Raw genomic sequence first — 115,343 nt, 5'->3', positions numbered from 1 at the left:
CCTTGCGAAGGACTTACTAAGATACTTAGGCTCAGATTGTGAAGCCTTTGAGATCGAACAAGTTATTCGACCTGCTGTTGTAGTACCAGAAAGCAAACGTGTTGATAAACTTTTAAAAGAGTTTAGAGAAGAGCGTTATCACATGGCCATCGTAGTCGATGAGTTTGGTGGGGTTTCTGGTTTAGTTACCATTGAAGATATCCTTGAAGAAATTGTTGGGGATATTGAAGATGAGTTTGATGACGAAGAAGAAAAAGACATCCGTCAGTTAAGCAAACACACTTTTGCTGTGAAAGCCTTAACTGAAATCGATGACTTTAATGACGCTTTTTCAACACACTTCAGTGACGAAGAGATTGATACCGTTGGCGGTTTAGTATTAACCAGTTTTGGGCATTTACCTGAAAGTGGCGAAACTATCGAAATATCAGGCTTTACTTTTAAAGTCACCGCTGCCGATAACCGTCGCATCATACAACTTCAAGTGACGATTCCTGAAAAAGAATCAGAAAAGAAACACGAAGAAGAGTAATATTCTCAGCCGCTTAGCAATAAGCGGCTGAACTTTATCAGACTTTTGAAGACTAATTACAACGACTGATATCACATAACTGTTCTTTCATTATTTGTTTGAGACCTTCCATGCCATTTTTGAATCATTACCTTATTCGCCTTCTTATTGCCATTATCTCTGGTGCAGCTGCCACATTGGCTTTTGCTCCCTATTCTTTATGGCCTTTTGCTTTTATCTCTCCACTTTGCTTATTTTTATTATTGCACCAACAAACAACAAAACGAGCGACTTGGTTAGGCTTCTCTTGGGGCTTAGGCTATTTTGGCGCAGGTGTAAGTTGGGTTCATGTCAGTATCGACAACTTTGGTGGTATGCCAGTCGCTGCTAGTCTCTTTTTAATGATCGGACTAATCAGTTATCTTGCGTTATATCCGATGCTATTTTCATTTCTTTTACAGAGATTTTTTAGCAAGCATAAACTTACGAAATACTTATTAGCAGCGCCTGCTCTTTGGCTTGTCACTGATTGGCTACGTGGCTGGGTATTTACCGGGTTCCCATGGTTATGGCTAGGATACAGTCAAATTGATAGCCCTCTTTCTCCTTGGGGAGCCATATTCGGCGTAGAAGGCATTACGCTAATGATCCTGATTTCTGTGGGAGCAATGATATACAGCCTTCTGGAGAAAAAATGGAGTTTACTTCTGATCCCAGCGGTCATTATTGCCACTTCTTTTGCTATCAAGCCATTTGATTGGGTTACACCGCAACCAGACAAAGCAACCAAAGTCGCTCTAATCCAAGGAAATGTTAATCAAGCAATTAAATGGCTGCCAAGAGAACGTTGGCCAACCATCATGAAATACATGGATTTAACACGTAAAAATTGGGATGCGGATTTAATTGTATGGCCAGAAGCGGCAATCCCTGCGTTAGAGATTGAGATCCCAAGCTTTTTACGCAACCTTGATAGCGCCGCCACAATGAATAACAGCACAGTTATTACTGGTGTTGTTGGCCAAAGTCCAACCGGGAACTTCTATAACAATATTATTTCACTTGGTGTAAATGGAACCAAAGGTTACGACTATCAAGATCAACCGAGATACAGTAAACATCACCTACTCCCATTTGGGGAATTTGTACCTTTTGAAAATATATTACGCCCGATAGCCCCTATCTTTAATCTACCAATGTCATCATTTAGTCGTGGGGATTACATCCAGCCTAATATCGAGGCCAGTGGTACACACTTAGCTCCAGCACTATGCTATGAAATAGTCTATGGCGAACAAGTTAGAGCAAATATTACCGAACAAACGGATTACATTTTAACGCTTTCTAATGATGCTTGGTTTGGCACTTCGATTGGGCCACTACAGCATATGGAAATGGCTCAAATGAGAGCCTTAGAAACGGGTAAACCTGTTATTCGCTCAACAAACAATGGTGTAACAGCGATTACTGATTATAGAGGTAATATTACCGAGCAAATACCACAATTTACAACAGCGGTATTACGCGGTGAAGTTATCCCTACGACAGGAACAACGCCTTATCGTTATTGGGGAACGTGGCCATTATACTTCCTTGCCATGCTATCGTTAGTTATTGCTTGGCGTAAACGTCGATAACGACACTAAATGGTCTGTATATCATTACGATATTCAGACCTTTCTGCTATCTATTCAATCATCTCATATTAACATTATGGCTTTAATGACTGTCGTGTAAATTCTTCATTGTCACAATGAGTACAGGGTTGAATGATTTGAGCATGGTTAAATTGTTCTCGATGACCACACTTCTCACAAACTAGAATACCCAAACCAACCACTTCACCGGCTTGATAAACACCTTGATGCTCTAAATCATCGAAGACTTCTTTCCATTCAACTTGTGTCTTATCTGTAATCTCAAGTAAACCATGCCAAATAGAATCGGCTATTAATCGATAAAAAGGGGAATCAGGAAAGGTGGTTTTACTCTCCTCATAACTCTGTGCAAATTCCTTGATATCTCTTCTGACATAACTGGAGATCAATTCCAATTCATCTTTGGTCATATCAGAAGCGGCATCTACCACCTCTTCTGATGATTTAGCCCAATGCTGAAATTCTTCAGGGCTTCTTTCCAATACATTCATCACACGCTCAAAGACAGCGTTATAACCTGTTTTTTGCTTAGACATAAGTCACCTCCAAGAATTCGCTAGATTTATATAGCGAAGAGTGAGTTAAAGGTTATCAGGTCGCTTGAGTATAAGCGCTCCATTAGTTATTCTATGCTGATCAAGTATTATCTGATCAAACCGATCTCACAAATTTTGTGATCCACTGACATAACTGGGTAAATCGATGCAAGAACAATATAATCCACAGGATCTTGAACAAAAGATCCAGAAACATTGGGACGACAATAAAACATTTGTTGTAACTGAAGACGCAAGCAAAGAAAAATTCTATTGCCTCTCAATGTTCCCATACCCAAGTGGTCGTCTACACATGGGTCACGTTCGTAACTACACCATTGGTGATGTGGTTTCTCGCTATCAGCGCCTGCAAGGCAAAAACGTAATGCAACCTATCGGTTGGGATGCGTTTGGTCTTCCAGCTGAGAATGCGGCTGTTAAAAATAAAACAGCACCAGCACCTTGGACTTACGAAAACATCGAATACATGAAAAACCAGCTTAAACTATTAGGCTTTGGTTACGATTGGAATCGTGAATTCGCAACCTGTACGCCTGAGTATTACCGTTGGGAACAAGAGTTCTTCACAAAGCTGTACAACAAAGGCCTAGTTTACAAGAAAACGTCTTCTGTAAACTGGTGTCCAAATGACCAAACTGTTCTTGCAAACGAACAAGTTGAAGATGGTTGTTGTTGGCGTTGTGATACCCCTGTAGAACAAAAGAAAATTCCACAGTGGTTCATTAAAATTACCGAATACGCACAAGAGCTTCTTGACGATCTAGATACGCTTGATGGCTGGCCAGAAATGGTTAAAACCATGCAACGTAACTGGATTGGTCGCTCTGAAGGTGTTGAGTTATCTTTTGTCGTTAACGGCGAAGAAGCACCTTTAGAAGTATATACCACACGTCCAGATACGCTAATGGGTGTTACTTACGTTGCTATCGCAGCGGGTCACCCTCTTGCAGAAAAAGCAGCAGCAACAAACCCTGAGTTATTTGCTTTCACAGAAGAATGTCGCAACACGAAAGTGGCAGAAGCTGAATTAGCAACAATGGAAAAGAAAGGTATGGATACGGGTTTAACCGCTATTCACCCTCTTAACGGTCGTGTTGTTCCTGTTTTTGTTGCAAACTTTGTTCTAATGGATTACGGCACGGGTGCAGTAATGGCAGTTCCTGCTCATGATCAACGTGATTATGAATTTGCGACCAAATACAGCATTGATATTATTCCTGTAATCAAACCTGAAGATGGTTCTGATGTTGACGTATCTGAAGCTGCGTACACAGAAAAAGGCGTTCTGTTTGATTCTGGTGAATTCGACGGCCTTGCTTTCCAAGACGCATTTGATGCTATCGCGGCGAAATTAGAATCTGAAGGTAAAGGCAAAAAAACAGTCAACTTCCGTCTACGTGATTGGGGCGTTTCTCGTCAACGTTACTGGGGTGCTCCAATCCCAATGGTAACGACTGAAGATGGTCAAGTTCATCCAGTACCAGCAGATCAATTACCCGTAATTCTTCCTGAAGATGTGGTAATGGATGGCGTAACTAGCCCAATTAAAGCAGACAAAGAATGGGCTAAAACCACATTCAATGGCGAACCTGCACTGCGTGAAACAGATACCTTTGATACCTTCATGGAATCATCTTGGTACTACGCACGTTACTGTTCACCACAAGCTGACGATATTCTAGACCCAGAAAAAGCAAACTACTGGTTACCAGTAGACCAATACGTTGGTGGTATTGAACATGCATGTATGCACCTTCTTTACTCACGTTTCTTCCATAAGCTTCTACGTGATGCGGGTTATGTAACGTCAAACGAACCATTCAAGCAACTTTTATGTCAAGGTATGGTGCTTTCTGATGCATTCCACCACACCAATGAAAAAGGCACAAAAGAGTGGATCGCACCAACAGACGTAACGATTGAACGTGACGCTAAAGGTCGAATCGAAAAAGCCGTTGATGATCAAGGCCGTGAAGTTCAACATTCAGGCATGATCAAAATGTCTAAATCAAAAAATAACGGTATTGACCCTCAAGAAATGGTTGATAAGTTTGGCGCCGATACGGTTCGTCTATTCATGATGTTTGCAGCGCCTGCTGACATGACTCTAGAATGGCAAGAATCCGGTGTTGAAGGAGCAAGTCGCTTCCTTAAACGTGTGTGGAAATTAGTTCACGACCACACATCAAAAGGCGAAACAGAAGCATTAGATGTTGCCGCTCTTTCTGGTGACCAAAAAGCATTACGCCGTGATGTTCACAAAACAATTGCAAAAGTAAGTGATGATATTGGCCGTCGCCAAACCTTCAACACCGCTATTGCCGCTATAATGGAATTGATGAACAAGCTTAATAAAGCACCTCAAGGATCAGCACAAGATCGCGCTCTTCTTGATGAAGCATTAAAAGCGGTTGTTGTTATGCTTTACCCAATGACTCCACACGCAAGTTTTGCAATGTGGGATGCATTAGGTGAATCAAACATCGATACCACGGCATGGCCAACATTTGATGAAAAAGCACTTGTTGAAGATGAAAAAACTATCGTTGTTATGATCAACGGTAAATTGCGAGCGAAACTGATTGTTGCTGCTGATGCAACAGAAGAACAAGTGAAAGAGCTTGGTCTAAACGATGAGAACGCAGTTAAATTCCTAGATGGCCTAACTATCCGTAAAGTTATCTATGTACCTGGCAAGCTTTTAAACATCGTAGCTAACTAATTTACGAATTAAAGCCACGTTATTAGCTAAAAAGTAATTTGAACCTTTTTTCTTATTACTTTTCTATTTAAAGCATAAGCAGCTTGTCTGCTTATGCTTATTTAACTGTTTTATTTTATGCCATAAATAAGATTGCCAATAAAATGGTTAAATAAGCATTTTTATCACCATTTGAAGGAGTTACTCGGTGAAACGACTTTTATCTCTATTATCTCTTCGTACAACAATCGTATTAACTCTTTCTTTAATGGTTTCTGCGTGTGGTTTTCAACTGCGTGGAAATTATCTTCTTCCTGAAGAGTTACATGAAATATCATTAACAACTTTTGACCAATATAGCGACTTAACCCGCGACGTACAAAAACAACTTAGAATGAATGGGATCAGTCAAGTCGCCCCTACTACTGTAACGCCGAGTTTAGATTTAATCAGTGAATCTATCGGGGAAAGAACGCTATCTCTTTATCAAAATAGTCGTGCGGCAGAAAAAGAACTTACTTACACCGTCCAATACAGTGTATTAATCCCTAATCATGATCTGAAAGTGTATACCACTACAGTGAACCGTAACTACCTTGATAACCCATTAACTGCATTAGCAAAATCAGTTGAACGAGACATGATTGAAGATGAAATGCGCACTCAAGCTGCAGAGCAAATCTTACGTCAAATGGCTCGCCTGAAAGCTGACGATAGTGATGAAACAGTGCTAGATGATACCATTACGAACGCTGATAAATCCGAAACAACAGTAGCAACAAAAGAAGTCATTAAAACAATGAACTCATCAGCAGATAACGCGCAATAACGATGAGAGTATTCCCAGAACAATTAGTGCAAAACCTAGAACGTGGCTTACGTCAATGCTACCTTTTATTTGGTAACGAGCCACTCCTAAAACAAGAATGCCTTGATCTCATTCGTCAGAGTAGCCACAAACAGGGTTTTGAAGAAAAGCATCAATTCGTATTAGATAAGCAACTTGACTGGAACTTAATATTTGATTGTACTCAAGCATTAAGCTTATTTTCGTCTCGACAAGTCTTAGAATTAACCATTCCGGATACAGGATTAACGACGGCACATACCAGTAAAATAAAAGAACTTGTCCCTGCATTGCATGACGATATTTTATTGGTATTTCAAGGACCAAGAGTCAATAAAGCTCAAGAAAACAGCCAATGGTTTAAAGCATTATTGCAACTTGGTTTATTTGTCCCATGCAATACGCCAGACAACCAACAGCTTCCTCGCTTTATTCAACAACGTTGTAAAAAGTTAAAATTAAAACCAGATGCAGAAGCGATACAAATGCTAGCTCAATGGCACGAAGGTAATTTACTTGCCTTAGCCCAAAGTTTAGATAAATTAGCGCTTTTATATCCTGATGGGTTACTTACTTTAATCCGTATTGAAGAAGCACTAAATAGAAATAATCATTTCACTCCTTTTCAATTGATTGATACCTTATTATCAGGCCAAGCAAAGCGAGCACAACGAATTCTTCGCCAATTAGAGAGCGAAGGTACTGAAATGGTCATTCTTTTAAGAACGCTACAAAAAGAGCTATTTTTACTACAAAACTTTCAACAAGCCATCACTCAAGGTGAGGCTATGTTTACGGTTTTTGATCGCCACAAAGTATGGCAGAATCGCCGTTCTTTATACCAATCAGCATTACAACGCTTATCAATGGTACAAATTCAGCACTTAATCCGCTCTCTAGCAAGAATGGAAATAGCGACCAAAACAGACTTCGACACTAATTGTTGGCCACAACTTAGTCAGTTGACGTTAGATATGTGCAATATTCACATTTCAGTGACACCCAACTAATCTCATTCATTGAGTTTCACTGGTATACTCCTTTATAAATAACCCATTTCTAGGTGATTACTTTGCAAGATAAAGAACTGCATGATTTTCTATTCAACAGCATCGATGATATGAAAGCCGAAAACATGATTACACTTGATGTTCGTGACAAATCAAGCATCACGGATTTTATGATCGTATGTACGGGTACATCAAAGCGTCATGTAAGCTCAATTGCTTCTAATATTACAGATAAAGCAAGAGAAGCAGGGCTAATCCCTTATGGTGTTGATGGTGAAGCGGAAGGTGAATGGGTTGTTGTTGATATGGGTGATGTAATGATTCATATCTTACAACAAGAACATCGTGAGCTATACCAACTAGAAAAATTATGGAGCTAATCGTTTGAAACTTCAATTAATTGCTGTTGGTACAAAAATGCCAAAATGGGTTGAAGAAGGTTATAAAGAATATAGCCGTCGCTTCCCAAAAGATATGCCTCTTGAACTTATCGAGATCACCGCAGGTAAGCGTGGGAAAAATGCCGATATCGCACGAATTCTTCAAAAAGAAGGAGAAGCCATGCTTGCTGCGGTCCCAAAAGGTAACCGTATTGTCACTCTAGATATTCCAGGAAAACGTTGGGATACAGAACAACTCGCAGAACAATTAGAATCATGGAAATTGGATGCTCGTGATGTATCTATACTGATTGGTGGCCCAGAAGGATTATCTCCAGCATGTAAAGCAGCTGCAGAACAAAGTTGGTCTCTATCACCTTTAACGCTTCCTCACCCTCTTGTTCGTGTTGTTATGGCTGAAAGTTTATACCGAGCATGGAGCATTACAGCCAATCATCCTTACCACAGAGAATAAGAGTTGATTAAGCGCAAACGCACACAAATTCGTGATTATCACGCCGAAACGAGGTTATTTGCTTCCCGCGCAATAGTCTCGTTTGCGGGGATCATTGCGCTTATTGGTCTTCTATTGACCAATTTGTACAATATTCAAATAAATGAATTTCAAGATTATAAAACACGCTCAAACGATAACCGAATCAAGGTTGTCCCTATCGCACCGAATCGAGGTCTTATTTTTGACCGAAATCACGTTCCTTTAGCGGAAAACCGCCCTGTTTTTAATTTAGAAATATCACCAGATAAAGTAAAAGACTTACCTCTATTATTAAGTAAACTCCAAGATATCTTACCTATCACGCAAGATAGCATTGATGATTTTCAAAAAGAACGTCGTCGTACTCGTCGCTTTAAATCTGTCCCTATTCTGTCGCAACTTACTCAAGAACAAGTCGCTGTTTTTGCAGTTAACCAACATAAATTCACAGGTGTTGAAGTTAAAGCTTACCTAAAGCGTTTTTATCCTTACGGAAAAACCTTTACGCATGTTCTTGGCTATGTAGCGAAAATTAATGACCGAGATCTTGCGCGTTTAGCTCGTGAAGAAAAAGATGCAAATTATCAAGCAACACGAGATATAGGTAAACTAGGAATTGAACGTTATTACGAAGATATGCTTCACGGAACCGCAGGCTATCAAGAAGTAGAAGTCAATAGTCGTGGTCGTGTAGTCCGAACACTTAAGTATGTACCGCCAATTCCAGGTAAAGACATCGTATTAAATCTTGATATCGAATTACAGCAATTTGTTGAAAAACAACTTGATGGTCGACGTGGTGCAGCCATTGTCTTAGAACCAAATACAAGCGCTGTATTAGCAATGGTTTCTAGCCCAAGTTACGATCCAAATCTATTTGTGCATGGTATTTCAAGTAAAAATTATAACGCGTTATTAAATGACCCTGACCGTCCACTCGTTAACCGTGCAACCTTAGGAATTTATCCACCAGCATCAACGGTAAAGCCCTTTATTGCAGTTTCTGCACTAGAAGAGAAAATAGTCACGTCGTCCACTACTCGTAATGATCCTGGCTATTGGCGTATTCCTAATTCAAAAACCCGACCATTCCGTGATTGGAAACGTTGGGGCCATGGCACTGTTAATTTAAAACAAGCCATCGAAGAGTCTGTTGATACTTTCTTCTACCAAATCTCTTTTGATATGGGGATTGATCGCTTATCAACATGGATGATGAAATTCGGCTTCGGTGATTATACCGGTATTGATATCCATGAAGAAAGTAAAGCTAATATGCCAACCCGAGATTGGAAGGTCGCTCGTTTCCGTACCCCTTGGTATCAAGGCGATACAATACCCGTAGGTATTGGGCAAGGTTATTGGACAGCAACACCCATGCAAATAGCGAAAGCGACATCAGTATTAGTTAACCGAGGCAAAGTACAAGCGCCTCACCTACTAAAAGCAATTATTGATGATAACGCTGAAATACCTTTTGAACCGGAACCATATCCACCAATTACAGGGATTAAAGATAGCTATTGGCAATTAGCGATAGATGGCATGATTTTAGTGAACAATGGACCAAAAGGCACCGCAAGACGTATTTTTGCAGGTACTCCTTATGTGAGTGCTGGTAAATCAGGATCATCTCAAGTTTTCGGCTTAAACGGCCAAGAATATAACGCAGATGAGATTGCAGAACGTTTACGTGATCACGCTTTATTTACTGGCTTTGCTCCAGCAAAAGATCCAAAAGTCATTATTTCATTAGTTCTTGAAAATGCAGGTGGTGGTTCAACTCAAGGTGGACCTGTTGCACGTAGTGTATTTGACCATGTACTGCTCCCGAATCTAGAAGAGGTAACTAAACAATAATGAGAGTAGATATCGCATCAGGAAAGAATAGAGATTTTTTCCACCGTATCCATATCGATTTACCACTACTATTAGGTATCTTGTTATTAATGGCTTGCGCTCTTGTCATTATGTACAGTGCCAGTGGTCAGAGTTTATTGATGATGGATAAACAAGCGATGCGTATGCTTCTTTCATTAGGTGTTATGTTTGTATTAGCCCAAATATCTCCTAGAGCATATGAAGGTGCTGCTCCTTACTTATTTACTATTGGTATCGCTTTATTATTAGGAGTTCTCTTTTTTGGAGAAGCATCTAAAGGCGCTCAACGATGGCTTAATCTTGGTTTTGTTCGTTTTCAACCGTCCGAATTAATAAAACTTGCTGTACCTTTAATGGTGGCTCGATATATTGGTAATAAATCGTTACCACCGAGCATTAAAACTCTATTTTTCGCCCTGTTAATGGTATTTGTTCCAACCATTATGATTGCTAAGCAGCCAGACCTTGGTACCTCAATATTGATTGCCGCTTCTGGTGTTTTTGTGATTTTCTTAGCGGGTATCAGTTGGAAAATACTATGTGCAGCTGCTATCGCTGTTGGTGGATTCATCCCTATTTTATGGTTTTTCTTAATGCGCCCCTATCAAAAAGTAAGGGTACAAACATTATTTAATCCCGAATCAGATCCACTTGGTGCTGGGTACCATATTATCCAATCAAAAATCGCAATTGGCTCTGGAGGTCTGCTTGGTAAAGGGTGGTTACACGGTACACAATCTCAATTAGAGTTTATTCCTGAGCGTCATACTGATTTTATATTTGCTGTTATTGCCGAAGAATGGGGATTAATTGGAGTAATTACACTTCTATCGATTTACTTATTTATCATTGGGCGTGGTTTATTTTTAGCAAGCCAAGCACAAACGGCTTTTGGCCGAATGATGTCAGGCAGCATTGTATTAAGTTTCTTTGTTTATATTTTCGTAAATATGGGAATGGTAAGTGGTATTCTTCCTGTTGTTGGCGTCCCGCTGCCATTAGTCAGTTATGGTGGTACATCTATGGTTACATTGATGGCTGGTTTTGGGATCCTAATGTCGATACATACACACAGAAAAGTTCACTCAAAGGCTAATTAATGCGCATTTTTTCACTCGCACTTACTCTTGTATTAGTAGGCTGTGCTTCCGAGCCACCTGTAAATAAAGACGAACCTAATGCAGGTCGCTATCAAATAGACAGTGATATTGCACCTCATGTACCCATTTCTGTTGAGCATGTTGAAGATGCTCACCCTCGTTATGAGCCAAAAAGCTTATACGGCAATAAAGATTACACCTTATTAGGTAATGACTATCCTATCGTTAAAGAACCTAAAGGCTTTACTCAAGAAGGAAAAAGCTCTTGGTATGGCACAAAATTCCATGGGCATAAAACATCAAATGGTGAAGTGTATGACATGTACTCAATGAGTGCGGCACACAAAACACTCCCTATTCCAAGTTACGTAAAGGTAATCAACAAAGACAATGGTAAAACTGCGATTGTTCGTGTTAATGACCGTGGGCCTTTCCATGAAGGTCGAATTATTGATTTAAGTTTTGCAGCAGCAACAAAACTGGATGTAATAAAAACAGGCACCGCTAACGTAAAGATTGAATATATTGCTGTTGATAAACCTAAAAATGCCCATGAATGGCATGCAATAGACCCAAACCAGTATTACATTCAAATGGTTGCATTAAAAAGTGACGATGGGGCAAAAAAGGCAGCAGAAAAACTACAAAAGCAATTCAATAGCCCGACAAGCATTGTCAAATCAACCTCTGTTTATCGAGTACGTTTGGGGCCATTTTTAGATCGTGATGTCGCAGACGCTACGCTATTAGAAGTAAAGAATAATAGCTACATCTCAGCATTTATAATTCAAGAACTTAAAAAGTAACCCTCTTGAATGTCAACGTTAAGTAAATATTGTAACTGGATATCAGGCTAAATTTAGAAAGGCAGCATTAATTGAACTAGTTCAAATTAGCATTGTCTTTATATAACAATAAGATATCCTTTAAGTAAAAAGTACTCCTATGAATTCTTATTAGCTTTCTTTTCGTAGAAAATCAGTTATTTAATTACACATCTGGTCATGATATTCAAATCTGCTATTATGTATTCAGTTTTCACTACCTCACAGTGCAAAGTTATTATTATGAAAAATTCAGCAAAACAGTTAAAGCGAATCATTTTATCGAGCTTAATTCTTGGCTCAACCGTTGCCGTTGCAGCACCAGCCGTTATCCCTAATGCACCTCAAATTGCCGCAAAGGGTTACGTATTAATGGATTATCATTCAGGCAAAGTTCTTGCGGAAGAGAACATGAATGAGCGAATGAATCCAGCAAGTTTAACTAAGATGATGACAAGTTATGTTATCGGTCAAGAAATTGAGAGTGGTAATATCTCAATGGATGACGATGTTGTTATCAGTAAAAATGCATGGGCAAAAAATTTCCCAGGCTCTTCAAAAATGTTTATTGAAGTTGGCAGTACGATTAAAGTACGCGACCTAAACCAAGGCATTATTGTGCAATCTGGTAACGATGCTTGCGTTGCGATGGCTGAACATGTCGCAGGTTCAGAAGATGCATTTGTTGACTTGATGAATGCTTGGGGCAAAACATTAAACCTAGAAAACACACATTTTGGTAATGTTCATGGCTTAGACAGTGATGACTTATATTCAACACCGTATGACATGGCATTAATTGGTCAAGCGTTGATCCGTGACGTACCAGAAGAATATAGAGTTTATTCACAAAAATCATACACATACAATGGCATCACACAATATAACCGTAATGGTTTATTGTGGGATAAAAGCATGAATGTTGATGGCATCAAAACAGGTCACACTGATGGTGCTGGTTATAACCTAGTTAGTTCAGCGACTGAAGGCAAAATGCGCCTTGTTGCAGTTGTAATGGGTACAAAATCAGGCAATGCTCGTAAAGCTGAGAGTAAGAAACTTCTAAACTACGGTTTCCGCTTCTTTGAAACAGTATCTCCACACAAAGCAAACGAAACATTCGTTACTGAGAAAGTATGGATGGGTAGCTCTGATGAAGTTGCACTAGGCGTAGCAGAAGACACTTATGTAACCTTACCTCGTGGCCAAGCGAAAAAAATGACGGCAAGCTTTGTGTTAGAAAAAACACTAGAAGCGCCTATTTCTAAAGGTGATGTAGTAGGTAAGCTTTTCTATCAAGTTGATGGTGAAGACATTGCCGAGTATCCATTACTTGCTCTAAATAATGTAGAAGAAGGTGGGATCTTTAGCCGCCTTATCGATTACATCGTATTAATGTTTAAAGGTTGGTTAAGCTAATAAATAGCTAAGCAATCAATAGATTATAGGCGGCTTCGGTCGCCTTTTTTGTACTTAAAATACCTTGGTATTCGCTCTATAATTTATAACTCTTGTTATCTGACTTAGGTCACAGTAAAATTCTCCCCTACTATTTATCCACTCTCGATTGGAGACGGTTATGCAAGAGCAACCAAAACTAAAAGATCTTCTAGAATTCCCATGTAAATTTACTTATAAAGTCGTTGGCCTTGCTCATGAACAGCTGCCTGAAATGGTACTTGAAGTAATCCAACGTCACGCTCCTGGCGATTACACTCCAATTGTAAAACCAAGCGGAAAAGGTACTTATCATTCTGTATCTATTGGTATTACAGCAACCTCGATTGAGCAAGTTGAAATTTTATACAAAGAATTAGCGGATATCGAAATCGTTCGTATGGTTCTTTAATATCACCTCTAAGATAAGTAGATAAACACCTACTTACTTAAGCTGATGTAATATATTTGGTAGGTGATATTCCGCTAATTTAGCAATAAATATTGCCTACCATTTTTAACTTTTGATATACCCCTACATTTCTTATCTATTCCTTCCTTTCTATCCTTGCTATCATTGGTCTAAATTTACAAATCAAGTGTGACCCTATTGAACAAGCGTCTAGTAGTTAAAAACCTTGGCCGACAAGATTATGAGCCGGTGTGGGAAGCAATGCATACTTTTACTGATGAGCGCGATGAAAATACGTGTGATGAAGTTTGGTTAGTTGAGCATAATCCTGTATTTACACAAGGGCAGGCAGGTAAAGAAGAGCACGTTCTTGCTGCTGGTAATATTCCTGTTGTCAAAAGTGATCGAGGCGGGCAAGTGACCTACCACGGTCCTGGTCAACTAGTCGCTTACGTATTGATCAATTTACGCCGTAAACATATTGGCGTACGTGAACTCGTCACCCATATTGAAAATACGGTAATTCATACTTTGGGTCAATTTGGCATTATCTCAACTGCTCGACCTGATGCTCCGGGCGTGTATGTCGATAATAAAAAAATATGCTCGCTTGGTCTTCGCATTCGTAAAGGCTGCTCCTTTCATGGATTGGCACTGAATGTAAATATGGATCTATCTCCTTTTCTTCGTATTAACCCTTGTGGCTATGCAGGAATGGAAATGATACAGCTTCACGATTTACTAAAAGAAAACGATACAATAGAGAATAAAGCAGAACACGTCGAAGATGTTCACTCTCTTTTGATTAAAGAATTAACAACATTACTTGATTACACTGATATTGAGTACATAACGGAAAGCAGCCATCATGAGTAAGCCAATTCAAATGGAAAAAGGCGTGAAATACCGCGATGCCGATAAAATGGCACTAATTCCAGTTAAAAATATGCCAACCGAGAAAAAAGAAGTATTACGCAAGCCTGAATGGATGAAAATTAAACTTCCATCAAGCAGTAAACGTATTGATGAAATCAAATCAGCAATGCGTAAAAATAACCTTCACTCTGTGTGTGAAGAAGCTTCTTGCCCTAACCTCGCAGAATGTTTTAACCACGGTACCGCTACCTTTATGATCTTAGGTGCTATTTGTACGCGTCGTTGTCCTTTCTGTGATGTTGCTCATGGTCGCCCTGTGACTCCTGAAGCGGAAGAGCCAAAGAAATTGGCAAAAACGATTCAAGATATGAAACTGAAATATGTGGTAATCACTTCAGTAGACCGTGATGATTTACGTGATGGTGGTGCACAGCATTTTTCTGATTGTAACCGTGAAATTCGTGAATTAAACCCTGAGATCCGTATTGAAACACTAGTACCTGATTTCCGTGGTCGTATGGATCGCGCATTAGACGCAATGCATGGCAACCCACCAGATGTATTTAACCACAACTTAGAAACTGCACCGCGTTTATATCGTAAAGTGCGACCTGGTGCCAATTACCAATGGTCACTTGATCTATTGAAGAAATTCAAAGAACAACATCCAACAGTACCAACAAAGTCTGGTGTTATGATGGGGCTAGGTGAGACAAAAGAAGAGATTGTTCAAGTACTAAAAGACTTGCGAGATCATGGTGTAACGATGTTAACGCTAGGTCAATACTTAGCACCAAGTCGCCACCACTTACCTGTTGAACGTTACGTTCCACCAGCAGAGTTTGATGAACTAAAAGAGATCGCACTTGAGCTTGGATTTACTCATGCCGCTTGTGGACCATTTGTTCGTTCTTCTTACCATGCCGATCTTCAAGCGAAAGGCGAAGAAGTTAAATAGTTCAGAGTTCAGAGTTCAGAGTTCAGAGTTCAGAAATGAAAAAAGGTTGACGTTTTGGCGTCAACCTTTTTATTTATTTGCTAGAAGCTAATGAAAGAGTGATTAACTACGGATTAGATAATCTGCTTTACCTACCCATTTATAACTTGTTAACTCTTCTAAGCCCATTGGACCACGAGCATGAAGCTTTTGAGTAGACACAGCGACTTCTGCGCCTAAACCAAACTGAGCGCCATCAGTAAAGCGAGTTGATGCATTCACATAGACAGCGGCAGAACCTGCTGTATTAATGAACTTCTCTGCCGATTCAATATTATTTGTTAAGATCGTATCAGAGTGGCTCGCGTTATGTTTTTGCATATGAGCAGCGGCTTCGTTGACATCGGCAACGACTTTTACTCCTAATGTGTAACTTAGCCATTCAGTGTCAAAATCGCCCTCTTGAGCTTCACGTAACGATACGCCTTTAAACTCTTTTAATAGTGCGTAAGCTTTAGGCTCAGCAACTAATTCAACACGGCCGGCCATGTTATCCGCAAGTAATGCTAAGAATTGTGGAGCGACGGCTTCATGAACCAATAACGTATCTAATGCATTACATGCTGATGGACGTTGTGCTTTTGAGTTATCTACAACCGCTAATGCTCTTTCTAAATCAGCACTGTCATCAACAAACGCATGGCTAATACCAAAACCACCAATGATCACTGGAATTGAGCTGTTTTCTTTACACATCTTGTGAAGACCAGCACCACCACGCGGAATGATCATATCTACATAATCATCTAAACGCAGTAATTCAGAAACTAATTCGCGATCTGGTTTTTCTATGTACTGTACTGACGCTGCTGGTAAATCGGCTTTTTCAAGAGCAACTTGAATAACCTTAACTAACTCCATGTTAGAAAAGAACGTTTCTTTACCGCCACGTAGAATACTTGCATTACCAGTTTTCAAGCATAACGAAGCAATATCTATCGTCACGTTTGGACGGGCTTCGTAAATCACACCAATAACACCAATAGGTACACGACGTCGAGAAAGAGACATGCCGTTTTCAAGCATTTTACTGTCAATTTCGCTACCAACAGGATCATTCAAGCCGATCACGTTACGAACATCGTTAGCAATACCAACTAAACGTTCTTCTGTTAGTAATAATCTGTCTTGCATTGCATCTGAAATGCCCGCGTCTACCGCTGCACTAATGTCTCTTGCATTAGCAGCCAGAATCGCCTCTTTATTGGCTTCAAGCTCGTCAGCAATAATAGCAAGCGCTCTGTTCTTTTGGGCTGTTGGAGCAACAGCCAAGTCAAATGCAGCTGCTTTTGCTGCCTGACCCATACTCGTTAAATTCACAATAAATATCCTTTACTAAATCAGTACTAAATCATCACGGTGGATAGCTACAGGTCCATACTCGTAACCTAATACTGCGTAAATATCCTGACTGTGTTTACCTAAAATCTTATTTAAATCATCGCTTGAATAGCGAGAAATACCGCGAGCAATAAGTTCACCTTGAGTATTTATAATCTTAGCAACGCCACCACGGACAAAAGAGCCCGAAACAGAGGTAATCCCTTTACTCAGTAGACTGCTGCCTTTTTTCTGTACTGCATTCACTGCACCGTCATCAATAACTATCGCGCCATTAGATGCAGGACCAGCAAGAATCCAACGCTTACGACTCTCTAATGCACATTCAACCGGTAAGAATTTTGTACCTTGTGGTTTAGAATGTACAACATCGCTAATGACATTCTCTGCGCTGCCTGCTGCAATAACTACTTCAATGCCTGCACGGCGTGCAATATCTGCAGCCTGTAATTTAGTTGCCATTCCGCCCGTACCTAACGTCGTACCACTACCACCTGCAATCTTACGTAGTGTTTCATCGATGGTATGAACTTCTTTAATCAATTCGGCTTTAGGATCTTTACGTGGGTCGGCTGTAAATAAACCCGCTTGGTCTGTTAACAACAGTAATTTATCAGCACCAGCAAGAATCCCCACTAAAGCAGATAGATTGTCATTATCGCCCACTTTAATTTCATTCGTTGCTACTGCATCATTTTCATTAACAATAGGAACAATGCCATTTTTTAATAACGCTTGCAGCATATCACGAGCATTTAGATAACGTTCGCGATCATCTAAATCCGCTCGAGTTAACAGCATTTGTCCAACATTAACGCCATAAATAGCAAATAGACTCTGCCAAGCTTGAATTAAACAACTTTGACCAACAGCAGCTAATAGCTGTTTGTTGGCCATGGTTTTGGGCAGTTCGGGGTAGTTAAGGTGCTCACGACCGGCAGCAATTGCACCAGATGTAACAACAATAATTTGATGGCCTAACTTTTTCAGATGGACACATTGGCGAACCAATTCAACCATGTGTGCTCTGTCTAGTTTCAATGTGCCACCAGTGAGTACACTTGTACCAAGTTTAACGACTATGGTTTGAGATTGTGTATTCAATTCCCTACTACCTATTTAACTAATAATGTTTTAAGTTACGAAACTATATTCATCGTAACAATAATGGAAAAAACACTCTATTTTTAGCAAGCAAATCAGAACAGTACAAGCCAAAAATACGATTTAATGATATTTCACTTTAATGAGAGAGATAAATAGGCAGATTATTGCTTCATTTCTTCTTTTATCCACTCAATCATCTGGTTTAATGCTTCTTCATAGCCACTATGCAAAGTTTTACTTTTCAGCTCAACGCCTTTTCCGTACTGACTAAATAAAGCGGCTAATTTATTATCTGACTTAGGAGATACGGGATCTCCCTGTAAGCCAATCGAAAGAACCGATACTGATGTTTTTCTCCCACCAGAAAGAAAACCTTGATTCTTCAAAGACCATGCCTGCATTTGACTAGTTAAGCTATTTATATCAACAACTTGCTTTCCTAACCGAGAAGCCAGTACATCTAAATACATTTTTGGCATCTTCCTCAATTGCGCCGAGTTCGATAAAACATGATGAATTGGAGCACCAAGAGCCACGCACGCTTTTAATCTATCTGGCTCTAAAAAAGAGAGCCTTAATGCTACGTTACCACCAAATCGAAATCCCATCACTGCTGCATGAAAACGATCAACCCACGGAATATTAGGTAAATGATTCAATACCGCCTGATGTAAACAACTCGAATCCTCACTCAAAGGCCAATAAGAACTATGACCAACCGATGGCATATCAAGTGTTAACATTGCGATATTATTAGGAGCAAGAAAATCACGATATAAACGCCACATATCTGTTTGTAATGAATCCAAACCACCACTGACAATAACGACTGGTAATGGTTTTTCTGTACTTGGTAAATGCAAATAACAAGTGATTTTTTTACCTTTATAAGGTACTTGGATCTTCTCTATACGATGGGAACTTTGCTTTGCAGCCATATCATAAGCTTGATTTGCCAATACCTGAGATTGTGTCGCTAAGTTATCGCCTTTTATGTGTGGATAGCCTGCGATGCTAAAATACAAACTAGCTTTAAAACACGCTTCTGCCGCTGCATCACCTTGCAATTCAGACGCATTCTTCTGATGCTTCATTCCTGCATGAATCCACTCATAAGCCCAATTACCAGCGTGATAACCACTCACGGTATCCAACCATTCATCACGAGTTCTATTTTTATCACTACTTGCGATACGAGAAAGAATAGATTCCAGTTCTATTGGAGCGACACCCTGCCAAATCCACTGCGGGCGGCGAAGTTCACGATACCAACTTCTCTCCCCACTCGCAGAGACTTGCTCTAGACTACTTGGAAGATAAGGAATGAGACCTGACGTCTCTAAGGCTTGCTTCTGATTTTTAAATAAAGTTACGGAGAGATTTTCACTTTCAGGTTGAGACATAGCAAACACCAATAATACAAAGGTTGATTACCTTTACTATATACTGAAAGGCTTAATAGAAACACGCTATTCATAATAAAATCAAATACCAAGATAAAAAAAATGACCCTACAAGAGAGTCATTTTTATCAATTTAATTTTGATTACTTTTTACAAATAGGATCTACGTATGTTACCGCCATATCCCATGGTTGCTCAATCCACGTATCTTGTGGGATATCGACAACATAAGCATCAACTAAATGAATACCTGCAGGTTTAGCACATACTGTTACTAATTTGCCTTTAGGGTACATTTTACGTAACTCAACAGCAGTATCACCGCTATCAACAAGGTCATCTATAATAATAAAACCTTCGCCGTCACCTTCCATTGCTTTAACAACAGTCATATCACGCTGATGATCATGATCGTAGCTTGAGATACAAACAGTATCAACGTAACGAATATTCAATTCACGAGCCAAGATAGCAGCAGGTACTAAACCGCCACGGCTTACCGCCAAAATACCTTTCCATTGTTCCGCAGGAAGTAACTGTTCAGCAAGCTGACGAGTGTACATCTGCATATTATCCCAAGTAATTACAAATTTATTAGCCATAAGTGACAAAACCTCTAAGTGACACAGCCATCAGCGACTATGCCGTAAAAATAAATTTCAGCGTGAATAGTGCAGCAAGAACCCAAACACTGATATGAACATCACGACCTTTACCACTTAGCAGCTTAATTGCAGCATAAGAGATAAAGCCCAAAGAAATACCATCAGCAATAGAGAAGGTTAAAGGCATAAGCAAGCATACCACAACAACAGGGGCTGCTTCAGTAAGATCTCGCCAATCTATGCTCACAAGACCAGACATCATTAAAATAGCAACATAGAACAGAGCACCAGCCGTTGCGTAAGCCGGAACCATTCCTGCTAAAGGAGCAAAAAATAAAGCCAAAAGAAATAAAATACCAACAACAACCGCGGTTAAACCAGTACGGCCACCCGCAGCTACACCAGCAACACTTTCAATATATGATGTTGTATTTGATGTACCTAATAAGGCACCAACAGATGTCGCCGTTGAATCAGCAAGCAAAGCTTTATTTAAACGAGGGATATTACCATCTTTATCCATAATTCCTGCTTTTTGAGATACTCCGACTAACGTGCCTGCAGTATCAAATAAATCAACGAATAAAAAAGCAAAAACAACGCTTAACATACCAATATCAAAAGCACCTGAAAAATCGAGTTGTAAAAATGTAGGAGCAAGACTTGGTGGCATAGACATAATGCCGGCATATTGAACTTCACCAAAAAGCAGAGCAAGTGTCGTTACCGCTAAAATAGCGATCATAACAGCCGCTTTATAGCCACGATGAACTAAAGCAATAGTTAGAAATAAGGCTAACGCCCCCATTGCAGCAGGGAAACTATTAATATGCCCAATAGACAATAAAGTGGCCGGATTATCGACAACAATACCTGAATTTTTTAAAGCAATGAAAGCCAGAAACAAACCAATACCAGCGGAAATGCCGGTACGTAAAGACAATGGGATTGAATTTATGATTAATTCTCTAATTTTACACAAACTTAAAAGTATAAATAAAACGCCAGACATAAATACAGCGGCTAATGCGACTTGCCATGTATGCCCCATACCTAATACTACGGTATAAGTAAAAAAAGCATTAAGCCCCATTCCTGGTGCTTGAGCTATTGGGAAGTTAGCTACAAATCCCATAATAAAACAACCAATTGCAGCAGCAATACAAGTTGCAACAAACACTGCTCCTTTATCCATTCCCGCATCAGCCAAGATTGCTGGGTTAACGAAAATAACATAAGCCATCGTTAAAAAGGTGGTTAAACCAGCAATAACTTCAGTACGAAAATCAGTACCATTTTCTTTTAGTTGAAATAGTTTCTCAAGCATTTGAGCAATCCCTAGAGTATTTTCCTGCAATCTAAACGTTTGCGTAATCGATTGGCTGAGGATTATAAAGAGGAATTATACGAATTTCTAGCGATAGTTACCCATTTAATACGCTTATAATAAATAAAGTGAATGCACTAATTACAAAAAACAAATATTTAATAATTAAATCAATAATATAAAAGGGGAAAGAGATGAGATTGAATAGGAAGAAAATAATTTAAAGGCAAAAAAAACGCCACCCAAATTATTTGGATGGCGGAGAATATAAGTCACCCTAGTTGGGTAAAATAGAATTCCAATTATAGGGGTATAACTTTACGCATAAAACCGAGGTTTTATTAGTAACCAAAGCAAGCTGGGTAAACAAATTGACTTGTGTAAACAGAGCGTTGGTTCCAGAAACTTGAAGAACTTAAAAAAGACATAACATCACCTTATCAATTGACAGTTAAAAACAATAAAATTGATCTCGGTTCCTTGGAGGCGATAAATCGGACTCATCCTTTGAGCATTTACATTCTGCTGTTCAGCAGATGAGATAACTATAGCATCATGAAAATTAATTACAAGAAAAACATGACCCAGCTCACATAAAATTACGAATAAGCCCAATTAATATACCAAAAGTGTAATTTTATTACGTAACCGTTTGCTATTTAAAAAATAAAGATATACCCGATATACTTTCGCAAAACTTGATAATGTATTTACGATATCAAACAGAGTAATTGGCTAAATTCAGGGGTATACTGAGTTAAATTAATAATCAATTGCTCACGTTAATAGAGCATTTCTAAAATAAGTATGGTTTTTAAAAGGAGATCCTTGTGTCTGAGATCACTCAACTTAGCCCTCAACCATTGTGGCAGTTTTTCGACAAAATTTGTTCTATCCCTCACCCTTCTAAATATGAAGAAGCGTTAGCTCAATATATTATTGAGTGGGCAACAAATGAAGGGTTAGAGGTTCGTCGTGATCCTACTGGCAATGTATTTATTAAAAAGCCAGCAACCGTTGGTATGGAAGATCGTAAAGGGGTTGTTCTTCAAGCTCACATCGATATGGTTCCACAAAAAAATGAAGACACAGATCACGACTTCACAAAAGATCCTATTCAGCCTTATATTGATGGCGAATGGGTAACAGCTAAAGGAACCACTCTTGGTGCTGACAACGGCATGGGTATGGCTTCTTGTCTTGCTGTGTTAGCTTCAACTGAGATCAAACATGGCCCTCTTGAAGTGTTACTTACTATCGATGAAGAAGCAGGCATGACTGGTGCTTTCGGTTTAGAAGCGGGTTGGTTAGAAGGTGATATCCTTTTAAATACCGATTCTGAACAAGAAGGTGAGATCTATATGGGTTGTGCAGGTGGCGCTGACGGTTCAATCAAACTTGATATTGAACGTGAAGCTTTACCTACTGGCTACATTACTCGTCAAATAACCCTAAAAGGTTTAAAAGGCGGTCACTCTGGTTGTGACATTCATACTGGTCGTGGTAATGCAAATAAACTATTAGGTCGCTTCCTAGCGGGTCATTCTATTGAGTTAGGTCTACGCCTTGCTGAATTCCGTGGTGGTAGTTTACGTAATGCGATTCCTCGAGAAGCCTTTGCTACTGTTGCCGTTCCTGCTGAAAATGAAGCCAAACTGGCAGAACTATTTACTTTCTATACAAACTTATTGAAAGATGAATTAGGCCGAGTAGAAACGGATATTCTTAGTATTAATGAAGCTACATCAGCTGAAAATGTACTAACATCAGAAACCCAAGCGCGCTTTATTGCCACTCTTAATGCATGTCCAAACGGTGTTATCCGTATGAGCGATGACATTGATGGCGTGGTAGAAACCTCTTTAAACGTTGGTGTTATTACGACAGATGAAGATTCTATTACTATTCTTTGTCTTATCCGTTCACTAATGGACTCGGGTCGTAGTATGGTTGAAGGTATGCTTGCTTCTGTTGCTGAATTAGCAGGCGCACAAGTCACTTTCTCTGGTACTTACCCTGGTTGGAAGCCTGATGCTGACTCTGAAATCATGCATGTTTTCCGTGATGTTTATGAAGGTATCTACGGAAATAAACCAAACATCATGGTTATTCACGCAGGTCTTGAATGTGGTCTATTTAAAGAACCTTATCCAGAAATGGACATGATCTCATTTGGTCCAACAATCAAGTTCCCTCATTCTCCGGATGAGAAAGTAAAGATTGATACTGTTGCTCTGTACTGGGAACAAATGGTCGCCATTTTAGAGAACATCCCTAAGAAATAGTTAATTACCTTTAATTAAATAAACAAACGGTCAGCGCACGCTGGCCGTTTTTATTTGTATTAATAATTAGAAGTAAACTTTAGGGTTAGTTGCACCCCAAATAACATATAACTCTGGCATACTACGGCTGCTGAATGCTTCCATCTCTTTCGTTTCAATCGTCTCTTCATTTTGAGAACCAAAAAGAACCACTTCATCACCCGGTTGAACATCCGTAATATCTGTGACATCAACCATTGTTGTATTCATTGATGTAACACCAACAACATTCGCCTTTTGACCATTAATTAATACATAGCCATTATTACCAATAGAACGAACATAGCCATCAGAATAACCTAATGGTAGATTGGCTAGAATTGAATCACGGCCTAACACGTAGGTGCTGCTGTAACCAATCGTGCTGCCTTTTGGTAGGTAATTTAAAGAAGCTACTGATGTCTTAAAGCCTACGATACGTTTGTATTCTGGGTTGCTTGGCATATCACCATAAAGTAGACCACCAGGACGAACCATATCTAAATGGGCTTCTGGTAGGTTAATCGTGGTGTAAGAATTCGCGACATGAAGAGTGATATTTTCACGATTTAGTTGAGCTTCATCGATCAACCATTGGCTTTCTTGCTTAAATAAATCCAGCTTTATACGGATCTCATCAACTGATTCATTCGGAAAATGCGTCATAATACCAACAATATTAATATGACCATTAAAGGCAATATTTAACGCCTCTTTTTTCCCTTGAGGTTGAGATAAATCAAGACCATTACGTCCCATGCCACCCGCATTAATAGCTAAGTGAACTGGAATTATTGTGTGATTTTTTTTCGCTAATTTGGCAATCGTATTTGCTTGTTCGCTTGAACCAATCAGTTCTTCAATTTGATAGGTTAGACCTGATTCTATTTCATTTGGAGTCGCAGCACGAACACGCATAATTTCGCCTTCAAAGCCTTTGGCTCGAATGATACGCGCTTCTTCGTTACTTGTGATACCAATGCATTCTACGCCGCGATCAATCACAGAAGCCATTAAGCCTTCTATGCCATTACCGTAGGCATCTGCTTTCATGATTGCACATATCTTAGTGCCTTCAGATAACGTTTGTTTTAGTGTCGTGATATTATTTTTAAATGCTTTAGTATCAATTTCTAACCATGCATTAGTTTGTTGAATTTTCTCTTGATTTGTCAAAGTATCTAAAGAAAGTAGCGGCGCAGACATCGCTACTGTTGGAAAAACTAAACTTAACGCTAATGCACATTTTGTAAACTTCATAAACAACCGTTTCTATCTAATAATTATCTTATAAATTTTGAAACAGGATTATATAGTGCTTACTTTCTAACCTCCAGGTAAAACACTTTATATTACATACACTTAAATTATAGCTAACGATAGGAAACAAAGTAAAAACGAGCGACTTACACTTGAGTCTTACATTAAACACATAAGTATCATTAACATTACATTACGTTCAATAAACCATCGTCAAATTAAACTTAATTGCTGAGAAACCTCTTTATCTTTTAGCATCACACTTACTCCTATTAACCTAATTTCTCGCCCTTTTTTCCTTTCTAAAACCTCAACAAGCAATTCCTCGAAAAAAGGTAAAGTAAGGTGATGATGTACGTGTTCTATTGTCGTTTGTTGAAAATCTGCAAATTTAATCTTTATACCCTGCTTGGCTATATCTAGTGTTCCATTTGCTTTTAAAACTCGTTTTTCTAATTCAGGATACAGTCGAGCTTGAATCACTGACCAGCATTCTTCAAACGAACTAATATTATGAGTAAAGGTTCTTTCTACTCCTACTGACCTTCTATTTCTCTCTGTAATCACTTCACGTTCGTCAATGCCATGAGAGCGCTTCCATAAAGAAGCCCCCATTTTTCCAAACCTCAACAACAGATCTCGTTGGTCACTATTTTGAACATCATTGCACGTATACAGTCCACATTGATGTAAACGCTCTAAACTCACTTTTCCAACACCAGGAATTTTTTCTAAAGGTAATTTATTAATTTCATCCATTACCGTATCAGGTGTGATCACATATTGGCCATTTGGCTTATTCAGATCTGAGGCTATTTTTGCTAAAAATTTAAGCGGGGCGATTCCCGCTGACGCAGTTAAAGCCAACTCATTAAAAATATCTTTACGGATCTGCTCTGCAATAAGAGTCGCTGAACCATGAAGATGTAAGCAGTCACTAACATCTAAATAAGCTTCGTCTAATGAGAGAGGTTCGATTTTATCGGTATAACGTCGGAAAATACGGTGAATATGGTGGGATACCTCTTTGTATACCTGCATCCTACCCGGGACAACAACGAGATTTGGACACAATTTTAGCGCTTTCCCTGTCGGCATTGCTGAATGAATACCAAACTTTCTTGCGGCGTAATTACAAGTACTCAGAACCCCACGTTGTCTCTCATGCCCCCCAACAGCTAAAGGGACATTACGCAATGCTGGGTTATCTCGCATTTCTACAGCTGCGTAAAAACAATCCATATCAACATGAATTATCTTTTGCACCCGTGGTTTCTCTTGTAATGGTAAGCTTTTGCTTTCAGCGCTCATATCCACAAACTGTATAAATACACAGTTAAATAATAGCGTTGAACTATTTAATATACAAACTATTAATCATTAAATAAAAAAACAGCACCTATAATAGGTGCTGTTTTCTTTTATTTAATGATGATTATGCGATGCGATCTTTTTCCCAAGCGGCTAATTTCTCAGCTCTAATTGCTTCTTTCGCTTCACGTTTTTTACGCGCATCACACGGTTCTGGGCAGTTACATACCTTATCAATACCAACTGCACCAAGACCGCCACAACTCCCCTTAACGACTTTACGTTGCACAATATAGCCAATAGCCATTGCGCCAATTACCGCTAAGAAAACACCAAATGTAATTAGAAAAGTACTCATTATCTACTCACTTATTTCAAAAAAGGCTTAAAGGCTTCAGAAGCTATCTCTTTAAAGCCATCTTTTGTTTTCACTATCATGAAAACAGGAATATTGTTTTTGTTGGCAATTTCCATGCCCTTCTCTTCACCTAACACCATTAGGCCTGTTGCTAAGCCATCAGCGGTCATTGAAGATTTATCAAGTACTGTAACTGAGACAACTTTATTAGCAATTGGTTTACCTGTAATTGGGTTAATGATATGAGAATAACGAACACCCTCTTTTTCAAAATAAATACGGTAATCACCAGATGTAGCTACAGCATGATGCCCAGGTTCAATAATCTCTTGAATAGAGCGCTCATCAACCGTTGGTTTTTCAATTGCGATACGCCAAGCAACATTCTCTTTATTGCTGCCTTTAACTCGCATTTCACCACCGACTTCAACCATGTAGTCCGTAATACCTAATCCTTCTAGATAATTAGCTACAACATCAACACCCCAGCCTTTTGCTATTGTTGATAAATCAACATAAAGGTTAGGAATATCTTTTGTAACAGTTGTTTCTGTCGCACTTAAATGTTGAATACCGACAATAGCACGGCGAGCATTCAATTCATCTTCAGTAGGAACAACTTCAGGGCGAGCTTCTGGACCAAAACCCCACAAATTAACTAATGGACCAACCGTAATATCTAATGCACCTTCCGTCATTTGGTTTAAACGAATCGCTTCGTTGATTACTGTTGCAGTATCTTTAGAAACAGTAAACGGGGTTAAATCTGTACTTTTATTAAATAGGCTTAATTCAGAATCTTGGCGATATGTCGACATTTGATCATTAACAAGTTCGAGTTTTCTATCCACCTCTGCATGGATTTCTTCTGTTGTAGGTAAACCTTCTTTATTAATGAATTTAATATTGTAGCTAGTCCCCATTGTCGGACCATTTATATATATTTGCTCACGTTGATCGCCACAACCTGAAAGCAAAACTAACGCTAAACAAGATAATAAAACAATTTTAGTTTTATTCACTAAATGAGTAACACTGACAATCACTGCCAACTCCTTAATTAAAATACATTAAAATAACGCAAACAATACACAGGAATATAGATTTACAAAACCTATAACCCTGTACTTTGTCAGGTTAAATATAGCTCATTAATACGAAAAAAGGCTGACTCAGTAATGAGTCAGCCAATATTTCTTACCTCAATGGATTAACCACCGAAGTCATCTAGTAAGATGTTTTCATCTTCAACACCAAGATCTTTAAGCATGCCAATTACAGCTGCGTTCATCATTGGTGGACCACACATGTAGTACTCACAATCTTCAGGTGCTTCATGATCACGTAAGTAGTTTTCATAAAGAACGTTGTGAATGAAGCCTGTGTAACCATCCCAGTTATCTTCTGGCATTGGGTCAGACAGAGCGCAATGCCATACGAAGTTTTCATTGTTAGCAGCTAGGCCGTCAAAGTCTTCAACGTAGAACATTTCACGCTTAGAACGAGCACCATACCAGTAAGACATTTTACGCGTTGATTTAAGACGTAAAAGTTGGTCAAAGATATGAGAACGCATTGGCGCCATACCAGCACCACCACCGATGAATACCATTTCATTATCAGTATCTTTAGCAAAGAATTCACCAAATGGACCAGAAATAGTACATTTGTCGCCTTCTTTTAAAGACCAGATATAAGATGACATAACACCAGGAGCTACATCTGGATTATTTGGCGGCGGAGTCGCAATACGTACGTTAAGCTTGATAATGCCTTTCTCTTCTGGGTATGAAGCCATAGAGTAAGCACGGATCGAATGTTCTTTAACGATTGACTCGTAACGGAACAAGTTGAACTTATCCCAATCACCACGATATTCGTCAGGAACATCAAAGTCTGCGTATTTAATGTGATGTGGTTCAGCTTCAATTTGAATGTAACCACCAGCACGGAATGGAACTTCTTCGCCATCAGGGATAGCAAGAACCAATTCTTTGATAAAAGTGGCTTCGTTGTCATTCGACGTAACGGTACATTCCCACTTTTTAACACCAAAGATTTCTTCAGGAAGTTCTATTTCCATGTCAGTTTTCATTGCAACTTGACATGCTAGACGCTCACCTTCGCGAGCCTCACCTTTAGAGATGTGATCAAGCTCTGTAGGTAGAATATCACCACCACCAGATTTCACTTTCACACGACACTGACCACAAGAGCCACCGCCACCACATGCAGATGATACAAAGATACCGGCACTACCAAGTGCACTAAGTAACTTGCTGCCTGGCTGTGTAACGATCGCTTTTTCTGGATCGCCGTTTACAGAGATAGTAATGTCACCTGATGGTACTAGTTTAGATTTAGCGAATAAGATCACTAATACTAAAGCCAGTACAATAATGGTAAACATCGCTACACCAAGAATAATGCTTTGCATTTGTTATTCCTTATTATTGGGTGCTTACCCTACAGTTGAACACCAGAGAAAGACATAAAGCCTAACGCCATCAAACCTACTGTAATGAAAGTAATACCTAGACCACGAAGACCAGGAGGTACGTCTGAATATTTCATTTTCTCACGAATACCAGCAAGCGCTACGATAGCCAACATCCAACCAACACCAGAACCGAAACCGTATACTACCGATTCAGCAAAGTTATAGTCACGTTGAACCATGAAAGATACACCACCGAAAATAGCACAGTTAACTGTGATTAACGGAAGGAAGATACCTAACGCATTGTACAAAGGTGGGAAGAAACGGTCTAAGATCATTTCTAAAATTTGTACAAGTGCCGCGATAACACCAATAAAGGTAATGAAGCTAAGGAATGTTAAATCAACACCAGCAACAATCGCATTTTCTTTCAATAGGTAAGTGTAAACAAGGTTGTTCACAGGTACCGCAATTGTTAGAACAACAACTACAGCAACACCCAGACCAAACGATGTTTTTACTTTCTTAGACACGGCTAAGAAAGTACACATACCTAGGAAGAATGAAAGCGCCATGTTTTCGATGAAGATCGATTTAACAAGTAAACTAATATAATGTTCCATTTCGACCTTACTCCTTCGCTTCTACTTGTGCAGGTTTAATGATACGGATAGCCCAAATCATGAAACCAATTAAGAAGAATGCAGATGGCGCTAGAAGCATCATACCATTTGGTTGGTACCAACCACCGTTAGAAACAAGTGGAAGAACTTCAACACCAAACAGTTTACCTGAGCCTAAAAGCTCACGGAAAAATGCAACTGTCATCAATACAAAACCGTAACCAAGACCGTTACCAATACCATCAATAAAAGATGGAAGTGGAGCAGACTTCATTGCGAACGCTTCAGCACGACCCATTACAATACAGTTTGTAATGATCAAGCTAACGAATACTGAAAGCTGTTTAGAAATATCATATAGATATGCTTTCAATACTTGGTCAACAACGATTACCAAAGAAGCAATGATCGCCATCTGTACGATGATACGAACGCTGTTTGGCATGTGGTTACGAATTAGCGAAACGAATAAGTTAGATAAAGCAGTAACAAACATTACCGCTAAAGTCATAACAAAAGCCGTTTCAAGTTTAGTAGTTACAGCTAGAGCTGAACATACACCAAGAACTTGAAGCGCGATTGGGTTGTTATCCAACACCGGCGCTAAAATGCTCTTTTTAATTTCTTTAGCATTAGCCATTAGTTCAGTTCTCCATTACGAACTTTAGTAAGGAATGGACCGAAGCCATCATTACCTAACCAGAAGTCAAATGTGTGTTGAACACCATTAGCAGTTAGCGTTGCACCAGAAAGACCATCTACGCCGTGCTCAGAACCAGCTGGAGCACCGCCTTTAACAATCTTAATTGCAGGGTTATGATCTGCATCAAACAGTTTCTTACCTGCAAATTGTGCACGCCACGTTGGGTTCTCAACTTCACCACCAAGTCCCGGAGTTTCCGCTTGATCGTAATAAGTGATACCCGCAACAGTGTTACCGTCAGTTTCAACAGCAACAAATGCATACATCATTGACCATAAGCCAGTACCATGAACAGGAATGATAACCTTAGATACTGTATCACCGCTTTTAACTAGGTAAACAACACCTAAGTTAGCACGACGAATGATCTTCGCTTTATCTTGTTCAGCAGTTAGCTTGATAGATTGTTTTGGATCTTTTGCTGCTTTACGTTGATCGTAAGTAGCAGCACTATCACCAGTAAGGCTTTTTTCAACGAATTCACCCGTTGTAAAATCAACAAGACGAGGTTCAATATTCGCGGCAAATAGCTCAGGAATAGTTCCTGTACCAGTCACACCAGCAACTTCAACAATTTTACTTTGCTTATCTAGAACAGCATTTGCTTGTTGCTTAGGTTTAAGAACAACTGCAGCAGTTGATACGATGATTGAACATACTAGGCTCAAACCAACAACAACACCGAGAGTCTTTTTAATGCTATCGTTATTACTTGCCATAGCGTTTTAGTCTCCGTTTCACGTTACCTTCAACTACAAGGTTATCAAACAGTGGAGCAAATAAGTTTGCAAACAGAATAGCTAACATCATACCTTCTGGGTATGCAGGGTTAACTACACGGATCATTACAGCCATCGCACCAATTAGAATACCGTACCACCACTTACCTTTACTGGTAAATGTTGCCGATACTGGGTCTGTCGCCATAAAGATCATACCAAACGCAAAACCACCAAGAACTAGGTGCCAATGCCAAGGCATGCTAAACATTGCGTTTGTATCAGAACCAATAAGATTAAACAGCGTTGACGCTGCAACCATACCGATCATAACACCCGCAATAATACGCCAAGATGCAATACGCATATAAACGATCATTAGGCCACCAAGGATCAGAGCAAGAGTCGAAACCTCACCAATTGAACCTGGGATATTACCAATGAATGCATCCATCCAAGAGATAGTGTTGCCAGTTACTGTATTAACTAGACCACCTTGACCGCCTTGTGCCCATTGGCTAAGTGCTGTTGCACCAGAGAAGCCATCAGCAGCAGTCCAAACCGCATCACCTGAAATTTGAGCTGGGTATGCAAAGAATAAGAATGCACGACCCGCAAGTGCTGGGTTAAGGAAGTTACGACCAGTACCGCCAAAGATCTCTTTAGCAACAACAACACCGAAGGTAATACCTAATGCTGCTTGCCATAAAGGAAGCGTTGGTGGAACGATCAATGCGAAAAGAATAGAAGTAACAAAGAAACCTTCGTTTACTTCATGCTTACGCACCATACAGAACAATACTTCCCAGAAACCACCAACAAGAAACACTGTTGCGTAGATAGGTAAGAAGTAAGTAGCACCCAGTAGCATGCTACTGCCCCAGCCTGCATCAGCACTTACCGTACCACCAAGCATTTCAGTCAACCAGTAATGCCAGTTGCCAGAAATTACACCTGCTAGTTCAGCGCCAGAATACATGTGCTCAAGAGCAACAATTGCTTGGTTACCTGCGTTGTACATCCCCCAGAACATTGCTGGGAATACTGCAAACCAAACCATGATCATGATACGTTTTAAATCAACGCTATCGCGAACATGTGAACCACCTTTAGTTACCGTACCAGGCGTATAAAAAAGTGTCGCTGTTGCTTCATATAAAGCAAACCACTTCTCATATTTACCGCCAGGTTCAAAATGATGTTCAACTTTTTCAAATAAATTTAAAAGGCTCATCAATTACCCTTCCTTCTCGATGGTATCCAAGATCTCACGAAGCATTGGACCATACTCATATTTACCAGGGCATACGTAAGTACATAGACCTAGATCATCTTCATCTAACTCTAACGCACCTAAACGAGCAGCACTGTCAACATCACCTGCACAAAGGTCACGTAATAACATAGTTGGTTCCATATCTAATGGCATTACACGTTCGTAATTACCAATTGGCACCATTGCACGATCACTACCATTAGTAGTTGTCGTCATGTTAAACACTTGACCTGAGAATAGGTGGCTCAAGAAAGAACGAGTAACTGAGAATTTATTTTTACCTGGGACAGCCCAACCAAATAATTCTTTCTCACGACCTTCACGAAGTACACTTACTTGCTGATGATAACGACCAAGGTAGGCGTGTGGGCCAGACGCTTGAGTACCATTTAATACAGAACCAGAAATGATTCGTACTTCACCAGGCATAACTTCGCTATCAGTTAATTCAAGTAAGCTAGCACCAGTAATAGTACGAACTAAACGAGGATTATTTACAGCAGGTCCAGCTAGAGAAACGATTCTGTCTGAGTAAATTTCACCCGTTAAGAAAAGTTGACCAAAAGCAATTACATCTTGGTAGCCAATACTCCACGCCACATTATTTAGATCCACAGGATACAAATAATGCATGTGTGTACCAGCTAATCCTGCTGGATGAGGTCCATCAAATACATGTTCTTCAACATTTTTTTGAGCAGAACGAGGTAAACTACCCCCTTTCTTACATACATAAACCTTCTCACCTGTTAAAACAGATAATAGATCTAAGCCTGCAACAAAAGCTTCTTCTTGTTGGTTAATGATCACTTCTGCATCAGCTGCTAAAGGATTAGTATCCATAGCAGTAACAAAGATAGCCTTTGTTTCAGAATCGATCGCTGGAACCTTGCTGAACGGACGAGTACGTAATGCAGTCCATGCACCAGAATCAATAAGCTGTTGCTTAACCGTATCACGGTCAAGAGAAGCTAACTGATTTGCTGCATAGCTATTAAAAGTAACCTGCTCTTCGCCTTCAACTGCAATAACTACAGATTGAAGTACACGCTTTGCACCACGGTTAATTTCAACAACTTTACCACTTACTGGAGCAGTAAAAATAACGCCAGGATTCTTTTTATCAGCAAAAAGAATTTGACCTTTTTTTACTACATCTTCAACGCGGACATACATCGTAGGACGCATACCAACGTACTCTTCGCCAAGCAAGGCGACTTTGCTGATGGCTTTACCATCATTAATCACCTGAGTTGGAACTCCTGCAATAGGAAGATCCAAACCCTTTTTTATTGTAATCATACGCACTTGCACTAATTTAATTGGGAAAAAGGATTCTATATAAGACACGACATTACTAATGTGATCAACTCTATGATGGCAAACCACCAGAGAGGTAACATTTTAGCAATATGCTTTTTACATAAAGACGGAAAAAGCTATTTTAAGGCGAAGGATTCTAGCATTTTTTATGGTGTAGATGCCACGTTCAATAGCCAGATTCCCACAATTTTTTGTTCTTTACTGCTGAAAATCATTGAAATTCTTTAAGGATTTTAGACCGAGTGCACAATTATTGTTCAAAACTAAAGAATACCCCTTTAGTAGCAATGAAATCCATGATTGATTATATTTTAACAATCGAAAGTAACAAATATTTATTTTATGTTAAAAAATAAAACATGCTCGTTTCATTGTTAACTTTTCGACCCTCCCATACAATCTGGTGATTGAGGAACCAGCTCTGTATCTAATGCCTGCCACTCTGATTCCGTATAAGTATGGATAGCAAGCGCATGAATGTGGTTGGCTAACTCATCAGCTAAGATACTATTAATCGTACGATGACGAGCTAATAAACGCTTCCCTTCAAATCCATCACTAACCGCAATAACTTTAAAGTGGCTCTCTGAACCTTCTGGCACATTATGCATATAACTCTCATTCAATACTTTTAAGTACGATGGTGATAGCTCAGTGCGCAATTTACGCTCAATTTGATGCTGAATCATATAATTCCTTTCTTTATTTGAATTCTTCTGTTTCCACTTTATACGCCATTTGCGACAATAGCCAGAAGCGTACCCTACTGAAGATCTAAATTATGAAAACTGAATTATGTTTGTTTGACCGAAGCTTAAATTTACAACGTTACCCAAAACGTGCTCAAGAATTATTACAAGCTTGGGATGCTGGTGATGAATTTATCATTAACCACGTAGAAGAGTTAAATCTAGAGGATGGAAAAAACATTCTTATCTTAAATGATAATTTTGGTGCTTTATCTTGTTGGTTCTCTGAAAAGCACAACGTAACAATGATGACTGATTCTTTCGTCTCTCAACGTGGTACTTTAAAAAACCTACAACGTAACCAATGTAATCGCGTACAACTGATCACATCAACAGATGAGATGCCACAAGGTTTCGATCTGGTATTGATGCAAATCCCAAAAAACAACCGTATGTTAGCATGGCAACTTCAACAACTTCGTCAAGCCATGACAGCTGAGTGTCCGATTATTGCGGTTAATAAAGCAAAAGAAATTCACAGTTCTACTCTTGAATTATTTGAAGATTTCTTGGGTGAAACAAAAACCTCTTTAGCTTGGAAAAAACATCGTTTAGTTTTCTCAAATGCGAATGCAAGTAACCCTGACACTATTGCTGAAGCAGTATGTTGGAGTGTAGATAATGAAGACATTGACCTATTAAATTACCCAAATGTCTATTCTGGCGAACGTTTAGACCAAGGCGCTCGTTTTCTTCTAGAACATATCCCGGTAGATGCCGAGCTTCGTCATATTATTGATTTAGGCTGTGGAAACGGGGTATTAAGTGTAAAAGCAGCTCAGTTAAACCCTGAAGCACGTATAACTTGTGTTGATGAAAGCTTCATGGCAGTAGAATCTGCTAGACGCAATTTAGAAGTGAATTTAGGAAAAGAACGTCAATTTCAATTTATTGCAAATAACTGCTTAGATGGTTTTAAAAAGCACAGTAGTTACTTGGTACTATGTAACCCTCCTTTCCATCAAGGCCAAGCGATTACCGATCATATTGCATGGCAAATGTTCTGTGATGCTAAGCACATCTTATGTAAAGAAGGGAAATTATTAGTTATTGGAAACCGTCATCTTGATTATGATGCTAAATTAGGTCGCTTATTTGGTGAAGAAAACGTCACCACGATTGCTAGTAATTCAAAATTCGTTATTTTAGAAGCTGTTAAAGCTGAGAAATCAAAATAAAAAGGATATCCCAATGAAAAAGGCCATTATCGCCCTTTCTGCTCTATTTTTAGCTGCATGTAGTGCCCCTTCCGATCCTCAATTGGATATTCGACCTGTTGCATCTACCAATGCTCACCAAATTGTAGATGGTATAAAGTTAACATTAGACAGCAGTGATTTACGCACTGCACAATACGTTGCTGTTATCGATAACGGACGTCAAAATGTACAACCTATTCATGCAAAACAAAATTTACGCGTAACACTTGAAGACGCATTGGCAACCCAGTTAAAAACGCAAGGTTTTGTCATTACTGTAGATAGTGATAACACGCTACGTTTGGATGTTATTGAAGCATTGGCTAGCGTTCAACATTCACTAATGAGCAATGAAATAAAAACACAAGTTAAGCTGCAAATCACCGCAGAGACACCAAAAGGGAAATTTGTAAAAACCTACAGTGGCGTTTCAGACAAAACAGGCTCAATGAGTGTAGACAATCAAGATGTCGAAACTGTACTTAACGACCTTTTAAATGCCGTATTAGATAAAATTGCTGTAGATGAAGAACTACAAACTTACATTAAAGGTAACTTCTAATCATGAAATGGATGTCTAAAACAGCTTTACTCGTTGCTGCACTTGGATTTACACAAGCAACTCTTGCTGAATCGGTAAAATTTGAAACTACATTAGGTAATTTCACGGTTGAACTTAATTCAGAAAAAGCCCCTATCTCAGTAGCAAACTTTATTCGTTATGTTGAAGATGGCAGCTATGTTGGCACTCAATTCCACCGTGTTATCCCAGGCTTTATGGCTCAAGGTGGTGGTTTTGATAAAGATATGCTGAAAAAATCAAATTATGGCCCAATAAAAAACGAAGGCAATAATGGTTTAGGTAATGATGTAGCAACGATTGCTATGGCTCGTACCAATAATCCTGATTCAGCAACTCGCCAGTTTTACATCAATCTTAATGACAACGGTTTCTTAAATGCAAGCCAACGTCCACCTGGTTATGCTGTTTTTGGGAAAGTGACTCAAGGTTTTGATGTTATTCAAAACATGGCAACCAAGAAAACAAAAGCACTCCCGAATGGGATGCGTGATATACCTATTGAGCCGATAATCATAACTAAAGCAACATTGATTAAATAATCACGGTAAAATAAACAAATTACAGAGCAGCTTTCGGGCTGCTTTGCTTTTTCTATCTCTTTTCATAACAAGGAGCGTTTCATGTCTCATTCCATGCAATGGAAAACAGCCATTAAAAGCTACATGGATAAACGTCTGCTTTGGGTTTTCATGCTTGGCTGTTCAAGTGGTTTTCCATGGGTTTTGATCGGATCAAACATGTCTGGTTGGCTTAAAGATGCAGGGTTAACTCGTGCTGCTATTGGTTACTTTGGCTCTGTTTTTGCTGTTTACGCTATCAACTTCATGTGGGCTCCACTTGTTGACCGTGTCAAATTACCCTTTTTAGGAAATAAATTGGGTCAGCGACGTAGTTGGATTTTTCTATGTCAGGCTATTGTTTTCGTTTGTACCTTACAAATTGCAGGCTTAGACCCAGCAAATAATCTAGCCTTAACGTCTATGTTCGCTCTTGCAATTGCGACCGCATCATCAACACAAGACATCGCTATCGATGCATTTCGAATTGATACTTTTCCTAAATCAGAATCAAGTAAAATGCCACAAGCATCAGCCATGGCCGTTATAGGTTGGTGGACTGGCTATTCTCTTCCCGGATACCTAGCATTTGTGAATGCTGACAGTATTGGTTGGAATAGTGTTTATTATGGTATGGCGGGGATTGTTGCCTTACTTATGGTTTTCACTTTATTGGTTGGGGAACCAAAAACGAAACGAGATGAACTCCAACATGAAGCAGAAGCTAGACACAATAAAGTTGTAGGCTCAAAAACCGCTGCTTGGTTTACCGTAACGATTATTGAACCTTTTTATGATTTCTTTAATCGCAATGGCGTGAAAACAGCCTGTACTCTATTGTTGTTTGTTTTCTTATTTAAAATTGGTGAAGCCTTCTTGGGCAGAATGTCTATCACGTTCTATAAAGAAATTGGTTTTAGTAATGAACAAATTGGTTATTACTCAAAACTCATCGGTTGGGGAGCAACGGTCTTCTTTACTCTCTTAGGCAGTTTAATCAATGTTCGTTTTGGTATTATCAAGGGTCTAATGATCGGTGGTATAGCGATGGCAGCAAGTAATCTAATGTTTGCTTTAATCGCTAATGTTGGCCCTAATGAACATTTATTCTTAGCCACTATTTTTGTCGATAATTTTACAACGGCATTCTCTACTGTTGCCTTTGTCTCTTTCTTGACGATATTAACAGGTGAAGCATTCTCAGCCACCCAATATGCATTACTTGCTTCATTAGGTAATTTAGGACGAACCACCTTAGCTTCCTTCAGTGGAGAATTAGTTGACTATTTAAATAGCTGGCCATTATTCTTTATATTGACTGCAGTGATGGTGATCCCAAGTTTGATCATGTTACTTATGCTTAAAGGGCATTTCAAAGCACTGTTGGCTAAGTATCAAGGTTCTTAAGCTTTCAAAATCCATAACAATTCTACAATCAACGCCCTCACACTTTGAGGGCGTTATCGTTTTCGCTCACACTTTTTTGTCATGGGCTTGCAAATTAGGTGATACAGATCACTTAATTTTTAAAAATTATTTTATAAACAGGATCAAGATCTATATATAACAACATGATTACATAAGTTGCATTTAAAAAAGTGAACTTTATCTATAATATGAGCACAACTTAAAGGCAGTACTAAACTACTCGCTACTTATTTTAGTAATACATAACTATAGAGATGTCATTATGCGCAAATCCCTTTTAGCTCTATCTGTTCTTGCTACTCTTTCTGCTCCTACTTTCGCGGCTGATTACACAGATGGCGATACTCATAAGAATGATTTCAAATTCATGCAGTTTAACTACATGTATTCAATCGATGAGAAACCAGCTTCAAGCACTGCTGCAGAAAATACACATGACTATTTAGAAATGGAATTTGGCGGTCGCTCTGGCATTTTTGATCTTTATGGCTACGTTGATGTATTTAACCTAGCAAACCAAGATGACACAGATAAATCTACAGCAGATGATAAAATGTTCATGAAATTTGCACCACGTATGTCTTTAGATGGACTGACTGGTAAAGATTTATCAATGGGACCAATTCAAGAACTGTATGTTGCTACGCTATTTAACTGGGGCGGCAACAACGGCGGCGTGAACAACTCTTTCTGGGGTTTAGGCTCTGATATCATGGTTCCTTGGTTAGGCAAAGTTGGTCTTAACTTCTACGGTCTTTATGATTTAAACTCTAAAGATTGGAACGGCTACCAAGTATCGGCTAACTGGTTCAAACCATTCTACTTCTTCGATAATGGTTCATTCATTTCTTACCAAGGTTACATTGATTACCAATTAGGTATGGATGATAGTGAAGCTGGTACAAAGAGCAATGGTGGCGCTATGTTTAATGGTATCTACTGGCATTCAAACCAGTTTGCTGTTGGTTACGGTCTAAAAGCTTACCAAGACATCTACGGCTTAGAAGATGGTGCAGCTACTGGCTTTGGTGGCGATTGGGAATCATCAGGCGTGAGTCACTACCTAAGTGTTACTTACAAGTTCTAATCTAATTTAGAATACCTATTTTACTAAGGCGCTCATCATGAGCGCCTTTGTTTTTTCTAGCAAACCTATTACACTTCTCTCATTATTTCTTCTTTCTGGATTTACCTGTGAATATCACTATTCTTGGTCCTGGCGCAGTAGGCTCCTTATGGGCATGCTATCTTCAAAAGGCAGGACACAGTGTCTCGTTATGGACAAGAAACTCAACGCCTTCTGAACTTTCTCTTTCTTTAAATGCAGAAGAAAACTCATCGCACTCTTTTTCCTGTAACGACAAAGAATCACTCTCTCATTGTGATCTGCTTTTTATTACCGTTAAAGCATGGCAAGTAGAAAACGCACTACTCCCTTTACTTCCATTATTATCACAAGAAACTATATTGCTCTTTATGCATAATGGCATGGGGGCGATTGATGCAATAAAAGAGCACATTAATCACCATCCAGTATTACAAGCCACTACCACACATGGTGCATTAAAAGAGAACACTCACACCGTAAAACATACAGGCTTTGGTCATACTGTCATTGGTCCATTTAACTCATTGGGTAATCAATGCCAATTTATCCAAGAGGTACTTACTCATAGCCTACCAAGCATAGAATGGAACCCTGAGATTAAAATAGCACTATGGAAAAAACTTGCCATTAATTGTGCGATTAACCCTCTAACTGCAATTCATCAATGTCAAAATGGACACTTAACTCACTCTGACATTCATCAAGAAGTCATTCGTATTTGCAGTGAAGTACAACAAGTTTTACAACAAGAAAATGTCGAGTGGGCGGAAACAGAACTAGTTTCAACAGTGAACCAAGTAATATCAGCGACCTCTAAAAACTACTCTTCAATGAACCGTGATTGCTTTTATCAGCGAAAAACTGAAATAGATTATATTACTGGTTATCTATTACAAAAAGCGAAACTGCACGGTATATCAACACCACTTAACCAAACGTTATATAATCAAATAAAACAATTAGAAGAGAACACACTATGACTACTAAAATTCTAGTTTGCCTAGCTCCTGGAACAGAAGAGCTAGAAGCGATTACCGTGATAGATATCCTAGAGCGCGCTAAATTTGATGTTACGATTGCTAGCACCGCATTTGATGGCTCTTTAACAATGAAAGCCGCACAGCGAGTTATGCTAACTGCTGACGTAAAATTAGTCGATGTGGCGGATGAGGAATTTAACTGTATCGTTCTTCCTGGTGGGTTAAAAGGTTCTGAAAACTTCCGCGATAGCACATTATTAATTGAGCTACTAAAGCAACAAAAAGACGATGGTAAATGGGTTGCAGCAATTTGCGCGGCACCTGCTATTGTACTCCAACATCATAACATCTACCCTGCCGCTTTAATGACCTGTTACCCTGCACTAATGCACCATATTCCAGAACAAAATCGCCGAGTTAAGCGGGTATTTACCGATGTGCTAAATAACCTAATTACAAGTCAAGGCCCAGGCTCTGCTCTCGAATTTGCTATGGAAATAGTGACACAATTTGGTGGAAAAGAACTGACCGCTCAATTAGCAACAGAGCTGGGGACTCTCCCTACATTAAATTATCATAAAATTTAGACGTTAAAGAAAAGAACATAGCGCGGATAATAATCAGGCGCTATGTTTTATTTTTGGTCACCATAAACGTAACGATAAGAATAAGAGTCGCCCCTGCCATTTGAAGCATGGAAAAGCTTTCACTCAACCATAAAAAAGCAAACAGAGCACCAAATATAGGCTCACTTCCCATTAAGATAGAGACTCTAGTCGGTGACATTTTCTGAACACTGTAATTTTGAGCATAAAATGCAAACACAGTACAAAATAAAACAAGATACATTATCAGAAACCAAAAAGACGGCTCTACCGGTATCAACTGAATAAATTCAGTACCATTAATCGAAAAAAGTAAAATGATAGAGAGAACAGACACAACACTCGCTTGAACCATAGTAACTAATATTGGATCCACCTCCTTATCAACCATTATCTTTTTAGTATAAACAACCATAGCCCCTCTTAACAAAGCAGCCATCAACATAAGAGCATCACCAATGTTCATTTTTAGTTGATTTATATTATTGTTCGTTAATAGAAAAACCCCAGCAATAGAAATAAAAGACAATAAAAATAGCTGGTTACTCGGCTTTTTTTTATTTACCACCCACTCTATAACCGGCGTAAAGACAACAAACAAACTGATAAGAAATGCCGCATTAGACGCCGTTGTATTTTTAATACCGTAAGTCTCACATACAAAAATCAAAAACAAAACAACACCTGTAGGGAGTACAGATGTCCAATTCCTATAATTTCTTTGATAAATAACAATGGGCAATAACACTAGCGTTGTCATTAAAAATCGAATGACCAAAAAGACAACGACAGTAGTGAACAACAATGCTTCTTTTCCAATGCCATAACTTGTTCCCCAAAAAATAGCGACAAGTAATAACATCGCCGTTGGTAAATATCGATTCACGCTCATCCATGATTCTCTTATTACATTGCCTTCCATAGACACTCTCTTTTTTCTTGCGAGATAACATAACCCACATCCTTATTTGCACTAACATACTGGAAACTGATAGGTTAAATAATCCCCTCTTAAATCAAATCTTTTGTGACTGATGGACATAAATAAACTTATAGCGTTATTACCTGATATGGCTGCCTTTGTGACAGTTGTCGAATCTGAAAGCTTCACTAAAGCCGCAGTCACTCTTGATATGACTCCATCAGGGGTAAGTCGTCAGATCTCTCGACTTGAGAATGCGTTAAATATTACGTTGTTAGAAAGAACCACACGGAAACAAACTCTGACAATTGCGGGAAAAGAAACATACAATTATTGCAAAAACATCATTGAGAACGCACAAGAGGCGATTCATGCTTCAGATAGCAACAATACTAAAATTGAAGGCATACTAAGAATTGCAACCCCGAAGGCCTTTGGTAAGCAGGTTTTACAGCCAATATTGATTGATTTTGTCGACCGTTATCCAAATATAAAGCTTCAAATAAAAGTAACGGACCAATCTTGCGATCCTCTCCATGACAACCTTGATTTGATTTTCAAGTTAACCAACCAACCACAAGAACATCTCGTCGCAAAAGTAATCGACACGGTAGATCTCATTCTTTGCGCCACTCCAGAGTACATAACAAAAAAAGGAAAACTAACTCATCCGAAACAACTAGCCAATCATGAATGCTTGTATCTTGGAGAAAACCTTCATGATAATGAATGGACACTACAGCAGGGCTCCGAGTCATTTACTATCAATGTAAATGGCCGATTTATTGTCAACCACACAGAAATGCGACTTGATGCCGTTATGCATCATTTTGGCATTGGGGTTTTTCCTAATTTTGTTGTAGATAACAAAATCAAAAAAGGGGAATTAATCGAAGTATTGCCAGAGTGGAAGCTTAAAGGAAGCTATCATGGCGATGTCATGATCCAGTTTATAAAAAGTAAACACATGCCTAATCGTTTAAGAGTTTTTATTGATTTCATTACCCAGCAATTCAAAATAAAAAATACAACAATAAAAAAGGGAACTGAATAATCAGCTCCCTTTAGGAATTACTTAATGAATAAAGAGACCGTAATCTATGGACGGTATACTTTTACATTCTTATAGCCATTGTCGATTAGCAATAATGCTTGAAGACGGCTCATTACACCGCGTTCACAGTATAATAAATATTCTTTTGATTGGTCTAAATCACCAAATTGAGTCGCTATCTTAAAGAAAGGCAAATGCTTAACTTCTACACCCTCAATCTCTAATGGGTTCGCATCTTCTTCTTCAGAGCTACGAATATCAAGAACGACAACATCAGAGCCTAACTCAGAAACCATTTCAACTTCTGGTGCTTGCTCTTGGCTTTCTGTTTCAATCGCTCGAATATCCATTACACGAGCATCGTAGATTACTTGGTCAAGAATAGAGAAATCAAATTTAGCTTCTTCTTTCTCTAATTTTAATTTTTCAGCTTTGATCGTTGGTTTTTTAGAAATCACACCACAATACTCAGGCATTGTTTTAGCAAAATCCTCTGTTCCAATTTCACGAGCAACATTAATGATATCTTCTTTATCCCAGTTAATTAGCGGACGAAGGATCAATGTATCGGTTACATTATCAATATGGCGCAAGTTCGTTAGTGTTTGGCTTGATACTTGACCTAGCGCCTCACCAGTAGCCAAACCTTGAATACCTAATTTCTCTGCAACCATGCCTCCTGCTCGCATAAACATACGTTTCAGGATAACACCCATCTGGCCGTCGTCTACTTTTTCAAGGATCTCAGCAACAACAGGTTCAAAATCAACTGCGATGAATTTTACTTTTGCAGATGAACCGTATTTCTTCCATAAGAAATGAGAAACTTGTTTAACACCAATTTCGTGAGCTGGGCCACCTAGGTTGAAGAACAAGTAATGTACTTTTGAACCACGCTTGATATGTAGGTAACTTGATACGCCTGAATCAAAGCCGCCAGAGATAAGGCTTAATACATCTTCTTGAGTACCAAGAGGGAAACCACCAAGACCTTTATGACGAGCAATCACTAAGTTTAGTTTTTCGTTTTCGACTTCAAACTTAACAGTGACGTCAGGATTTTTTAATCGAACTTTTGCAGACTCAACCGCTTGGTTTAAGCCGCCACCCACGTAACGCTCTAACTCAATAGAGGTAAATGGATGAGTACCGCGACGCTTCACACGAACACAGAAGGTTTTGCCTTCAATGATCTCACGGTTCATTTCTAAACATTGTTCATAGATGTTATGCATATCTGTAAATTCAGTTTGCTTAACTTCTAATACATGGTGAATACCTGGAGTATGAGTTACTGCCGTAAGCACTTCATTACGGTATGTGCCGTCAAGACCTGAAACTTCAATGTAATCACGACGATTAATCACTTCAACGCCTTTTGTATCGCGTTTAATGATACTGCGTAAATTCGTTTCAAGAATACGAATAAAACGCTTACGTACTGAATCACTTTTAACAAAAACTTCTGGGTGTGGCTTAACGATAAACTTCATATATAGGCTTCACTGATGTGGAGTAACGATCAAATAAATATAATAAGATTAGATTGGCTGAGCCCTAATCTAAGGCGCAAGATTATACCGAAAAAAAAGGCGAGTTGCTAATTCAACTCGCCTTTCTGCATTATCTATTTATAAGAACGTAATTACTGGGCGCTTGGTACTTCATCACTTTCATGAGGCTTACCTTGCATAATACTGATTTCAACACGACGGTTACGTGCACGCTGCGCTGCCGATTTATTCGGTACTAATGGCTCTGTTGATGCCATTCCTCGTACTCTTAAACGCTCACTATCAAACCCTTTTACTCGGATCATTTCATGGGCAACAGAGACTGCTCGTTGAGCGGACAAATCCCAATTAGAGCGATATAACTCTGATTCTATTGGTTGATTATCAGTATGTCCTGAAACTCGAATAATCCCAGGAACATCTTTTACTAACTCTCCGATTTGACGTATTAATGGTCGAAATTTAGGTTGCAAGAAAGCCGACCCCGCAGGGAAAGCGCCTTTTTCACGAATTCGAATCACTAATTGTTGCCCTAGATTTTCAACTTCCAACGCCCCATCATCGATCTCGCGCTCTAACGCTTTTTTTATGATTTCTTCCAACTCTTGTTGCGACTGGCTTTGACTTTGCGATTCAGATTCGCTTTGTGAACTCGTTTGCGTAGACGTAGAAGATGATTCCCCCCCGGTTTGCTTTCCTGATTCACGCTTAGTACCTCCGGCACGATCTGACTCTCCATCATGAAAATCTAATGTTTTCTGAGGAATATCTATCGTTTGCTGCATAATCACTTCAATTGGTGTTGGCTCAGGGCGACCCGGGCGAAACTCTTGTGCAATAACACTCGTTCCTTTTGGAATATCCTTTACTTCAAGAACATTCTGAACACCAAACGCAAATTTCATCGAACCCGCAATTTGCTTAAATTTCAATACGTCCATTTCAGAGAAAGAAAGTAATAATACGAAGAAACACATTAATAGTGTTGCTAAGTCAGCAAATGTTGCCATCCATATAGGGGAACCAGGAGGACATTTACACTTATCTTCATCTTCCATCATAAGCTCCTAGTCTATTCTTCGCCAGTATCAACAACGCGTTTTTTCTCGTTTAAGTAGTTACGTAAATAACTATCAATAACTCGTGGATTCTGACCATCTTGAATAGCTAAAATACCATCAAGAATCAAACGGCGATTTAATTTTTCTTGTTCTTTTCGTAATTCCAATTTATGTGCAATAGGGAATGCAATCATATTTGAGATAACAGAACCATATAATGTAGTTAGTAGTGCAACCGCCATTGCTGGACCAATCGATTTAGGGTCATCCATGTTAGACAACATCCCCACTAGACCGATAAGGGTACCAATCATACCCATTGCAGGAGCTACATCACCAAAAGCGGTAAATACACCAACCCCTTTTTCGTGACGCTCATTAGTTAATGCAATGTCTTTTTGTAATGTGGCCTTAACCACTTCTGCGTCATGACCATCAACTAATAAATCGATGCCTTTTTGCATAAATGAATTGCTGATCTCTTTTTCTTCCAATGCCAGAAAACCGCCTTTACGCGCAGCATCTGCCATTTCAACAATAGTGACTATTAAATCAACAGGTTCATCTGTTTTAAATATAAATGCTTTAACGGCGATCTTACCTGCGCCAAAAAATTGGCCCACCGTAAATTTCATTAGTACTACAAAGATAGAACCGCCAAATACGATAAGAACCGATGTTGTGTCCATAAAAATGGCTAAACCACCTGCCAGTACCATTGCCATAATAATAAATGCAAAACTACCAACTAAGCCTATTAACGTTGCTAAATCCACAGAGCGTTCCCCTATCTTGCTACTTGTGTTTATCTATAATTAGCTAAGCAAAAATTAAGCCATAAATATCATCATTTTTTTGCCGCTTCTTTCTTATCGACCAAAGAAATGAATGGTTTAATTTTTTTATCAAAAAAGATTACTTCATTGCTATATTGTTTGAAAAATAACCCCTATTCGTTAAATTTTACTTTTATGTATCACTTTATCACCAGTTCAATTGACCCTTTAAGCTCTCTGAGTTACCTTTCTTGGATCATTTTAAGAGTGAATCATTATGGCTGTAAAAAAACCGGAAAATTTATCATTTGAAGCGGCAATAGAAGAATTAGATTCTGTCGTAAATCAATTAGAAAGTGGCGACTTGCCTCTTGAAGATGCATTAAAGAAATTTGAGCGTGGCATCGCATTAGCAAGAGCTGGGCAAGAAAAACTAACCGATGCTGAACAACGTGTCGATATACTTTTACAAGCTGATGATAATGCTGAATTAACGCCTTTTGATACTGATAATGACTGATTCACTTAAACACCAATTACCTATTTTTCAGCAACGTAATATTGATCACTTGCATCAATGGCTTGAAAAAATAGAAATACAGCAACAGCCTCTTACTGAAGCAATGAAATACGCATTGTTATTAGGGGGTAAGCGCGCACGACCTTATCTTGTCTACATTACAGCAAATATGCTAGGCGTTAGCGCAGAGCACTCTGATGATGCAGCAGCGGCCGTAGAATGTATTCATTCTTACTCCTTAATCCATGATGATTTACCCGCTATGGATAATGATAATTTACGTCGTGGCCATGCGACTTGTCATATTAAATTTGACGAAGCGACCGCTATTCTTGCGGGTGATGCATTGCAAACCTTAGCCTTTGAAATTTTGGCAAACGGCTTTTTTTCGGCAGAGGCTGAATCATCACGAATAGATATGATCAGAGTGTTATCAAAAGCATCCGGTGCATCTGGAATGTGCATGGGGCAATCTCTTGACCTACAAGCGGAAGGTAAATTAGTAAACCTTGCCGCTTTAGAACAAATACATGCTCATAAAACAGGGGCATTAATGAAAAGTGCCATTCAGCTGGGTGCATTATGCGCAGGTGAAAAAGGCAAAGCAATTCTTCCTCAACTTGAAAAATACGCCGATGCAATTGGCTTAGCCTTTCAAGTTCAAGATGATATTTTAGATATCATTAGCGATACAGAAACACTCGGAAAACCACAAGGTTCTGATCTAGAATTAGAGAAGAGTACCTACCCAGCTTTACTTGGCCTTGACGGTGCAAAACATAAAGCAGAGCAGTTATACCAAACAGCTATTAATGCGTTGAATGATATCCCTTATAATACGGATGCAATGCAAGCGTTCGCCCAATACGTCATTGAGCGTAAAAACTAAAACAGATAAGCGCTAATACTATGTCTCTAGATATTTCAAAATACCCGATTCTGGCTTTGGCAAATACGCCTGATGAATTACGATCTTTACCAAAAGAGAGCCTACCTACTTTATGTGATGAGTTACGTACTTATCTTTTAAATTCGGTGAGTAAATCTAGCGGTCACTTAGCTTCTGGTCTTGGTGTCGTTGAATTAACGGTAGCCTTACATTACGTCTATAACACGCCATTTGATCAATTGATCTGGGATGTGGGTCATCAAGCTTACCCTCATAAGATCCTAACTGGTCGACGTGAGCAATTAGCAACCATTCGACAAAAAGGTGGATTACACCCATTCCCATGGCGTGATGAAAGTGAATATGACGTATTATCGGTAGGTCATTCATCAACGTCTATCAGTGCTGCTTTAGGTTTGGCTATCTGTGCTGAAAAAGAACAAGCAAACCGTAAAGTTGTTAGTGTTATCGGTGATGGGGCAATCACGGCAGGAATGGCTTTTGAAGCATTGAACCATGCCGGTGATATTCACCCAGATATGTTAGTCGTCTTAAATGACAATGAGATGTCTATTTCAGAAAACGTTGGGGCGCTTAATAATCAATTAGCTCGCGTATTATCTGGAAGCTTCTACACTTCGATTCGTGAAGGTGGTAAAAAAGTACTCTCTGGTACCCCTACGATTAAAGAATTACTTAAGCGTACTGAAGAACATATCAAAGGAATGGTTATTCCTGGAACGATGTTTGAAGAGCTAGGCTTTAATTATATTGGCCCTGTCGATGGCCATGATGTGAATGAATTAGTTCGTACACTGAAAAACATGCGTAATCTTAAGGGACCGCAGTTTTTACATATCATGACTAAAAAAGGGAAAGGCTACGAGCCCGCTGAAAAAGATCCTATCAGCTACCATGGTGTGCCAAAATTCGACCCAAGTAATAATTCTTTACCAAAATCATCAGGAGGAAAGCCAACATTCTCTAATATCTTTGGGGATTTCCTTTGCGATATGGCAAAAGTCGATGACAAATTAATGGCAATCACACCAGCTATGCGTGAAGGGTCTGGTATGGTTCGTTTTTCTAAAGAATTTCCAAGCCAATATTTTGATGCCGCGATTGCAGAGCAGCACGCTGTAACCTTAGCGAGTGGGATGGCGATTGCTGGCTACAATCCAATCGTTGCTATTTACTCTACTTTCTTACAACGAGGGTATGATCAACTTATCCATGACGTTGCTATTATGAATTTGCCCGTCATGTTTGCTATTGACCGTGCTGGTCTAGTTGGTGCTGATGGTCAAACCCATCAAGGCGCATTTGATATCAGCTTTATGCGCTGCATTCCTAATATGGTTATCATGACACCAAGTGACGAAAATGAATGTCGTCAAATGCTTTATACCGGCCACAAACATACAGGTCCAAGTGCTGTTCGCTACCCAAGAGGCAGTGCAACGGGTGTTGACGTAAATAACGACATGCAAGCATTGGAAATAGGTAAAGGACGTCTAGTTCGTGAAACGAAAATAACGGAAAAAGGCGAGCGTGTTGCTATTCTAAACTTTGGTACCTTCTTAAACAATAGTTTAGAAGCAGCTGAAAAATTAGATGCTACCGTTGCAGACATGCGCTTTGCTAAACCATTAGATGAAGCATTGCTTTGTGAATTAGTAACCAGCCATGATGTTCTCGTTACCATTGAAGAAAATGCAATTTCTGGAGGCGCGGGTTCTGGTGTCATTGAATTCTTAATGAAACATCGCCTCATTAAACCGGTATTACAACTTGGGTTACCAGATGAGTTCATTGACCAAGGTACGCAAGAAGAAATGCATGCAGAATTAGGCTTAGATGCAAAAGGTATCGAAAAACAAATCAGAGATTATTTAGACTTATAATTAATCGCACCTTATAAAAATGCCACAACTCTGTGGCATTTTTTGTATGCAATAATTGTAAAATTCAACCTAATTTCGGCGCATCAAAATTACTCGGTTCATCGGTATAAATACATACATTCCATTTATCCACTAACCCATCTTCTGCCATACATTGCTGCTCGAAAAATTGCTTAATTTCTTCACGCTGACAATGTGCTTCAAACGCTACGTTATCAGACCAAATCTCATTGAATGCAATAGGAAAGCTCTGGCCTTCAGCAAATGGACTTTGTAACTGACGAGTTACTGTATATTGTAAGCAACCATCTTCACGCATGGTATTAGGCTCTAAGCTCTGTAATACAGAAAACAATGCATCCAATTTGCCTTCTTTTGGTAAAAACTGGGCAATGCAATACACTTTCTTAGACATGATAAACTCCTTGTTTGATTGACTAACATCCTTTTATCTCTCACTATGGCACACAGTAATGCACCCTTTACATGGTAATAGTAATGAAATCAGACGTAGATAAAATGCTGAATAAACATCAACAACTCACTCATAGCGTCGAGGTAAAAGTAACGTCTCATACGCAACGAGATACTGGTGATTGGATACAGCATACCATTATGATTGAAAACTGTAATGCTCCATTCAAATTTAATAGAACTTCATCTTATAAAACACTGAAGAATACAAAAGTGAATATAACGTATTACCCAGTTATAGAAAAAATCGCTGGATTTGATATAGAAGTAATGAAAGTAGTTCGAATTAAGCGCAGTTAACCCTACGCTAAAATAAAATTTTAGAATGGGTATTTGATTTATAGTACACTAACGCATCTAAAATTGATTTCTCTTTAATTGGTTTTGTAATAATGTAATCTGCCCCTGCTAATAAAAATTCATCACTTGCTTCTTTTAATACATCAGCAGTATAGGCATATATTGGGATCATCAACTTTAATTCTTTTCTAATGTATTTAGTCGCTTCAATACCACTCATTTCAGGCATTTGGTTATCCATTAAAATGAGATCAAACGATTGCTCTTGTAGTTTTCTTATTCCTGCTTTCGCTGATTCTTCCCATTCAACCTTTAAATTATATTTTTGGCAGTAAGCTTTCGCAATATACGCATTAGACCTATTATCTTCAATCAGCAATACATTTAAATTAATTGGTAATTGAGATTCAATATTAATATTATCATTCTCGACAATTACATTATCTTTAATAGATAATATTGGAATTTCAACCTTAAATAAAGAACCTACGCCCAACTCACTTTCAACATGAATATTTCCATGAAGTAACTCTAATAGTTGCTTTACGATAGCTAAACCTAATCCACTGCCGCCAACACTCCTTATCTTAGTAGATTCTGCTTGTATAAAAGGTTCAAACATACGGGATTGTTCATCAACATAAATACCTAACCCTGTATCCTCAATATTAAAACATAATATTGATTTAGCACCTTTATTACTTAAACTTAAACTTAACTTCACATAGCCAACTTGAGTAAACTTAACTGCATTACTTAATAAATTAAAAAGAATTTGAGTTATCCTAACCTGATCTGAATTAATCCATTTTTCATGGCAAATTTGGTTATCAATGATAAAGGTAATTCCTTTTTCTTTACAAAGAGGGCTATACATTGCTTTAATCGTTTCTAACACTTCATTTAATATAAAAGGTTCATAGTTAATATTGAGTTTATCTTGCTCTATTTGAGAAAAATCTAATACATCATTTAATACAGCAAGGAGATGTTCTCCCCCCTGGTGTAATATTGTTATTTGTTTCTTTTGTTCATCAGTTAAAGTAGTTTGTTTTAATAAACTAGATATACCTAAAATACCATTAAGTGGCGTTCGTATTTCATGACTCATTCTTGCTAAAAAGTCTGATTTAACCTGTGTTAATTTTTCAGCAGCGGCTTGAGCCCTATAACTCTCATCTTTAGCTTGAATTAATTCGGCAAAGGTTCTCTCTAACTGTTTTCCTATATGGTCAAATTCTAAAATTCCACTACCTAAATAATGAATATTCACATCTTTCTTAGATGCATTGTTGGTATAATTTAACAATTTATTTAATGCTAAAAGTATTTTATGTTCAAATAATCCTCGAATTAAAATTGCCATTGCAATAAGAGCAAAGAAAGAGAGGACTACACTATAAATAAATCGCTGCTCGAGCTGTTCAATATTATTTTTATTATTCAATGATAGTATTGATAAAGAACCATTCAATGATTTAATATCAACATAGGTAGAATTTAATATTTTATTCGTGGCTCTTAAATTTGAATTTGGTAAGTTTACTTTAGACTCAGAAATTAACTGTTCAACATTCCTATATTCTTCAGAGTCTTTATTAATACTAGATGCTATTATGTTATTATTACTTAAAATAAATACGTCTTGGCTATTACTAACTGCCTTTATATCATGAGCAAAAGAAATGTTATTATTTAACATTTCTGCATTATATAAATACCCTCTAACCTTACCCGTAAAAGAAGATACGACTGGCGTTTTCCGAATAAGAAGATGAGCTTGAGGTTCAGAATTATCAATTGACAGGTAATACCAGGTATTTATATGAATATTTTTGTCTATCACTCCTTGAAGGCAGTCATCTGTCATACCTAAAAATAAATTATTACCATCCTCCCAATATAATTTATTATCAACTTCAATAAATCGAAAATCAGGCGAGTTATCAGGAGATTTTGCTTCTATACCTGAAAAGTAATGTTCAAGGCCCGTAATAATACCTTTATTATTACTTTCGGTAAGGCCTAAGCTTCCTGCATCTGTATCTTGTCTTATTTGTAATATGGCTAAGCGATGATTAAAATAATTAGTTACTAATGAAGATGTTTGTTGTAAATTCCTTTTTACTTCTTCATTTATAGTATTAATACTAAGTTGATAAGTATGAATAGTAATACCTACCGTCAATATAGAAAATATAACAAAAATTGCACGAAAGATAAGATCAGCTAACGATGCTTTTTTTAAAAAATTCCCTTTACTCATGTTCTAAATCCACACCTGAATAACGAAAAGCTTTTTTCTCCAGTTTTTCAATTTTATCAATGGGAGTATCTGATGTTATTACCTCAAAGTCTCCTGAAAATACCGTTGGTACTTTTTCACCTTCAAGATCTAATTTAATCGCTTCTGCCATAGCAATGCCAGTATCATCATTCATTCTCATGACAGTGACATCCAACGTGCCATTTTTTATTGCATTTAATTCTAACGTACCACCGCCCCAACCATTAATTATAGGACGATACTTCGTATTTTGATTAATCGCATCAAGTGCCCCTAAGGCAATATCTGTTGAAGATGCATAAATAAAATCGACATTACAAGTGTGCTGTAAAATATTTTTAGTGGCTGTGTAAGCGCTGCTTTTTGTTGCTTCAGTATAAAAAGAAGACCTTAATGTGTATTTATTATTATCCATAGATTGAACAAAAACATCACCTCTAGCAGTACTTAAATAACCATAAGAAAAGTAAAGCATTCCATACTTAGCACCATTTGGAAATCTATTTTGATAATAATCAGCTAATAACTTAGTTCCTATCACATGATCAAATCCAACATAAAGTAATGGCTGGTTATCATCCCATGCCTTAACTGGTGTGGTTATATTTTGAACAATAATTTTAGTATCAGGACTTTGAATTACATGCTCAATAAATTTACGGTGACGTGTCGTATTAAGAGTAAAGATCAAGTAATCGTACTTTTTCTCAATAGCATCATATAAAGAGCTGCTTTGTTCTTTAAAATCAACATTTAAGCGAGTTGATACGGGAGTTAATTCATATTTAATATTTAGAGATTTTAAGCGAGATTCTAAAGTAATTAAGTTTCGCTTCCAATAATCAGAAGCTTGTTCGCCAGGATATATAAATGAAATTTTAACTGGTTTATCTTGCTTAATAGCAAGTGGAATAGGATCCATTTCAACCATGTCTTTGAGTGAAGAGGTTAACTTTTTTTCTTCGGGGTATTTAGCTAAAAATTCATTATAGCCCCAATAACCGACTAAAACAGAATCAGCACAAGCCGCTTTTGAATAACTAAAGCATGTAATTACGACCAGAAATAAAGAGCGTGCTTTCGCTCTGATGTTAACCATTTTTTTATAACCAACCAGAATATTGTCCAATTAACCAGAGACTAATTAGGGCCATAAATCCAGCGACAATATCATCAAGCATAATGCCAAAGCCGCCATGAACTTTTTTATCTAGCCATCCAATTGGCCAAGGTTTAACCATATCGAAAAATCGAAATAGAACAAACCCTGTAAGTAACCATTTCCAATCGGTTACTGGTAAATCTAAAAATGGAACAATGCTCATTGTTATCCATAAGCCAACAAACTCATCCCAAACAATTGAGCCATGATCATGCACTTTCATATCAGATGAAGTGATATCACAAATTTTGATGCCAATAAGAGCTGAGGCGACAACAATAATCACAAATAAATAAAAAGGTAATTGAGCTATCAATAAATACAATGGAATTGCAGCTAATGTCCCCATTGTTCCTGGAATAATTGGAGCCAAACCGCTACCAAATCCTGTTGCTAATAAATGCCAAGGATTTTTTAAATTAATTAATGCGAGGGGGTTTGTCATACTTCACTCCTGAAATGATCATAACCAGATAACTGCCAATCTAGTAAGGTCTTATTCTTATATAATTGTACGCTAGACTGTAAGTTAGTAAACGATTCATTTGAAACTTCACCAATTATACTAACGTTTTGATTTAAGGCAGTAGCTATTTGCTTGATCGCTACTCTATTATCCTTCGAAGCTGTGAAACAAAGTTCATATTCTTCGCCACTGGTTAATGCTAACTTTTGGCATCGTTCACTATCTTTCAAATAATATTGAATTACTTCATTCGAAATAGGTAAACTTTCAACATCAATCTTAGCGCTAACATCTGATTGTTTGAGTATATGGCCTAAATCAGAAATAAGTCCATCTGATATATCTAACGCTGAATGACATAAATGACGAATTTTCTGAGCTAATTCTACTCTTGGTGATGAGTAATAATGTTTACTTTCTAACTCTTTTTCTAATTCCGATTGTAACCCGTGTGGCTTATTTAATAATATTTCAAGTCCTGCCGCACTATCTCCTAATGAACCAGTTACGTAAATATCATCGCCAGCATGAGCCCCTTTACGGGTCATAGCTTCACCTTTTGGTACTATTCCTTGCACAGTTATCGTTATACTCAACGGGCCTTTTGTTGTATCTCCACCAATAAGTTGCACATTGTGCTGTTTTGCTAAACCAAAAAAACCTTCACAAAAACCTTTTAGCCATACCTCATCAGGTTTAGGCAATGTTAATGCTAAAGATACCCATGTTGGTTTTGCTCCCATTGCAGCCAAATCACTTAAGTTAGACGCCAACGCTTTATAACCTACTTTGATTGGGTCGGCATCAGCCAGAAAATGCGTTCCAGCGACCAAACTATCCGTCGTCACTGCAATTTGGTGATCCACAGGGACACTCACCAGAGCACAATCATCACCTATCCCTAAATCGACATCGCTTCTAGATAGATTTCCTTGCACAAAAAATCGGTCAATTAAATTAAACTCACTACTCATTGTACAGTAACACCGTTTTTTAGTTATAAAAAAGGCCAGCGATTAGGCTGACCTTTACTATTAATTAGTATGCTAAATCCAACTTACTTTTTACGTAATGTTGGAGCCGCTTTATCTAATACACCATTTACAAATTTGTGGCTATCTTCTGCTGCGAACACTTTTGCAAGTTCAATCGCTTCATTGATAACAACTTTGTAAGGTACATCGTCACGATTCATCATTTCATAGATAGACATGCGTAATAACGCAAGTTCCATCTGATCAAGATCCTGAAGTGGACGAGATAAGTATGGACGCATTTTACCGTCTAACTTAATGTGGTTAAGAGCAACACCTGAGAAAAGATCGCGGAAGTACGCTACATCAGTCTCTGGAGCTTGTAGTTTAGGCTCTTTTGCATGATGCTCTTCTTCATCATACTTATCTGCAGTTAAAAACTGTTCTTCAATAGCAGCAACATTTTCTTTGCTTATTTGCCATGAATAAATTGCTTGAAGCGCAAATTGACGTGCATTACGACGTGCGGCTGGTTTCACACTAACTCCCATTAGGATTCTATTTGAGACAGAACATTAATCATTTCGAGTGCGCTTAGTGCAGCCTCCGCCCCTTTATTACCAGCCTTGGTACCGGCGCGCTCGATTGCTTGATCGATTGTATCAACAGTCAAAACACCAAATGCCACTGGAATACTGAATTCCAAAGATACTTGTGCTAGACCCTTATTGCATTCACTACATACGTATTCAAAATGTGGTGTACCACCACGGATAACAGAACCCAATGAAACAATTGCATCATATTTTGCTGTTTTAGCTACTCGTTGAGCAACTAATGGTAATTCTACGGCGCCAGGGCAGCGAACAACAGTGATGTTTTCTTCAGATACTTGACCAAAACGCTTTAAAGTGTCGATAGCGCCTGAAAGTAAACTTTCATTAATAAAGCTATTAAAGCGAGAAATGACAATTGCAATTTTCGCATTAGGAGCAGCAACGCCGCCTTCAATTACGTTCATAAGCCTTCCTGTATCTATATTATTCCAATTAAACTGGGTAACTATTTTCAACTACATATCATAGTGAGAATCGGCGAATTCTATCACAGCTTTGTGACAAATATCTAATTATTTGGGCTCTATTTACACAATAGAGCCCATCAATACGCTTATTTTGAAACGTATTCTACTACATTCAGACCAAAGCCTGATAATGAATGATAACGCTTTGAAGACGATGATAACAGGCGCATATCAGAAATACCCATATCAGCTAAGATTTGAGAACCAACACCAACGCGACGCGACGTCCCTTGTTTCTTCGCCATTGTAGGCGATTCTCCGTTATCTTGACGCTCTAACACTTTGATTTTATGAACAATGCTGTCCGTTGACTCTTCATTGCCAAGAATAATAAGTACACCACCTTCGGCTGCAATACGTTGCATTGCTGTTGGTAATGTCCAGCTACGTTCTGCACAACGATCTGAATGAAGAATATCAGTGAAAGTGTCTTGAAGGTGAACTCTTACTAATGGCGCAATACCTGATGTATTTTCTTTTTTCATTGCATAATGAAGTTGATTATCGATCGTGTCACGGTAAGTTACTAAATCAAAATCACCAAACTCTGTCGGTAATTTGCACTCAGCAACACGCTCAATCGTTGTTTCGTTGTTATTACGGTATTCAATTAAGTCAGCAATCGTGCCTAATTTAACATCGTGTTTTTCAGCAAAAATTTCCAAATCAGGACGACGAGCCATTGAACCATCATCATTTAGGATTTCAACGATAACACCTGCTGGTTCAAAACCGGCTAAACGAGCTAGATCACAACCCGCTTCAGTGTGTCCTGCACGAGTTAACACTCCGCCTTCTTGTGCTGCAAGAGGGAAGATGTGGCCTGGCTGAACAAGATCAGCAGCAACGGCATTTTTAGCAACGGCAGCTTCAACAGTGCGAGAACGATCTGCTGCAGAAATACCTGTAGTAACCCCTTCAGCGGCTTCAATAGAAACCGTAAAGTTAGTTGTAAATTGTGCGTTATTGTCTTGCACCATTGGTGGCAGACCTAACTTTTCACAGCGATCTTTTGTCATTGTTAAACAAATTAAACCACGGCCATGTGTTGCCATGAAATTGATCGCTTCTGGTGTGATTTTTTCTGCTGCAATGATTAAATCGCCTTCATTTTCACGATCTTCGTCATCCATCAGGATAACCATCTTACCTAAGCGAATATCTTCAATAATGTCTTTTGCTGAGCTAATTGCCATGTGAAATACCTTTAATATATTAGTTAGGTTAAATGGTTAATTTAAGAAACCTGATTTTGCCAAAAGATCCATCGTAACAGAAGACTGAGGTTGCTCTTCTTTCTGTCCGATCACAAGTCTTTCTAAATATCGTGCAATTAAGTCCACTTCTAAATTCACTTTTTTTCCAACAGTGAATGTATCCATCGTCGTTTCCGATGCTGTGTGGGGCACAATAGTAAGTTTAAATGCATTTTTACGTAAATCGTTCACGGTCAAACTGATACCATCGATCGTTATTGAGCCTTTTTCCACCACATATTTAGCTAAATCTTGTGGTAATTGAATCCAAAATTCGACCGCTCTGCCTGTTTGGTGACGTTCAATTATTTCCCCCACCGCATCAACATGGCCAGAGACGATGTGTCCACCAAAACGAGTGGTCGGCAACATCGCTTTTTCAAGATTAACTTTATCGCCCGCTTTATAATGAACAAAACCAGTACGCTTTAATGTCTCTAAAGACAAATCTGCAGTGTAGCTATTTTTGGTCATGGCAACGACAGTTAGACAAACGCCGTTAGTCGCAATACTGTCGCCTAATTTCACATCACCCATGTCTAATTTGCCAACATTAACTGTGACACTAACATCTTCACCTTTAGGCGTGATGGCTTGAAGTGTACCGATTGATTCGATAATTCCTGTAAACATACGTTACCTTACTATTGTTGCTGTAATTCGAATGTCTTTTCCGACCATTCGAATATCACTAATGTCTAAATTTATTGTCTGAGACATCGCTTCTAACCCTATGAGGTTAACGATACTTCGGCCATCCGCACCCATTAACTTTGGCGCTAAATAGATAATAAGCTCATCGACCAAATCCTCACTAATCATGCTTGCAGCAAGTGTCGCACCAGCTTCAACCCAAAGATGATTTACATTATGTTCTTGGGCTATTTTTTGAATCACATCAGACAAGGCTAATTGGTCATTATTATCAAGTTCACAATACAAGTGACTTTCTGGATGACTAAGGGGATGTGAGGATTGGTGAGAAACGGTAACCACTTTCCCTGTTGTATTAAACAGAGCAAGTTCAGAAGTAAGTTGATGTTGACGATCTAAAATTACACGTAATGGCTGTCTTACTTGTGCTTCTAAATACGTATCTTGAATTGAATAAGGTAAATCACGCCAACGGACATTAAGGGATGCATTATCCTCAATAACCGTTTTTGCCGTCGATAAGATCGCTCCGGCTTGTGCACGATAACGCTGTACATCTTGTCGTGCTTCTTTTGACGTGATCCATTGGCTCACACCATTTTTCAGAGCCGTTTTACCATCTAAACTGGCGGCCATTTTTAATTGAACAAACGGTTTACCCGTTTCCATTCGAGTTAAAAATGAAGGATTCAGTGCACGAGACTCCGCTTCTAATAAGCCGGCCGCAGTCTCTATCCCTGCTGCTTCTAGCATAGCTAAACCACGACCCGCAACTTGTGGGTTTGGATCAACCATGGCACAAATAACTTTTGCTACGCCTGCTTTTATTAGCCCTTCAGCACAAGGGGGGGTTCTACCATAATGAGAACACGGTTCTAAAGTGACATACGCTGTCGCGCCTTTTGCATTTTCACCCGCTTGACGTAACGCGTAGACTTCAGCGTGCGGCTCTCCAGCTTTTAAGTGCGCACCCTCTCCAATAATCAGTCCATTTTTAACCAACACGCAGCCAACATTTGGATTCGGCGCTGTCGTGTAAATGCCTTTTTTTGCCAATGAAATGGCTTTCTGCATCATTTGGTGATCTTGAAGGGTAAATTTCATGTTATTTCTCTAGCTTTGCGATTTCTTCGCCGAACTCTTTTATATCTTCAAAACTGCGATAAACCGATGCAAAGCGAATATAAGCGACTTTATCAAGTTCTTTCAATTGGTCCATAACAAGATTTCCTATCATGTCTGAAGGAACCTCTCTTTCACCCGTAGCTCGTAGCTTTGACTTTATAGTATTCAGAGCTAATTCAACTAAATCCGCACTAACTGGGCGTTTTTCTAGCGAGCGGTATAAGCCTCCAGAAAGCTTATCTTCATTAAAAGGTTCTCGATTGCCGTTGGATTTAATCACTTTAGGCATGACTAATTCGGCTGATTCAAACGTAGTAAAACGTTCATTGCACGCCAAACATTGTCGACGACGGCGAACTTGGTGACCATCAGAAACCAATCGAGAGTCAATAACTTTAGTGTCGGTTGCACTACAAAATGGACAATGCATTCTTGTCTCCTATTATTTTTTATTTAGTGTACAAGAAAAGTGGAACGGTGCCTACATTCAAGCTAAAGAAGAGAGGTTTAGAGTAAGGTAAATTTAATACTATTAATCAAAATATCAATTAGATTTATCAATGCCCCTTTATACTCGCATTAATTAGAGGGTTACTCATGCCACTATCGAAACGACTCGTGCAGGCGAATAAGGCTGAGGCTTTGCCGTTATAGCTGATGAGGAGAAAAAGATTACTCAACGTCGCCAAGAACTCACTGGTGATATTCGTCATTTTGAAAATGAAGTGATAAACATTGAACATTGAACATTGAACATTGAACAAACAATGTCGGAATTAACAATTCAGATGAATACTATCAAGGTCTCGCTCTGATTTATTTGTCATAAACTCGCAATCTAGAGAGTTACAAGATATATTTAAAAGATAATTTAGCTTAAAGGAATAATCAAAATGAAAAAGATCAGTCTAGCGTGTGTGTTGGCCCTTGTTTTAGCTGGTTGTAGCAGCGCTCCAAAACAGCAAGATAATTACCAAGATGCATCTTTTGAGCTATGTAATACAGAAGTAAAAGTTTATTCGGTAAGTGATGATGGCCGTGTTCGTATCGTATGTAGCGATGGCTCTAAATTCCAACTGAACAATGAAAAGACATTAGATATCATGCGTGATATCAACGTTGATTACTGTACTGGTGAAGGTCTAGGCAAATTTAATGAAACAAGCCGTTACTACACTTTCCAATGTAAATCTGGCGCGTTGATTAATATTAATAAGTAAGTTTTTATTTAATTTACTTACTTATAGTAAAAAGCCCCCGAGCCTTGATGGTTCGGGGGCTTTTTTAGTTAATATCGCTTAATTACTTAATATTAAATTAGGTAACGAATTAATATTAAGTGGGCTTACTTCAGGTTTTTCTAAGCGTAATCTTGTTAATTCATTTAACCCTGCATCACTAATTCCACCCGAGTACACTTTAGTACCATCGGCATTAGTTACAGAGGTTTCTCCCACATTCCATGTAGTGAAGAAATCTCTTAAATCATAGCCTGATACATAAGAGCTACATACCATCATTAGATCACCAGCGCTTAAGCCTGTATCGTGAGAACTACAATAGTTAATGCCTTGATCACCTTGTTGATCACCACGAGCTTTACGATGCATCAGCTTAATCATGTTCCAGCCTTGATCTTGATTGTAAATAGCAGGTTTAGTTTCGCCATCAGCATACCAACGATCAATGTCGAAATAACTTTCAGCCCAAATCTTCAGTTGGCCAAACATCACTAAACGAAGTCCAGCATCACCATGACTCCATGCGTGACCATTATTAGATCTTAACCAAGTTGGCGCTTTTTGAATACTCGTTCTAATACGATCCATTTCTGGGTTAGCATTGCGGCCTTCTAATTCTTGCATATACAGAGCTAGAAGATTGTTTGTCACTTCTGTGCTACCCGGCGCCGAGAATGGTGCTGAAGCAAGGTTATGACCAACTTCGTGCCATACCAACCAATCATCAATTGCATTTGTTGGTATTTTATTTGAGTCAGCATTAAATGAACTACTCATCACAGGATAACCAGAATGTGCCGCACCAATCGAAATCTGTACATCATTCACAAAACGATGGCGGAACTCTTTTAGCTCTGGATAAGTAAAGCGACGATGTTGACCATCAGCACTCTCTTCATCACGACCGTAAAAATCACTTGCTGCATCAGCAAAGCGGTTCATATTTTTACTGAATTCATTAAGATCAACTGTCTTAACATTATTAAGAGCAGTGGTGTAAATAAATGAACCCGTATCAATTTCTGCGATTGGCGCAGTTGAAGAATCAGGTGTATTTACCCACTCACCAAGGTTACTCGCAGGATCTTTTTTCCACCATGCCGATTTTTCAACACCGTCCAAATTAAATTCAGCGACTGTTGAAGTGCCACTCAATGTCTCTGTAGGTTTAATATAAATTAGACCACCATAAGGGACTTTAAATGTTGTTGTATAACCATCGTGAGCAAAGCTCATCTGCATTCTAGGAGGACGGTTTAAGCTTGTCTCATGTTGTGGCTTACCTGTTAAATCATCCGCCATCATAACGGTAATCATTGCAGTCACACCATCACGAACCGTAACCTCACTTAATTGAGGAGCCCATAAGCCTGTTGATTGATTATTTCCCGCAGAGTAGCTTACCGCTTTACCTGCTGTCTCAATATTAACAGCTTCAGATGTTGTCGCACCAACGGTTCGACCTGGGTATTTAGTCGTATCAACCGTTATTTCGTGATCCCAGAAAGAACGACCTAACATAATGCGAGTTAACGGTTTTTCCATGTAATTTAGTGGGTAGCTTGGATTCATTTGTCCCAGAAGTTCACCCTCACCATGGATCATCCCATTTCCAATTAACTTAGTAGCCAAATCATCAGGGCAAGTTAATCCATTACCATGCGCATTATTGGTATAACAGTTAAGGAAACCAACCGCAGTTTTAAATCCTAATTCATCTTGAACATTAGAATCATAAGCGTATGGGTTATCGTTCCACATCCAAATCGAAAGATTATCGTAGGTCTGATTTAGCTCGACCGTAGATAAACGCGTTCCTTGCTTACCTTTGGTGCGGTAATAAAGCTCATGCTCCATTAGTGCATTAAAGTTATCACCAAGGTTTGCTGCTTTAACCATGCTTTCTACAATATATTGACTCATCTGATAACGGTCAAAATCAGCACGCCCATAAGCACCACGAGTTTCAATACCATCACCTTGACGAGTTTCTATACAGTTAAACTCATACTCATAAGAATGAGTACATAAAGGTGTTCCTTTAAATGCTGCTTGTAATTCAGATATAGCAGCTGCTCTCTCTTCACCATTCTGAACGAAAATACGAGCAAACTTAGTCTCTACTATAGGAACGCCATCTTTATCTAATAAAGGGGCACCTTTATCATCACGTTTGATCATTTCATAAGTTGGAATTTCAAACTTAATCTTAGTTTCATCTTTAGTCCATTCAACCGAACCATCTTGATTTACTGTATACGGTTGTTGTCCATCCACATCTTGGAAGCGTTCAAGAACCACCATTTCATATTGGCTCTTCACATGAAGGTTTGGAGATGGTGCTTGACAATAATATGACGAACCACAAAATGCTTGTGACGTTGGTGTAACGTTACTCCCACCTAATGAAACACCAGCAGAATCGGCTAAACGCCCAATAGGTTCAGGGTTAGTCACCTTATCAATTGCATCCATAAATACAACACTGCCGCCTTCATTAATGTAAGTAATTAAAGCAGTAATATCATCTTGGCTTAGATTGGGATTTTCTAAATCAGCAATAAAACGATGGCTCATACCATCACCTTGAGGTTTAGGTGGATAAGCCTGAAGAATTAATAACGGCGTTTCACTTGCTGATAAGCGTCCAGAAAACCCGTCCTTAGTTAACATTTCAACAGATGGCGAGAAACCAAAAGACGGGTTTACAAAGAAATCATACGCATTGCCGTGAGAAGTGCCTGAACGTAAAGCAGTAGCAACTTCAATATTTGTTGCAATGTTAATACCTTTAATTGACTTATCGTTATTTAACCACGTAAAAAGGTTATTAAAGAAAGTCTTCATACTGCCATTATCATTACGAGGATCGTTAGCTAAATCAAACGATGATGTACATGATTGTAATACAGGATCAATTCTTAGTGCATCATTAGCCCAATAGTTATCAGGACATGAAATAATACTTGGGTACATGCTATTACCCATAAATACCACTTTACCAGAACCAATTTCGCCAGCAGTAACAAAAGGAAAACCAAAAGTAGCGTTATCTTTTGAAACTAAAGGGATCTGTGCCATCTCAATAGTTGGATGAACGGCAATATAAGGGCGACCTTCACGAGTCCACGCTTGCTGCTCTCCAAAAGGAATATCCTTATTGATATCCGCACGAGGCATCATAATAGGAAATGCTCGGTTAGATAAATTTAACGCTCGCATTCCTCTTGTATAGCCTGTTGCACCATAAAAGCTACCGTTATCATTGAAGACATGAAAACTAGTTACCCCACTAAATATTTTAGTTAGAGAATCGGTTACATAAGTACCATTATCTAGTGAGAATACATGAGAGATATCTGAAGAATAAAATGAGACTGGTTGCTGTTGTAACTCGGCATCAATAGCAGCAGTTAACCCATTTTGGAATTGTGAATCAAATTCATTCGGTAATAAAAACTCTGTTCCTTCAATTTTACCACCATTAGGTAAACTTAAATTAATCAGTTCGTTGATTACATTTGGGTAAAGAGAAAACGTCTCTTGAACTTTATCAGAGATAAGCAGCCCATAATTTTTATTTTCTGCATATCGTGTAATTAACGATTGAATATTCGTTTTTACTACCGCATTGTCACTAACGTCTGTGATCTTATAACTAACTTGATTACCAGCTACACTGCCGAATTCAAAGGTATCAATACCAAAGGTAAGCTTGTCACCCCACAAGTATTCAAACTCGCCATTTTCACCCGTTATACCTACCGCATTAGCTGAAAAGAAGTTAATTCCCACTAATGGCGTACCTGTATTATCCGTTAACTGGCTCTTAGTTAATACTTTCGCTTCAGCACTTGGTTTATAGGCATAGCTATTTTCTGCACTAGCAGAAACAAAGCCACTATTTAAATCATTACTTGTTCCTGGTGTCACTTCAGGCACAATATCAGCATCAACGTGTGAACTAGGAGCTTTACCTACTTCATCAGTCGCTTCTTCTTCTTTTAGCGCAATAAAAGCATCAACCGTAGCCTGGTCTGCTAAGTTTTCATCCGTATAAATTCCTTGAATATCAAACGAATCTATTTTGTTTAAACAAATTTCATCTTGCCCGCATGTCGAGATAGATTGTAAAACAACCGTGGCATTTATACCTTTACTATCTTCTAGGTCAAAAGAAGCTAGAAGTGTCGCATTACTTACATTGATTGCTTTATCACTAGGGAATGGAGCATTGAAACTACCTAATTCAACGCCACCGAAAAAGCAGCTAAATGCTTGCCCTTGTTTAACGCCGAATGTTCCAGTGTCTATAGCTAACCCATTACCATTACATTCAACATCACCTGTAATTGCTTTTCCAGATGCGACTAACGTTCCGGTATAAGTAACTGGCGGAATAATATCCGTAGGAGGGATTGGCTCTGGTTCCGGTGGAATAATATCTGTCGGCGGAATAGTTTCAGGTTTAGTCGAATTGCCCCCACCAACCTCTATACTTTCTTGATTACAGCCAGCAAGCAGCATTGATATCAACGATGCTAATAATAATTTTTTACTCATGATTCAACCTATTAGAAGTACTGAAACTAAACGTTCAGTTCACTGAGATCGAAACATACCACACTTATTTTTACTTATTCTCAAAAAAAATACAGAAATAGAATAAAAATCATGATTCATGAATTTTTTCTCATACTTATTATAAATTATCTGTACTTTAGTTCACCGTTATTAACTTGAAAGTCATATAAATAACCAACAAAAAAGGCTAGCCCACAACAGGCTAGCCTTTCAAATTTAATGGATCGAAAAGTGTTAAGCGTATACAGGTAAACGCTTACAAATTTCTAATACTTTCGCTTTTGTTGCTTCAATAACAGACTCATCGCCCATGTTGTCTAGAATGTCACACATCCAGCCAGCAAGGTTTTTCGCATCTTCTTCAGAGAAGCCACGACGAGTAATTGAAGGAGAACCAACACGGATACCAGAAGTAACAAATGGGCTACGTGGATCGTTTGGTACTGAGTTCTTGTTAACCGTAATGTTAGCTGAACCTAGTGCCGCATCTGCTTCTTTACCAGTGATGTCTTTATCAATTAAATCAACTAGGAATAGGTGATTTTCAGTAGAGCCTGAAACGATGTTGTAACCACGAGCAAGAAACTCAGCAACCATTGCTTTTGCATTGGCAACAACACGAACTTGGTATTCTTTAAATTCTGGTTCTAGTGCTTCTTTAAATGCCACCGCTTTACCAGCGATAACGTGCATTAGAGGGCCACCTTGACCACCAGGGAATACAGCTGAGTTCAGTTTCTTGTAAAGATCTTCGCCTTCGTTAGAAAGAATAAGACCACCACGAGGACCCGCCAATGTTTTATGCGTTGTTGTTGTTACTACATGAGCGTGTGGCACCGGGTTAGGGTAAACACCAGCAGCAATAAGACCCGCTACGTGAGCCATATCTACGAAGAAGTAAGCACCAACTTTGTCTGCGATTTCACGCATACGCGCCCAATCACATATTTGAGAGTAAGCAGAGAAACCACCGATGATCATCTTAGGTTTATGTTCTATTGCTAGCGCTTCCATTTCTTCGTAGTCAATTTGACCCGCTTCATCAATACCGTAAGGAATGATGTTATAAAGCTTACCTGAGAAGTTTACTGGAGAACCGTGAGTTAAGTGACCACCGTGAGCAAGGCTCATACCTAACACTGTATCGCCAGCGTTTAGTAGTGCCATGTAAACTGCGTTATTCGCTTGAGAACCAGAATGTGGCTGTACGTTTGCGTATTCAGCACCAAACAGTTCACATGCACGGTTAATAGCCAGTGTTTCTACTTTATCAACAAACTCACAGCCGCCGTAGTAACGCTTACCTGGGTAACCTTCTGCATATTTGTTTGTTAGTTGTGAACCTTGAGCTTCCATCACTCGTGGGCTAGTGTAGTTTTCAGAAGCAATCAGCTCGATATGCTCTTCTTGACGTACTGTCTCTTCCTGGATTGCTGCAAACAAGTCTGCATCGTAATCTGCAATGTTCATATCACGCTTAAGCATCTGTATCTCCTGACTCAGATAAATATAAAACCCAAAAATAGCCCAGTGACGCAAACGATTACGTCACTAGTCTTAACTGCAACGTATTCTACATAATTTGATCTGGATCAGATACCCTAAATAGTACTTTTCTTTGTTATTTCTGTTGAGGATTCCTCATTATCAACATGAAAGATACTCAAGAAGTGTCAATCTTTAGCTTTACACTATGTAAAGCGTTTACTACAAAACCAACACTGTATTTACCTACCAGTAATTGCTTAAATTCAGAATCACACTATTCTTGCGTGCATTATTTCATTGGTATTAGTAAACAGACTCAATTGTTATGGAAAAAATAAAACACACGCATAAGGAAGATGTCATTGCCATTTTGACTGGCACCTTTTTAGTTTCTCAAGGTATTTTCTTTTTACAAGCAGCTCAGTTACTTACAGGTGGCACAACTGGACTGGCATTATTAATCAGTCAAATGAGTGGGATCAGTTTTGGTATTTTATATTTTGTATGTAACTTACCGTTTTACGCTTTAGCTTGGCAGCGATTTGGAAAACGTTTTGCAGTAACCAGTTTAATTTCCGGCTGTCTTGTTTCTGTTATGACTGACCACTTAAATATGATGATTTCAGTTGATCATATCAATGATATTTACTGCGCTATTGCTGGTGGGTTATTAATGGGCTTAGGTATGCTGATCTTATTTAGGCACCGTTCAAGCCTTGGTGGCTTTAATGTTTTATGTCTACTTATCCAAGAAAAATTTGGTATTTCAGTCGGTAAAGTTCAGATGGTTATCGACTTCTGTATTTTAAGTGCCTCTTTCTTTTTTATTACGCCGTGGCTATTGGCCATTTCTGTTCTTGGTGCCGTTGTATTAAATATTGTGCTTGCTATGAATCATAAACCAAATCGCTATATTGTGACTTACGGTTCATAACTTTAATAAAACTGATCCACATAAATAGTTACTCTGATATTGATGTGAATTGGTATAACACGCTGTCATAAAAAATGGCCATGTATCGCGATGATACGTGGCCATTTTCATTCATTATCATTTAATTACAGCACAGTTTTTCAATGCCACTCGACCAAGATCTAATCTGGCTTCTTCACCTTTTCCTTGAAAGGTAATTGCTGTACTCATATCCGGCATACCATCCTCTGAAATGTACTTCATACCAGATGCAGACACTGCTCGCTTCAATGCATAATCTTCTTTTGGTAATTGCAATAACGCATTATCTTCATTGAATGTAATCCGAAAACTTCGTCCCTCTTCACACTGATAATGAACAGGTTTTGCAGTTCCCATGTCAGGCATCTGGGATGAACACCCCGCGAGTACCCCAAAAGCAATCAATACGAGTAATTTTTTCATAATAGCCTCAGTTGTTTTTATTAACTATAGGATAAAACAGGTAAAAACAGATGTTTCAAAAAAGATATTTATTTATATAAATGACAAGCAACTTCATGACCGGAATTATTTAAAATCTTTCTTTGTGGTTCCTCTTTGAAGCATTGCTTTTCTGCTTTTGGACATCTCGTTGAAAATCGACACCCTTTTGGAGGATTAATTGGTGATGGTACATCGCCAGTCAAAATAATTCGCTCTTTCCCTCTAAATCTAGGATGAGAAACAGGGATTGCGGATAATAAAGCTTCTGTATAAGGGTGTTTAGGAAAATGATAAAGCGTCTCTGATTGCCCATACTCCACAATTTGACCTAAATACATTACGGCTACTTTATCTGAAATATGTTTAACCACAGAAAGATCATGAGCAATAAAAATCAGTGCGAGATTCATCTCTCGTTGTAAATCCAATAATAAATTCACAATTTGTGCTTGAACAGACACATCTAATGCAGATACCGACTCATCACACACAATTAACTTTGGTTTCAATGCTATCGCTCTTGCAATGCCAATTCGTTGTTTTTGGCCACCTGAAAACTCATGAGGATAACGAGTCACAGCGCTTACTGGTAAACCGACTTTAATTAATAATTCTTCTACCCACTGTTTACGCTCTTCTTTTGAGCCGACTCCATGAATAACAAATGGTTCTTCCAAGATCATTTCAACGGTATGTCTTGGATTTAATGACTCGGTTGGATCTTGAAAGATAATCTGCATTTCTTGGCGAAGTGATCGCATCTCTTTATTTCCAAGATGAGTAATATCTTGTCCTTCAAAAAAAATACGACCCGCCGTTGGTTCAAATAACTTTAATAAACTGCGACCAAGGGTACTTTTACCACAACCAGATTCACCAACTAAACCCAGTGTTTCGCCTTTATTTACGCTTAAAGAAACGCCATCAACCGCGTGAACGACATAGCCCTTATTAAAGATCCCTTTACCTGAGTAAAAATACTGTTTGAGATCATCTACTCTCAATAATTCACTCATTTTATCACCTCATTATTAATCACTAATGCGTTGCTAAAATGACAACTCACTTGATGCAATAATCCAACTTCACTCATCATTGGAATTTCAATGTCACATCTCTCCTGCTTGTATTTACAACGAGTAGAGAAACGACAGCCACTTGGCATCTCATTAAGTGAAGGGACGGTTCCTTGAATAGTCTCTAGTTCTGTTTTTGGTTGAAGGCTCAAACTTGGCATTGAAGACATTAAGCCTTTTGTATATGGGTGAGTTGGATTATCAAATAACTCAAAAATACCCGCTTGTTCAGCCACTCTTCCGGCATACATCACGACCACTTCATCACATATTTCAGCGACAACGCCTAAATCATGAGTAATAAAGATAATCGACATGCCCGTTTCATCCTGCAGGTTTTTCATTAACTCTAAAATCTGGGCTTGAATGGTCACATCTAATGCCGTTGTCGGTTCATCACAAATCAAAATATCAGGCTCACAAGCGAGAGCAATAGCTATCATCACTCGTTGACGCATACCACCAGATAAATTATGTGGATATTCGTGCAATCGTGCTTCTGGAGACGGCATCCCCACTTTTTCAAGCATTTCGATGGAATACGCCAAGCGCTGCTTTTTATCTAAATCAGATCGGTGAAGTTCTAATACTTCATTAATTTGCTTCCCAATGGTGTGCACTGGATTTAATGCTGTCATTGGATCTTGGAATATCATTGAAATACGATTACCACGCATTTCATACAATTTCTCTGTGCTTAACTGGGTTAAGTCGGTTTCATCATAGAAAATACACCCGCTAACCACATTTCCGTAAGGCTTGGGAAGTAGTCCCATAATAGACATGGCGGTCACACTTTTTCCGCAGCCTGATTCACCCACAATACCAATTGTTTTTCCTTTAGGCACTTGAAAGCTAACACCATCAAGCACTCGAACTGTTCCATCGTCCGTTTGAAACTCTGTCACTAAATCTTCAACAGATAATACGATTTTCCTTTCCATATACATCTTCACTTTTATTATTATAATTTTGAGCGAGAAGATCCCTCACCTCGCTTTTTCTCGTTCTATAAAGACTGATTTTAACGTTACAGTTTATAGGTATCATCAATAATAATGACTGGTTCAAACGTTTTATCTGACTTCATTGCGGCTTTAGTTTCCTTCTTGGCTTTTTCATCAATCCAAAAAGTACTGAACGTTTGAGAAAAACCCCAACCATGAAATAGATAACCCGTCTGCTTAGTCGCTATTGGAGCAGGCAATTTCACCCAACGCCAATAACCCGCACGAGCATAAGGCACCATATACCCGGGAACGATAACATTTGCATCAGCTATAACTTGCTGGATCTCACGAGATAGTGCTTGTTTTTTTTCAATATCAAATTCATTTTTGAATGAAATGATTAACGCATCTAACTCAGGTGAAGAGAAATTAGTAAAGTGGTTGGTTTGTGGTTTATTGGCATTGTCGGAATGGAAGTATTCCCAATAAGCAGGGATCTCACCGGTTCCCATATTATGGAAGGAGATATCATGTTTTTTCTCAAGTACATATTTAAACATACTTGACCCATCAATAAGATTAAGCTCGAGATCCAATCCCGCCTGTTTTGCTTGCTCCCTTAACACTGCGACACGTGGTGTAAAGGATTGTTGAGAATACGTCACCGCAAAACTTAAACGTTCACCTTTATCATTAAGACGAATACCATCAGACCCTACCGTTGTAAAACCCGCTTTTTCAAAATATGTAATCGCTTTCTTCGCATCAAACTTAGGTGCTTTTAACTCTGTATTATCATAACCGGGATGACCAAATCCCATGCCATTTGGTTTACGAGAATAATCCCCACGCAACACCTTCTCTATCATCATGTCAAAATCCGTCGAATACATAATGCCTTGACGAACATTAATATCATTTAACATTGGTTTTGACGTATTTAACCATAAACCACCAGCACCAACTGCAGCTTCGTTATATACCCACGCCTTTTGAATATAGCCTTTTTGATAATTTTTCCCTTCTGATTTGTCATGCCATAAATCAGGGCGCACTAAATCAAACGTATCTAAATTGCCTTTTTCAAAATGCTTTAACGCAATGTCAGCATCACGAATAACTTTGATATTAATTTTTTCTACGTTATAGCGATTTTGATTGTATTTATTCTCATAGCCCCACCACTCTTTACCTACGTGTTTAAAGGTGATGTTCTTCCCTTTTTTAATCTTATCGATGTAGTAAGGGCCAGTTACAGGCTCTGGTTTAAAGTTATATTTACGGACGAATTTATCATCAATACCATCATTATTTTCATCGATTTTGGGCTCACCATAGAAGTGCTTAGGACGAGGCATTAAATTGGTATAGGCGATAAGCTCATCACGATTTCGAGCTTTTGCTGATACGATTGCAATAGTGTGTTTATCAAACGTAATTATATCTGCAATGTCATTAGTAAAGAAATCGTTGTACCAAGGGGCAACAATGTCGGTTGAACGCATTAGCTTCAACATAAACTGATAATCATCCGCTGTGACTGGTTTATCATCACTCCACGTTGCCTTAGGGTTTAATTTAAAATAAACGGTTTTATTATCGTCCCCAAACGCCCATGATTGAGCCAAACCCGGTAACCATTCATTAGTATTAGGGTGTTTAATCAGTGGTGGTAAACTTGCTTCTAGGATCCATGCTCTGAATGAACCATTAGAATCTGGCCCAACCGTCCGAAACGTTTGAGGAAAACTCAAGGTATAGGTTCTAAAAGTACCACCAAACTCGGCTTGAGAAGAGGCAAATATTGGCGCGGTATCGTTCGTCTGCCATTGTAAGTTTGCAGGAAGATCAGCCGAAAATACATTTACACTGAACAAAGCCGCGGTTGATACTGACAGTAATATCAGCCTCTTTTTTATCGTCATAAGTCCCTTCCTATTTATTATTTATTCCATTAAACGATTAAATGAAATTACTCATATCGCGTATGTTTCTTGGGATCAAAAGCTTCACGTATCCCCTCACCAATAAAAGTCACCATAATTAATACCGTAACAATAGCAGTCACAACAGAAGTCGCTATCCAAGGTGAATCTAAATTGGATTTACCTTGTTGTAGCAACTCTCCCCAACTTGGGGTTGGAGGCATAAGTCCTAATCCTAAATAATCCAAAGCGGTTAGTGCGGTGATATTGGCCACAATAGTGAAGGGGGCTAATGTCACAATCATGACCATCGTATTGGGTAAAATATGATGAAATAATATGCGTGAATTAGATGCCCCTAATGCTTTTGCTGCCATCACATATTCTCTGGATTTTTCTTTATAGGTCATGGTTCTCATATACCATGTCATTCCCATCCAGCCAAACATGACATTAATTAAGGTAAAGAGCATAAAGCTTGGTTTCATGATTGAGACTAATATCATGATGACGTATAAAAACGGCACCATAGACCAAATTTCAATAAAGCGTTGGAAGAACAAATCGAACTTTCCACCAAAGAAGCCCATCGCACACCCAACAGAAACCCCTATCGCATAAGAGATGACTAACGTAATAAGCGCAAAACCCATCGCTATCCTAAAACCATAGGTCAAGCGCGATAAAATATCTCGACCAATCGTGTCGGTGCCTAGGTAATGCTTGTCTTCAATGCTTGGTTCTGTTGGTGGAAAATCGCCAGAGAAATCTTGCTCGTAAGGATTCCAAGGCACTATAGGCATAATGACGAAGTTACCTTCACTTTCTTGTTCAAACTTAAGTTGTAATTCTCTGTAGTTGGCTTCATGTACATACCCTAAACCAAAGGTGTCTCCTGATTTCACATCACCATAAGTAGGGAAATGCCACTGACCTTGGTAGCTAACAAGCAAAGCTCTACTATTAACAAAAACTTCAGCAAAAATAGACAGTACCAATAACAAAGATAAAATTAGGAAAGACCAATAACCGCGTTTTATTCCTTTAAATCGTTGAACTTTCTTTTGCGTTAATGGACTTAAATTTAAAATAAACGACATAATTAAGCTCCAAATTTAACGCGCGGATCAACCGCTGCTACACAAATATCAGATAAAATATTACCAAGCATCAGCATGGTGGCATTAATGGCAAATAAGCCCATGACCACAGGGTAATCACGCTCCATTATCGCTTCATAACCTAGCAACCCAATCCCATCAATATTAAAAATAACTTCTATCAGAAATGACCCTGTCATAAAAAACATTAATGAATTACCAAAGTGACTAGCGACAGGAATTAAACTATTTCGTAATGCATGTTTACGCACTGCTTTTTTAAACGGCAACCCTTTTGCAATGGCTGTTCGTACATAATCAGCGGCTAAGTTTTCCATCAAATTATTCTTCATTGTCATGGTAAGTAACGCGAAATCACCAATGAGATAACAAAATAGAGGTAACACGGCATGCCACATAATGTCTTTTATTTGCTCAAAAGCACCGAAGTCATCAAAATCATCACCGACAAAGCCTCCCATCGGAAACCACTCTAGCTGATAGCTAAATAAACTAATGAGGAAAACACCAATGACATAACCAGGTAAGGCAAATCCGACAAAAATAGCAATAGAGGAGGTAGAATCAAGGATGGAACCATGTTTTAGCGCTTTTAAATAGCCAAGAGGAATAGAGATCATATAACTAAGTAGAAAGGTCATCCCTCCATAAAAAAGAGAAACAGGTAAGCGTTCAGCAATCATGTCCCATACGGGTTCGTAATAACGAGTTGATTCCCCTAAATCAAGAACAACTAATTTAGTTAACCAGTCGTAATAGGCTTCAAATACCGGTTTATCTAAACCATAGAAAGCATTTAACTCAGCGATTTGATCTTCAGATAGGGCATTATTACCATCGGTAACACTGCTGGTTCCACCCGTTTCAGAGCTCCCTTGCATTTGCAAACTCAAAAGCATTCGCTCTACTGGGCCACCAGGCACAAACCGTGTTAAGGCAAAAATAAGTAAGGTTATTCCGATAAATGTTGGGACAACCAATAAAAGTCGCCTGAGTAGATAAGATATCATCCGTGACTATTGCTCCATATCCAATTGCAGACTCCGCTGCTAGTACTAGCCAAATTAAATTTTCAGCTTAGTCTTATTTTTTATAATAATTTTATTAACTTAGCTCAATGATTAAATAACTACAAAGGTAAGGTTAGATAATGTAATCGAGTTAACAGTTTGCAGAATAGCGAAGGGATAGGAAAGGAAAAGGCTGTTTTTCGACGAGGATGGTTACAAAAGTTCCATAAAGTAGACCCTATTGGATTAAATTATCCTGAATAGGAAATAAAGCGTGCTTTAACGCAAAAAACTACTCAAAAGGAATTGCCGTTAAGTGCGCTAAGATATCTTGTTGCTGCTGTTCGGTAAGTTGATCCCACGTATTCACAGAATCATCCTGTTGATCGTTTTGAATAGGCAGTTTTTTACTTGGTTCTAAATCTGCAACCATATTGATCTTTGTATCTAACGAATTCATATAACCACCTCATCCTTAGTACCTACGTAAAGTGTAAGTAACCTTATGTACATTTGTAATGTAAACATACGAATAATTTGACTTAATTTTGAGACCTGCATAAAAAAGCACTCATTATTTATACCATGAGTACTTTTTATATTCATTAAATTTATATGACTAAACCAGCTCACCCGCACCGTTAAGAGATAGATCACTATTTTCAACTAACATAGCCATTGCCGTTTGTTTTAAGATCTCCCAGTCAATGTCATCAACATCAATCCCATTACGCCATGAATCCTGTTGAGTCATGCTCAATTCAGTTGAATCAATATGAATGCTGTATCCTTTTGAATATTCCTCTACATTGAAATCTTTTACTGCTAATTCAATCGTCATATCATTAAGGTAAGGACTATTTAAAGCTACCTCATCAGATAAAAATAGGTCTGGAGCAACGCAACCTCTATTTAGGATGTACCATGTTCTTTTCGGGCTAGTTCCATTTTCCCATTCCGCTTTACACGCAATGCCCTTTGCCGCTAATTTAACTAATTCACTGTACGCCAACCAACGGTTATGGCAGTTATTAAGCGTAATTGTTAATGCTTTTTTTCCTACCATTTTTTCAATCGCATAATCAACAATAACGGGTAAATGACACGCAACACTGCAACCATGTAAATCCACGATTAAATCACCAGAAGTTGCAATGGTTATATCTACAGGACAATCGTCCTCTGTAGTTAGGAATCGACTGGCATTATTAAAATGCTTTACTCCGTTTAAACCAACCATTTGCAGATCGGCTACCATATTCGCAATGATATCAGCCTCACCACACGTGCGTCTCATTCCCAGAAATGCCTTATTAGTTACTGCAACTAATTCATTATGTGACACGATCATTAGCTTTCTCCTTCGACTGGCAATAATGGGAATAGCCATTCACCATCATGAACTTCATCTAACAGGGGCGCGCCTTGAAAAAAAGTCACTCTCACCCAACGGTCTGATCGTGGATCAAATTTTGTTGCGCCAAAAACCGCTAATTTACAGCGTAATAAATGCATAGGTAAAGACGACTTATGTAGTACATTCATTTGAATATCCCCCATCGCCTTATGCCCTAATGTCCAGACTCTTCGTGCGATGGCGCGGTACTTTGGATGCTCAACTAAAAATTCAGCCAATGATAACTTCTTATCACATTTCAATAACGAATGATAAAGACGATAAACTTGTCGACCTATGTCTAATGGCAGCTCTCGATCTTCTCCCTTTTCTTTCCCTCTAATCCCTAATCGAGGTTCTTCTTTATCTTGTGAGCGATACCAAAACCAATAATTATTTTCTGGTTTAGTGAAGTCCGTTTTAATTGCCCATTGATAACAATTCTCTATAGTTACCCTTAAGTCTTGCACTTTTTTTCCACTTGGAAGGGAGAGTGTTTCACTACAGTTCATCTGTTCTTCAAACCTATCAACTAATTCTGGATTCACTTCCATCAAGCAAGACAACAGGATCTCTTGGGCTTCTAAACTCATACTGTGCGATTGAGTGACTACATCTTTCCACGTTAAACTCAGACCAAATACGTTATCTAAATTGTTCGTTAATTCTTTTAATTCAGAAACGGCGATATTATTAAGGTTATCTTGAGTTTCATTAATAGTCATCACCTGCTCTAGGTGCAGTACTGCTTTTTTCAACAAGTAATTTAGAGGTTCTTTCTTATTTAACGACACCCTATTATGCAGAACTTCAGCCAATGCCATTTCTCGAGCAAACATCCATTGGTCAACAATACAAGGATGGTTAATTAAATAGGGAGCCATCCCTAACCCTGTGGCATTTCCTACCCCAAGGTAGCGTTGCAATTGGCGATCTAAATAAACGGCGTCTTCTCCGCCTTGTTCAGTTGCTAAGTAATGCACCCAATCTAAGCTGAATTGACGCAATAAATAAACGGCACACATTTGCGCACTAAACGACTGGTTAAAGTCAGCGTTATTTTCCAATAATTTAAAATCGGCAATGCCAAACTTTCCATTACCATACACCGCGGTAGTTCTAAGAATATAACCGACTTCAGCCAACTCTTTCTGGTTAGGTTGTTCTCCTTTCGCTAGGTGAGAAACGAGATGTTCAAAGACTCGTACACTTTTATTTGCTCTTGCTAACACCAAGACATTATTAGGGTTTCTTCCTGCTTCTTGTAATGGCACATTGGCTTTTAATCGACTTAATAAATCGACATTGACTTCCCCAAGAACCAAAGCAAACGTTACATCCCATTTTTCGGCGATAACACGATCATTACGTTCTTCATCTGCAATTTCGTCACAAAAAACAACCAAATGATACGTATCATTCGGTGTCACTAATTTATAAATAACATGACCAAAACCTTGTGGTGATAATTGCCATTCATGCTTAGTGACTTGCCATTCTTGCTGTGCCATTTTGCGTATTAAGCTACGAACAAAACTGATTCTATTTTGGTGCATTGCACCCAGTCTTTCCGGCGCCATTACAATTTCAGGTTTACGCAGATGAGTTTCAGCGTACGTTGAACGATGTGCATCCATGTTGCTCACCACCATTTCTAATTATAGGTGTATTGATAGGGGCTCTTTTATTAGAATTTAGTTCATTATTAGAGCCAAGTTGAGCGGCAAACACCGCTCTTGCTTCACGTTATTGGATGGGTTTACAACCCTTGTTCTTTTGCCATCTTAATGGCGATCCGTGGTGCATCCCAAAGTGAGGGCAACAAGATTAAAGAGACAGGAACAGCGGTAATGACAATGAAGGATTGCAATGCTGATATACCACCAGATCCAAGAGAGATAAGGATTAATGCCGTTACCCCCATCATCACGCCCCAAAAGGTTCTGATAATGGCATTTGGCTCTGTTTCTCCACTGATAACCACACTGATGGTGTATGTCATCGAGTCACCCGTGGTCACAATAAAGATGGTGGTTAAAATTAGAAATAGGATTGACGTTACCATTGGCATTGGCAATTGAGAGGTCACGGCCAATAAAGCCCCCGGTAAGTTAAACCCTTCAAAAGCCGAACTCACACTGCCTGGATTCGCAATTTCAAAAGCCAATCCTGAACCACCGACTATCGTGAACCAAAAGCACGTCACAAGCGGTGCAATAATACTAATGGTAGAGATCAATTGGCGAATACTGCGACCGCGTGATATGCGAGCAATAAAGATCGCCATCATTGGTCCGTACCCTAAGAACCATCCCCAGAAAAATACCGTCCACCAACTTAACCAGCCTTCATCACCACGATAGGTTGCCATAGGAATGAAATTATCAATCATGCTGCCCACCCCTTGGATGTAGCCATTGACGATAAAGTTAGTTGGACCAAAAAGAAGCACATAAATCATCAATGCTGACGCTAAAATAACGTTATAACGGCTAAGCATTTGCATACCACGATTCAAACCACTTAACGCAGAAATCGTGTATAGAGCGATAGCGAATAATATGATGATGAGCTGTGTGGTAAAACCATCTGGTATATCAAACAGAGCATTTAACGCATAGCTCACCTGTAGACCTAAGAAACCAATCGGACCAATTGTCCCTGCCGCAACCGCGACAATACAACACGCATCAATCAATGCACCTGTGTGACCAGTCAGTACGCGTTTACCAAAGAGAGGATAAAGTAAAATTCTCGGTTTAAGCGGTAACCCTTTATCATAATGAAGATGCATAACAACAATGGACGTTAAGCTCCCCACGATTGCCCATGCTAAGAACCCCCAATGCATGAAAGATTGTGATAACGCATTAACCGCCGCTTGCTGTACGTTCTCTTGCGCGCCATATAATGGTGGTGCACTAACGAAATGAGCTATCGGCTCAGCCGCGGCCCAAAATACGCCTCCACCCGCTAATAAAGTACAAAAGATGATCGCCATCCAGCGGAATCCGTCCATTTCAGGTTTATCTATTCCCCCCAAAATAACTCGACCAGTACGTCCTGCTGCCAACCCTAAACCAATTAGGAATGTCAGTAATAATAAGATTTGCCAATAAGGACCAAAGACACTCACAGCCCATGCAAATCCACTATTAACAATGGTCGATAGTAATTCAGCATTCACTAACGCAAGTGAGACAAATAAAGCGATAAAACCACCGCTATACCATAAAGCGGGGTTATCGAGCCCCAGTTTTTCTGCCGTGGATTCATTCTCTTTTATTGACGAATTCTTGCTTGAACTTTTCATGTTATCGGTTACATCAGACATACTCTGGCTCCAGTATTCAATTTGCAGCTGCAAAGGTGTGCTTGCTACCTACCCTATTATTGTTGTATTGAGTAGGCGCTCCATGTATGGGTTTCGTTTTACGAAATAGGCTCTAGTCCTTGTTTTAAAAAGTTAAACCAGTTTTCACCCAGTACTTTTCCGGCCTCAGATTCACTGAATCCATGACGCATTAATCCGTTGTAGATATTTTCCATTCCTGCACTGCCACAAAACCATGGGAGAGCATCGGGCCATCCTGAATTACTGGCGGACCCCTCTCCATAATTCATCGCTTTTGACCAACGACCATTACGCATCCATTCCAATACTTCTTGTGGTTGGTTTAAGCACAAATCACTGCCAATACCTAAGTGTTCTATTCCGACCATATCGGCAGTTGTTGCTACCATTTGGCAAAAATCATCTAGGCTACATTGACTGCCATTTGGCAAATGAAATGGATATAAACTAAAACCAAGTAGTCCACCACGTTCTGCTAATGCTTTAATTACCGTGTCTGATTTATTACGTAATGCATCATGAGCAAAAGAAGGATTGGCATGACTAATACAAATAGGGCGTGACGATAAATCAATTGCTTCAAGCGTTGAACGCTCTGCACTGTGAGACATATCGACGATCATCCCTACGCGGTTCATCTCTTCAATCACTTGCTGACCAAAACGAGTAATACCAGTATCATTTTTTTCATAACATCCCGTCGCGAGTAGACTTTGGTTGTTATAGGTCAATTGCATGATGAGCAACCCTTGTTGACGCATGACTTCAACTAAGCCAATTTCATCATCAATCGGAGAGCAGTTTTGCGCACCAAAGAAAATACCCACCTTGCCTTCCGCTTTCGCCACTTCAATATCCGCCATTGAATAGACAGGCATTATAAGATCGGCATTTTGCTCAAAGCGTAAGTTCCACTCAGCAAAACGACTCAACGTTTCTCGTGCGTTTTCGTGGTACACCATGGTGGCGTGAACCGCTGTAATGCCACTGGCTTTTAGAGTCTGAAAATACTCTCTATCCCAATTGCAGTATTGCAAACCATCGATAACAATCCGTTGTTGATACATAACACGCTCCTTATTTCATTTCGGTTTCATCTATTTACGTAGATTGTCCATCCACTTTAATAAGGACGTTGGTAAGCGGTTTTCACTACGGTATAAAATTCTTTTGCGTATTGACCTTGCTCTCGAGGGCCAAAGCTTGATTCTTTACGACCACCAAATGGAACATGATAATCCGTACCTGCGGTTGGTAAGTTGACCATGACACACCCTGTTTGAGCTTGTTGTTTAAACAACGAACTGGTACGTAAACTTTGAGTGATAATACCGCCTGTTAACCCAAAACGCGTGTCATTGGTGGTGGCGATAGCCTCTTCTAAATCAGCCACTCGGATCACACTTGCCATTGGTGCAAACACTTCTTCTTGGTTCACTTCCCATTTATTATCGGTATTAATAAACAGCGTTGGCGACATGTAATAGCCTTCATGCTCAAGATTTAAACGCTCACCACCAAACGCCAATTCTGCGCCACTTTGACGTGCGTTTTCCATCCAACCAAAGTTCGCATCCAATTGATTACCATCAACTACCGGTCCCATGAATACGCCCTCTTCCAATGCATGCCCCACTTTAAGTTGGCTCATTCGTTTGATTAACGCTTCAACGTACGCATCATGAATGCCATCCATAACAACCAAACGAGATGACGCGGTACATTTCTGACCCGCCCCTGAAAACGATCCGGCAATGGTGGCTTCAACCGCAATGTTAATATCGGCATCATCTGCAATAACGAGTGCATTTTTACTGCCCATTTCTAACTGACAACGCACAAAGTTTGGAGCGGTTGCTGTTGCTACTTTACGACCAGTATCAACAGAGCCCGTAAAGCTCACACCGTTTATCTCTTTTGAGTTAATCAGTGCGTTACCTACTTGAGAACCATTGCCTAACACCAGATTGAACGTCCCTTCTGGTAAACCTTGGCGGTGAATAATTTCAGTTAATGCCACGGCACTTGCAGGTGTTAGATTTGCAGGCTTCCAAATGACGCTATTACCAAATGCCAATGCTGGTGCAATTTTCCAAGCAGCGGTTGCGGTTGGGAAATTCCAAGGCGAAATAACCGCAATCACCCCAACAGCTTCACGCGTCACTTCAACAGAAACACCCGGTCTTACAGAATCGGCACTGTCTCCGATTTGACGTAACACTTCAGCAGCAAAATATTGGAAGAACTGACCCGCACGATAAATCTCACCACGACCTTCCATAAAAGGCTTACCTTCTTCACTAGAAAGTAAACGGCCTAATTCATCACAACGTGCAATTAACTCATCACCAATCGCTTGTAATACGGCTTGCTTACGCTCTAGTGGTGTTTTCTCCCACTCCGGCTGTGCTTTTCTAGCCGCAGAAATCGCATCTTGAACTTGGCTTTCACTGGCTTGAGCAAAATGACCTAAATGTTGGCTAATATCTGATGGGTTAATGTTCGCAATCGTACTGATGCCTGATTGCCATTCTCCGCCGATGTATAGTGATTTTTCTGCTTGAATATTTTGTGCTTGAACTGTCATGCTACTTTCCTTGTCTCTGAGATCCACTGCCTTTAAGTCTGGCAATAAATGATGTTTATACAAATTTAATCAAAACTACTTTCCCGCTATTTTGGTTCAACCGCTGCATACACAACAAACTCAACCAACATTTCTTCACGGGCTAACCCTGCCACAATCATTGCAGCACGGTTTGGATAAGGGGCATTAAAGTACTCTGCATACACTTTATTTACGGTTGCTAAGTACTCTCTGTCAGTGACATAAATCAATACTTGCAGAACAGAATCTAATGACTCTCCCGCACACTCTAATGTATGAACTAAATTATCTAGAGTTTGACGAGCTTGCGCTTCAATGCCCCCTTCAACAACGACTCCTGATTGATCAATAGGTATCTGAGCCGTATATAAAGTGCCGTTATTTACCATTGCCCACTCAAGAGGTGCTTTTGACGCAAATAGCTCGGTTTTTACTGCATGTTTTTTCATTTTAGTCGTCACTCTCTCACTCGCCATGTAATAACAATGTTTCAATATAGTTAAATAATGCACATTGACAGATGATAAATCTAACGGTAAATTTTTTACATTCGATAAGAAAAACTAATCACTTTAGTAAGAATTCGATAAATAAAGGGCTGGCAAGGGGGAGGATAAATGAGTATCAAACTACAGCAATTGAAACACTTTACTTTAGTCGTAGAAGAAGGAGGCTTTCGCGCTGCATCAAATCGTGCAAATCGTTCTCAAGCGGCATTATCAACCTCAATTAAAGAGCTTGAACGTATTTTAGAACAACCTTTATTTGAAGCCGGTAATAAATCTAAATTAACCCCTTTTGGAGATCTGTGCTTTCCTAAAATAAAACAGTTCTTAGGCGTTTATGAACAACTAACCAACGATTTACGTGCCGATGCGGCAGGCCAACAAGGACGAGTCCGTATAGCAAGCGTTCCTTCTGTTGCTGCAAAATTAATCCCGAGTGTACTGGGGGCGTTTAGTGAGAAGTACCCAAATGTGGAAGTCAGTTTAATTGATGATAATGCCGCCGCTGTTGAAGCAAGGTTATTATCTGGCGAAGTCGATTTAGCGCTAGGGAATTACTCACAATTAGAAGAGGAAGCAATTCACTTTACTCCGCTTATCGCCGATCCAATTGGTGTGGTGTGCTTAAAAGATCATCCGATTGCCAATAACCTCGACGGTGTTGCATGGCAGGCATTACTCTCATACCCTTTTATTAAGAACGGGACTTGCTCTTTACTTAATTCCACTCCTGCTCACGTACTCAGTGAACAGGCCCTCTACTCTGTAGAGAATATCACCTCATTGTTTTCAATATTAGAACTCGGTATTGGAATTACGACCTTACCTAAATTAGCCTTCCCAACCAATGAAACCCGTTTAGTCTGGATCCCTTTAATTGATCCCCCACTAGAGCGACAAATTGGAATATTTCAGTTAGCAGGCAGAACCATCTCACCACAAGCTCAGCAATTCTATGAACTGTGCGTTGAGTACTTAAATTATCAAGAAGTATAATCAATAAAAAAGCCCACAAACTAAAAGTCTGTGGGCTTTCTAAAATTAACTCGTGTGCTTTATTTAATTAAGCAAACAAAAACTTAGGCACATCAGCAATGCTATCAAGTACCGTCGTCGCTAACGCTTCACCTTCTTCTGTTACTGGCTTACCAGTACGAACAAGAATACGAGTACCAACACCCGCCGCTTGTGCAGCCATCATGTCTTCTTTCTTATCACCAATCATCACAGAGTTTTCCATGTCGATGTCTAAGAACGTTTGAGCAGACATAAACATACCTGGATTTGGTTTACGGCAATCACATTCTTCCTTGTATCTTTCAACCGTTGCTTCTGGGTGATGCGGGCAATAATAGATACCATCAAAGTCGATATCGTTTTCAGCAAAGTTCCAATCCATCCACTCTGTCAGTGTTTCAAATTGCTCTTCTGTAAACATGCCACGAGCAATGCCTGATTGGTTTGTTACCAATACAAGTAGGTAACCCATGTCTTTGCATTTTTTAACCGCATTAAATACACCATCAATGTATTCAAAGTCATCACGTTTATGAACATAGCCACGATCAACGTTAATCACGCCGTCTCTATCAAGGAATACTGCTGGTTTAGACAAGGTGAAACCCTCTATATAATCAAATCGGTTAATAAAAAATTATCTCACGCTTTTTGCTTCTTAGCATCTTATTTATACGTTTAGCCGTCTAGACGTAAAAATATCTATTGACTTAAATCAATATCCGAAATAGCATCAGTAGGGTATAAAAATGAGAGATCGCTCAGATTTTTTAACCTTTGCTCTCTTTCTATTTACATTAGCTCCCTATTTTACAAAAAATGCAGTTCAAGGCGAATCATGATTGAAATAAACCGCGTTAATAAGGTGTTTTATCAAGGCGCAAAGGAAATTAATGCCCTTAAAGATATTAACCTACATATTGCCCAAGGCACCATTTTTGGTGTAATAGGCTCATCAGGTGCAGGGAAAAGTACACTGATACGCTGTGTAAACATGCTAGAGAAGCCAACTAATGGTGAAGTTATTGTTGATGGTGTTGATTTAACTAAGCTGTCTTCAAGCGAATTGAGTAAAGCTCGTCGTAATATTGGGATGATCTTCCAACACTTTAATCTTTTAGCTTCACGAACTGTATTTGATAACGTGGCTCTTCCCCTAGAGTTGGCGGGTAAATCAAAACAAGACATTAACAAGAAAGTGACTGAGCTATTAGAGCTAGTCGGCTTGACTGATAAGCATCACACCTACCCTGCTAATTTAAGTGGTGGGCAAAAACAACGTGTAGCTATTGCTCGTGCACTTTCAACGGATCCAAAAGTACTGCTATGTGATGAAGCAACCAGTGCGCTTGATCCTGCGACAACAAAATCGATTTTAGAGCTGATTAAAGATCTAAACCGTAAATTAAACATCACGATTTTAATCATCACACATGAAATGGAGGTTGTAAAAAGCATCTGTCATCAAGTGGCGATTATCGGTGGCGGTGAATTGGTTGAAAAAGGCATTGTGAGCGATATTTTTGCTCATCCGAAAACCAAACTGGCTCAAGAGTTTATTCGTGCAACATTAGATTTATCGATTCCTGATGATTTCAAATCTCGTCTTCAAGAAACCTATGTAGAAGGCAGTTACCCTCTTATTCGTTTGGAATTTACAGGTGCGAGTGTTGATGCTCCAGTGATTAGTCAAATATCTCGCGAATTTGATATTGATATCAGTATATTAAACGCAGATATTGATTATGCAGGCGGCGTTAAATTCGGCCTTATGCTAGCGGAATTTTTCGGTAACCCTGAATCAACAGAGCAAGCAATTGCATTCTTACGTAATCATCATGTAAAAGTAGAGGTGTTAGGTTATGTCATTTGATGTGATTTCGGCATGGCTTGATTTAAATAGCAAGCTACTATTAAACGCAACCGGCGAAACGCTTTATATGGTTACTGTTGCAGGTATTGTGGGCTTTGCTATTGGGATCCCTCTTGGTGTTATTTTGCATATCACCAAAAAAGGCGGCTTAATGGAAAATACCACATTCAATAGTGCACTTGGCGCGGTTGTTAACGTGGGCCGTTCTGTTCCTTTCTTAGTATTAATGGTTGCCATTATTCCAGTAACAAAATTGATTGTTGGTAGCTTTATTGGTACGACAGCAGCAATTGTTCCACTGACTATTGGTGCTATCCCATTTGTGGCTCGTCTGATTGAAGGCGCATTAATTGAAGTACCAAGTGGCTTAGTTGAAGCAGCACAATCTATGGGCGCAACACCGCTACAAATTATTACTAAAGTATTGCTTCCTGAAGCACTACCAACAATCTTAAATGCAGTGACTATCACTCTAGTAACGCTAGTTAGCTACTCTGCAATGGCAGGTACGGTTGGCGGTGGTGGTTTAGGTGATGTTGCTATTCGATATGGTTTCCACCGTTATGATTTAACCATCATGGCAGTGACTGTTGTAATGCTGATTGTTTTGGTGCAAATCATTCAATCTGTAGGTGATGCTTTAGTTAAAAAAGTTGATCATCGTTAATCTAATTTTTATATATGGAATTCATTTTTAAGGAGTAAATAATGAAATTTAACATTAAAACACTGGCCGCGGTTGCTGGTCTAGCATCAACACTAATTCTAACTGGTTGTGGCCAAGAAGAAACAAACACAAACCTAATTAAAGTAGGTGTTATGGCGGGTGCTGAAGCTCAAGTTGCAGAAGTAGCAGCTAAAGTTGCAAAAGAACAATACGGTCTTGATGTTGAGCTAGTCACATTTACCGATTACGTAACACCAAACGCGGCGTTGGATGATGGTTCTATCGACTTAAATGCATTCCAACACAAGCCATACCTTGATCAACAAGTGGCTGACCGTGGTTACAAAATTGAAGTTGCTGGTAATTCATTTGTTTACCCAATTGCAGGTTACTCTAAGCAAGTAACGTCGGTTGACCAAATTGAAGATGGTGCGCGTATTGCTGTACCAAACGATCCAACTAACCTTGGTCGCTCTCTTCTTCTGCTTCAAGAACAAGGCCTAATCACATTACGTGATGGTTCTGGTCTTGCTGCAACGGTTCGTGATATTACCGCTAACCCTAAAAACATCACAATTGTTGAGTTAGATGCTGCGCAACTTCCTCGTTCTCTTGATGATGTTGCTCTATCTGTAATCAACACAACTTACGCAAGTAGTCTGAACCTTACACCAGAGAAAGATGGCATCTTTGTTGAAGATAAAGAATCTCCATACGTAAACTTAATTGTTGGCCGTACTGATAACGTAAATACTGATAACGTAAAAACGTTTGTTAAAGCGTACCAATCAGACGAAGTTTACCAAGCTGCTCTAAAAACATTTAAAGGCGGCGTAGTTAAAGGTTGGTAATTCCTCTTTTAACTTAATCAAACCTAAAAAGGTTGGCAGTGATGCCAACCTTTTTTATATCTTACTTTTTCTTTTTCCCTTGAACCGCTTTAAATCGAGGATTAGTTTTACAAATAACAAAAACTCGCCCTTTTCGCTTTACGATTTGACAATCTTTATGTCTAGATTTAGCACTTTTCAATGAGCTTAATACTTTCATTATACTTTCCCTTTTAATGCACCAAATCGACGATTGAAGTTTGCAACTCGACCTTCAGTGGATACCACTCTTTGCTCACCGGTATAAAATGGGTGTGATTCAGAAGAGATATCTAATGTCATATAAGGGTATTCCTTACCATCTTCCCATGTCATTTTTCTATCTGTCTGCAATGTAGATCCAATAAGGAAGTATTTATTCACACTCGTATCGTGGAAAATAACCTTTCTGTATTCTGGGTGAATACCTTCTTTCATCTTTTTCTCTCTCTAATAAATTGCCATCAATTGTTATGTTATAACATAACAATTAGTTATGTTATAACATAACAATTAGTAATTGCGAACTATTATCATATAAAGTAAAAAAGTGCCTTTTCATTACTTATGATAAAATTCAGTCATATTCACCGTTGAGCTTACATAAATGACTTATCACATCGATCCTGTTGGTTTTATCCAATCACCTTACAAAGAAAAGTTTGCGGTTCCTCGTCAACCTCGCTTAGCGCCTAGTGCCACATCTCGCCTAAAATTGGTGGGGGATGCTAACTCACCTGAATCCGTGCGTGCTATTGAGCAGTTCTCTCATTTATGGCTTCTTTTCTTATTTGACCAAAATCTCGATGCGGGATGGAGACCAACGGTTCGTCCACCACGGTTAGGCGGAAACGAACGTATTGGGGTATTTGCTTCACGAGCGACCTTTCGCCCTAATGGTATTGGCATGTCGGCGGTCGAATTAAAAGGTGTAGTTCAAGAAGGTAATCAAACGTATTTAGAGTTAGGCAGTGTTGATTTAGTGGATAACACGCCGATTATCGACATCAAACCTTACATCCCTTATTCCGATTCTATCCCTGATGCTTTAGGTGGTTTTGCAGAAAAGGAACCCGATGTTCTTGATGTGTATTTATCAATAGAGGCACAAAAATCACTTAGTTCACACCCACAAAAAACACATATTGAAGCGGTGATAAAAGAAGTGCTTGGGCAAGATCCTCGTCCTGCTTACAAAAAAGGAAAGGCAGATACCAAGGAATACGCGGTAAATCTGTTTGATTTGAACGTAAAATTCATTGTTGATAGCAATTCCATTACGGTAACTGCAATTGATCGCTTTTGAGATCGCTTTTAGGCTGATATCATAGAGGGCTTAATTTTAGATTTGAATCCATTCTGATTAAAGAATTGGCACAGGCTAAAATTGACCTCTCGATTTAACTGTTTAAATCGAGGTATTCCAATATTCATAACTAACAAATGGATGAAAACATGCGCACTAGCAAATACCTTCTTTCAACACTGAAGGAGACTCCAAACGACGCAGAAGTAGTGAGCCACCAGCTCATGCTACGTGCAGGTATGATCCGCCGTCTAGCTTCAGGTTTATATACTTGGCTACCGACAGGTCTACGTGTATTGCGTAAAGTCGAAAATATCGTTCGTCAAGAGATCGACAATGCAGGTGCAATCGAAACGTTGATGCCCGTAGTTCAACCATTTGAGCTTTGGGAAGAAACAGGCCGTTCTGAAAAGATGGGTCCTGAACTTCTTCGCTTTACTGACCGTCATGCTCGTCCGTTTGTTCTTAGCCCAACAGCTGAAGAGGTTATCACTAGCCTTGTTCGTAACGAAGTTAACTCTTACAAACAACTTCCGCTAAACCTATACCAAATCCAGACTAAATTCCGTGATGAACGTCGCCCACGCTTTGGCGTAATGCGTGCACGTGAATTCTGCATGATGGATGCGTACAGCTTTGACATCGATAAAGAAGGCCTACAAAAGTCTTACGATGCAATGCACGATGCTTACTGTAAAGCATTCGACCGTATGGGTCTTGAGTACCGTCCAGTATTGGCTGACTCAGGCGCAATCGGCGGCAGTGGTTCTCAAGAGTTCCACGTACTTGCAGAAAGCGGCGAAGATTTGATCGCATTCTCAACAGGATCTGATTACGCAGCTAACATCGAAAAAGCAGAAGCTCTAGCACCAACAACTGAACGTGCAGCTCCTACTCAAGAGATGACAACGGTTGATACACCAAACGCAAAAACAATTGCAGAATTGGTTGAGCAACACGGTATCGCAATTGAAAAAACAGTGAAAACACTGTTTGTTAAAGCATCTGATGAAGTTGATGCTGATATCATTGCACTTATCATCCGTGGTGATCACGAGCTTAACGAAGTTAAAGCTGAAAACCTTTCACAAGTTTTATCTCCACTAGAGATGGCTGACGAAGCACAACTTCGTGACCTAATCGGCGCTGGTGCTGGTTCTCTTGGTCCTGTTGGCCTAGAACTCCCATTCATCGTTGACCGCTCTGTTGCTGTAATGAGTGACTTTGGTACAGGCGCAAACATCGACGGTAAGCACTTCTTTGGTGTGAACTGGGATCGTGATGTACAGCTTGGTCAAGTTGAAGATCTACGTAACGTTGTTGAAGGCGATCTAAGCCCATGTGGTCAAGGTACTCTACAACTGAAACGCGGTATCGAAGTTGGTCACATCTTCCAATTAGGCACAGCCTACTCAGAAGCAATGAACTGTGGCGTACTTGATGCTAACGGTAAAAACTCTATCCTTGAGATGGGTTGTTACGGTATCGGTGTTTCACGTGTTGTTGCATCAGCTATCGAGCAAAACAATGACGAATACGGCATTGTATGGCCAGAAGCGCTTGCACCATTTACGGTTGCTATCGTTCCAATGAACATGTACAAATCTGATCGCGTTAAAGAAGCGGCAGAAAAACTGTATGCAGAATTAACAGCGATGGGCATCGACGTTCTATTTGATGATCGTAAAGAGCGCCCAGGTGTTATGTTCAAAGACATCGAGCTTATCGGTATTCCACATACCGTTGTTATTGGCGACCGTAGCATGGACGAAGGTAACTTTGAATATAAGAACCGTCGTGCAAACAGCAAGGAAGTAATCGAAATTGCAAACATCGTTGAGCACATTAAAGCACAACTAAGCTAATTTCAGCTTCCATGAATAAACACAAAGCCAAGTCCTCTGACTTGGCTTTTTTATACCCGTAATAATATGATTTTTTGACTTATTTATTACTTGCTTACTTCTCACCTACTGATAGAATCCACGCCAATAAAATCAATGTCTTTATTACCGTTACTCTACGGCTTTGTGATTTTATCTACCTTAACGTTTTATACATTTTTTAGCTCTATCTTGATGCTATCTACTTATTTACCTATTTGTAGAACCATCAAATTCGATCTAATTTTACTTACCAGATAAGTCTATACATTTTAGCTTCAGTTATTTATGGCCCCATTATTGAGGTGCTTACTGCTGCATAAAACATAATAGCCCCGTAACTACTTCTGTGTAATGCCATTAGATCATGACTTAATTTCTAATGCAGATCGTAAATGCGTTCTTTCATTTACCAGTGCTCACTTTCTTTATATTGGAAAATGTTGTGAATTCATTATTTACATTAATAAAAAAATTTGAAATGCCCTTAATACCTGTTCGTTTTGTAATTATTACCTTACTAATCTTTATGACTTCTTTTGTCCCACAAGCATCTGCACATCAAAACAAACGACCTGACACTCTCAAGGTTGCATTGGGAAGTGAGCCAATGACAGGATTTGACCCTATTTTAGGTTGGGGAAAATACGGAAGTCCACTATTTCAATCGACGTTATTAAAAAGAGATAAAAGCTTAAATTTTATTGGCGATTTAGCGACAAAATGGCGCTTAACAAATAACAAGCTAACTTGGATTATCACCCTAAGACAAGATGTCCAATTTAGTGATGGTAAACCACTAACGGCAGATGATGTCGCCTTTACTTACAATCAAATTTTAGCCCAAAGTAGCACCCATGATCTAAGTGCATTAAAAATGGCTGAACCTTTAACGCCTTACTCTGTGGCTTTTCATTTAACCCATAGTGATATCACTTTCTTAGATCGTTTATCTTCTATTGGTATCGTTCCAAAACATCGATATAAACCACAGGATAACCATGGTATTCGTTATGGTGAACAGCCTATTGGTTCTGGTCCTTACGTCTTAACTAAGTGGAAAAAAAACCAATACGTAAGCATGAGCTTAAATCCACTTTATTATGATAAAGCCCCTAAATTTCGTAATATCATCGCCGTTTTTGGCAGTGAAGAATCGCGGTTTATTCAATTAAAAACACAACAACTTCATTTAAGTGTCGTTCCACAACGTTACGCTAGTCAAAAAATTGAAGGTTATAAATTATGGTCAGTACCCACTTTAGATAATCGCGGTATTGTTTGGCCAATGACTTATCAACAAGGCATTAATACGACCTATGTCACCTCAGATCCGGTGATTCGTGAAGTATTTGATTACTTAATTGATAAACAGTTAATTGTAGATAAGTTACTTGATGGCTATGCAACTCCTGCCTACTCTATCGCTGACAATATGCCTTGGGGATTAGAAACGACAGGCATTACGCCATTAAAAACCAATCTAATTCATGCGAATAGATTATTAAAAAACGCAGGATGGGCAGACAGTGATAATAACGGGATCATAGATAAACAAAATCATGAAGCCTCGTTTACTCTACTCTATAAAGCAGGTGACAGTGTTAGAGAACAACTTGCACTTACTATTAGTGCAATGGCGGCACAAGTCGGTATTAATGTCGATGTCAAAGGCCTTGAGTGGAATGCGATTGCTTTGCAGATGACAACAACTCCAGTACTTATGGGATTTGGTAGTCACTCTGCAAGTGAAGTAAGTTACGTTTATCATTCACGTTACGCCCACACTGATTTTTATAATTCTGGTGGTTATAAAAACAAGACCGTCGATATTGCAATTGATAATGCGCTTAAAGCCGCATCTTGGAAAGACTCCATACCTTTTTGGCAACAAGCACAAAAACAAATACAACAAGATCGTCCATGGACATGGTTAGTCAACATCCAACATCTGTATATGGCGAAAAACTGTTTAGATTTAGGAAAACCAATTACAGAGCCTCATGATCATGGCTGGCCATTAACCGCAAACATTGAAGAGTGGCGTTGGAAGTGTCGATAAATACCCATCACTCCAATACCTTATTCATAAGTTTAACTCGACTTGTACTTCAGTTGTGCTTAGCGCTCATCATGATAACGCTGCTATTGACGTTATCTCCTATTGACCCAATAAGTGCGTATTTTGATGGTAATGCATTAGCAGTATTTGGTGAGAGAAAAACACAACTTATCGAGCAATTAGGATTAAACCAAACCGCATTAGATCGCATGATAGGTTTTGTTCATTCTCTATTTTCCGGCAACCTTGGTTACTCTTATCATTATCAAGAGCCCGTTAGTGACATCATTTGGCAACGCAGTCGATATTCAATAATACTGATGATGAGTGCAAGTGCCTTCTCTCTTATTTTTGGTTATACCTTAGGTTTGATTCTTGGCTTATTTCCAAATAAAAAGTGGAGCAAAATATTCTCTCATATTACCTTAATGATGAATGCAATTCCTAACTTTTGGGTTGGGTTATTACTCATCACTATTTTTTCTATCAAATTAGTCTGGTTTCCTATTGGTGGTATCGCCCCTTTAGGTGTTGCTCCAGAAAACTTATCTATTTATGAAAAAATACCTTACTTTACACTGCCTTTAATTACATTATGCTTCAGTTTAATGGCCCCTATTATCTTACATACTAAAGAGAAAGTAATTGCAGTCTGCCATAGCCAACATGTTCAATATGCACGCCTTCATGGCCAATCAACATTCTCTATTGTACGGTATCATTTATTAAGAAATACCATGATCCCAGCACTCGTAATTCAATTGGCAGGGTTCTCTGAATTACTCAGTGGATCTGTGATTATCGAAACTGTTTTTAATTTCCCTGGTATCGGACAAACACTCGTTAAAGCAGGGTTAAGTGGAGATACTCCACTACTTCTTGGGATCACATTTTGTTGTGCTATTTTCGTATTTGTTGGTAATGCTTTAGCGTCATTACTCAGCAAACGCCTCTCCTTATCGACTTCATTTTAATCTTAAAGACTATGTATCATGCTGAAAAAGCACCTTCCTTTAATCTTGTTTTGTTTTTTATTGCTTCTCTCTATATCTTGGCAAAAGAATGGCGAAACAATTGATTTATTTAATAAAAACATCATGCCTAATTCTGATTATTGGTTCGGCACCGATTGGTTAGGCAGAGATGTATTTAGTCGAACATTAAAAGCACTTTTATTCAGCCTTGCCATGGGGGGACTCGCCTCATTATGTTGCACATTACTTTCTACGTGTTTAGCGTTAATTGGAAACGTAAATTCAGCATGCAGTTATCTCATAAATACGCTTATTGATGTTTGGAGCGCGTTACCACATATTTTGGTGATGATAGTGCTATCCATTTTGGCTGGTGGTGGGTTTGAAGGGTTAGTAATCGCCATCACTTTCAGTCACTGGCCTAAATTAACTCGTTTACTCAAAGTTGAAATAGAACAGTTACGACATAAGCCTTATGTGCTGCATTCATTGGCTTTTGGTCACTCTACATTGCGCTGCTATGTAACACATTTGACACCTCATCTACTCCCTCAGATCCTGACAGGGATGATTATTCTCTATCCTCAAGCCTTAGTTCATGGCGCTGGATTAACATTTTTAGGATTTGGAATTGAACCTTCAACGCCATCAATGGGCGGAATGCTCTCTGAAGCCAGTCAATATTTACTCAGCGGGCAGTGGTGGCTCGCTTTATTTCCAGGAATAGTTTTAGTCACCAGTTCATTATTATTGATGCTGATTGGCACCAGAGTGAGAAGGTAAAAATAGCAATGATCCAGATTATGTCGTTAACGATAAAACAAAACCGTCATTCTGCCCCTTTATTCTCAAACCTTTCTTTGTCTATTAATAAGAGAGAAGTTTTAGCTATCATCGGAGCCAGTGGCTGCGGAAAAAGTGCATTAATTAATGTCATTATGAATTCAATCCCCCCTGACTTTACGGTTACCGGAGAGATTATAATTCAACCAACAGCACGTCTTGCATTAGTGCCACAAAGTATCAATGCGTTAAACCCTACCGCAAAGATAGGCACTCAGTTAGCGCAATTTGAACCAAAGAGAAAATGGTACCAACGCAAAAATAACACGGCGATTCATAATGCGCTTATTTTGGCTCAGTTACCTCTTTCAGTGGCTAAATTATACCCTTATCAACTCTCTGGAGGGATGGCTAAGCGAGCCCTATCTGCATTGGCTTTTATTCAACAACCAGACGTAATAATTGCTGATGAACCCGGTTGTGGTATCAATGAAGAATACTTAGAACCGTTGTTTCAACACTATAAATATCTCGCCCATAAAGAGAACAAAGTCGTGATTATCGTCAGTCATGATATAAAACATATTCTTGATATAGCGGATAAAATAATTGTTTTAAAAAATACAGATGATGGAGACCACATCTCCTCCATTGAATACACAACACCTGAAAAAATCAAACAAGGCAACAGTAACGCATACAGCCAAGCCCTATGGCACGCATTACCTAAACACTGGAATTAAAATATGATTTATTTAACTGATGCTACGGTTCGCTATCAAAAAGAACGACTATCTTTACCTAATATTAGACTAGAACAAGGTGAGATTTTAGGCTTGAATGGGGTCAGTGGTTCAGGTAAATCAACGGTTGCAATGTTACTTTCAGGTTTTATATTTCCATCTTCTGGTCATGTCTGCACACCAAGCTATGATAATAAAAAAGCCAACCCTGTACAGTGGATAGGACAGCATCCCGAACTCTCATTTAACCCTAAATGGACAGTGTTAAAATCATTAAAAGAGAGTTTTCGTGAACAAGATTTTATCCCCTTATTGCATAATTTTAATCTCAAAGAAGAGTGGCTACCGCGCTACCCAAAAGAACTTTCAGGTGGGCAGTTGCAACGCCTTGCTTTACTACGAGCTCTTTTACCCACCACTCAATATTTATTATGCGATGAAATAACAGCCCAATTAGACCCAATAACACAACAATCTATTTGGGCTCAACTGCTTAAATTAAGCAAAGAAAGAAATATTGGTCTTTTAATCATTTCACATGAAAAAGCCCTACTCGAGTCCATTTGTGAAAAAATAATAACCTTAAGATAAACGCTTTATTTAAATGAATTTACAAAATAATCACATCTCTTTTCCACTTATATTTAACAATAAAAAAACCATTAAAAAGTTCTATTTTTTGACTACTTTTTTATTGCCAATTTTAAAATATAAGATTACTATCCAGATCGTAAACCGTTAAAAACCTTATCTAAAATTAATCTATTTTTACATATTCATGTACACATAAAATAAATTAATTTTACTGTAACGCTGGGGAGGTGAATTCACCCACATGCTTAGATTTAAGCCATTACAGTTTATTTAAAATACCTATTTCTCTAGTGTGTAAACTAGAGGTGTTTGCTATTTGTTTTCATTATTTCTTTTTAAGAAAATATGCCATATTGGCAGGATTAATTATGCCTGAAATAAATACATCAGCGTCAGGTTGGTTAGCAGACATATCTCTTTTCTATGAAAAAAGAGGTTCAAATACCAAGCTAGTTCATCGTGAACAAGTTGGCCCACTCATGGTTCAGCGTCCTTTTTATCCAGAAATCGGCATTGCACATACTTATCTACTTCACCCTCCAGGTGGTGTCGTCGGTGGCGACCAACTCAATATTAATATTCACGTTGCACCAAAAGCGCATTCATTAATAACAACTCCTGGCGCAACCAAGTTTTATCGCAGCTCAGGGGCGACTTCAACTCAAACGCAACGCTTAAATGTTGATGATAGCGGCTTCTTAGAATGGCTTCCCCAAGAAAATATTTTTTTCCCTAACTGCCAAGCTCATTTAAATACGCAAGTCGCGTTACATAAAAACTCGCATTTTATTGGCTGGGAAATGAATTGCTTTGGGCGTCCTGTACTTAATGAGACGTTTGAAAAAGGCATGGTTACGGGTCGAATCAACATTCAAGTCGAAGGCAAACTATTGCTTTCTGAATCTATGTATATCGACTCAATCAATGAGATAAAGCACGCCGCGGGAATGCGCGATTACCCAATGCTTGGCAACCTTTATATCTACCCTGCTTCTGAAACATTAGAAGATAAATTAAGAACACTGATTAATGAATATTTCCATGAACAAACTGGGTTATTTGGCAATAGCGATCCTATTTGTGGAATTACTCACATTGATGGCTTATTGGTTATCCGTTATTTAGGTTATCAAACAGAACCCATGATGGCGTGTTTTAGTACGCTATGGCAACACACTCGCCAACATTGGTTAGGAACATTACCCGAAGTCCCACGCATCTGGGCAACATAATTAGTTGGAATAGTAATGGAATTAACACCAAGAGAAAAAGACAAACTGCTGCTTGCTTCTGCGGGCATGATTGCTGAAAGACGTAAAGCGCGTGGATTAAAACTGAATTACCCTGAAGCCATCGCCTTAATTTGTTTTGAAATAATGGAAGGGGCTCGTGATGGACGAACCGTGGCTGATTTAATGAACTACGGCCGCACCATTTTAACGGCTGATGATGTTATGGAAGGTATTCCTGAAATGATCCCAGATGTTCAGGTTGAATGTACATTCCCCGACGGCACCAAGTTAGTATCAATTCACGATCCTATCGTTTAAGGAATTAAGGATGATCCCTGGAGAAATAAGAGTAAATGACGCTCTTGGTCAAATTGAATTAAATGTGGGCCGTAAGACATATAACTTATCTGTCGCAAATTATGGTGACCGTCCTATTCAGGTAGGTTCTCATTATCATTTCTACGAAGTGAATGAGGCTCTAAAATTTGATAGAGAACCAACCAAAGGCTTTCGTTTAAACATTCCTGCGGGTATGGCTATTCGTTTTGAGCCGGGCCAACGTCGCACTATTGAGCTCGTCGAATTTGCCGGTAAACGAGAAATATACGGTTTCCAAGGTTCCGTCATGGGCAAGATTGACGACATGATCAGCACTGATAACTCTACTGACGAAAAAGAGGCAAATTAAATGGCCCATATCTCTCGTACTGCTTATGCCAACATGTTTGGACCAACGACCGGTGACCGCGTTCGTTTGGCCGATACTGAGCTGTTTTTAGAAATAGAAAATGATTTTACGACCTACGGCGAAGAAATAAAATTCGGTGGCGGTAAAGTGATCCGTGATGGCATGGGTCAAAGCCAAGTGGTTAATAGCGAATGTGTTGATGTCGTTATTACTAACGCCTTAATTCTCGATCATTGGGGTATTGTAAAAGCAGACATTGGCATTAAAGACGGTCGTATCTTTGGGATTGGTAAAGCAGGTAACCCTGATGTTCAACCCAATGTGGATATCGTCGTTGGTCCTGCGACAGAAGTCGTTGCTGGTGAAGGTAAAATTATTACTGCTGGCGGTGTCGATACTCATATTCACTTTATCTGCCCTCAACAAGCAGAAGAAGGCTTAACCTCTGGCGTCACTACCTTCATCGGTGGTGGTACAGGCCCAGTAGCTGGTACAAATGCAACCACTGTAACACCTGGCATTTGGAATATGCATCGCATGCTAGAAGCGGTGGATGATTTACCTATCAATGTTGGCTTATTCGGCAAGGGCTGTGTAAGTAAACCCGATGCTTTGCGTGAACAAATTGAAGCGGGTGCTATTGGGTTAAAAATTCATGAAGACTGGGGCGCGACTCCTGCCGCGATTCATAACTGTTTAAATGTGGCTGATGAAATGGATATCCAAGTAGCCATCCATTCAGATACGTTAAACGAAGGCGGTTTTTACGAAGAAACCGTTAAAGCCATTGGTGATCGTGTTATTCACGTATTTCACACCGAAGGCGCTGGCGGCGGTCACGCACCAGACGTTATAAAATCGGTAGGTGAACCAAACATTCTGCCTGCATCAACCAACCCAACGATGCCATATACGATCAATACCGTAGATGAGCATTTAGATATGTTAATGGTATGCCACCACTTAGATCCTTCTATTCCTGAAGACGTGGCTTTTGCTGAATCACGTATTCGTCGTGAAACGATTGCAGCAGAAGACATTCTTCATGATCTTGGTGCTATCTCTGTGATGTCATCTGATTCACAAGCAATGGGCCGTGTGGGTGAAGTGATTATTCGTACTTGGCAGTGCGCTAATAAAATGAAGCTTCAACGTGGGATCTTAGAAGGTGACACAGAAGAAAGTGATAACAATCGCATCAAACGCTATGTTGCTAAATACACCATCAATCCAGCGATTGCTCATGGTATTTCGCATGAAGTAGGCTCTGTTGAAGTCGGTAAATTAGCCGATTTAGTCGTTTGGAACCCTGCGTTCTTTGGTGTAAAACCTGCGCTTGTTATGAAAAGTGGTTTAGTGGCTTACGCTCCGATGGGCGACATCAATGCCGCTATACCAACGCCACAACCTGTTCATTATCGCCCAATGTTCGCGTGTTATGGAAAAGCGAAATACAAAACATCAATGATCTTTATGTCGCAAGCAGGCATTAAAGCAGGCGTACCTGAGCGACTGAATTTACAAAGCCAAATTGGTGAAGTGAAAGGTTGTCGTAACATCTCGAAAAAATCGATGATTCATAATAGCTACACACCGCACATTGAATTAGACAGCCAAACTTACATCGTAAAAGCTGACGGGATCCCTCTTGTTTGCGAGCCAGCAACAGAGTTACCAATGGCACAACGTTATTTCTTATTTTAAATAACTTAAACCTAGCCTTACCAGTGTACTTATTTCTGGTGAGGCACTTTTTACAGTGAATAATCATGATTAAATTTACTCACCTTGTTCATCACCACCATGACCACCATCATGGCGAAGTTCATTCACACAACGCCGTCGAACTAACGTTATGTTTAACTATGTTAGAACGTACAAAAAGTCGTTTAAAAGTAACCCTTAGTGATGGTACTGATGCGGGTTTATTTTTACCACGCGGAACCGTACTAAAAGAGCATGACATAGTAGAAAGTGATGATGGCATTCAAGCCATCATTACCGCAGCAGCAGAAACGGTATCAACCGTTTATAGTGATGATTTATTATTACTAGCAAAAGCGTGCTACCACTTAGGCAACCGCCACGTCCCCCTTCAAGTTGAAGCTGGGTGGTGTCGTTATCTTCACGATCATGTACTTGATGACATGGTGCAACGTTTAGGGTTAAACGTAAAAGTAGAACAAGCCAAATATCAACCTGAACCAGGAGCCTATGGTGGTTCAAGTGCTGGCTCATACGATGGTCATCACCATTAAGCGAGGCCATAGTGTTAGAGGATCTACGACTCTATCAATTAATTAGCCCCTCTTTACCGGTAGGATCTTTCACCTATTCACAAGGATTAGAATGGGCGATTGAAAAAGGTTGGGTTAGTAACGTTACCGAGTTAAAACATTGGTTAAGCAATCAATTAATGGACAGTATCGCTACATTAGAGCTGCCAGTTTTAGCGAAAGTAACCCAGTTGTTCAAAAATGAACAATGGCAAGAAGCTCAAGAATGGTGTGATTTTGTTATCGCCAATCGTGAGACAAAAGAATTACGACTTGAAGAAAGACAGAAAGGCTTAGCTTTCTCAATGTTATTACCAAAATTAGGTATTGAATTAAATTCAACCACCCAACCAATGGTAAAACAAACCCAAATTGCCGCTTTTGCACTCGCAGCGAATCACTGGCAACTATCTGAAAGAAAGTTAGCTGTCGCCTATGCTTGGGGATGGCTTGAAAATGCCACGATTGTTGGCATAAAACTGGTTCCACTAGGACAAAGTGCAGGACAACAACTGCTGTTAGAAATGGCAGACGTTATCTTAGAAGCAGTAGATAAATCAGAGCACTGGCCTGAACACCTCATTGGTAGCTTCACTCCAGCGCAAGTATTGGCAAGCTCTCGACACGAGAGCCAATACACTCGACTATTTAGATCATAAGAGTAAGTAAATGCAAGATTACAAACAACCTTTACGTATTGGTGTTGGCGGCCCTGTTGGCTCAGGTAAAACAGCACTATTAGAAATCCTGTGTAAAACACTGCGTGATACGTACCAAATTGCAGTAGTAACCAATGATATTTACACGCAAGAAGATGCAAAAATCCTAACTCAAGCAGAAGCATTAGCAGCAGACAGAATCATTGGTGTTGAAACTGGCGGTTGCCCTCACACTGCTATTCGTGAAGACGCATCAATGAACTTAGCTGCCGTTGAAGAATTAGCACAACGTCATAAAAATCTAGATATTGTTTTTATTGAAAGCGGCGGTGACAACCTAAGTGCTACATTCAGCCCTGAATTAGCAGATTTAACTATCTATGTCATTGACGTTGCTGAAGGTGAAAAAATACCACGTAAAGGCGGACCTGGCATTACTAAGTCAGATCTATTGATCATCAACAAAATCGACTTAGCCCCGTATGTTGGTGCTTCTCTTGAAGTGATGGAATCCGACACCGCTCGTATGCGCCCAACTCGACCATACGTATTTGCTAACTTGAAAAAAAGCGTTGGCTTAGAAAAGATCGTTGAATTCATTATTGAACGCGGTATGTTAAACGAAAATTAATAATCCTCGTTAACATAAATAACGTTCTCCTCGATAACTTAAAGCCTCGATACACACCATAACCGTGTGTATCGAGGCTTTGTTTTATCTAAATCAATGAATTAGTCATTTAAAACATTTGATGATTGGTAATCAAAATAGCTCAGTGTAAACTTCACAATAGTTATCATTTTAAGATGGAAAATATTATGAAAGTATATGATTGTTGTGACATGGTTCGTGAACTTTATTCACTTATTGGCAGTGGTGATCAAGGTTATATCCCTCAAGCGATTACGTGTGCCGTTAAATCATTAAACGATATTGCAGCAGACGAAGCCCTTCCAAAAGAAACTCGTGAAAGAGCCGCATTTGCCGCTGCAAACTTATTAATTTCTGATTTTGAGGATGAGTAATGACACCTGAAAAGATGGCTTCAATGGATCCTGTTATGCTCATGAGCATCGTTAACATGAAGATCCGCGATGAATTTGGTGATCTAGATAGCTATGTAAAATTCTATGAATTAGATAAAGAAACTCTAATCACAAAACTGGCTAATGCCGGTTTTGATTACTTAGTCGATGCTAAACAATTTAGATAACTATCTGATTACTTAAAAAATAAAAAAGGGCAGGACAATATCATTATTGTCCTGCCCTTGTATTTACGATGAGAATGTTAGAACGATGCCCAAAGAACCGTAATAACTAAAATAGGACACACAAACTTCACATACAGAGGCCAAACCTTACCAAAGAACCCTTGTTGAAATTCTGGATAACCTTGCTCAAGTTCTTTAATTTTAGAATGACGGCTCCATACCCAACCGCCAAATACACAGAACAATAATGCCGCAACAGGTTGCAAGTATTGAGTCGCAATCATGGCAACCAAACCAAATAACTCACCAAAATTAAATACGATTATCACACTGAAAACAGCAATCAAGGCACCTAGCACCCAACTTGTTGGCGTCCTTTTAGTTTTAAATCGCTCGCTCACTAAAGAAACTGAACACTCAAGCATTGAAATTGAAGAGGTTAATGCAGCAATCGTTAATAATAAAAAGAATACAATTGCGAACAAGTCACCAAATAAGCCCAAACTATCAAACATCATTGGCAATACGGTGAATACCAAAGTGTCAGAGCTAATCAGTGAACCATCTTCTGCATAAATTTGAACGCCCTTTTCCATCGCAACGAACATTGCAGGCATTACCACTAATCCAGCAATAAATGCGACAGCCGTATCGACTAAAGTTACGTTCATTGCCATCTTTGGTAGGTTCTCTTTTTTACTTAAATAAGAACCATAAATCAGCATTGAACAACCACCAATAGTCAAAGAGAAAAAGCCTTGTCCCATGGCTGCTAGGATCAATTTTTTGTCCATTACTTTTTCAAAATCAGGAATAAGGTAGTGCTTTAATCCTTCAACGGCACCTTGTTGCATCATGATATAAACAAACAATAGGCCAAATAAAACAAATAAAGCAGGCATTAAACGCGTTGACCATTTCTCAATACCGTCTTTAATTCCACCCTGTACGATTAGAATAGTTAATACATAAAAGAATATTGTGCCTAATAAATTACGCTCAATACTAAAACCTTTAAACCATTCTGCAACATCGTGTAATCCAATAACATTCGCCATAGCACCAAGTAAAAAACAGATTAACCAGCCACCCACAATGCTATAAAACATTAAAACAACACTAGGAACACTCAAGCCTATCCAACCAACAAAAGCACCAATACGTTTGCCTAATGGGTTTGATGTTAGTGAACGCATACTATCAACTGGGTTCGCCTGTCCATGACGACCAATCGCCATTTCAACAACCAGCATTGGAAAAGCTACCACCAGTATCATGACAAGATAAACCAATAAGAAAGCCCCACCACCGTTACTAGCGGCTTGTGTTGGGAATCCCCAAATATTTCCTAATCCAACAGCCGCACCTGCTGCTGCCAATATGAATCCTATACGTGAACTAAAACTTTCTCTGTTATTGGCCATTCTTGTATCACCACACTAGTACAATGTACATATAGTAACTTCACTCATTATTAAACACCAGTTATAAATTCCTAATTAATTCATTTATTTTATGAATTAATAAGTACTTAGCAGCTATCTCTACATTAAAAGGATTCGACAATATTATATTCATTCATTTATTATCAAAATAATGATTATCACCGTGTTCTTTTTTTAAACAAAATACATAAGTAGTCATAACTCGTTAACATACATACCCATTAGAAAAACTAATTAAAAATCGTCAAAATTATAATCTATTTTTTATTTGACGAAATTAAAAACTACTGATAAATTCGCCCTCATTGAGTCACGGTGTACACATCCTATAACACCTCTCTATATACTCCACCAAACTCCAGACTACTGAGTAATATACTCAGACAATTAGATGGTAGCCAAATGGGTTAGATATCCGCAAAGTATTTACTATACTTAATTGTGGATTTTTTCTATTTGAGACAAATTAATGACAGATAAAATCATAGTCGGATGGCGCGAATCACTTAGCCTTCCAGAACTTGGTATTAAATTAATTAAGGCAAAAGTTGATACTGGCGCCCAAACTTCTTGTTTACATGCATTTAAAGTAGAGCCCTTCACAAAGGATGGTGAAGACTGGGTCCGTTTCTGGATTCATCCAGAAAAGCGTAATAACGATTTCGTGCAAATTTGTGAAGCACCTATCGTTGATCGCCGCTCAGTAAAAAGTTCAAGTGGTCAAGAAGAGATGCGTTATGTCATCAAAACAATGATCCGTTTATCAGGCCAAGAGTGGCCAGCTGAAATAACATTAAGTAACAGAGAAACAATGGTGTTTCGTATGTTACTTGGCAGATCATCAATGCAAGATCGCATTGTTGTTGATCCATCGTCGTCTTACCTAGTTGATTTTGAGGAAAATGTATAATGAAAATCGGTATTTTATCGCGTAACCAAGACCTTTACTCTACTCGCCGTTTAATCGAAGCTTCAGAAAGTCGTGGCCATGAAGTGAAAGTAATTGATGCATTACGTTGTTATATGAATATCAATTCAGAGCAGCCTCAAATTCACTTTAAAGGTGAAGAACTGATTAATTTCGATGCAATCATCCCTCGTATTGGCGCATCAGTTACCTTTTATGGTACTGCGGTATTACGCCAATTTGAAATGATGAATGTGTACCCTGTAAATGAATCAGTTGCGATTACTCGTTCTCGTGACAAACTGCGTTCAATGCAATTACTTTCTCGTAAAGGTATTGGTATGCCGATTACGGGCTTTGCAAGCAAGCCTGATGACGTTAAAGACCTATTAGACATGGTTGGCGGTGCGCCAGTTGTGATCAAGCTCTTAGAAGGCACTCAAGGTATCGGTGTTGTTCTTGCAGAAACACGAAAAGCAGCAGAAAGTGTTGTTGAAGCTTTCATGGGCTTAAAAGCTAACATTATGGTTCAAGAGTTCATCAAAGAAGCTGGCGGTGCTGATATCCGTTGTTTCGTTATTGGTGGCAAAGTGATCGCAGCAATGAAGCGTCAAGGTGCAGAAGGCGAATTCCGCTCTAACTTACACCGTGGTGGCTCAGCGTCACTAGTAAAATTAACTCCTGAAGAGCGTAAGACAGCAGTCGCTGCAGCAAATATCATGGGCTTAAATGTAGCAGGTGTAGATTTACTTCGCTCTGATCGTGGTCCACTTGTAATGGAAGTGAACTCATCTCCGGGCTTAGAAGGCATTGAAGCAGCGACAGGTAAAGACGTTGCCGGCCTAATTATTGATTTTATTGAGAAAAATGCAGCGACTAAAAGGACTAAAACTCGTGGCAAAGGCTAAAAAAAATCAAGCGTTTGAAATACTAACGCACTCGGTTGCACCTGGTGAAAGAAAGGTAATTGAGATTGAAGCCGCTAAGCTTTATACGCACTCACCTCTATCGATCCCTGTTGAGATCATTAACGGCCAGCATGCTGGCCCAATCCTGATGGTAAATGCTGCCATTCATGGTGATGAACTTAATGGTGTTGAAATTGTTCGACAGTTAATTAACAACGTTGATCCTAAGACATTAAAAGGGACTCTTATTGCAGTACCTATTGTTAATGTCTTTGGTTTCATCCATAAATCACGCTATCTTCCGGATCGCCGTGATTTAAACCGTTGCTTCCCTGGCTCTGAAAAAGGCTCTTTGGCATCTCGTATGGCAAATACTTTTTTCACCCAAATAGCGCAACGTTGTGATTATATTGTTGACTTACATACTGGTGCTATTCACAGAACGAATCTTCCTCAAATTCGTGCTGATCTAAGCAATCCTGAAACGTTACGTATTGCACACGCATTCGGTACGCCAGTGATTGTAGATTCGCCTCTTCGAGATGGTTCTCTTCGCAGTGAAGCTGAAAAATGTAATATTCCAGTATTAACGTATGAAGCGGGTGAAGCTTTACGCTTTGAGCCTATCGCGATTAATGCGGGTTATGTTGGCGTACAACGTGTAATGCAAGCCATCGGCATGTTAAAGGCAAGTAGAAAACGCTTACCTGAAGCCATCATAGCCAAATCAACAAGTTGGTTACGAGCAGAAAGTGACGGTATTTTACGTACGGTTGTAACGCTTGGTGAGCAAGTTGATAAAGGCCAAGTTTTGGCTTATATCAGTGCACCATTAGGTCACAGTGAAATCGAACTACGCGCTCATAAAGGCGGTATTGTTATTGGCCAACAAACCTTACCTTTGGTTAATGAGGGAGATGCTATTTTCCATCTTGCTTATTTTACCGAAGATGATGAGATGGTGGGTCAAACGGTTGAAACTTATATCGATGAAATTATCGAAGCGGATACTGACCAATTAACTAACGGTCAAATCACAACATCTACACTTTAGTATTTCTATTAAAGTAATTTAAAAATAAGAGAGGTTCGCCTCTCTTATTTTATATCTAACTATCTGTTATTACTGCACGTCTATAATTTCGTATTGCTGCGTCTTACCCGCTAAATTCAATTCAAATTCATCACCAAGTTGTTGCCCTATCATGGCTTTTCCTAGCGGAGCTGACGGCGTTATTAGTGAAAATGTCATCTTATTATGAGTTACTTTTACTCCACCGGCTGATGGGCCTATAAAAAATACACTCTCGACATCATCTTTATTTACAACCGTCACTAAAGCACATTGGTTAATCGCACTGTCTTCTGTGTATTCTAATCGCGGTAACTTTCGATACGCTAATATATCCGCTTCACATTCAGCAACTCGCAATGCCTGTCCATGAGCTAGATAAGACGCCTCTAAACCAAAGGTTTCATACTTACTGCGTGCTATTGCTTCTTTGTCTGTCGCTTGATCAATCGCTCGCTGCGTTGCTTCAACCGCCATTTGATGAACATCACGCAACGCTTGGATAATTGATTCTAATAATGCTTCTTTTTCTATCATCAAAACAATCCATAATATCAAATATAAAAAAAGGCGCTCAAATAAGCGCCTTTTTTATTTCGAATTATTCGAGAAGATTACTCTTCGTCGTAATCGTAATCGTCTTCTTCATTAGCGGCATCACGAGCGGCTTCATATTCCGCTTTTTGTGCTGCTGACTTCTCTTTCTTACGAGCGATCATTTCTTCTTTTTCAGTACGTTGATCAGCTTTACGATCATTACGAACCGCTTGAGTCTTTGCAAATTCAACAAGCTCTTTTTGAGCCCATTCAACTGCTTCAGCTTCGCTTTCAAAACCAAGCTGACGCTTAGATACAACCGTTCTGCGAGAAGTTACTTGGCGCGTAATTTCAGCAGCCCAAGCGTTACGTTTTTCTACAATACGGTAATCAAATTTTGCCATTTTTATTTCCTAGAATTCGATAGTTAAGGGATAGATCATTACTAAAAAATCCATCTATAACTGCAGCACAATAACTGCATTCCCTTTAATGCCCGCTATTAGAACACATCTAGCCAAAAATGCATCAAAAAGATGTCAATCTATAAGCGCTTTAAAGGAGAAGTTGATCTTATTTTTTTACAACTAAATGATTGCGGTTGTCTCGGCTACTGCGGATCAACTCATCACCTTTCACAATATCAACGGATTTTGCTAATCGATCGTATAGAAGAACATTCACTGTAGCTGCTAAATTCATGCAACCAACCGTTGGAACATAAACGACATAATCTGCTCTATCTGCAACTTGTTGGGTAATTGAACCATCTTCAGGGCCAAAAACATAAATTGCCTTGTCTGGATGTTGAAACTCAGGAAGAGATATTGCTCCCTCAGCAAGTTCAACACACACCACCTTCATGCCTTCTGGCAGTCCATCTAATAAACAATCTACGCTGGTCAGCGGAATTTTATTCGCTACTTTCTTTGTGTCTGTTTGAAATTTAACGGCACGATCGTATCTCTCGCCAGTATAACGAACATCATCAACTTGATAACAACCAGCAGCACGCATCACTGCGCCAACATTGGTAGGGCTTTTAGGGTTACTTAAACCAATTGTGACGTGCGTATTTTTCATTGTTTTTTCCGAAAGATAAAATTAAAGCGCTATTCTAACAAAAAAACCGCTGAAGCCTAAACTCCAACGGTTTTATTTGAAAAGAGCCGTCTTTACCCAACTCTTTTATTTATTATAGAACAGACTGTTAATTCAATTTTCAGATTTTTATCACATTTTCAAAAAATCATAATAAATAATTGATTATTAAATTAAAGATATTGGTTAACACTTAATAAGCCTCAACCAAAATATGCTCTAAATTAGCCAATATTCTTACGGGCATTTTGGAACATACGCATCCAAGCGCCATTCTCGCCCCACGTCTCTGGAGCCCAAGAGTTAGCAACCGTACGGAAAACACGCTCTGGGTGAGGCATCATGATAGTTACTCGACCATCCGTCGTTGTTAACCCGGTAATGGCGTTTGGTGAACCGTTCGGGTTATTTGGATATTGCTGCGTTTGATTACCGTTATTATCAACGTAACGTAGAGCAACAGTGCCTGAGCTTTCAATCGCTGCTAGATGTTCATCATTACGAACTTCTACACGACCTTCACCGTGAGAAACCGCGATTGGCATACGAGAACCTTCCATTCCATTAAGGAAAATAGAATCTGATTTCTGCACTTCAACTAGGCTAAAGCGTGCTTCAAAACGCTCTGATTCATTGCGCACGAATCGAGGCCAGTATTCTGCACCAGGGATAAGTTCACGTAGGTTAGATAACATTTGACAGCCATTACATACGCCTAGGGAGAAGGTATCTTCACGCTTAAAGAAACCTTCAAACTGGTTACGAGCATCTTCATTAAACAGAACTGATTTAGCCCAACCTTCACCAGCGCCTAGTACGTCACCGTAAGAGAAGCCACCACACGCCACAAGACCGTTGTACTCTTCCAGTACTGCAGAGCCAGTAAGGATGTCACTCATGTGAATATCTGTTGCTTCAAAGCCTGCGCGGTCAAACGCTGCTGCCATTTCAACGTGAGAGTTAACACCTTGCTCACGTAGAATTGCCATCTTAGGTTTAGCACCTAGGTTGATATAAGGCGCGGCAATATCTTCGTTTACATCAAAGCTTAGGCTAACGTTTAGACCTGGATCTGAGTTGTCTTTTTTCGCTTCATGTTCTTGGTCTGCACATACAGGATTATCACGTAAACCTTGCATTTTATGCGTAGTTTCAGCCCAGATAGTACGTAATTCAGTACGGTTACGTTCTACTATAACGGTTTCACCAGACTTAATAACCACTTCGTCAGACGCTTCAACAGAACCAATAACGTGTGAACATTCACCTAACTCATTTGCAGCTAAGGTTGATAACACTGAATCTAAATCGTCATTACGAACTTGGATTACCGCACCTAACTCTTCGTTAAATAATGCAGCTAATGTATCTTCGCCTAATGCTTCAATGCTCGCACTCACACCACAATGTCCAGCAAATGCCATTTCAGCAAGCGTCACGAATAAACCACCATCGCCTTTATCGTGGTAAGCCACGACTTGATCATTTGCGATTAATGTTTGAATGCCTTCGTAGAAGCCTTTTAGCTGTGCTGCATTGTCTACGTCTGCTGGTTTATCACCAAGTTGCTTGTAAACTTGCGCTAGTGCTGTTGCACCCATACGGTTTTTACCGTTCCCAAGGTCAATAAGAACTAGCGATGTTTCACCTTTGTCAGTGCGTAATTGTGGAGTCACTGTCTTACGAATATCTTCAATACGTGCAAAAGCGGTAATCACAAGAGAAAGAGGAGAAGTAACTTCTTTCTGCTCACCATTCTCTTCCCACTTAGTCTTCATAGACATTGAATCTTTGCCTACTGGAATAGTAAGACCAAGTGCCGGACAAAGTTCTTCACCTACGGCTTTAACGGCTTCGTAAAGACCCGCATCTTCACCTGGGTGACCCGCTGGAGACATCCAGTTTGCAGATAATTTAATATTCTTAATATCGCCAATATTTGTCGCTGCAATGTTGGTAATGGCTTCACCAACCGCTAAACGAGCTGATGCACCAAAGTCTAGTAGAGCAACGGGTGTACGCTCACCAAGAGACATCGCTTCACCGTGGTAAGTATCATAACTTGCCGCAGTTACCGCACAGTTAGCAACAGGAACCTGCCATGGGCCAACCATTTGGTCACGAGCCACAAGACCAGTCACTGAACGGTCACCAATCGTGATTAAGAATGTTTTCTCTGCCACTGTTGGTAAACGAAGAACACGCTCAATCGCATCATTCATTTCAATGCCTGAACGATCAATCGCTGGGTTATTCGCTTTTAGCGTTTTTGCATCACGGTGCATCTTAGGCGTTTTACCTAGAAGGATGTCCATTGGCATATCAATTGGTGTATTGTCGAAATGTGAATCTTCTAACTTAAGGTTACGCTCTTCCGTTGCTTTACCAACAACCGCATATGGCGCACGTTCACGCTTACAAATCGCTTCAAATGTCGCTAAGTCTTTATCTGCAACCGCCATAACATAGCGTTCTTGAGATTCATTACACCAAATTTCAAGTGGGCTCATGCCCGGCTCATCATTGGGTACATCACGTAAGTTAAAGATACCGCCACGCTCACCATCATCAACAAGTTCAGGTAATGCGTTTGAAATACCACCTGCACCTACATCGTGGATAAATGCGATTGGGTTTGCATCACCAAGCTGCCAACAACGGTCGATAACTTCCTGACAACGACGCTCCATTTCTGGGTTTTCACGTTGTACTGAAGCGAAATCTAGATCTTCAGAAGAAGAGCCTGAGTCCATTGAAGATGCTGCACCGCCGCCAAGGCCGATGTTCATCGCTGGACCACCAAGTACGATTAAGCTTGCGCCTACTGGGATCTCTTTCTTCTGAACATGATCATCACGAATATTACCTAAACCACCCGCAAGCATGATTGGCTTGTGGTAACCACGTACTTCTTCACCATTATGAGAGTTTACTTTTTCTTCATAAGTACGGAAGTAACCTAATAGGTTTGGACGACCAAATTCATTGTTAAATGCCGCGCCGCCTAGAGGGCCTTCAAGCATAATATCAAGCGCAGTAACGATACGGTTTGGCTTACCAAAATCCGTTTCCCACGGTTGAACAAAATTAGGAATTTTTAAGTTAGATACGGAGAAACCAACTAAACCCGCTTTTGGTTTACCACCGATACCTGTTGCGCCTTCATCACGGATTTCACCGCCAGAACCTGTTGACGCACCCGGCCAAGGAGAGATTGCTGTTGGGTGGTTATGCGTTTCTACTTTCATCAAGATGTGTGTTTTCTCTTGATGGTAACCATAACCACGCGTTTCTGGATCAGGGAAGAAACGGCCAACGGTAGAACCCGTCATTACAGCGGCGTTATCTTTGTAAGCAGACAGCACGTTTTCAGGAGTGACTTCAAAGGTGTTTTTGATCATTTTGAATAATGATTTATCTTGCTTAACCCCATCGATAGTCCAATCTGCATTGAAGATTTTGTGACGACAATGCTCTGAGTTCGCTTGTGCAAACATCATTAATTCAATATCAGTAGGATTGCGACCTAGCTTTTCAGTAAAGCTTTCTAATAGGTAATCAATCTCATCTTCTGCCAATGCAAGACCTAGGGTAACGTTTGCGTTTTCTAGCGCTTTACGACCACCTAAAAGTAGATCGACCTCTGCGTATGGCGCAGGCTCTGCAACCGTAAATAATGCCGCCGCTGATTCAAAATCAGTGAAGACAACTTCCATCATACGATCATGAAGAATGGCTTTTAATTCAACCAATTGAAGTTCAGAAAGTGTTTCTGACGTTTCTACGTAATAAGCCGTACCACGCTCTAAACGTGCGATTTTAGCTAAACCACAATTATGGGCGATATCAGTAGATTTTGAAGACCAAGGAGAGATAGTACCCGGACGAGGGGAAGACAGAAGTAATAAACCTTCTGGTTTATGTTCTTCAATTGTTGGACCGTAAGTTAGTAGTTTTTCTAGCTTTACAATTTCAGATGCATCAAGATCTGAGGTTACGTCTGCAAAGTGGGCAAACTCAGCATAAATACCAGTGACAGGTAATTTTAGCTCGCGACAAAGCTCAAGCAGCTTATTAACACGAAATTCAGATAGAGCAGGTGAACCACGCAAAATTCTCATGTACTTAGGTCTCTTCGGCAATGAATTAAAGGTAATATTGGTATAGCTTCATGTAGTTATAAATAATTAACTCTATTAAATATTGATAACTCATAGTAACCATGCCGATGTTACCTCTGGTATTGCGAGCGCATTATAAAGGATTTTGTTTTGTGAAGTAACACCAAAAGCAACCGTTTGCGTATTTTTTTTAAAAAAATATCAAATGGGCTTAATTTTTTGTGGCTTTGAGTGAAAAATAGACGATATCATATTTATTCTGTCTCGATCTCTAAAAATTGTTCTAATTTGTTACCGTGCTTTTGCCTCTTTTTCTCCCATTTGATATAACTACGCCTTAATTATTTACAAGAGCATTCTGACTTGAGCCGCATCCGATATTATCGCCTTTTACCATCTTGCTTGGTTGTTTTTACTTTGGCTTTTACCCTAACGGGCTGCCAAGTAGAATCAGAACCAAAAAATAAACTAGAACAAGTAAGAGAACGCGGTATTTTACGAGTCAGTACTTTAAATAACCAACTGTCTTATTATATTGGTTCTGATGGTCCTACAGGGCTTGATTATGATCTAGCAAAAGCCTTTGCTGAAAAACTAGAAGTAAAATTAGAAATTACACCTGCGTATACTTACTCTGGTTTATTCCCTGCACTTAATCGCAATGAAGTCGATATCATTGCCGCTAATATGACCATCACTCCAGAACGTCTACAGCAATTTATTCCTGGACCTGTGTATTATTATGTCAGTCAACAAGTCGTGTATAAAAAAGGCAGTTGGCGCCCTCGTAATATAAAAAATCTTACCGATCTTGATGAGAACTTAACTATAGTAAAAGACTCGAGCTTTGAAGGAACATTAATCAAGTTAAAAGAGAAGCACCCAAATCTCGATTGGCAAACAGAACCAGATACTGACGTTAGTGAATTATTAAAAAAAGTAGCCAATGGCGAAATACATTACACTTTAGCGGATTCTGTTGAATTATCGCTAACTCAACGAATTCATCCTGATTTAGCGGTTGCTTTTGAGTTAACCGAAGATCAGCCTGTCGCTTGGTTTTTACAAAAAACAGAAGACGATAGTTTACAAGCTCTGGTCATTGAATTTTTTGGTGAACTAAAAGAAAGTGGCAAACTGGCCCTTTTAGAAGAAAAGTATTTTGGCCATGTTGAATCGTTTGATTATGTTGACACTCGTGCTTTTATTCGAGCACTAGAAAGCAAACTGCCTAAATGGGAACCCCTATTTAAAAAGTACGCGGGTGACTTTGATTGGCGTTTCTTAGCGGCATTGTCATACCAAGAATCGCATTGGAACCCATTAGCAAAATCACCGACAGGGGTTCGTGGCATGATGATGTTAACGCTTCCAACAGCTCAATCTGTTGGCGTTAAAAATCGCTTGAGCCCAGAACAAAGTATTCGCGGCGGGGCTGAATATTTACGACGTATAGTGAAACGTGTTCCTGATTCAATTACAGAACACGAAAAAATTTGGTTTGCCTTGGCTTCATATAACATTGGTTTTGGTCATATGATGGATGCGCGCCGTTTAACACAAAGTTTAGGTGGTGACCCTGACTCATGGACTGACGTAAAAGATAACTTACCTTTATTACGCCAAAAACGTTATTACAAATATCTTCGTTATGGTTTTGCTCGCGGTGATGAAGCTCAAAACTATGTTGAGAATATTCGTCGTTATTACCAAAGTATTATTGGTTACGAACAAGAACAGGCAAACAAGTTAATTCAAGAAGAAATTACCGTCGAAGATTTAACTGTAATAGATGTCCCTTTATCTTCAGCAACACCGGCAATCAGTAATGCGGTTTCGAACCAGTAATATCGAGATCATACAGAGGTAGAACAATAGTAAATTGCTTTCATATAACGGTAACAATGAATCAATATGCTAGATAGTTCGCTCATAACATTATTTCAAATAGGGCTAGCAATTAGCCTTATTTTTTATTTATTACACTAAAAAGAGGATCTATGATCTCTAATAAAAGAAAACTTAAATCACAAACGTCTTTAAAAGGAAGCACTCAACGTCGACGTAAATTATTAAACAACCATAAAAAAGTGCTTCATCGCCAGCGACTGTATTCTATGTCTCTATTTGATGAAGGTGAATCATTCTCTTGTCGTTAATCATTTCTACGCTAATCTTTATGTACACACATTAAAAAAGGCAAATGAACGTTCAATTTGCCTTTTTCATATCAACCAATTTATTCTATTGGTTTTTCAATTCTTCTTCTCGCTGTAACTTTCGTTGTTCTTTTATCTCTTTTCTTCTACGTCTAAAAAAAGCTTGCAGTTGCTCTCGACACTCGTCGGCCATTACTCCTGATTCACAATCAACAAAGTGAAACGCTGTTGCTGACGTAAACAAATTTATCACACTGCCAGACGCTCCTGTTTTTAAATCCGCCGCACCAAAAACAACCTGTTTAATCCGACTTTGTACGATTGCGCCAGCACACATTGGGCAAGGCTCAAGAGTGACATATAACGTGGCGTTAACCAGCCGATAGTTCTTAACGGTTTGCCCTGCTTGCTTAATCGCCATCATCTCAGCGTGAGCCGTAGCATCATGAGTCCCAATAGAACGGTTCCAGCCCTCTCCTATTATCTCGCCATCTAGCACAATAACGGCACCAACAGGAACTTCACCTTCACTTTCTGCAATTGAAGCAAGTTCTATCGCTCTTTGCATATAGAACGTCGCGTTCTTATTTTCGTCTAAATTTGTCATTTTATTCTGCTAACTCTTTTGCCAAGAACTCAACCAATAAACGAACTTTTGTTGAAAGATGTCGGTTGTTTGGATAAACCGCCCAAATGCCTTCTTTTGGCTCACGATAAGGAGCAAGGATTTCAACTAATTCCCCTTTATCCATCGATTCTTGAACATAGAAATCAGGTAACTGAACAATACCTAACCCCTTTAAAGCTGCATTAGTAAGTGCTGCGCCACTATTACAGTGAACGGACCCTTTCACTCTCACACTTTTTTCTTTTTTATTCTCAATAAAGCGCCAAACAGGCAAACTACCAATTAAACAATTATGTTGAGAAAGCTCAGATAAGGTGTGTGGCTCTCCATATTTTTCGATATAACCGGGGGAAGCACACACTCTAACTTGTCGACTAGACAGACGTTTTGCCATCATAGTTGAATCGGTTAAACGACCTAAGCGAATCGCTAGATCAAAATCTTGCTCAATTAAATCGAACGTTTGATTTGATAGTACCAGTTCAAGTTCAAGCTGAGGATACATCAGCATAAAATCACTAAGCAGTGGCGCGATTAGCTGCTCACCATAAGTCACTGACGAAGTGATCTTTAAGCGACCTTGAGGCGTTGCGTTAAGCTCAGTGATTGCTCTATCTGCTTGCTTTAATCCTTCAACCAAATGACGACAATGTTGGTAGTAGGTTTGACCCGCCTCTGTAACCGATACTTTTCTGGTTGTTCGGATCAATAATTTTATTGATAAACGGTCCTCTAAAGCGGCTACTTTACGACTGATCTGTGCCACTGATGTTTCAAGAGCTCTCGCAGCACCGGTAAAACTTTGCGCTTCAGCAACTGCAACAAATTCAGTTACTCCTTCCCAATCAATCACAACGTGTTCCTCATTACTATTATTACGTATACGTAAAGATTATTTACCATTCTAGCGTATTATCAAATAAGGAGAAATACTTATAATGGCATACAACAAGACGACGAGCACAAACAAAAAATAGCACTACGCTTAAAATGAAACCGCTTATTTATGTCGTCGATTACATTATCCCAATAAGGAAAATCCAATGGCTCTTGATATTAAACCAGGTCAAACATCAATTAAATCTAAAGCAATGGTAGCTTGGGCTGCTGGCGAACCTCTTAAAATGGAAGAAGTTGATGTTCAACTTCCTAAAGCTGGCGAAGTTTTAGTTCGTATCGTTGCTACTGGCGTATGTCACACTGATTTATTCACTCTATCTGGTGATGATCCAGAAGGTATCTTCCCTTCAATCCTAGGGCATGAAGGCGGCGGTATTGTTGAGATGATCGGCGAAGGCGTGACAAGCGTTGAAGTTGGCGACCACGTTATTCCTCTTTACACAGCGGAATGTGGCGAGTGTAAATTCTGTAAATCTGGTAAAACTAACCTTTGCCAAGCAGTTCGTGAAACTCAAGGCCAAGGCCTTATGCCTGATGGAACTAGCCGTTTCTCTATTAATGGTGAAACTATCTTCCATTACATGGGTTGCTCTACGTTCTCTGAATTCACAGTTCTTCCTGAGATTTCACTAGCGAAAGTATCTAAAGA

At 39.2% G+C, this 115,343-nt stretch carries 112 protein-coding genes (1 of these 112 running past the window's edge); 55 read left to right on the top strand and 57 right to left on the bottom strand.

Annotation, left to right across the window (positions count from 1 at the left end):
• Positions 1-532 carry the 3' portion of a CNNM family magnesium/cobalt transport protein CorC gene (gene corC, locus A6E06_RS11170; protein WP_060993520.1) on the top strand. 344 nt of this gene lie to the left of the window's left edge, so 532 of the gene's 876 nt are visible here — the last part of the coding sequence; its start codon lies off the left edge, out of view; the stop codon is at positions 530-532.
• Positions 533-642: 110 nt separating this feature from the next.
• Positions 643-2,148, top strand: a complete 1,506-nt coding sequence (gene lnt, locus A6E06_RS11165) for an apolipoprotein N-acyltransferase (RefSeq protein WP_065592152.1) — start codon at positions 643-645, stop codon at positions 2,146-2,148.
• 74 nt (positions 2,149-2,222) lie between these two features.
• Here the strand turns inward: lnt and A6E06_RS11160 are convergent, their stop codons facing one another.
• Positions 2,223-2,705 (bottom strand): zinc ribbon-containing protein, encoded by a 483-nt coding sequence (locus A6E06_RS11160; RefSeq protein ID WP_065592151.1) that lies wholly within the window; start codon positions 2,703-2,705, stop codon positions 2,223-2,225.
• 166 nt (positions 2,706-2,871) lie between these two features.
• Between A6E06_RS11160 and leuS the strand changes: the two genes are divergently transcribed.
• The 12 genes from leuS to lipA all read left to right on the top strand — a co-directional run bounded on the left by leuS (position 2,872) and on the right by lipA (position 15,648).
• The gene (gene leuS, locus A6E06_RS11155; RefSeq protein WP_065592150.1) at positions 2,872-5,448 is read left to right on the top strand and encodes a leucine--tRNA ligase; all 2,577 of its coding nucleotides are present in this window, start codon (positions 2,872-2,874) and stop codon (positions 5,446-5,448) included.
• Positions 5,449-5,695: 247 nt separating this feature from the next.
• Positions 5,696-6,256 carry an LPS assembly lipoprotein LptE gene (gene lptE, locus A6E06_RS11150; protein ID WP_176703477.1) on the top strand — a complete coding sequence of 187 codons (561 nt, stop codon included), beginning with the start codon at positions 5,696-5,698 and terminating at the stop codon, positions 6,254-6,256.
• Positions 6,257-6,258: 2 nt separating this feature from the next.
• Positions 6,259-7,284 carry a DNA polymerase III subunit delta gene (gene holA, locus A6E06_RS11145; RefSeq protein ID WP_065592148.1) on the top strand — a complete coding sequence of 342 codons (1,026 nt, stop codon included), beginning with the start codon at positions 6,259-6,261 and terminating at the stop codon, positions 7,282-7,284.
• Positions 7,285-7,346: 62 nt separating this feature from the next.
• Complete coding sequence (gene rsfS, locus A6E06_RS11140; RefSeq protein ID WP_065592147.1) at positions 7,347-7,664, top strand: ribosome silencing factor; 318 nt, start codon at positions 7,347-7,349, stop codon at positions 7,662-7,664.
• Between the two features lie 4 nt (positions 7,665-7,668).
• Complete coding sequence (gene rlmH / locus A6E06_RS11135) at positions 7,669-8,139, top strand: 23S rRNA (pseudouridine(1915)-N(3))-methyltransferase RlmH (protein WP_016959674.1); 471 nt, start codon at positions 7,669-7,671, stop codon at positions 8,137-8,139.
• A gap of 6 nt (positions 8,140-8,145) precedes the next feature.
• Positions 8,146-10,020 carry a penicillin-binding protein 2 gene (gene mrdA / locus A6E06_RS11130; RefSeq protein WP_176713287.1) on the top strand — a complete coding sequence of 625 codons (1,875 nt, stop codon included), beginning with the start codon at positions 8,146-8,148 and terminating at the stop codon, positions 10,018-10,020.
• Complete coding sequence (gene rodA / locus A6E06_RS11125; protein WP_065592145.1) at positions 10,020-11,141, top strand: rod shape-determining protein RodA; 1,122 nt, start codon at positions 10,020-10,022, stop codon at positions 11,139-11,141. Before mrdA ends, rodA begins: the two co-directional genes overlap by 1 nt.
• The gene (locus tag A6E06_RS11120; protein WP_065592144.1) at positions 11,141-11,947 is read left to right on the top strand and encodes a septal ring lytic transglycosylase RlpA family protein; all 807 of its coding nucleotides are present in this window, start codon (positions 11,141-11,143) and stop codon (positions 11,945-11,947) included. Before rodA ends, A6E06_RS11120 begins: the two co-directional genes overlap by 1 nt.
• A gap of 261 nt (positions 11,948-12,208) precedes the next feature.
• Complete coding sequence (locus A6E06_RS11115; RefSeq protein WP_065592143.1) at positions 12,209-13,384, top strand: serine hydrolase; 1,176 nt, start codon at positions 12,209-12,211, stop codon at positions 13,382-13,384.
• A 160-nt stretch (positions 13,385-13,544) separates the two neighbouring features.
• Positions 13,545-13,814 (top strand): DUF493 family protein YbeD, encoded by a 270-nt coding sequence (ybeD, locus tag A6E06_RS11110; protein WP_065592142.1) that lies wholly within the window; start codon positions 13,545-13,547, stop codon positions 13,812-13,814.
• Between the two features lie 198 nt (positions 13,815-14,012).
• On the top strand, positions 14,013-14,690 hold the full coding sequence (gene lipB, locus A6E06_RS11105; RefSeq protein WP_141676948.1) for a lipoyl(octanoyl) transferase LipB: 678 nt from the start codon (positions 14,013-14,015) through the stop codon (positions 14,688-14,690).
• Entirely contained in the window at positions 14,683-15,648 is a 966-nt protein-coding gene (gene lipA / locus A6E06_RS11100) for a lipoyl synthase (RefSeq protein WP_065592140.1), read from the top strand. Before lipB ends, lipA begins: the two co-directional genes overlap by 8 nt.
• Positions 15,649-15,750: 102 nt before the next feature.
• On the opposite strand, the gene A6E06_RS11095 is transcribed toward lipA, so the two are convergent.
• The 5 genes from A6E06_RS11095 to A6E06_RS11075 all read right to left on the bottom strand — a co-directional run bounded on the left by A6E06_RS11095 (position 15,751) and on the right by A6E06_RS11075 (position 21,470).
• Positions 15,751-17,007 (bottom strand): glutamate-5-semialdehyde dehydrogenase, encoded by a 1,257-nt coding sequence (locus tag A6E06_RS11095; protein WP_065592139.1) that lies wholly within the window; start codon positions 17,005-17,007, stop codon positions 15,751-15,753.
• A 15-nt stretch (positions 17,008-17,022) separates the two neighbouring features.
• Positions 17,023-18,132: a glutamate 5-kinase gene (proB, locus tag A6E06_RS11090; protein WP_083190317.1), complete on the bottom strand. Its 1,110-nt coding sequence runs from the start codon at positions 18,130-18,132 to the stop codon at positions 17,023-17,025.
• Between the two features lie 164 nt (positions 18,133-18,296).
• Complete coding sequence (frsA, locus tag A6E06_RS11085; RefSeq protein WP_065592137.1) at positions 18,297-19,538, bottom strand: esterase FrsA; 1,242 nt, start codon at positions 19,536-19,538, stop codon at positions 18,297-18,299.
• Positions 19,539-19,681: 143 nt separating this feature from the next.
• The gene (gene gpt, locus A6E06_RS11080) at positions 19,682-20,140 is read right to left on the bottom strand and encodes a xanthine phosphoribosyltransferase (RefSeq protein WP_065592136.1); all 459 of its coding nucleotides are present in this window, start codon (positions 20,138-20,140) and stop codon (positions 19,682-19,684) included.
• 37 nt (positions 20,141-20,177) lie between these two features.
• The gene (locus A6E06_RS11075; RefSeq protein WP_065592135.1) at positions 20,178-21,470 is read right to left on the bottom strand and encodes an NCS2 family permease; all 1,293 of its coding nucleotides are present in this window, start codon (positions 21,468-21,470) and stop codon (positions 20,178-20,180) included.
• Positions 21,471-22,300: 830 nt separating this feature from the next.
• On the opposite strand from A6E06_RS11075, the gene A6E06_RS11070 reads away from it, so the two are divergent.
• Entirely contained in the window at positions 22,301-23,755 is a 1,455-nt protein-coding gene (locus tag A6E06_RS11070) for an aminoacyl-histidine dipeptidase (RefSeq protein WP_065592134.1), read from the top strand.
• Between the two features lie 66 nt (positions 23,756-23,821).
• On the opposite strand, the gene alr is transcribed toward A6E06_RS11070, so the two are convergent.
• The 11 genes from alr to bolA all read right to left on the bottom strand — a co-directional run bounded on the left by alr (position 23,822) and on the right by bolA (position 34,475).
• Positions 23,822-25,033 (bottom strand): alanine racemase, encoded by a 1,212-nt coding sequence (gene alr, locus A6E06_RS11065; protein ID WP_065592133.1) that lies wholly within the window; start codon positions 25,031-25,033, stop codon positions 23,822-23,824.
• A gap of 213 nt (positions 25,034-25,246) precedes the next feature.
• Positions 25,247-26,344: a DNA polymerase IV gene (gene dinB, locus A6E06_RS11060; protein WP_065592132.1), complete on the bottom strand. Its 1,098-nt coding sequence runs from the start codon at positions 26,342-26,344 to the stop codon at positions 25,247-25,249.
• Between the two features lie 124 nt (positions 26,345-26,468).
• The gene (gene nqrM, locus A6E06_RS11055; RefSeq protein WP_060993542.1) at positions 26,469-26,702 is read right to left on the bottom strand and encodes a (Na+)-NQR maturation NqrM; all 234 of its coding nucleotides are present in this window, start codon (positions 26,700-26,702) and stop codon (positions 26,469-26,471) included.
• 11 nt (positions 26,703-26,713) lie between these two features.
• Positions 26,714-27,748, bottom strand: coding sequence for an FAD:protein FMN transferase (locus A6E06_RS11050; protein WP_065592131.1), 1,035 nt, complete (start codon positions 27,746-27,748; stop codon positions 26,714-26,716).
• 164 nt (positions 27,749-27,912) lie between these two features.
• Entirely contained in the window at positions 27,913-29,139 is a 1,227-nt protein-coding gene (gene nqrF / locus A6E06_RS11045; protein ID WP_065592130.1) for an NADH:ubiquinone reductase (Na(+)-transporting) subunit F, read from the bottom strand.
• Between the two features lie 29 nt (positions 29,140-29,168).
• On the bottom strand, positions 29,169-29,765 hold the full coding sequence (gene nqrE, locus A6E06_RS11040; RefSeq protein ID WP_060993545.1) for an NADH:ubiquinone reductase (Na(+)-transporting) subunit E: 597 nt from the start codon (positions 29,763-29,765) through the stop codon (positions 29,169-29,171).
• Between the two features lie 7 nt (positions 29,766-29,772).
• Positions 29,773-30,405, bottom strand: a complete 633-nt coding sequence (locus A6E06_RS11035; protein ID WP_065592129.1) for an NADH:ubiquinone reductase (Na(+)-transporting) subunit D — start codon at positions 30,403-30,405, stop codon at positions 29,773-29,775.
• Complete coding sequence (locus A6E06_RS11030) at positions 30,405-31,187, bottom strand: Na(+)-translocating NADH-quinone reductase subunit C (protein WP_065592128.1); 783 nt, start codon at positions 31,185-31,187, stop codon at positions 30,405-30,407. Before A6E06_RS11030 ends, A6E06_RS11035 begins: the two co-directional genes overlap by 1 nt.
• Positions 31,177-32,421 carry an NADH:ubiquinone reductase (Na(+)-transporting) subunit B gene (locus A6E06_RS11025; protein ID WP_065592127.1) on the bottom strand — a complete coding sequence of 415 codons (1,245 nt, stop codon included), beginning with the start codon at positions 32,419-32,421 and terminating at the stop codon, positions 31,177-31,179. The genes A6E06_RS11030 and A6E06_RS11025 overlap by 11 nt, the downstream gene beginning before the upstream one ends.
• 3 nt (positions 32,422-32,424) lie before the next feature.
• Positions 32,425-33,765: a Na(+)-translocating NADH-quinone reductase subunit A gene (locus A6E06_RS11020; RefSeq protein ID WP_065592126.1), complete on the bottom strand. Its 1,341-nt coding sequence runs from the start codon at positions 33,763-33,765 to the stop codon at positions 32,425-32,427.
• A 395-nt stretch (positions 33,766-34,160) separates the two neighbouring features.
• Positions 34,161-34,475 (bottom strand): transcriptional regulator BolA, encoded by a 315-nt coding sequence (gene bolA, locus A6E06_RS11015; RefSeq protein ID WP_065592125.1) that lies wholly within the window; start codon positions 34,473-34,475, stop codon positions 34,161-34,163.
• Between the two features lie 92 nt (positions 34,476-34,567).
• On the opposite strand from bolA, the gene A6E06_RS11010 reads away from it, so the two are divergent.
• From A6E06_RS11010 to A6E06_RS10980, 7 genes are all read left to right on the top strand, one after another.
• The gene (locus A6E06_RS11010) at positions 34,568-35,713 is read left to right on the top strand and encodes a methyltransferase (RefSeq protein ID WP_065592124.1); all 1,146 of its coding nucleotides are present in this window, start codon (positions 34,568-34,570) and stop codon (positions 35,711-35,713) included.
• Positions 35,714-35,726: 13 nt separating this feature from the next.
• A complete protein-coding gene (locus A6E06_RS11005; RefSeq protein WP_065592123.1) occupies positions 35,727-36,296 on the top strand; it encodes a YajG family lipoprotein in 570 nt (189 codons plus the stop codon).
• Positions 36,296-36,856 (top strand): peptidylprolyl isomerase, encoded by a 561-nt coding sequence (locus A6E06_RS11000; protein ID WP_083190316.1) that lies wholly within the window; start codon positions 36,296-36,298, stop codon positions 36,854-36,856. The genes A6E06_RS11005 and A6E06_RS11000 overlap by 1 nt, the downstream gene beginning before the upstream one ends.
• An 81-nt stretch (positions 36,857-36,937) precedes the next feature.
• Entirely contained in the window at positions 36,938-38,281 is a 1,344-nt protein-coding gene (locus tag A6E06_RS10995) for an MFS transporter (RefSeq protein WP_065592121.1), read from the top strand.
• A 283-nt stretch (positions 38,282-38,564) separates the two neighbouring features.
• Positions 38,565-39,389 (top strand): outer membrane protein OmpK, encoded by an 825-nt coding sequence (locus A6E06_RS10990; RefSeq protein ID WP_065592120.1) that lies wholly within the window; start codon positions 38,565-38,567, stop codon positions 39,387-39,389.
• 107 nt (positions 39,390-39,496) lie between these two features.
• On the top strand, positions 39,497-40,390 hold the full coding sequence (gene panE, locus A6E06_RS10985) for a 2-dehydropantoate 2-reductase (RefSeq protein ID WP_065592119.1): 894 nt from the start codon (positions 39,497-39,499) through the stop codon (positions 40,388-40,390).
• Complete coding sequence (locus A6E06_RS10980; RefSeq protein ID WP_065592118.1) at positions 40,387-40,977, top strand: DJ-1 family glyoxalase III; 591 nt, start codon at positions 40,387-40,389, stop codon at positions 40,975-40,977. The genes panE and A6E06_RS10980 overlap by 4 nt, the downstream gene beginning before the upstream one ends.
• A gap of 40 nt (positions 40,978-41,017) precedes the next feature.
• On the opposite strand, the gene A6E06_RS10975 is transcribed toward A6E06_RS10980, so the two are convergent.
• A complete protein-coding gene (locus A6E06_RS10975; RefSeq protein ID WP_065592117.1) occupies positions 41,018-41,917 on the bottom strand; it encodes a DMT family transporter in 900 nt (299 codons plus the stop codon).
• A 112-nt stretch (positions 41,918-42,029) separates the two neighbouring features.
• On the opposite strand from A6E06_RS10975, the gene A6E06_RS10970 reads away from it, so the two are divergent.
• Positions 42,030-42,971: a LysR family transcriptional regulator gene (locus A6E06_RS10970; protein WP_065592116.1), complete on the top strand. Its 942-nt coding sequence runs from the start codon at positions 42,030-42,032 to the stop codon at positions 42,969-42,971.
• A gap of 44 nt (positions 42,972-43,015) precedes the next feature.
• Here A6E06_RS10970 and thiI read toward each other — a convergent pair whose 3' ends face one another.
• The 3 genes from thiI to pomA all read right to left on the bottom strand — a co-directional run bounded on the left by thiI (position 43,016) and on the right by pomA (position 46,322).
• A complete protein-coding gene (gene thiI, locus A6E06_RS10965) occupies positions 43,016-44,464 on the bottom strand; it encodes a tRNA uracil 4-sulfurtransferase ThiI (RefSeq protein WP_065592115.1) in 1,449 nt (482 codons plus the stop codon).
• 152 nt (positions 44,465-44,616) lie between these two features.
• Positions 44,617-45,543: a flagellar motor protein MotB gene (locus A6E06_RS10960; RefSeq protein WP_065592114.1), complete on the bottom strand. Its 927-nt coding sequence runs from the start codon at positions 45,541-45,543 to the stop codon at positions 44,617-44,619.
• Positions 45,544-45,557: 14 nt separating this feature from the next.
• Complete coding sequence (gene pomA, locus A6E06_RS10955) at positions 45,558-46,322, bottom strand: flagellar motor protein PomA (protein ID WP_065592113.1); 765 nt, start codon at positions 46,320-46,322, stop codon at positions 45,558-45,560.
• A gap of 277 nt (positions 46,323-46,599) precedes the next feature.
• On the opposite strand from pomA, the gene xseB reads away from it, so the two are divergent.
• The 3 genes from xseB to dxs are packed head-to-tail and all read left to right on the top strand — an operon-like array spanning position 46,600 to position 49,635.
• Positions 46,600-46,842, top strand: a complete 243-nt coding sequence (gene xseB / locus A6E06_RS10950) for an exodeoxyribonuclease VII small subunit (protein WP_060993561.1) — start codon at positions 46,600-46,602, stop codon at positions 46,840-46,842.
• Positions 46,835-47,731 (top strand): (2E,6E)-farnesyl diphosphate synthase, encoded by an 897-nt coding sequence (ispA, locus tag A6E06_RS10945; protein ID WP_065592112.1) that lies wholly within the window; start codon positions 46,835-46,837, stop codon positions 47,729-47,731. Before xseB ends, ispA begins: the two co-directional genes overlap by 8 nt.
• Positions 47,732-47,751: 20 nt before the next feature.
• On the top strand, positions 47,752-49,635 hold the full coding sequence (gene dxs / locus A6E06_RS10940; RefSeq protein ID WP_065592111.1) for a 1-deoxy-D-xylulose-5-phosphate synthase: 1,884 nt from the start codon (positions 47,752-47,754) through the stop codon (positions 49,633-49,635).
• Positions 49,636-49,699: 64 nt separating this feature from the next.
• Here dxs and A6E06_RS10935 read toward each other — a convergent pair whose 3' ends face one another.
• Positions 49,700-50,050 carry a putative quinol monooxygenase gene (locus A6E06_RS10935; protein WP_065592110.1) on the bottom strand — a complete coding sequence of 117 codons (351 nt, stop codon included), beginning with the start codon at positions 50,048-50,050 and terminating at the stop codon, positions 49,700-49,702.
• 83 nt (positions 50,051-50,133) lie between these two features.
• Between A6E06_RS10935 and A6E06_RS10930 the strand changes: the two genes are divergently transcribed.
• Positions 50,134-50,409 carry a hypothetical protein gene (locus A6E06_RS10930; protein WP_065592109.1) on the top strand — a complete coding sequence of 92 codons (276 nt, stop codon included), beginning with the start codon at positions 50,134-50,136 and terminating at the stop codon, positions 50,407-50,409.
• Positions 50,410-50,416: 7 nt separating this feature from the next.
• On the opposite strand, the gene A6E06_RS10925 is transcribed toward A6E06_RS10930, so the two are convergent.
• From A6E06_RS10925 to nrdR, 10 genes are all read right to left on the bottom strand, one after another.
• Entirely contained in the window at positions 50,417-52,675 is a 2,259-nt protein-coding gene (locus tag A6E06_RS10925) for a LuxQ periplasmic sensor domain-containing protein (RefSeq protein ID WP_065592108.1), read from the bottom strand.
• Positions 52,668-53,825 (bottom strand): substrate-binding domain-containing protein, encoded by a 1,158-nt coding sequence (locus tag A6E06_RS10920; RefSeq protein ID WP_255312079.1) that lies wholly within the window; start codon positions 53,823-53,825, stop codon positions 52,668-52,670. The genes A6E06_RS10925 and A6E06_RS10920 overlap by 8 nt, the downstream gene beginning before the upstream one ends.
• Complete coding sequence (pgpA, locus tag A6E06_RS10915; protein ID WP_065592106.1) at positions 53,800-54,303, bottom strand: phosphatidylglycerophosphatase A; 504 nt, start codon at positions 54,301-54,303, stop codon at positions 53,800-53,802. The genes A6E06_RS10920 and pgpA overlap by 26 nt, the downstream gene beginning before the upstream one ends.
• Positions 54,300-55,298 carry a thiamine-phosphate kinase gene (gene thiL, locus A6E06_RS10910; protein ID WP_065592105.1) on the bottom strand — a complete coding sequence of 333 codons (999 nt, stop codon included), beginning with the start codon at positions 55,296-55,298 and terminating at the stop codon, positions 54,300-54,302. Before thiL ends, pgpA begins: the two co-directional genes overlap by 4 nt.
• Before the next feature lie 83 nt (positions 55,299-55,381).
• Complete coding sequence (gene nusB, locus A6E06_RS10905) at positions 55,382-55,849, bottom strand: transcription antitermination factor NusB (protein WP_012549698.1); 468 nt, start codon at positions 55,847-55,849, stop codon at positions 55,382-55,384.
• Complete coding sequence (gene ribE / locus A6E06_RS10900) at positions 55,849-56,319, bottom strand: 6,7-dimethyl-8-ribityllumazine synthase (RefSeq protein WP_065592104.1); 471 nt, start codon at positions 56,317-56,319, stop codon at positions 55,849-55,851. The genes nusB and ribE overlap by 1 nt, the downstream gene beginning before the upstream one ends.
• Positions 56,320-56,468: 149 nt before the next feature.
• Complete coding sequence (gene ribBA / locus A6E06_RS10895) at positions 56,469-57,578, bottom strand: bifunctional 3,4-dihydroxy-2-butanone-4-phosphate synthase/GTP cyclohydrolase II (protein WP_065592103.1); 1,110 nt, start codon at positions 57,576-57,578, stop codon at positions 56,469-56,471.
• A 36-nt stretch (positions 57,579-57,614) separates the two neighbouring features.
• Positions 57,615-58,271 carry a riboflavin synthase gene (locus tag A6E06_RS10890; protein ID WP_017023076.1) on the bottom strand — a complete coding sequence of 219 codons (657 nt, stop codon included), beginning with the start codon at positions 58,269-58,271 and terminating at the stop codon, positions 57,615-57,617.
• 3 nt (positions 58,272-58,274) lie between these two features.
• Positions 58,275-59,396 (bottom strand): bifunctional diaminohydroxyphosphoribosylaminopyrimidine deaminase/5-amino-6-(5-phosphoribosylamino)uracil reductase RibD, encoded by a 1,122-nt coding sequence (gene ribD / locus A6E06_RS10885; RefSeq protein WP_065592102.1) that lies wholly within the window; start codon positions 59,394-59,396, stop codon positions 58,275-58,277.
• A 1-nt stretch (position 59,397) separates the two neighbouring features.
• Positions 59,398-59,847, bottom strand: coding sequence for a transcriptional regulator NrdR (gene nrdR / locus A6E06_RS10880; RefSeq protein ID WP_065592101.1), 450 nt, complete (start codon positions 59,845-59,847; stop codon positions 59,398-59,400).
• A 463-nt stretch (positions 59,848-60,310) separates the two neighbouring features.
• Between nrdR and A6E06_RS10875 the strand changes: the two genes are divergently transcribed.
• The gene (locus tag A6E06_RS10875) at positions 60,311-60,637 is read left to right on the top strand and encodes a hypothetical protein (protein ID WP_065592100.1); all 327 of its coding nucleotides are present in this window, start codon (positions 60,311-60,313) and stop codon (positions 60,635-60,637) included.
• A 78-nt stretch (positions 60,638-60,715) separates the two neighbouring features.
• Here A6E06_RS10875 and A6E06_RS10870 read toward each other — a convergent pair whose 3' ends face one another.
• A complete protein-coding gene (locus tag A6E06_RS10870) occupies positions 60,716-65,221 on the bottom strand; it encodes an SslE/AcfD family lipoprotein zinc metalloprotease (protein WP_065592099.1) in 4,506 nt (1,501 codons plus the stop codon).
• Between the two features lie 255 nt (positions 65,222-65,476).
• Positions 65,477-66,727, bottom strand: a complete 1,251-nt coding sequence (gene glyA / locus A6E06_RS10865; RefSeq protein WP_012549648.1) for a serine hydroxymethyltransferase — start codon at positions 66,725-66,727, stop codon at positions 65,477-65,479.
• A gap of 328 nt (positions 66,728-67,055) precedes the next feature.
• On the opposite strand from glyA, the gene A6E06_RS10860 reads away from it, so the two are divergent.
• The gene (locus A6E06_RS10860; protein ID WP_065592098.1) at positions 67,056-67,664 is read left to right on the top strand and encodes a YitT family protein; all 609 of its coding nucleotides are present in this window, start codon (positions 67,056-67,058) and stop codon (positions 67,662-67,664) included.
• 117 nt (positions 67,665-67,781) lie between these two features.
• Here the strand turns inward: A6E06_RS10860 and A6E06_RS10855 are convergent, their stop codons facing one another.
• The 13 genes from A6E06_RS10855 to A6E06_RS10800 form a co-directional block, all read right to left on the bottom strand.
• The gene (locus A6E06_RS10855; protein WP_065592097.1) at positions 67,782-68,108 is read right to left on the bottom strand and encodes an MliC family protein; all 327 of its coding nucleotides are present in this window, start codon (positions 68,106-68,108) and stop codon (positions 67,782-67,784) included.
• A 68-nt stretch (positions 68,109-68,176) separates the two neighbouring features.
• Positions 68,177-69,145, bottom strand: a complete 969-nt coding sequence (locus tag A6E06_RS10850) for an ABC transporter ATP-binding protein (RefSeq protein WP_065592096.1) — start codon at positions 69,143-69,145, stop codon at positions 68,177-68,179.
• Entirely contained in the window at positions 69,142-70,149 is a 1,008-nt protein-coding gene (locus A6E06_RS10845) for an ABC transporter ATP-binding protein (RefSeq protein WP_065592095.1), read from the bottom strand. Before A6E06_RS10845 ends, A6E06_RS10850 begins: the two co-directional genes overlap by 4 nt.
• Positions 70,150-70,235: 86 nt before the next feature.
• Positions 70,236-72,074 carry an extracellular solute-binding protein gene (locus A6E06_RS10840; RefSeq protein ID WP_065592157.1) on the bottom strand — a complete coding sequence of 613 codons (1,839 nt, stop codon included), beginning with the start codon at positions 72,072-72,074 and terminating at the stop codon, positions 70,236-70,238.
• Positions 72,075-72,127: 53 nt separating this feature from the next.
• Complete coding sequence (locus A6E06_RS10835; RefSeq protein ID WP_176703475.1) at positions 72,128-73,171, bottom strand: ABC transporter permease; 1,044 nt, start codon at positions 73,169-73,171, stop codon at positions 72,128-72,130.
• An 11-nt stretch (positions 73,172-73,182) separates the two neighbouring features.
• Positions 73,183-74,211 carry an ABC transporter permease subunit gene (locus A6E06_RS10830; RefSeq protein ID WP_065592093.1) on the bottom strand — a complete coding sequence of 343 codons (1,029 nt, stop codon included), beginning with the start codon at positions 74,209-74,211 and terminating at the stop codon, positions 73,183-73,185.
• A 292-nt stretch (positions 74,212-74,503) separates the two neighbouring features.
• Complete coding sequence (locus tag A6E06_RS19975) at positions 74,504-74,671, bottom strand: hypothetical protein (protein ID WP_176703473.1); 168 nt, start codon at positions 74,669-74,671, stop codon at positions 74,504-74,506.
• Positions 74,672-74,830: 159 nt separating this feature from the next.
• Positions 74,831-75,562 carry a DUF3726 domain-containing protein gene (locus tag A6E06_RS10825; protein WP_065592092.1) on the bottom strand — a complete coding sequence of 244 codons (732 nt, stop codon included), beginning with the start codon at positions 75,560-75,562 and terminating at the stop codon, positions 74,831-74,833.
• Positions 75,562-77,244 (bottom strand): hypothetical protein, encoded by a 1,683-nt coding sequence (locus tag A6E06_RS10820; protein WP_255312078.1) that lies wholly within the window; start codon positions 77,242-77,244, stop codon positions 75,562-75,564. Before A6E06_RS10820 ends, A6E06_RS10825 begins: the two co-directional genes overlap by 1 nt.
• Before the next feature lie 122 nt (positions 77,245-77,366).
• Positions 77,367-78,941 carry a BCCT family transporter gene (locus tag A6E06_RS10815; RefSeq protein WP_065592090.1) on the bottom strand — a complete coding sequence of 525 codons (1,575 nt, stop codon included), beginning with the start codon at positions 78,939-78,941 and terminating at the stop codon, positions 77,367-77,369.
• 98 nt (positions 78,942-79,039) lie between these two features.
• Positions 79,040-80,029 carry a membrane dipeptidase gene (locus tag A6E06_RS10810; protein ID WP_065592089.1) on the bottom strand — a complete coding sequence of 330 codons (990 nt, stop codon included), beginning with the start codon at positions 80,027-80,029 and terminating at the stop codon, positions 79,040-79,042.
• 56 nt (positions 80,030-80,085) lie between these two features.
• Positions 80,086-81,549 carry an aldehyde dehydrogenase family protein gene (locus tag A6E06_RS10805; RefSeq protein ID WP_065592088.1) on the bottom strand — a complete coding sequence of 488 codons (1,464 nt, stop codon included), beginning with the start codon at positions 81,547-81,549 and terminating at the stop codon, positions 80,086-80,088.
• Positions 81,550-81,635: 86 nt separating this feature from the next.
• Positions 81,636-82,031 (bottom strand): RidA family protein, encoded by a 396-nt coding sequence (locus A6E06_RS10800; RefSeq protein WP_218059898.1) that lies wholly within the window; start codon positions 82,029-82,031, stop codon positions 81,636-81,638.
• Positions 82,032-82,187: 156 nt separating this feature from the next.
• On the opposite strand from A6E06_RS10800, the gene A6E06_RS10795 reads away from it, so the two are divergent.
• A complete protein-coding gene (locus A6E06_RS10795; RefSeq protein ID WP_065592086.1) occupies positions 82,188-83,072 on the top strand; it encodes a LysR family transcriptional regulator in 885 nt (294 codons plus the stop codon).
• A gap of 67 nt (positions 83,073-83,139) precedes the next feature.
• Here the strand turns inward: A6E06_RS10795 and gmhB are convergent, their stop codons facing one another.
• Positions 83,140-83,691 carry a D-glycero-beta-D-manno-heptose 1,7-bisphosphate 7-phosphatase gene (gene gmhB / locus A6E06_RS10790; protein ID WP_065592085.1) on the bottom strand — a complete coding sequence of 184 codons (552 nt, stop codon included), beginning with the start codon at positions 83,689-83,691 and terminating at the stop codon, positions 83,140-83,142.
• Between the two features lie 240 nt (positions 83,692-83,931).
• Here gmhB and metN point away from each other — a divergent pair, with 240 nt between their 5' ends.
• The 3 genes from metN to A6E06_RS10775 are packed head-to-tail and all read left to right on the top strand — an operon-like array spanning position 83,932 to position 86,484.
• Positions 83,932-84,966 (top strand): methionine ABC transporter ATP-binding protein MetN, encoded by a 1,035-nt coding sequence (gene metN, locus A6E06_RS10785; protein WP_065592084.1) that lies wholly within the window; start codon positions 83,932-83,934, stop codon positions 84,964-84,966.
• On the top strand, positions 84,956-85,633 hold the full coding sequence (locus A6E06_RS10780) for a methionine ABC transporter permease (protein WP_065592083.1): 678 nt from the start codon (positions 84,956-84,958) through the stop codon (positions 85,631-85,633). Before metN ends, A6E06_RS10780 begins: the two co-directional genes overlap by 11 nt.
• A 41-nt stretch (positions 85,634-85,674) precedes the next feature.
• Complete coding sequence (locus tag A6E06_RS10775; protein WP_065592082.1) at positions 85,675-86,484, top strand: MetQ/NlpA family lipoprotein; 810 nt, start codon at positions 85,675-85,677, stop codon at positions 86,482-86,484.
• A gap of 61 nt (positions 86,485-86,545) precedes the next feature.
• On the opposite strand, the gene ykgO is transcribed toward A6E06_RS10775, so the two are convergent.
• Positions 86,546-86,683: a type B 50S ribosomal protein L36 gene (gene ykgO, locus A6E06_RS10770; RefSeq protein ID WP_012549672.1), complete on the bottom strand. Its 138-nt coding sequence runs from the start codon at positions 86,681-86,683 to the stop codon at positions 86,546-86,548.
• On the bottom strand, positions 86,683-86,940 hold the full coding sequence (locus A6E06_RS10765; protein ID WP_061005174.1) for a type B 50S ribosomal protein L31: 258 nt from the start codon (positions 86,938-86,940) through the stop codon (positions 86,683-86,685). Before A6E06_RS10765 ends, ykgO begins: the two co-directional genes overlap by 1 nt.
• 169 nt (positions 86,941-87,109) lie before the next feature.
• Here A6E06_RS10765 and tsaA point away from each other — a divergent pair, with 169 nt between their 5' ends.
• From tsaA to A6E06_RS10685, 16 genes are all read left to right on the top strand, one after another.
• Entirely contained in the window at positions 87,110-87,808 is a 699-nt protein-coding gene (gene tsaA, locus A6E06_RS10760; protein ID WP_065592081.1) for a tRNA (N6-threonylcarbamoyladenosine(37)-N6)-methyltransferase TrmO, read from the top strand.
• Between the two features lie 149 nt (positions 87,809-87,957).
• On the top strand, positions 87,958-89,673 hold the full coding sequence (locus A6E06_RS10755; RefSeq protein ID WP_065592080.1) for a proline--tRNA ligase: 1,716 nt from the start codon (positions 87,958-87,960) through the stop codon (positions 89,671-89,673).
• A 463-nt stretch (positions 89,674-90,136) separates the two neighbouring features.
• Positions 90,137-91,753 (top strand): ABC transporter substrate-binding protein, encoded by a 1,617-nt coding sequence (locus A6E06_RS10750; RefSeq protein WP_255312077.1) that lies wholly within the window; start codon positions 90,137-90,139, stop codon positions 91,751-91,753.
• A 71-nt stretch (positions 91,754-91,824) separates the two neighbouring features.
• A complete protein-coding gene (locus A6E06_RS10745; RefSeq protein ID WP_255312076.1) occupies positions 91,825-92,727 on the top strand; it encodes an ABC transporter permease in 903 nt (300 codons plus the stop codon).
• 18 nt (positions 92,728-92,745) lie between these two features.
• On the top strand, positions 92,746-93,510 hold the full coding sequence (locus A6E06_RS10740; protein WP_065592077.1) for an ABC transporter permease: 765 nt from the start codon (positions 92,746-92,748) through the stop codon (positions 93,508-93,510).
• An 8-nt stretch (positions 93,511-93,518) separates the two neighbouring features.
• Entirely contained in the window at positions 93,519-94,253 is a 735-nt protein-coding gene (locus tag A6E06_RS10735; RefSeq protein ID WP_065592076.1) for an ATP-binding cassette domain-containing protein, read from the top strand.
• A 3-nt stretch (positions 94,254-94,256) separates the two neighbouring features.
• Positions 94,257-94,844 (top strand): ATP-binding cassette domain-containing protein, encoded by a 588-nt coding sequence (locus tag A6E06_RS10730; RefSeq protein ID WP_065592075.1) that lies wholly within the window; start codon positions 94,257-94,259, stop codon positions 94,842-94,844.
• Between the two features lie 371 nt (positions 94,845-95,215).
• Positions 95,216-96,079 carry an urease accessory protein UreD gene (locus tag A6E06_RS10725; RefSeq protein ID WP_065592074.1) on the top strand — a complete coding sequence of 288 codons (864 nt, stop codon included), beginning with the start codon at positions 95,216-95,218 and terminating at the stop codon, positions 96,077-96,079.
• Between the two features lie 15 nt (positions 96,080-96,094).
• Entirely contained in the window at positions 96,095-96,397 is a 303-nt protein-coding gene (locus A6E06_RS10720; RefSeq protein WP_060993604.1) for an urease subunit gamma, read from the top strand.
• A 10-nt stretch (positions 96,398-96,407) separates the two neighbouring features.
• The gene (locus A6E06_RS10715) at positions 96,408-96,767 is read left to right on the top strand and encodes an urease subunit beta (RefSeq protein WP_065592073.1); all 360 of its coding nucleotides are present in this window, start codon (positions 96,408-96,410) and stop codon (positions 96,765-96,767) included.
• The gene (gene ureC, locus A6E06_RS10710; RefSeq protein WP_065592072.1) at positions 96,768-98,471 is read left to right on the top strand and encodes an urease subunit alpha; all 1,704 of its coding nucleotides are present in this window, start codon (positions 96,768-96,770) and stop codon (positions 98,469-98,471) included.
• Positions 98,472-98,536: 65 nt separating this feature from the next.
• Positions 98,537-99,025 (top strand): urease accessory protein UreE, encoded by a 489-nt coding sequence (gene ureE, locus A6E06_RS10705; protein ID WP_065592071.1) that lies wholly within the window; start codon positions 98,537-98,539, stop codon positions 99,023-99,025.
• 11 nt (positions 99,026-99,036) lie between these two features.
• On the top strand, positions 99,037-99,702 hold the full coding sequence (locus A6E06_RS10700) for an urease accessory protein UreF (RefSeq protein WP_065592070.1): 666 nt from the start codon (positions 99,037-99,039) through the stop codon (positions 99,700-99,702).
• Positions 99,703-99,712: 10 nt separating this feature from the next.
• Complete coding sequence (gene ureG, locus A6E06_RS10695; RefSeq protein ID WP_065592069.1) at positions 99,713-100,333, top strand: urease accessory protein UreG; 621 nt, start codon at positions 99,713-99,715, stop codon at positions 100,331-100,333.
• A 188-nt stretch (positions 100,334-100,521) separates the two neighbouring features.
• On the top strand, positions 100,522-100,728 hold the full coding sequence (locus A6E06_RS10690; protein ID WP_065592068.1) for a YaeP family protein: 207 nt from the start codon (positions 100,522-100,524) through the stop codon (positions 100,726-100,728).
• Positions 100,728-100,916, top strand: coding sequence for a DUF4250 domain-containing protein (locus A6E06_RS10685; protein WP_065592067.1), 189 nt, complete (start codon positions 100,728-100,730; stop codon positions 100,914-100,916). Before A6E06_RS10690 ends, A6E06_RS10685 begins: the two co-directional genes overlap by 1 nt.
• 77 nt (positions 100,917-100,993) lie before the next feature.
• Here the strand turns inward: A6E06_RS10685 and A6E06_RS10680 are convergent, their stop codons facing one another.
• Positions 100,994-102,340, bottom strand: coding sequence for a sodium-dependent transporter (locus tag A6E06_RS10680; protein ID WP_065592066.1), 1,347 nt, complete (start codon positions 102,338-102,340; stop codon positions 100,994-100,996).
• A 490-nt stretch (positions 102,341-102,830) separates the two neighbouring features.
• Here A6E06_RS10680 and A6E06_RS10675 point away from each other — a divergent pair, with 490 nt between their 5' ends.
• The 3 genes from A6E06_RS10675 to A6E06_RS10665 are packed head-to-tail and all read left to right on the top strand — an operon-like array spanning position 102,831 to position 105,230.
• Positions 102,831-103,271, top strand: coding sequence for an ATP-dependent zinc protease (locus tag A6E06_RS10675; protein WP_065592065.1), 441 nt, complete (start codon positions 102,831-102,833; stop codon positions 103,269-103,271).
• On the top strand, positions 103,271-104,176 hold the full coding sequence (gene rimK, locus A6E06_RS10670; protein WP_065592064.1) for a 30S ribosomal protein S6--L-glutamate ligase: 906 nt from the start codon (positions 103,271-103,273) through the stop codon (positions 104,174-104,176). The genes A6E06_RS10675 and rimK overlap by 1 nt, the downstream gene beginning before the upstream one ends.
• Positions 104,136-105,230 carry a succinylglutamate desuccinylase/aspartoacylase family protein gene (locus A6E06_RS10665; RefSeq protein WP_065592063.1) on the top strand — a complete coding sequence of 365 codons (1,095 nt, stop codon included), beginning with the start codon at positions 104,136-104,138 and terminating at the stop codon, positions 105,228-105,230. The genes rimK and A6E06_RS10665 overlap by 41 nt, the downstream gene beginning before the upstream one ends.
• Positions 105,231-105,299: 69 nt before the next feature.
• Here A6E06_RS10665 and A6E06_RS10660 read toward each other — a convergent pair whose 3' ends face one another.
• From A6E06_RS10660 to purL, 4 genes are all read right to left on the bottom strand, one after another.
• A complete protein-coding gene (locus tag A6E06_RS10660; RefSeq protein ID WP_065592062.1) occupies positions 105,300-105,785 on the bottom strand; it encodes a GreA/GreB family elongation factor in 486 nt (161 codons plus the stop codon).
• Between the two features lie 77 nt (positions 105,786-105,862).
• Complete coding sequence (locus tag A6E06_RS10655; protein WP_065592061.1) at positions 105,863-106,189, bottom strand: DUF3622 domain-containing protein; 327 nt, start codon at positions 106,187-106,189, stop codon at positions 105,863-105,865.
• Between the two features lie 169 nt (positions 106,190-106,358).
• Positions 106,359-106,868, bottom strand: coding sequence for an RNA methyltransferase (locus tag A6E06_RS10650; RefSeq protein ID WP_065592060.1), 510 nt, complete (start codon positions 106,866-106,868; stop codon positions 106,359-106,361).
• A gap of 242 nt (positions 106,869-107,110) precedes the next feature.
• Entirely contained in the window at positions 107,111-111,007 is a 3,897-nt protein-coding gene (purL, locus tag A6E06_RS10645) for a phosphoribosylformylglycinamidine synthase (protein ID WP_065592059.1), read from the bottom strand.
• 363 nt (positions 111,008-111,370) lie between these two features.
• Between purL and mltF the strand changes: the two genes are divergently transcribed.
• Complete coding sequence (gene mltF / locus A6E06_RS10640; RefSeq protein ID WP_065592058.1) at positions 111,371-112,855, top strand: membrane-bound lytic murein transglycosylase MltF; 1,485 nt, start codon at positions 111,371-111,373, stop codon at positions 112,853-112,855.
• 152 nt (positions 112,856-113,007) lie between these two features.
• The gene (locus A6E06_RS19970) at positions 113,008-113,166 is read left to right on the top strand and encodes a hypothetical protein (RefSeq protein WP_176703472.1); all 159 of its coding nucleotides are present in this window, start codon (positions 113,008-113,010) and stop codon (positions 113,164-113,166) included.
• Positions 113,167-113,251: 85 nt separating this feature from the next.
• On the opposite strand, the gene tadA is transcribed toward A6E06_RS19970, so the two are convergent.
• Both tadA and A6E06_RS10630 read right to left on the bottom strand, forming a co-directional pair.
• Positions 113,252-113,773 carry a tRNA adenosine(34) deaminase TadA gene (gene tadA, locus A6E06_RS10635; protein WP_065592057.1) on the bottom strand — a complete coding sequence of 174 codons (522 nt, stop codon included), beginning with the start codon at positions 113,771-113,773 and terminating at the stop codon, positions 113,252-113,254.
• 1 nt (position 113,774) lies between these two features.
• The gene (locus A6E06_RS10630; protein ID WP_065592056.1) at positions 113,775-114,647 is read right to left on the bottom strand and encodes a LysR substrate-binding domain-containing protein; all 873 of its coding nucleotides are present in this window, start codon (positions 114,645-114,647) and stop codon (positions 113,775-113,777) included.
• 190 nt (positions 114,648-114,837) lie between these two features.
• Here A6E06_RS10630 and A6E06_RS10625 point away from each other — a divergent pair.
• Positions 114,838-115,343 (top strand): alcohol dehydrogenase catalytic domain-containing protein (locus A6E06_RS10625; RefSeq protein WP_176713286.1); only part of this gene is annotated, 506 nt, incomplete at its 3' end.

It is taken from the genome of Aliivibrio sp. 1S175 (genome assembly GCF_001690985.1).
Taxonomy (GTDB): Bacteria; Pseudomonadota; Gammaproteobacteria; order Enterobacterales; family Vibrionaceae; genus Aliivibrio.
Note: the sequence above shows the minus strand (reverse complement) of the source record. Positions and strands in the feature narration are given on the sequence as shown.

What these genes read in the sequence shown, in the direction of transcription:
- lnt (WP_065592152.1), top strand. Translation starts at nt 643, where the DNA reads ATGCCATTTTTGAATCATTACCTTATTCGCCTTCTTATTGCCATTATC.
- A6E06_RS11160 (WP_065592151.1), bottom strand. Translation starts at nt 2,705, where the DNA reads ATGTCTAAGCAAAAAACAGGTTATAACGCTGTCTTTGAGCGTGTGATG.
- leuS (WP_065592150.1), top strand. Translation starts at nt 2,872, where the DNA reads ATGCAAGAACAATATAATCCACAGGATCTTGAACAAAAGATCCAGAAA.
- lptE (WP_176703477.1), top strand. Translation starts at nt 5,696, where the DNA reads ATGGTTTCTGCGTGTGGTTTTCAACTGCGTGGAAATTATCTTCTTCCT.
- holA (WP_065592148.1), top strand. Translation starts at nt 6,259, where the DNA reads ATGAGAGTATTCCCAGAACAATTAGTGCAAAACCTAGAACGTGGCTTA.
- rodA (WP_065592145.1), top strand. Translation starts at nt 10,020, where the DNA reads ATGAGAGTAGATATCGCATCAGGAAAGAATAGAGATTTTTTCCACCGT.
- A6E06_RS11120 (WP_065592144.1), top strand. Translation starts at nt 11,141, where the DNA reads ATGCGCATTTTTTCACTCGCACTTACTCTTGTATTAGTAGGCTGTGCT.
- A6E06_RS11115 (WP_065592143.1), top strand. Translation starts at nt 12,209, where the DNA reads ATGAAAAATTCAGCAAAACAGTTAAAGCGAATCATTTTATCGAGCTTA.
- ybeD (WP_065592142.1), top strand. Translation starts at nt 13,545, where the DNA reads ATGCAAGAGCAACCAAAACTAAAAGATCTTCTAGAATTCCCATGTAAA.
- lipA (WP_065592140.1), top strand. Translation starts at nt 14,683, where the DNA reads ATGAGTAAGCCAATTCAAATGGAAAAAGGCGTGAAATACCGCGATGCC.
- frsA (WP_065592137.1), bottom strand. Translation starts at nt 19,538, where the DNA reads ATGTCTCAACCTGAAAGTGAAAATCTCTCCGTAACTTTATTTAAAAAT.
- gpt (WP_065592136.1), bottom strand. Translation starts at nt 20,140, where the DNA reads ATGGCTAATAAATTTGTAATTACTTGGGATAATATGCAGATGTACACT.
- A6E06_RS11075 (WP_065592135.1), bottom strand. Translation starts at nt 21,470, where the DNA reads ATGCTTGAGAAACTATTTCAACTAAAAGAAAATGGTACTGATTTTCGT.
- alr (WP_065592133.1), bottom strand. Translation starts at nt 25,033, where the DNA reads ATGAAGTTTACAAAATGTGCATTAGCGTTAAGTTTAGTTTTTCCAACA.
- dinB (WP_065592132.1), bottom strand. Translation starts at nt 26,344, where the DNA reads ATGAGCGCTGAAAGCAAAAGCTTACCATTACAAGAGAAACCACGGGTG.
- nqrM (WP_060993542.1), bottom strand. Translation starts at nt 26,702, where the DNA reads ATGAGTACTTTTCTAATTACATTTGGTGTTTTCTTAGCGGTAATTGGC.
- nqrF (WP_065592130.1), bottom strand. Translation starts at nt 29,139, where the DNA reads ATGCAAAGCATTATTCTTGGTGTAGCGATGTTTACCATTATTGTACTG.
- nqrE (WP_060993545.1), bottom strand. Translation starts at nt 29,765, where the DNA reads ATGGAACATTATATTAGTTTACTTGTTAAATCGATCTTCATCGAAAAC.
- A6E06_RS11035 (WP_065592129.1), bottom strand. Translation starts at nt 30,405, where the DNA reads ATGGCTAATGCTAAAGAAATTAAAAAGAGCATTTTAGCGCCGGTGTTG.
- A6E06_RS11030 (WP_065592128.1), bottom strand. Translation starts at nt 31,187, where the DNA reads ATGGCAAGTAATAACGATAGCATTAAAAAGACTCTCGGTGTTGTTGTT.
- A6E06_RS11025 (WP_065592127.1), bottom strand. Translation starts at nt 32,421, where the DNA reads ATGAGCCTTTTAAATTTATTTGAAAAAGTTGAACATCATTTTGAACCT.
- A6E06_RS11020 (WP_065592126.1), bottom strand. Translation starts at nt 33,765, where the DNA reads ATGATTACAATAAAAAAGGGTTTGGATCTTCCTATTGCAGGAGTTCCA.
- bolA (WP_065592125.1), bottom strand. Translation starts at nt 34,475, where the DNA reads ATGATTCAGCATCAAATTGAGCGTAAATTGCGCACTGAGCTATCACCA.
- A6E06_RS11010 (WP_065592124.1), top strand. Translation starts at nt 34,568, where the DNA reads ATGAAAACTGAATTATGTTTGTTTGACCGAAGCTTAAATTTACAACGT.
- A6E06_RS11005 (WP_065592123.1), top strand. Translation starts at nt 35,727, where the DNA reads ATGAAAAAGGCCATTATCGCCCTTTCTGCTCTATTTTTAGCTGCATGT.
- A6E06_RS10995 (WP_065592121.1), top strand. Translation starts at nt 36,938, where the DNA reads ATGTCTCATTCCATGCAATGGAAAACAGCCATTAAAAGCTACATGGAT.
- A6E06_RS10990 (WP_065592120.1), top strand. Translation starts at nt 38,565, where the DNA reads ATGCGCAAATCCCTTTTAGCTCTATCTGTTCTTGCTACTCTTTCTGCT.
- A6E06_RS10980 (WP_065592118.1), top strand. Translation starts at nt 40,387, where the DNA reads ATGACTACTAAAATTCTAGTTTGCCTAGCTCCTGGAACAGAAGAGCTA.
- A6E06_RS10975 (WP_065592117.1), bottom strand. Translation starts at nt 41,917, where the DNA reads ATGGAAGGCAATGTAATAAGAGAATCATGGATGAGCGTGAATCGATAT.
- A6E06_RS10970 (WP_065592116.1), top strand. Translation starts at nt 42,030, where the DNA reads ATGGACATAAATAAACTTATAGCGTTATTACCTGATATGGCTGCCTTT.
- thiI (WP_065592115.1), bottom strand. Translation starts at nt 44,464, where the DNA reads ATGAAGTTTATCGTTAAGCCACACCCAGAAGTTTTTGTTAAAAGTGAT.
- A6E06_RS10960 (WP_065592114.1), bottom strand. Translation starts at nt 45,543, where the DNA reads ATGGAAGATGAAGATAAGTGTAAATGTCCTCCTGGTTCCCCTATATGG.
- xseB (WP_060993561.1), top strand. Translation starts at nt 46,600, where the DNA reads ATGGCTGTAAAAAAACCGGAAAATTTATCATTTGAAGCGGCAATAGAA.
- ispA (WP_065592112.1), top strand. Translation starts at nt 46,835, where the DNA reads ATGACTGATTCACTTAAACACCAATTACCTATTTTTCAGCAACGTAAT.
- dxs (WP_065592111.1), top strand. Translation starts at nt 47,752, where the DNA reads ATGTCTCTAGATATTTCAAAATACCCGATTCTGGCTTTGGCAAATACG.
- A6E06_RS10935 (WP_065592110.1), bottom strand. Translation starts at nt 50,050, where the DNA reads ATGTCTAAGAAAGTGTATTGCATTGCCCAGTTTTTACCAAAAGAAGGC.
- A6E06_RS10930 (WP_065592109.1), top strand. Translation starts at nt 50,134, where the DNA reads ATGAAATCAGACGTAGATAAAATGCTGAATAAACATCAACAACTCACT.
- A6E06_RS10925 (WP_065592108.1), bottom strand. Translation starts at nt 52,675, where the DNA reads ATGAGTAAAGGGAATTTTTTAAAAAAAGCATCGTTAGCTGATCTTATC.
- pgpA (WP_065592106.1), bottom strand. Translation starts at nt 54,303, where the DNA reads ATGACAAACCCCCTCGCATTAATTAATTTAAAAAATCCTTGGCATTTA.
- thiL (WP_065592105.1), bottom strand. Translation starts at nt 55,298, where the DNA reads ATGAGTAGTGAGTTTAATTTAATTGACCGATTTTTTGTGCAAGGAAAT.
- nusB (WP_012549698.1), bottom strand. Translation starts at nt 55,849, where the DNA reads ATGGGAGTTAGTGTGAAACCAGCCGCACGTCGTAATGCACGTCAATTT.
- ribE (WP_065592104.1), bottom strand. Translation starts at nt 56,319, where the DNA reads ATGAACGTAATTGAAGGCGGCGTTGCTGCTCCTAATGCGAAAATTGCA.
- ribBA (WP_065592103.1), bottom strand. Translation starts at nt 57,578, where the DNA reads ATGGCAATTAGCTCAGCAAAAGACATTATTGAAGATATTCGCTTAGGT.
- A6E06_RS10890 (WP_017023076.1), bottom strand. Translation starts at nt 58,271, where the DNA reads ATGTTTACAGGAATTATCGAATCAATCGGTACACTTCAAGCCATCACG.
- ribD (WP_065592102.1), bottom strand. Translation starts at nt 59,396, where the DNA reads ATGAAATTTACCCTTCAAGATCACCAAATGATGCAGAAAGCCATTTCA.
- nrdR (WP_065592101.1), bottom strand. Translation starts at nt 59,847, where the DNA reads ATGCATTGTCCATTTTGTAGTGCAACCGACACTAAAGTTATTGACTCT.
- A6E06_RS10875 (WP_065592100.1), top strand. Translation starts at nt 60,311, where the DNA reads ATGAAAAAGATCAGTCTAGCGTGTGTGTTGGCCCTTGTTTTAGCTGGT.
- A6E06_RS10870 (WP_065592099.1), bottom strand. Translation starts at nt 65,221, where the DNA reads ATGAGTAAAAAATTATTATTAGCATCGTTGATATCAATGCTGCTTGCT.
- glyA (WP_012549648.1), bottom strand. Translation starts at nt 66,727, where the DNA reads ATGCTTAAGCGTGATATGAACATTGCAGATTACGATGCAGACTTGTTT.
- A6E06_RS10860 (WP_065592098.1), top strand. Translation starts at nt 67,056, where the DNA reads ATGGAAAAAATAAAACACACGCATAAGGAAGATGTCATTGCCATTTTG.
- A6E06_RS10855 (WP_065592097.1), bottom strand. Translation starts at nt 68,108, where the DNA reads ATGAAAAAATTACTCGTATTGATTGCTTTTGGGGTACTCGCGGGGTGT.
- A6E06_RS10850 (WP_065592096.1), bottom strand. Translation starts at nt 69,145, where the DNA reads ATGAGTGAATTATTGAGAGTAGATGATCTCAAACAGTATTTTTACTCA.
- A6E06_RS10845 (WP_065592095.1), bottom strand. Translation starts at nt 70,149, where the DNA reads ATGGAAAGGAAAATCGTATTATCTGTTGAAGATTTAGTGACAGAGTTT.
- A6E06_RS10830 (WP_065592093.1), bottom strand. Translation starts at nt 74,211, where the DNA reads ATGATATCTTATCTACTCAGGCGACTTTTATTGGTTGTCCCAACATTT.
- A6E06_RS19975 (WP_176703473.1), bottom strand. Translation starts at nt 74,671, where the DNA reads ATGAATTCGTTAGATACAAAGATCAATATGGTTGCAGATTTAGAACCA.
- A6E06_RS10825 (WP_065592092.1), bottom strand. Translation starts at nt 75,562, where the DNA reads ATGATCGTGTCACATAATGAATTAGTTGCAGTAACTAATAAGGCATTT.
- A6E06_RS10820 (WP_255312078.1), bottom strand. Translation starts at nt 77,244, where the DNA reads ATGGATGCACATCGTTCAACGTACGCTGAAACTCATCTGCGTAAACCT.
- A6E06_RS10815 (WP_065592090.1), bottom strand. Translation starts at nt 78,941, where the DNA reads ATGTCTGATGTAACCGATAACATGAAAAGTTCAAGCAAGAATTCGTCA.
- A6E06_RS10810 (WP_065592089.1), bottom strand. Translation starts at nt 80,029, where the DNA reads ATGTATCAACAACGGATTGTTATCGATGGTTTGCAATACTGCAATTGG.
- A6E06_RS10805 (WP_065592088.1), bottom strand. Translation starts at nt 81,549, where the DNA reads ATGACAGTTCAAGCACAAAATATTCAAGCAGAAAAATCACTATACATC.
- A6E06_RS10795 (WP_065592086.1), top strand. Translation starts at nt 82,188, where the DNA reads ATGAGTATCAAACTACAGCAATTGAAACACTTTACTTTAGTCGTAGAA.
- metN (WP_065592084.1), top strand. Translation starts at nt 83,932, where the DNA reads ATGATTGAAATAAACCGCGTTAATAAGGTGTTTTATCAAGGCGCAAAG.
- A6E06_RS10780 (WP_065592083.1), top strand. Translation starts at nt 84,956, where the DNA reads ATGTCATTTGATGTGATTTCGGCATGGCTTGATTTAAATAGCAAGCTA.
- A6E06_RS10775 (WP_065592082.1), top strand. Translation starts at nt 85,675, where the DNA reads ATGAAATTTAACATTAAAACACTGGCCGCGGTTGCTGGTCTAGCATCA.
- ykgO (WP_012549672.1), bottom strand. Translation starts at nt 86,683, where the DNA reads ATGAAAGTATTAAGCTCATTGAAAAGTGCTAAATCTAGACATAAAGAT.
- A6E06_RS10765 (WP_061005174.1), bottom strand. Translation starts at nt 86,940, where the DNA reads ATGAAAGAAGGTATTCACCCAGAATACAGAAAGGTTATTTTCCACGAT.
- tsaA (WP_065592081.1), top strand. Translation starts at nt 87,110, where the DNA reads ATGACTTATCACATCGATCCTGTTGGTTTTATCCAATCACCTTACAAA.
- A6E06_RS10755 (WP_065592080.1), top strand. Translation starts at nt 87,958, where the DNA reads ATGCGCACTAGCAAATACCTTCTTTCAACACTGAAGGAGACTCCAAAC.
- A6E06_RS10745 (WP_255312076.1), top strand. Translation starts at nt 91,825, where the DNA reads ATGATAACGCTGCTATTGACGTTATCTCCTATTGACCCAATAAGTGCG.
- A6E06_RS10740 (WP_065592077.1), top strand. Translation starts at nt 92,746, where the DNA reads ATGCTGAAAAAGCACCTTCCTTTAATCTTGTTTTGTTTTTTATTGCTT.
- A6E06_RS10735 (WP_065592076.1), top strand. Translation starts at nt 93,519, where the DNA reads ATGATCCAGATTATGTCGTTAACGATAAAACAAAACCGTCATTCTGCC.
- A6E06_RS10730 (WP_065592075.1), top strand. Translation starts at nt 94,257, where the DNA reads ATGATTTATTTAACTGATGCTACGGTTCGCTATCAAAAAGAACGACTA.
- A6E06_RS10725 (WP_065592074.1), top strand. Translation starts at nt 95,216, where the DNA reads ATGCCTGAAATAAATACATCAGCGTCAGGTTGGTTAGCAGACATATCT.
- A6E06_RS10720 (WP_060993604.1), top strand. Translation starts at nt 96,095, where the DNA reads ATGGAATTAACACCAAGAGAAAAAGACAAACTGCTGCTTGCTTCTGCG.
- A6E06_RS10715 (WP_065592073.1), top strand. Translation starts at nt 96,408, where the DNA reads ATGATCCCTGGAGAAATAAGAGTAAATGACGCTCTTGGTCAAATTGAA.
- ureC (WP_065592072.1), top strand. Translation starts at nt 96,768, where the DNA reads ATGGCCCATATCTCTCGTACTGCTTATGCCAACATGTTTGGACCAACG.
- ureE (WP_065592071.1), top strand. Translation starts at nt 98,537, where the DNA reads ATGATTAAATTTACTCACCTTGTTCATCACCACCATGACCACCATCAT.
- ureG (WP_065592069.1), top strand. Translation starts at nt 99,713, where the DNA reads ATGCAAGATTACAAACAACCTTTACGTATTGGTGTTGGCGGCCCTGTT.
- A6E06_RS10690 (WP_065592068.1), top strand. Translation starts at nt 100,522, where the DNA reads ATGAAAGTATATGATTGTTGTGACATGGTTCGTGAACTTTATTCACTT.
- A6E06_RS10685 (WP_065592067.1), top strand. Translation starts at nt 100,728, where the DNA reads ATGACACCTGAAAAGATGGCTTCAATGGATCCTGTTATGCTCATGAGC.
- A6E06_RS10680 (WP_065592066.1), bottom strand. Translation starts at nt 102,340, where the DNA reads ATGGCCAATAACAGAGAAAGTTTTAGTTCACGTATAGGATTCATATTG.
- A6E06_RS10675 (WP_065592065.1), top strand. Translation starts at nt 102,831, where the DNA reads ATGACAGATAAAATCATAGTCGGATGGCGCGAATCACTTAGCCTTCCA.
- rimK (WP_065592064.1), top strand. Translation starts at nt 103,271, where the DNA reads ATGAAAATCGGTATTTTATCGCGTAACCAAGACCTTTACTCTACTCGC.
- A6E06_RS10665 (WP_065592063.1), top strand. Translation starts at nt 104,136, where the DNA reads ATGCAGCGACTAAAAGGACTAAAACTCGTGGCAAAGGCTAAAAAAAAT.
- A6E06_RS10660 (WP_065592062.1), bottom strand. Translation starts at nt 105,785, where the DNA reads ATGATAGAAAAAGAAGCATTATTAGAATCAATTATCCAAGCGTTGCGT.
- A6E06_RS10655 (WP_065592061.1), bottom strand. Translation starts at nt 106,189, where the DNA reads ATGGCAAAATTTGATTACCGTATTGTAGAAAAACGTAACGCTTGGGCT.
- A6E06_RS10650 (WP_065592060.1), bottom strand. Translation starts at nt 106,868, where the DNA reads ATGAAAAATACGCACGTCACAATTGGTTTAAGTAACCCTAAAAGCCCT.
- purL (WP_065592059.1), bottom strand. Translation starts at nt 111,007, where the DNA reads ATGAGAATTTTGCGTGGTTCACCTGCTCTATCTGAATTTCGTGTTAAT.
- A6E06_RS19970 (WP_176703472.1), top strand. Translation starts at nt 113,008, where the DNA reads ATGATCTCTAATAAAAGAAAACTTAAATCACAAACGTCTTTAAAAGGA.
- tadA (WP_065592057.1), bottom strand. Translation starts at nt 113,773, where the DNA reads ATGACAAATTTAGACGAAAATAAGAACGCGACGTTCTATATGCAAAGA.